At 32.2% G+C, this 115343-nt stretch carries 116 protein-coding genes, 3 tRNA genes and 2 rRNA genes (2 of these 121 only partly in view); 47 read left to right on the top strand and 74 right to left on the bottom strand.

The window, feature by feature from the left end:
- The 5 genes from ftsH to H0I32_RS11835 all read left to right on the top strand — a co-directional run.
- Positions 1-1632: the 3' portion of an ATP-dependent zinc metalloprotease FtsH gene (gene ftsH, locus H0I32_RS11855; RefSeq protein WP_173587882.1), read on the top strand. It extends 312 nt beyond the left edge of the window; only the last 1632 of its 1944 coding nucleotides appear in the window; its start codon lies off the left edge, out of view; it ends in the stop codon at positions 1630-1632.
- A gap of 109 nt (positions 1633-1741) precedes the next feature.
- Positions 1742-2350 carry an LUD domain-containing protein gene (locus H0I32_RS11850; RefSeq protein ID WP_173587881.1) on the top strand — a complete coding sequence of 203 codons (609 nt, stop codon included), beginning with the start codon at positions 1742-1744 and terminating at the stop codon, positions 2348-2350.
- Positions 2350-3171 (top strand): phosphatidate cytidylyltransferase, encoded by an 822-nt coding sequence (locus H0I32_RS11845; protein ID WP_179313672.1) that lies wholly within the window; start codon positions 2350-2352, stop codon positions 3169-3171. Before H0I32_RS11850 ends, H0I32_RS11845 begins: the two co-directional genes overlap by 1 nt.
- Positions 3161-3814 carry a phosphatidylserine decarboxylase family protein gene (locus H0I32_RS11840; RefSeq protein ID WP_173587879.1) on the top strand — a complete coding sequence of 218 codons (654 nt, stop codon included), beginning with the start codon at positions 3161-3163 and terminating at the stop codon, positions 3812-3814. The genes H0I32_RS11845 and H0I32_RS11840 overlap by 11 nt, the downstream gene beginning before the upstream one ends.
- Entirely contained in the window at positions 3814-4080 is a 267-nt protein-coding gene (locus H0I32_RS11835; RefSeq protein ID WP_173587878.1) for an acyl-CoA-binding protein, read from the top strand. Before H0I32_RS11840 ends, H0I32_RS11835 begins: the two co-directional genes overlap by 1 nt.
- A gap of 5 nt (positions 4081-4085) precedes the next feature.
- On the opposite strand, the gene H0I32_RS11830 is transcribed toward H0I32_RS11835, so the two are convergent.
- The 36 genes from H0I32_RS11830 to rpsL form a co-directional block, all read right to left on the bottom strand.
- Positions 4086-4997 (bottom strand): dimethylarginine dimethylaminohydrolase family protein, encoded by a 912-nt coding sequence (locus H0I32_RS11830; RefSeq protein WP_179313671.1) that lies wholly within the window; start codon positions 4995-4997, stop codon positions 4086-4088.
- 134 nt (positions 4998-5131) lie between these two features.
- Entirely contained in the window at positions 5132-6418 is a 1287-nt protein-coding gene (locus tag H0I32_RS11825; protein ID WP_173587876.1) for a citrate synthase, read from the bottom strand.
- Between the two features lie 608 nt (positions 6419-7026).
- A complete protein-coding gene (gene eno / locus H0I32_RS11820) occupies positions 7027-8322 on the bottom strand; it encodes a phosphopyruvate hydratase (RefSeq protein ID WP_179313670.1) in 1296 nt (431 codons plus the stop codon).
- Positions 8323-8544: 222 nt separating this feature from the next.
- Positions 8545-9645 carry a glutamine-hydrolyzing carbamoyl-phosphate synthase small subunit gene (gene carA, locus H0I32_RS11815; RefSeq protein ID WP_179313669.1) on the bottom strand — a complete coding sequence of 367 codons (1101 nt, stop codon included), beginning with the start codon at positions 9643-9645 and terminating at the stop codon, positions 8545-8547.
- 257 nt (positions 9646-9902) lie between these two features.
- Positions 9903-10376 (bottom strand): 50S ribosomal protein L17, encoded by a 474-nt coding sequence (gene rplQ, locus H0I32_RS11810; protein ID WP_173587873.1) that lies wholly within the window; start codon positions 10374-10376, stop codon positions 9903-9905.
- Between the two features lie 117 nt (positions 10377-10493).
- Positions 10494-11486, bottom strand: a complete 993-nt coding sequence (locus tag H0I32_RS11805) for a DNA-directed RNA polymerase subunit alpha (protein ID WP_173587872.1) — start codon at positions 11484-11486, stop codon at positions 10494-10496.
- A 96-nt stretch (positions 11487-11582) separates the two neighbouring features.
- Positions 11583-12188, bottom strand: coding sequence for a 30S ribosomal protein S4 (gene rpsD / locus H0I32_RS11800; RefSeq protein ID WP_173587871.1), 606 nt, complete (start codon positions 12186-12188; stop codon positions 11583-11585).
- A gap of 214 nt (positions 12189-12402) precedes the next feature.
- The gene (rpsK, locus tag H0I32_RS11795; protein WP_173587870.1) at positions 12403-12786 is read right to left on the bottom strand and encodes a 30S ribosomal protein S11; all 384 of its coding nucleotides are present in this window, start codon (positions 12784-12786) and stop codon (positions 12403-12405) included.
- Between the two features lie 99 nt (positions 12787-12885).
- Positions 12886-13260 carry a 30S ribosomal protein S13 gene (gene rpsM / locus H0I32_RS11790; protein WP_173587869.1) on the bottom strand — a complete coding sequence of 125 codons (375 nt, stop codon included), beginning with the start codon at positions 13258-13260 and terminating at the stop codon, positions 12886-12888.
- 2 nt (positions 13261-13262) lie between these two features.
- Entirely contained in the window at positions 13263-13379 is a 117-nt protein-coding gene (gene ykgO, locus H0I32_RS11785; RefSeq protein WP_008269159.1) for a type B 50S ribosomal protein L36, read from the bottom strand.
- 4 nt (positions 13380-13383) lie between these two features.
- Entirely contained in the window at positions 13384-13599 is a 216-nt protein-coding gene (gene infA / locus H0I32_RS11780) for a translation initiation factor IF-1 (protein WP_007094967.1), read from the bottom strand.
- Positions 13600-13611: 12 nt separating this feature from the next.
- Complete coding sequence (gene secY, locus H0I32_RS11775) at positions 13612-14976, bottom strand: preprotein translocase subunit SecY (protein ID WP_173587868.1); 1365 nt, start codon at positions 14974-14976, stop codon at positions 13612-13614.
- Positions 14977-14986: 10 nt separating this feature from the next.
- A complete protein-coding gene (gene rplO / locus H0I32_RS11770; protein ID WP_173587867.1) occupies positions 14987-15439 on the bottom strand; it encodes a 50S ribosomal protein L15 in 453 nt (150 codons plus the stop codon).
- Between the two features lie 15 nt (positions 15440-15454).
- Positions 15455-15634, bottom strand: coding sequence for a 50S ribosomal protein L30 (gene rpmD, locus H0I32_RS11765; RefSeq protein ID WP_020897638.1), 180 nt, complete (start codon positions 15632-15634; stop codon positions 15455-15457).
- A gap of 13 nt (positions 15635-15647) precedes the next feature.
- Positions 15648-16172 (bottom strand): 30S ribosomal protein S5, encoded by a 525-nt coding sequence (gene rpsE / locus H0I32_RS11760; protein ID WP_173587866.1) that lies wholly within the window; start codon positions 16170-16172, stop codon positions 15648-15650.
- Between the two features lie 6 nt (positions 16173-16178).
- Positions 16179-16535, bottom strand: coding sequence for a 50S ribosomal protein L18 (gene rplR, locus H0I32_RS11755; protein ID WP_173587865.1), 357 nt, complete (start codon positions 16533-16535; stop codon positions 16179-16181).
- 10 nt (positions 16536-16545) lie between these two features.
- Positions 16546-17088 (bottom strand): 50S ribosomal protein L6, encoded by a 543-nt coding sequence (gene rplF / locus H0I32_RS11750; protein ID WP_173587864.1) that lies wholly within the window; start codon positions 17086-17088, stop codon positions 16546-16548.
- A gap of 12 nt (positions 17089-17100) precedes the next feature.
- Positions 17101-17499, bottom strand: a complete 399-nt coding sequence (gene rpsH / locus H0I32_RS11745; RefSeq protein WP_173587863.1) for a 30S ribosomal protein S8 — start codon at positions 17497-17499, stop codon at positions 17101-17103.
- A 62-nt stretch (positions 17500-17561) separates the two neighbouring features.
- Complete coding sequence (gene rpsN / locus H0I32_RS11740; protein WP_173587862.1) at positions 17562-17831, bottom strand: 30S ribosomal protein S14; 270 nt, start codon at positions 17829-17831, stop codon at positions 17562-17564.
- A gap of 3 nt (positions 17832-17834) precedes the next feature.
- The gene (rplE, locus tag H0I32_RS11735) at positions 17835-18386 is read right to left on the bottom strand and encodes a 50S ribosomal protein L5 (protein WP_173587861.1); all 552 of its coding nucleotides are present in this window, start codon (positions 18384-18386) and stop codon (positions 17835-17837) included.
- 2 nt (positions 18387-18388) lie between these two features.
- Positions 18389-18700, bottom strand: a complete 312-nt coding sequence (gene rplX, locus H0I32_RS11730) for a 50S ribosomal protein L24 (protein WP_173587860.1) — start codon at positions 18698-18700, stop codon at positions 18389-18391.
- 12 nt (positions 18701-18712) lie between these two features.
- Positions 18713-19081, bottom strand: a complete 369-nt coding sequence (rplN, locus tag H0I32_RS11725) for a 50S ribosomal protein L14 (RefSeq protein ID WP_115818548.1) — start codon at positions 19079-19081, stop codon at positions 18713-18715.
- Positions 19082-19083: 2 nt separating this feature from the next.
- Positions 19084-19344 (bottom strand): 30S ribosomal protein S17, encoded by a 261-nt coding sequence (rpsQ, locus tag H0I32_RS11720; RefSeq protein ID WP_173587859.1) that lies wholly within the window; start codon positions 19342-19344, stop codon positions 19084-19086.
- A 17-nt stretch (positions 19345-19361) separates the two neighbouring features.
- Positions 19362-19553, bottom strand: a complete 192-nt coding sequence (gene rpmC, locus H0I32_RS11715) for a 50S ribosomal protein L29 (protein ID WP_173587858.1) — start codon at positions 19551-19553, stop codon at positions 19362-19364.
- Between the two features lie 12 nt (positions 19554-19565).
- Positions 19566-19985, bottom strand: a complete 420-nt coding sequence (gene rplP / locus H0I32_RS11710; protein ID WP_173587857.1) for a 50S ribosomal protein L16 — start codon at positions 19983-19985, stop codon at positions 19566-19568.
- Between the two features lie 20 nt (positions 19986-20005).
- Complete coding sequence (rpsC, locus tag H0I32_RS11705; RefSeq protein WP_173587856.1) at positions 20006-20722, bottom strand: 30S ribosomal protein S3; 717 nt, start codon at positions 20720-20722, stop codon at positions 20006-20008.
- A 9-nt stretch (positions 20723-20731) separates the two neighbouring features.
- A complete protein-coding gene (gene rplV / locus H0I32_RS11700; RefSeq protein WP_173587855.1) occupies positions 20732-21139 on the bottom strand; it encodes a 50S ribosomal protein L22 in 408 nt (135 codons plus the stop codon).
- Positions 21140-21144: 5 nt separating this feature from the next.
- Positions 21145-21423 (bottom strand): 30S ribosomal protein S19, encoded by a 279-nt coding sequence (gene rpsS / locus H0I32_RS11695; protein WP_020897652.1) that lies wholly within the window; start codon positions 21421-21423, stop codon positions 21145-21147.
- A 10-nt stretch (positions 21424-21433) separates the two neighbouring features.
- Positions 21434-22261: a 50S ribosomal protein L2 gene (gene rplB / locus H0I32_RS11690; protein ID WP_173587854.1), complete on the bottom strand. Its 828-nt coding sequence runs from the start codon at positions 22259-22261 to the stop codon at positions 21434-21436.
- 12 nt (positions 22262-22273) lie between these two features.
- On the bottom strand, positions 22274-22564 hold the full coding sequence (gene rplW, locus H0I32_RS11685) for a 50S ribosomal protein L23 (RefSeq protein WP_173587853.1): 291 nt from the start codon (positions 22562-22564) through the stop codon (positions 22274-22276).
- A gap of 5 nt (positions 22565-22569) precedes the next feature.
- Complete coding sequence (gene rplD / locus H0I32_RS11680; protein ID WP_179313668.1) at positions 22570-23199, bottom strand: 50S ribosomal protein L4; 630 nt, start codon at positions 23197-23199, stop codon at positions 22570-22572.
- Positions 23199-23816 carry a 50S ribosomal protein L3 gene (gene rplC / locus H0I32_RS11675; RefSeq protein ID WP_173587851.1) on the bottom strand — a complete coding sequence of 206 codons (618 nt, stop codon included), beginning with the start codon at positions 23814-23816 and terminating at the stop codon, positions 23199-23201. Before rplC ends, rplD begins: the two co-directional genes overlap by 1 nt.
- Positions 23817-23967: 151 nt before the next feature.
- Positions 23968-24273 (bottom strand): 30S ribosomal protein S10, encoded by a 306-nt coding sequence (gene rpsJ / locus H0I32_RS11670; protein WP_007650482.1) that lies wholly within the window; start codon positions 24271-24273, stop codon positions 23968-23970.
- 12 nt (positions 24274-24285) lie between these two features.
- On the bottom strand, positions 24286-26412 hold the full coding sequence (gene fusA / locus H0I32_RS11665; protein ID WP_173587850.1) for an elongation factor G: 2127 nt from the start codon (positions 26410-26412) through the stop codon (positions 24286-24288).
- A gap of 3 nt (positions 26413-26415) precedes the next feature.
- Positions 26416-26892 carry a 30S ribosomal protein S7 gene (gene rpsG / locus H0I32_RS11660; RefSeq protein ID WP_020897658.1) on the bottom strand — a complete coding sequence of 159 codons (477 nt, stop codon included), beginning with the start codon at positions 26890-26892 and terminating at the stop codon, positions 26416-26418.
- 22 nt (positions 26893-26914) lie between these two features.
- Positions 26915-27289, bottom strand: coding sequence for a 30S ribosomal protein S12 (gene rpsL / locus H0I32_RS11655; protein ID WP_019386263.1), 375 nt, complete (start codon positions 27287-27289; stop codon positions 26915-26917).
- Between the two features lie 176 nt (positions 27290-27465).
- Here rpsL and H0I32_RS11650 point away from each other — a divergent pair, with 176 nt between their 5' ends.
- From H0I32_RS11650 to H0I32_RS11625, 6 genes are all read left to right on the top strand, one after another.
- Positions 27466-29157, top strand: coding sequence for a POTRA domain-containing protein (locus H0I32_RS11650; RefSeq protein WP_179313667.1), 1692 nt, complete (start codon positions 27466-27468; stop codon positions 29155-29157).
- Positions 29158-29169: 12 nt separating this feature from the next.
- Positions 29170-30798 (top strand): aryl-sulfate sulfotransferase, encoded by a 1629-nt coding sequence (locus tag H0I32_RS11645; RefSeq protein WP_173587848.1) that lies wholly within the window; start codon positions 29170-29172, stop codon positions 30796-30798.
- A gap of 71 nt (positions 30799-30869) precedes the next feature.
- Positions 30870-31604, top strand: a complete 735-nt coding sequence (gene rlmB, locus H0I32_RS11640; RefSeq protein ID WP_173587847.1) for a 23S rRNA (guanosine(2251)-2'-O)-methyltransferase RlmB — start codon at positions 30870-30872, stop codon at positions 31602-31604.
- A gap of 556 nt (positions 31605-32160) precedes the next feature.
- Positions 32161-35286 (top strand): SusC/RagA family TonB-linked outer membrane protein, encoded by a 3126-nt coding sequence (locus H0I32_RS11635; RefSeq protein WP_179313666.1) that lies wholly within the window; start codon positions 32161-32163, stop codon positions 35284-35286.
- 4 nt (positions 35287-35290) lie between these two features.
- The gene (locus tag H0I32_RS11630) at positions 35291-36742 is read left to right on the top strand and encodes a hypothetical protein (protein ID WP_173587845.1); all 1452 of its coding nucleotides are present in this window, start codon (positions 35291-35293) and stop codon (positions 36740-36742) included.
- 28 nt (positions 36743-36770) lie between these two features.
- Positions 36771-37436 carry a hypothetical protein gene (locus H0I32_RS11625; RefSeq protein WP_173587844.1) on the top strand — a complete coding sequence of 222 codons (666 nt, stop codon included), beginning with the start codon at positions 36771-36773 and terminating at the stop codon, positions 37434-37436.
- A 151-nt stretch (positions 37437-37587) separates the two neighbouring features.
- On the opposite strand, the gene H0I32_RS11620 is transcribed toward H0I32_RS11625, so the two are convergent.
- Positions 37588-38364, bottom strand: a complete 777-nt coding sequence (locus tag H0I32_RS11620; protein WP_179313665.1) for a rhomboid family intramembrane serine protease — start codon at positions 38362-38364, stop codon at positions 37588-37590.
- 149 nt (positions 38365-38513) lie between these two features.
- On the opposite strand from H0I32_RS11620, the gene H0I32_RS11615 reads away from it, so the two are divergent.
- Positions 38514-39791, top strand: a complete 1278-nt coding sequence (locus H0I32_RS11615; protein ID WP_173587842.1) for a replication-associated recombination protein A — start codon at positions 38514-38516, stop codon at positions 39789-39791.
- Here H0I32_RS11615 and H0I32_RS11610 read toward each other — a convergent pair.
- From H0I32_RS11610 to radC, 4 genes are all read right to left on the bottom strand, one after another.
- Positions 39788-40600 (bottom strand): hypothetical protein, encoded by an 813-nt coding sequence (locus tag H0I32_RS11610; protein WP_179313664.1) that lies wholly within the window; start codon positions 40598-40600, stop codon positions 39788-39790. The genes H0I32_RS11615 and H0I32_RS11610 overlap by 4 nt on opposite strands.
- Before the next feature lie 11 nt (positions 40601-40611).
- Positions 40612-41298: a YjjG family noncanonical pyrimidine nucleotidase gene (locus tag H0I32_RS11605; protein WP_179313663.1), complete on the bottom strand. Its 687-nt coding sequence runs from the start codon at positions 41296-41298 to the stop codon at positions 40612-40614.
- On the bottom strand, positions 41295-42590 hold the full coding sequence (locus H0I32_RS11600; RefSeq protein WP_179313662.1) for a polysaccharide deacetylase family protein: 1296 nt from the start codon (positions 42588-42590) through the stop codon (positions 41295-41297). The genes H0I32_RS11605 and H0I32_RS11600 overlap by 4 nt, the downstream gene beginning before the upstream one ends.
- A gap of 106 nt (positions 42591-42696) precedes the next feature.
- The gene (gene radC / locus H0I32_RS11595) at positions 42697-43398 is read right to left on the bottom strand and encodes a RadC family protein (protein WP_173587838.1); all 702 of its coding nucleotides are present in this window, start codon (positions 43396-43398) and stop codon (positions 42697-42699) included.
- 51 nt (positions 43399-43449) lie between these two features.
- Here radC and H0I32_RS11590 point away from each other — a divergent pair, with 51 nt between their 5' ends.
- The 9 genes from H0I32_RS11590 (at position 43450) to H0I32_RS11550 (ending at position 51874) form a co-directional block, all read left to right on the top strand.
- The gene (locus H0I32_RS11590) at positions 43450-43893 is read left to right on the top strand and encodes a DUF1569 domain-containing protein (protein ID WP_173587837.1); all 444 of its coding nucleotides are present in this window, start codon (positions 43450-43452) and stop codon (positions 43891-43893) included.
- A 41-nt stretch (positions 43894-43934) separates the two neighbouring features.
- Positions 43935-44522: an FMN-binding negative transcriptional regulator gene (locus H0I32_RS11585; RefSeq protein ID WP_179313661.1), complete on the top strand. Its 588-nt coding sequence runs from the start codon at positions 43935-43937 to the stop codon at positions 44520-44522.
- Between the two features lie 10 nt (positions 44523-44532).
- Positions 44533-44940: a hypothetical protein gene (locus tag H0I32_RS11580; RefSeq protein ID WP_217363255.1), complete on the top strand. Its 408-nt coding sequence runs from the start codon at positions 44533-44535 to the stop codon at positions 44938-44940.
- Positions 44941-45044: 104 nt separating this feature from the next.
- Positions 45045-45989 (top strand): tRNA dihydrouridine synthase, encoded by a 945-nt coding sequence (locus tag H0I32_RS11575; protein ID WP_179313660.1) that lies wholly within the window; start codon positions 45045-45047, stop codon positions 45987-45989.
- A 60-nt stretch (positions 45990-46049) separates the two neighbouring features.
- Positions 46050-48230, top strand: a complete 2181-nt coding sequence (locus H0I32_RS11570; RefSeq protein ID WP_179313659.1) for a B12-binding domain-containing radical SAM protein — start codon at positions 46050-46052, stop codon at positions 48228-48230.
- A gap of 140 nt (positions 48231-48370) precedes the next feature.
- A complete protein-coding gene (locus tag H0I32_RS11565; protein WP_179313658.1) occupies positions 48371-48931 on the top strand; it encodes a hypothetical protein in 561 nt (186 codons plus the stop codon).
- The gene (locus H0I32_RS11560; protein ID WP_179313657.1) at positions 48928-49371 is read left to right on the top strand and encodes a hypothetical protein; all 444 of its coding nucleotides are present in this window, start codon (positions 48928-48930) and stop codon (positions 49369-49371) included. Before H0I32_RS11565 ends, H0I32_RS11560 begins: the two co-directional genes overlap by 4 nt.
- Positions 49372-49535: 164 nt before the next feature.
- The gene (locus H0I32_RS11555; RefSeq protein ID WP_179313656.1) at positions 49536-51380 is read left to right on the top strand and encodes a PLP-dependent transferase; all 1845 of its coding nucleotides are present in this window, start codon (positions 49536-49538) and stop codon (positions 51378-51380) included.
- Between the two features lie 194 nt (positions 51381-51574).
- Positions 51575-51874, top strand: a complete 300-nt coding sequence (locus H0I32_RS11550) for an immunity 53 family protein (RefSeq protein ID WP_179313655.1) — start codon at positions 51575-51577, stop codon at positions 51872-51874.
- 56 nt (positions 51875-51930) lie between these two features.
- Here H0I32_RS11550 and H0I32_RS11545 read toward each other — a convergent pair whose 3' ends face one another.
- The 5 genes from H0I32_RS11545 to H0I32_RS11525 form a co-directional block, all read right to left on the bottom strand.
- The gene (locus tag H0I32_RS11545) at positions 51931-52656 is read right to left on the bottom strand and encodes an SDR family oxidoreductase (RefSeq protein ID WP_179313654.1); all 726 of its coding nucleotides are present in this window, start codon (positions 52654-52656) and stop codon (positions 51931-51933) included.
- Between the two features lie 130 nt (positions 52657-52786).
- Complete coding sequence (locus H0I32_RS11540) at positions 52787-53311, bottom strand: DUF4136 domain-containing protein (protein ID WP_173587828.1); 525 nt, start codon at positions 53309-53311, stop codon at positions 52787-52789.
- Between the two features lie 82 nt (positions 53312-53393).
- Complete coding sequence (locus tag H0I32_RS11535) at positions 53394-54107, bottom strand: ion transporter (protein ID WP_179313653.1); 714 nt, start codon at positions 54105-54107, stop codon at positions 53394-53396.
- A gap of 15 nt (positions 54108-54122) precedes the next feature.
- Entirely contained in the window at positions 54123-55121 is a 999-nt protein-coding gene (obgE, locus tag H0I32_RS11530) for a GTPase ObgE (protein ID WP_173587826.1), read from the bottom strand.
- Between the two features lie 63 nt (positions 55122-55184).
- The gene (locus H0I32_RS11525) at positions 55185-56294 is read right to left on the bottom strand and encodes an adenylate kinase (RefSeq protein WP_179313652.1); all 1110 of its coding nucleotides are present in this window, start codon (positions 56292-56294) and stop codon (positions 55185-55187) included.
- 168 nt (positions 56295-56462) lie between these two features.
- On the opposite strand from H0I32_RS11525, the gene H0I32_RS11520 reads away from it, so the two are divergent.
- From H0I32_RS11520 to H0I32_RS11465, 12 genes are all read left to right on the top strand, one after another.
- A complete protein-coding gene (locus H0I32_RS11520; protein ID WP_179313651.1) occupies positions 56463-57617 on the top strand; it encodes a 5-(carboxyamino)imidazole ribonucleotide synthase in 1155 nt (384 codons plus the stop codon).
- A 208-nt stretch (positions 57618-57825) separates the two neighbouring features.
- A complete protein-coding gene (gene purE / locus H0I32_RS11515; protein WP_173587823.1) occupies positions 57826-58311 on the top strand; it encodes a 5-(carboxyamino)imidazole ribonucleotide mutase in 486 nt (161 codons plus the stop codon).
- Positions 58312-58417: 106 nt separating this feature from the next.
- Positions 58418-58768 (top strand): GIY-YIG nuclease family protein, encoded by a 351-nt coding sequence (locus H0I32_RS11510; protein WP_179313650.1) that lies wholly within the window; start codon positions 58418-58420, stop codon positions 58766-58768.
- Between the two features lie 46 nt (positions 58769-58814).
- The gene (locus tag H0I32_RS11505; RefSeq protein WP_179313649.1) at positions 58815-60845 is read left to right on the top strand and encodes a M3 family metallopeptidase; all 2031 of its coding nucleotides are present in this window, start codon (positions 58815-58817) and stop codon (positions 60843-60845) included.
- A gap of 12 nt (positions 60846-60857) precedes the next feature.
- Positions 60858-61655, top strand: a complete 798-nt coding sequence (locus tag H0I32_RS11500) for a hypothetical protein (protein WP_246293601.1) — start codon at positions 60858-60860, stop codon at positions 61653-61655.
- A 46-nt stretch (positions 61656-61701) separates the two neighbouring features.
- Positions 61702-62205, top strand: a complete 504-nt coding sequence (locus tag H0I32_RS11495) for a GbsR/MarR family transcriptional regulator (protein ID WP_179313648.1) — start codon at positions 61702-61704, stop codon at positions 62203-62205.
- Positions 62206-62351: 146 nt separating this feature from the next.
- Positions 62352-63173: a hypothetical protein gene (locus tag H0I32_RS11490; protein ID WP_179313647.1), complete on the top strand. Its 822-nt coding sequence runs from the start codon at positions 62352-62354 to the stop codon at positions 63171-63173.
- 1 nt (position 63174) lies between these two features.
- Positions 63175-63528: a hypothetical protein gene (locus H0I32_RS11485; RefSeq protein WP_179313646.1), complete on the top strand. Its 354-nt coding sequence runs from the start codon at positions 63175-63177 to the stop codon at positions 63526-63528.
- 3 nt (positions 63529-63531) lie between these two features.
- The gene (locus H0I32_RS11480) at positions 63532-63918 is read left to right on the top strand and encodes a hypothetical protein (RefSeq protein WP_173587817.1); all 387 of its coding nucleotides are present in this window, start codon (positions 63532-63534) and stop codon (positions 63916-63918) included.
- 2 nt (positions 63919-63920) lie between these two features.
- Positions 63921-64814, top strand: a complete 894-nt coding sequence (locus H0I32_RS11475; protein ID WP_179313645.1) for a TIGR01777 family oxidoreductase — start codon at positions 63921-63923, stop codon at positions 64812-64814.
- 55 nt (positions 64815-64869) lie between these two features.
- Positions 64870-65427, top strand: a complete 558-nt coding sequence (locus H0I32_RS11470) for a sigma-70 family RNA polymerase sigma factor (RefSeq protein WP_179313644.1) — start codon at positions 64870-64872, stop codon at positions 65425-65427.
- 32 nt (positions 65428-65459) lie between these two features.
- Positions 65460-65714: a hypothetical protein gene (locus H0I32_RS11465; protein WP_179313643.1), complete on the top strand. Its 255-nt coding sequence runs from the start codon at positions 65460-65462 to the stop codon at positions 65712-65714.
- Here H0I32_RS11465 and H0I32_RS11460 read toward each other — a convergent pair.
- Positions 65700-66536, bottom strand: coding sequence for a hypothetical protein (locus H0I32_RS11460; RefSeq protein ID WP_179313642.1), 837 nt, complete (start codon positions 66534-66536; stop codon positions 65700-65702). The genes H0I32_RS11465 and H0I32_RS11460 overlap by 15 nt on opposite strands.
- 121 nt (positions 66537-66657) lie before the next feature.
- On the opposite strand from H0I32_RS11460, the gene gcvP reads away from it, so the two are divergent.
- From gcvP to H0I32_RS11440, 4 genes are all read left to right on the top strand, one after another.
- Complete coding sequence (gcvP, locus tag H0I32_RS11455; RefSeq protein WP_179313641.1) at positions 66658-69507, top strand: aminomethyl-transferring glycine dehydrogenase; 2850 nt, start codon at positions 66658-66660, stop codon at positions 69505-69507.
- Positions 69508-69676: 169 nt separating this feature from the next.
- Positions 69677-70735: a 3-oxoacyl-ACP synthase III family protein gene (locus tag H0I32_RS11450; RefSeq protein WP_179313640.1), complete on the top strand. Its 1059-nt coding sequence runs from the start codon at positions 69677-69679 to the stop codon at positions 70733-70735.
- Positions 70736-70768: 33 nt separating this feature from the next.
- Positions 70769-71305, top strand: coding sequence for a methyltransferase (locus H0I32_RS11445; RefSeq protein WP_173587810.1), 537 nt, complete (start codon positions 70769-70771; stop codon positions 71303-71305).
- A gap of 58 nt (positions 71306-71363) precedes the next feature.
- On the top strand, positions 71364-72212 hold the full coding sequence (locus tag H0I32_RS11440) for a glycosyltransferase family 2 protein (protein WP_173587809.1): 849 nt from the start codon (positions 71364-71366) through the stop codon (positions 72210-72212).
- A gap of 6 nt (positions 72213-72218) precedes the next feature.
- On the opposite strand, the gene H0I32_RS11435 is transcribed toward H0I32_RS11440, so the two are convergent.
- Together H0I32_RS11435 and pafA are read right to left on the bottom strand one after the other, a co-directional pair.
- The gene (locus H0I32_RS11435) at positions 72219-73025 is read right to left on the bottom strand and encodes a DNA/RNA non-specific endonuclease (protein ID WP_173587808.1); all 807 of its coding nucleotides are present in this window, start codon (positions 73023-73025) and stop codon (positions 72219-72221) included.
- Between the two features lie 11 nt (positions 73026-73036).
- Positions 73037-74704, bottom strand: coding sequence for an alkaline phosphatase PafA (gene pafA / locus H0I32_RS11430; RefSeq protein WP_179313639.1), 1668 nt, complete (start codon positions 74702-74704; stop codon positions 73037-73039).
- 112 nt (positions 74705-74816) lie between these two features.
- On the opposite strand from pafA, the gene H0I32_RS11425 reads away from it, so the two are divergent.
- Together H0I32_RS11425 and H0I32_RS11420 are read left to right on the top strand one after the other, a co-directional pair.
- Positions 74817-75554 carry an MlaE family ABC transporter permease gene (locus H0I32_RS11425; protein ID WP_173587806.1) on the top strand — a complete coding sequence of 246 codons (738 nt, stop codon included), beginning with the start codon at positions 74817-74819 and terminating at the stop codon, positions 75552-75554.
- Positions 75555-75556: 2 nt separating this feature from the next.
- Positions 75557-76327 carry an ABC transporter ATP-binding protein gene (locus H0I32_RS11420; RefSeq protein WP_173587805.1) on the top strand — a complete coding sequence of 257 codons (771 nt, stop codon included), beginning with the start codon at positions 75557-75559 and terminating at the stop codon, positions 76325-76327.
- A 33-nt stretch (positions 76328-76360) separates the two neighbouring features.
- Here H0I32_RS11420 and H0I32_RS11415 read toward each other — a convergent pair whose 3' ends face one another.
- From H0I32_RS11415 to H0I32_RS11405, 3 genes are read right to left on the bottom strand one after another with little or no spacing between them, the layout of a single operon-like run.
- Entirely contained in the window at positions 76361-77881 is a 1521-nt protein-coding gene (locus H0I32_RS11415; protein WP_179313638.1) for a DUF389 domain-containing protein, read from the bottom strand.
- A 59-nt stretch (positions 77882-77940) separates the two neighbouring features.
- Positions 77941-79029 (bottom strand): mannose-1-phosphate guanylyltransferase, encoded by a 1089-nt coding sequence (locus H0I32_RS11410; RefSeq protein ID WP_179313637.1) that lies wholly within the window; start codon positions 79027-79029, stop codon positions 77941-77943.
- 7 nt (positions 79030-79036) lie between these two features.
- Positions 79037-79633, bottom strand: coding sequence for a SprT-like domain-containing protein (locus H0I32_RS11405; RefSeq protein WP_173587802.1), 597 nt, complete (start codon positions 79631-79633; stop codon positions 79037-79039).
- Between the two features lie 307 nt (positions 79634-79940).
- On the opposite strand from H0I32_RS11405, the gene H0I32_RS11400 reads away from it, so the two are divergent.
- Complete coding sequence (locus H0I32_RS11400; RefSeq protein ID WP_173587801.1) at positions 79941-80819, top strand: DnaJ C-terminal domain-containing protein; 879 nt, start codon at positions 79941-79943, stop codon at positions 80817-80819.
- Between the two features lie 2 nt (positions 80820-80821).
- Positions 80822-81118, top strand: coding sequence for a chaperone modulator CbpM (locus tag H0I32_RS11395; RefSeq protein WP_173587800.1), 297 nt, complete (start codon positions 80822-80824; stop codon positions 81116-81118).
- Positions 81119-81213: 95 nt separating this feature from the next.
- Here the strand turns inward: H0I32_RS11395 and H0I32_RS11390 are convergent, their stop codons facing one another.
- The 7 genes from H0I32_RS11390 to porU form a co-directional block, all read right to left on the bottom strand.
- Positions 81214-81897: an SDR family NAD(P)-dependent oxidoreductase gene (locus H0I32_RS11390; RefSeq protein WP_179313636.1), complete on the bottom strand. Its 684-nt coding sequence runs from the start codon at positions 81895-81897 to the stop codon at positions 81214-81216.
- Positions 81890-82867 carry a M28 family metallopeptidase gene (locus H0I32_RS11385; protein ID WP_173587798.1) on the bottom strand — a complete coding sequence of 326 codons (978 nt, stop codon included), beginning with the start codon at positions 82865-82867 and terminating at the stop codon, positions 81890-81892. The genes H0I32_RS11390 and H0I32_RS11385 overlap by 8 nt, the downstream gene beginning before the upstream one ends.
- Positions 82868-82976: 109 nt before the next feature.
- On the bottom strand, positions 82977-84596 hold the full coding sequence (locus H0I32_RS11380; protein ID WP_179313635.1) for a dihydrolipoamide acetyltransferase family protein: 1620 nt from the start codon (positions 84594-84596) through the stop codon (positions 82977-82979).
- Positions 84597-84599: 3 nt separating this feature from the next.
- Positions 84600-85601, bottom strand: coding sequence for a pyruvate dehydrogenase (acetyl-transferring) E1 component subunit alpha (pdhA, locus tag H0I32_RS11375; RefSeq protein ID WP_173587796.1), 1002 nt, complete (start codon positions 85599-85601; stop codon positions 84600-84602).
- Between the two features lie 119 nt (positions 85602-85720).
- Positions 85721-86203, bottom strand: a complete 483-nt coding sequence (gene cdd, locus H0I32_RS11370; protein WP_173587795.1) for a cytidine deaminase — start codon at positions 86201-86203, stop codon at positions 85721-85723.
- 145 nt (positions 86204-86348) lie between these two features.
- Complete coding sequence (gene porV / locus H0I32_RS11365) at positions 86349-87593, bottom strand: type IX secretion system outer membrane channel protein PorV (protein ID WP_179313634.1); 1245 nt, start codon at positions 87591-87593, stop codon at positions 86349-86351.
- 65 nt (positions 87594-87658) lie between these two features.
- The gene (gene porU, locus H0I32_RS11360) at positions 87659-91525 is read right to left on the bottom strand and encodes a type IX secretion system sortase PorU (RefSeq protein WP_179313633.1); all 3867 of its coding nucleotides are present in this window, start codon (positions 91523-91525) and stop codon (positions 87659-87661) included.
- Between the two features lie 325 nt (positions 91526-91850).
- On the opposite strand from porU, the gene gldJ reads away from it, so the two are divergent.
- From gldJ to H0I32_RS11345, 3 genes are all read left to right on the top strand, one after another.
- Positions 91851-93530 carry a gliding motility lipoprotein GldJ gene (gene gldJ / locus H0I32_RS11355; protein WP_173587792.1) on the top strand — a complete coding sequence of 560 codons (1680 nt, stop codon included), beginning with the start codon at positions 91851-91853 and terminating at the stop codon, positions 93528-93530.
- A 157-nt stretch (positions 93531-93687) separates the two neighbouring features.
- A complete protein-coding gene (locus tag H0I32_RS11350) occupies positions 93688-94968 on the top strand; it encodes a UDP-N-acetylmuramoyl-tripeptide--D-alanyl-D-alanine ligase (RefSeq protein ID WP_179313632.1) in 1281 nt (426 codons plus the stop codon).
- Positions 94969-95034: 66 nt separating this feature from the next.
- Positions 95035-95763, top strand: coding sequence for a phosphatase PAP2 family protein (locus tag H0I32_RS11345; RefSeq protein ID WP_179313631.1), 729 nt, complete (start codon positions 95035-95037; stop codon positions 95761-95763).
- Positions 95764-96035: 272 nt separating this feature from the next.
- On the opposite strand, the gene H0I32_RS11340 is transcribed toward H0I32_RS11345, so the two are convergent.
- The 3 genes from H0I32_RS11340 to H0I32_RS11330 form a co-directional block, all read right to left on the bottom strand.
- Entirely contained in the window at positions 96036-97382 is a 1347-nt protein-coding gene (locus H0I32_RS11340) for a hypothetical protein (protein WP_173587789.1), read from the bottom strand.
- Positions 97383-97408: 26 nt separating this feature from the next.
- A complete protein-coding gene (locus H0I32_RS11335; RefSeq protein ID WP_179313630.1) occupies positions 97409-99343 on the bottom strand; it encodes a cell envelope integrity protein TolA in 1935 nt (644 codons plus the stop codon).
- A gap of 447 nt (positions 99344-99790) precedes the next feature.
- A tRNA-Ser gene (locus H0I32_RS11330) sits at positions 99791-99875 on the bottom strand.
- Positions 99876-100208: 333 nt separating this feature from the next.
- Between H0I32_RS11330 and H0I32_RS11325 the strand changes: the two genes are divergently transcribed.
- Both H0I32_RS11325 and H0I32_RS11320 read left to right on the top strand, forming a co-directional pair.
- Positions 100209-101240 (top strand): M28 family metallopeptidase, encoded by a 1032-nt coding sequence (locus H0I32_RS11325; protein WP_179313629.1) that lies wholly within the window; start codon positions 100209-100211, stop codon positions 101238-101240.
- Positions 101241-101348: 108 nt separating this feature from the next.
- Positions 101349-102926, top strand: a complete 1578-nt coding sequence (locus H0I32_RS11320) for a M28 family peptidase (protein ID WP_179313628.1) — start codon at positions 101349-101351, stop codon at positions 102924-102926.
- A gap of 173 nt (positions 102927-103099) precedes the next feature.
- On the opposite strand, the gene H0I32_RS11315 is transcribed toward H0I32_RS11320, so the two are convergent.
- The 9 genes from H0I32_RS11315 to H0I32_RS11275 form a co-directional block, all read right to left on the bottom strand.
- Positions 103100-103174, bottom strand: a tRNA-Val gene (locus tag H0I32_RS11315).
- A 49-nt stretch (positions 103175-103223) separates the two neighbouring features.
- Positions 103224-103298 (bottom strand) — tRNA-Val (locus tag H0I32_RS11310).
- A gap of 63 nt (positions 103299-103361) precedes the next feature.
- A complete protein-coding gene (locus H0I32_RS11305; RefSeq protein ID WP_173589657.1) occupies positions 103362-104579 on the bottom strand; it encodes a bifunctional folylpolyglutamate synthase/dihydrofolate synthase in 1218 nt (405 codons plus the stop codon).
- Positions 104580-104582: 3 nt separating this feature from the next.
- Complete coding sequence (locus H0I32_RS11300; RefSeq protein ID WP_179313627.1) at positions 104583-105479, bottom strand: energy transducer TonB; 897 nt, start codon at positions 105477-105479, stop codon at positions 104583-104585.
- A 59-nt stretch (positions 105480-105538) separates the two neighbouring features.
- Positions 105539-105931 (bottom strand): ExbD/TolR family protein, encoded by a 393-nt coding sequence (locus H0I32_RS11295; protein ID WP_179313626.1) that lies wholly within the window; start codon positions 105929-105931, stop codon positions 105539-105541.
- Positions 105932-105934: 3 nt separating this feature from the next.
- Positions 105935-106630, bottom strand: a complete 696-nt coding sequence (locus H0I32_RS11290) for a MotA/TolQ/ExbB proton channel family protein (protein ID WP_173589654.1) — start codon at positions 106628-106630, stop codon at positions 105935-105937.
- Positions 106631-106717: 87 nt separating this feature from the next.
- Entirely contained in the window at positions 106718-108109 is a 1392-nt protein-coding gene (nhaD, locus tag H0I32_RS11285) for a sodium:proton antiporter NhaD (RefSeq protein WP_173589653.1), read from the bottom strand.
- Between the two features lie 6 nt (positions 108110-108115).
- Positions 108116-109342: a Glu/Leu/Phe/Val dehydrogenase gene (locus tag H0I32_RS11280; protein WP_173589658.1), complete on the bottom strand. Its 1227-nt coding sequence runs from the start codon at positions 109340-109342 to the stop codon at positions 108116-108118.
- Positions 109343-109408: 66 nt separating this feature from the next.
- Positions 109409-110476, bottom strand: coding sequence for an anhydro-N-acetylmuramic acid kinase (locus H0I32_RS11275; RefSeq protein ID WP_179313625.1), 1068 nt, complete (start codon positions 110474-110476; stop codon positions 109409-109411).
- Positions 110477-110568: 92 nt separating this feature from the next.
- On the opposite strand from H0I32_RS11275, the gene H0I32_RS11270 reads away from it, so the two are divergent.
- A complete protein-coding gene (locus H0I32_RS11270; protein ID WP_173589651.1) occupies positions 110569-111711 on the top strand; it encodes an acyl-CoA dehydrogenase in 1143 nt (380 codons plus the stop codon).
- 58 nt (positions 111712-111769) lie between these two features.
- On the opposite strand, the gene H0I32_RS11265 is transcribed toward H0I32_RS11270, so the two are convergent.
- The 3 genes from H0I32_RS11265 to H0I32_RS11255 form a co-directional block, all read right to left on the bottom strand.
- A complete protein-coding gene (locus tag H0I32_RS11265; protein WP_179313624.1) occupies positions 111770-114202 on the bottom strand; it encodes a helix-turn-helix domain-containing protein in 2433 nt (810 codons plus the stop codon).
- Between the two features lie 109 nt (positions 114203-114311).
- A 5S ribosomal RNA gene (rrf, locus tag H0I32_RS11260) occupies positions 114312-114421 on the bottom strand.
- A 126-nt stretch (positions 114422-114547) separates the two neighbouring features.
- Positions 114548-115343, bottom strand: a 23S ribosomal RNA gene (locus H0I32_RS11255); it runs 2031 nt beyond the window's last position.

Genomic DNA, 115343 nt, shown 5'->3' with positions numbered 1-115343 from the left:
GAGTTTGGTGATCTTCAGAATTTTGAAAAAGAAGTTAATGAGGTTATTAAAACTAACAACCTTAATACAGAATTAGTTTACGAAACAGAACATAATGTTTGGGGAGACTTCCTTTTAACATTATTACCGTTTGTACTAATTATTGGTGTTTGGATTTTTATTATGCGTCGTATGTCAGGTGGCGGTGGCGGCGGAGCCGGTGGTCAGATTTTCAATATCGGAAAATCTAAAGCGAAACTCTTCGATGAAAAAATAGATATTAAAACATCTTTTAAAGATGTTGCTGGTTTAGAAGGTGCTAAAGAAGAAGTGCAAGAAATTGTAGACTTCTTAAAGTTCCCTGAAAAATATACTGCTCTAGGTGGTAAAATACCTAAAGGTGCTTTATTAGTAGGACCTCCAGGAACAGGTAAAACATTATTAGCAAAAGCTGTTGCCGGTGAAGCTAAAGTACCTTTCTTCTCTTTATCGGGATCAGATTTCGTAGAGATGTTTGTAGGTGTTGGTGCTTCTCGTGTAAGAGATTTATTTAAACAAGCTAAAGAAAAATCACCATCAATTATATTTATTGATGAGATTGATGCCATTGGTAGAGCTAGAGGAAAAAATAACATGTCTGGTTCTAATGACGAGCGTGAAAACACATTAAACCAACTCTTAACTGAGATGGATGGTTTTGGAACTAACACAAATGTTATTGTATTAGCTGCAACAAACCGAGCAGACGTCTTAGATAGTGCTTTAATGCGTGCAGGTCGTTTTGACCGTCAGATTTATGTAGACCTTCCTGATGTAAGAGAACGTCAAGAAATTTTTGAAGTGCATTTACGTCCACTTAAGAAAGAAGAAACTTTAGATATCGATTTCTTAGCAAAACAAACTCCTGGTTTTTCTGGTGCAGACATTGCAAATGTTTGTAATGAAGCCGCTTTAATCGCTGCTAGAAAAGGAAAAAAATCAGTAAACAAACAAGATTTCTTAGACGCAGTTGATAGAATTATTGGTGGTTTAGAAAAGAAAAATAAAATTATTACTCCAGCAGAGAAGAGAGCTGTTGCTTTCCATGAAGCTGGTCACGCTACTGTAAGTTGGATGCTTGAGCATGCTGCCCCTTTAGTAAAAGTAACAATCGTACCTAGAGGACGTTCATTAGGTGCTGCATGGTATTTACCAGAAGAGCGATTAATTGTACACCCAGAACAAATGTTAGACGAAATGTGTGCTGCATTAGGTGGTAGAGCTGCAGAAAAAGTAATCTTTGATAAAATTTCTACAGGAGCACTAAGTGATTTAGAAAAAGTAACCAAACAAGCAAGAGCTATGGTTACTGTATATGGTCTTAGTGATAAAGTTGGTAACTTAACTTATTACGATTCTTCTGGACAATCTGAATATGGTTTCACAAAACCTTATAGTGAGAAAACAGCTGAACTTATTGATCAAGAAATTTCTGATATTATTGAAAAGCAATACGAACGTGCTATCAATTTATTAGAAAATAATAAAGACAAGTTAACTGAATTAGCAGAAGTGTTATTAGACAAAGAAGTTATCTTTAAAGATAATCTTGAAAAGATATTTGGAAAACGTACTTTTGAAAATAATTTAGTCAATAGCGAAGAGAAAGAATAAATCTCGCATGACTTACAATCATATAAAAAACTTAAATTAACCCTGTGTTAGTTTAAGTTTTTTTATATTTGAAATTAACACCAATACCAGGATTAATAGCAATTATTGAATGAGCTTTTTTAGTAAAATCTTCGGAAAAAAGTCTGAAAAAACTGAAGAACATATACCAAATCATGAGCGAGGCAAATATATGCCTGAAGTTAAGCTACCTGTAGATGAACGCTTTACTATTAATTTTAAAGCCAATGGTGGCAAATTTCTTTATTGTGAAAACATGGAGGAAATAACACAGAGTTTTAATGCTATTTTAGATGAAAATGATTGGCATAACGATAAAGTTTTTGTCATTGATAAACGTTTAACGGAATTATTTAAAGATTTTAACATCGATAAGACTCAAAAACTATCAGAAAGCAGCTATTTTTTATCAACTTGTGAGTATTTAATTTCTGATGATGGTTCATTATTAATTTCTTCAAATCAAATTGCAGAAAAAAAATTAATAGAATTACCAGATAATTTTATCATTTACGCAACAACAAGTCAATTTGTTGAAACAATTGGTGAAGGGTTAAAAGGTATTAAAGCAAAAAGCAAACAAAAAATACCTACAAATATCACTACAATAAAACATTTTAAGACTGCTGACGATAAAGATTTTTTAACTTACGGAAGTAGCTCTAAAAACTTATACCTACTCTTACTAGAAGATTTATAATGAAAGAGTTAGCAATAAGAGCCTTTTCTGGCGCTATATACGTAGCACTACTTATAGGCTCACTTTATTCTCAAGTGTCTACAGTCGTTTTAATAGGACTTTTTGGTTTTATCTGTCTAACAGAGTTTAGCCGTCTTATAAACCTTAAATCTATAGCTCAATACCTCATATACTTTATTATTTACGTTAGCTTTTGGTACATATGTGTCTACAGTTCAAACAGTATAATCGCAGACGAAGCAATCGAGATTCTATTAGTAATTACAGTATTTGTAAACCTTATCTTAATAAAAGACTTATTTACTTCAAGAAAAATTCCACTATTCAAATATAAACGCCACATTGTTACAGCATTTTATCTCTCTAGCGGTTTTGTGTTTATGTTGCTTGTTGCTAATTTTAAAAGTGAATTTACACCCCTTTTATTATTAGGAGGATTTATGCTTGTTTGGATCAATGATAGTGCAGCATATTTAGTTGGAAAGAATTTTGGAAAACAAAAACTATTTCCGAGTATTTCACCTAAAAAAACAGTAGAAGGTTTTCTTGGAGGTTTATTTTTCGCTTGTATATCTAGCTATTTCATTGCATTCTATACAGATACGCTTGGATTTACATCGTGGTTAATATTAGCAATTATTGTCAGCGTTTTTGGTACTTTTGGAGACTTAATAGAATCTAAATTTAAACGCCAAGCAGGCGCAAAAGATAGCGGAACTATAATGCCAGGACATGGAGGACTATTAGATAGACTAGATAGTATTATCTTTGCCGCACCATTTATATATTTATTCTTAAGAATTTTAAAGTATGTTTCATAAAGAAGGTCACAAAATAATATTCATAACTCTTGTTATGGTTGTAGGTTCAATTTTTTTAATTGATGAATTTATTACCAACGAATGGTTACGAAAAGGATTAATGATTGCTGTTTTAGCATTTTTTGTATTAATCTTACAGTTTTTCAGAAACCCTAAACGCAACACTCACCCTAACGAAAATCAAGCATTGTCACCGGTTGATGGTAAAGTTGTAGTAATTGAAGAGGTACAAGAAAATGAATTTTTTAAAGACAAACGTATACAAGTTTCAGTATTTATGTCGCCTATAAATGTTCACGTTACTCGCTACCCTATTGCAGGAAATGTAACTTATAGTAAATACCATCCTGGTAAATATTTAGTAGCATGGCACCCTAAAGCAAGTGAAGAAAATGAACGTACAACTGTAGTGGTTGAAAATGAACATTTCGGAAAAGTATTGTATAGGCAAATTGCAGGAGCATTAGCAAAACGTATTGTTAACTATGCAAAGGTTAATACACAAGCTGTACAAGGAGGTGATTCTGGATTTATTAAATTTGGGTCACGAGTAGATTTATTCTTACCTTTGGATGCTGAAATTAAAGTAGAACTGAACCAAAAAGTTCGTGGTGGCGAAAGTATCATTGCTGAAATAAAATAATGAATCCCAAAAAATTAGACATAGAATTTAAAGACGCTGTAGATCTTGTAAACGATCATACAGAACCTTTTCCTGCAGATTTTTTATTACGTTTATATGCCTATTATAAAAAAGCTACTCAAAATTATGACAGACCTAGCAGTCGTAAACCCATAATTAATGCTTTTAAGGCTAATGCACTATTTCAAATTAAAAATATTAGTAGAGACGAAGCAAAAAAAGAATATATAAATCTTGTTTCCAATTACTTTTTGTACAGAAAATAAAATTATTAGTCTCTAATTAAAGGCATTGTAGAACAACGTAATAAACCTTCTTGTTTAGCTATCTCAGCATAAGCTACTTCTTCTACAGTAAAGCCATTATCACGTAACCACGCATTTAATCTTGTAAAGTTTTTTTCTGAAATTATTACATCTTCAGAAATTGAAAATATATTACTATTCATATCATACATTTCATCTTTAGTAATTTCAAATACATTCTCTTTTCCGAAGAAATTCAATAACCATTCATATTCTCTTTCAATTAAGAATCCATTTTTATGTAGTATAGCTTTGTTTTTTCCAATGGGTTGAAAGCAACAATCTAAATGAAGTGCATTTTCTTTAGGATCAGTATTAGATTTACGAAGTTCAAATGATTTTACCGTTTTATGAGGAAATAATTCCTGAATAGCAATTACAGCATCCATATTAGTACGGGCTGTAATGTAATCTGAATAGTCTTCACCTGAATAAGTTCCTATAAATATATAATCATTATAAGGCATAACATCACCACCTTCTACATGGCATTCTTCAGGTAAAACGATAATATTTTCTTCACCAACTCGATCTAAAACTTGTTGAATTGCTTCATATTCACGCTCACGATCTGGTAAAATATTGGCTTCAATTAACTTATCATCGATAACAAAGGCAATATCTCGTGAAAAAATTTGATTATAGTTCGCTATTAATTTTGGTCTATAAACAGTGACATCATACTTTTTTAAGACTTCAACCACAGCTTCAATCTCCTTAACCATATCAGCTTCTTTAGGATAAGTACCTGCTTTGATATGCTGAACTGATTTAGGGTCATAAGCGTCCTCTAATGACGGAACAGGACCTATACTTTCTGCTGTTCCTAAAATTACTGCCCTAAGACGTGAAGTCTCGTTTTGTATATTTAATTTCATATGTATCTGTATTCTTAGCTAAAATAACATTTATGATTAGCACTAAAAAACTTAATGATTTTAACTTTGTAATAAATCTAAAAAAAAAGCTCCATATTAAAAATATGAAGCTTTTTGTAAGTGTTTATAATAAATTATCTTTCATCAACAGGCACAAATGGTCTGTATGTTTCACCAACATATAATTGTCTTGGACGACCAATTGGTTCTTGATTTCTTCTCATTTCTTTCCATTGTGCTATCCAACCTGGTAAACGACCTAAGGCAAACATTACAGTAAACATATCTACAGGAATTCCCATAGCTCTATAAATAATACCTGAATAGAAATCTACATTTGGATATAATTTTCTTTCAACAAAATAAGGATCTTCTAAAGCTTCTTTTTCTAAGCCTTTAGCAATATCTAAAATTGGATCTTGGATTCCTAAGTCTGCTAATAATTCATCTGCAGCAACTTTAATTATCTTAGCTCTAGGATCGAAATTTTTATATACTCTATGTCCAAAGCCCATTAAACGGAATGGATCATTTTTATCCTTAGCCTTAGCCATGAATTTTTTAGTATCTCCACCATCTGCTTGAATTGCTTCTAACATTTCTAAAACTGCTTGGTTAGCACCACCGTGTAATGGTCCCCAAAGTGCAGAAATACCTGATGCAAGAGAAACAAAAAGTCCCGCATGAGAAGAACCTGTAATTCTTACTGTAGATGTAGAACAATTTTGCTCATGATCACCATGTAAAATTAAAAGTTTATCTAATGCATTTACAAGAATTGGATTTTGTTTGTACTCACAATTTGGACTCTTAAACATCATTTTTACAATGTTCTCAACGTAGTCTAAACTATCATCTCCGTACTCTAATGGTAAACCTTGCTTTTTACGCATAGTCCAAGAAACTATAACAGGAAATTTACCTAAAATTGTTGTTATAGAATTGTACATAGCTTCTTCTGAAGCAACATCTACTGAAGATGGATAAAATGCTGTAAGCGCACTGGTAAGAGATGATAACACGCCCATTGGGTGTGCTGATTTTGGAAAAGCATCAAGAATCTTTTTAAGATCATCATCTACAATTGAATGCGATTTAATATCAGCATGAAATTGATCTAATTTTTCTTTATTAGGTAATTCTCCGAATATTAGTAAGTATATTACTTCTAAGAAATGTGCTTTTTCAGCAAGTTCTTCAATTGAATATCCTCTATATCTTAAAATACCTTTTTCTCCATCTAGAAAAGTAATAGCGCTTTCACAACTTCCTGTGTTTTTGAAACCTGGATCAATAGTGATAATTCCATTTGTAGCACTTCTCAAACTTTTAATATCTATTGCAACTTCTTTTTCTGTTCCAATTACAACAGGGAATTCATATTTTTCACCATTAATTTCTAATGTAGCTTTATCTGACATATTTTCTTTTCCGATTTAATAAATTATAAGGATTGTAAAATTACGAAATATTCAACGATTTAAAAAACACATTTATAATGGTTTTAACAATTTCTATGAATACAACAAAATTCACAACTTTTTTTATTACATATTTCTATTCCTATTAAATCAACATATTACAAAAGTGACCTTATATCTATCTATTTTTAATGAAGTAATTTCAGTATAAACTGTAAATTATTTAATCTTCATTCTAATTTTAGAACACTTCTACATATACTGAATCAACCAGTTCAAATATTCTAATAACAAAAATACGAGGTCTATATTTAAAATCATAAATAATAAGAGATTTAAATGCAAATACAATAATTTGTGTAACTATTTATTAATGATTTAGAACTTCTATAATCTAAAGAGAATTCATTTTTAAAGAAAAAAGAATTTAAGAGATAAGAATAAACATGTATTTTCCTTACAATGCAATAGTTTATATAAACCCTAGGGCACATATTAAATAAAGCATGAATTAATTAACTAAATTGTATGAATGTTAAATTTAAAGCACAAAAAAACCATCTAAAAATTAGATGGTTTTGATTTATATAAATGTTAAACTTAAAAAATTAAGCTTTTACATTAAATGCATTAGCTCCTGGAAAATAAGCAACATCTCCTAATTCTTCTTCAATACGTAATAATTGATTGTATTTAGCCATACGATCACTACGAGAAGCAGACCCTGTTTTAATTTGTCCACAGTTTAATGCTACAGCTAAATCTGCAATAGTATTATCTTCTGTTTCACCAGATCTATGAGACATTACAGAAGTATAACCTGCATTTTTCGCCATATTTACAGCTGCAATAGTTTCTGTTAATGTACCAATTTGGTTTACTTTAATTAAGATTGAATTAGCAATACCATTTTCGATACCACGAGATAAACGCTCCACGTTAGTTACGTATAAATCATCACCTACTAATTGTATTTTATCTCCAATTTTTTCAGTTAAATCTTTCCAACCGTCCCAATCGTTTTCATCCATACCATCTTCAATTGAAATAATAGGATATTTTGATGCTAATTCTGCAAGATAAGTAGCTTGTTCTTTACTTGTTCTTACTTTTCCTTTATCACCTTCAAAAAGAGTATAATCATATTTACCATCTTTATAGAATTCAGCAGCAGCACAATCTAAAGCGATCATAATATCAGTACCAAATACGTAACCAGCTTTTTCAACAGCCATTTTAATAGTATCTAAAGCATCTTCTGTTCCTCCTGGTAAGTTAGGTGCAAAACCTCCTTCATCACCAACAGCAGTACTTAAATCTCTATCATGTAAAACTTTTTTAAGGTTATGGAAAATTTCAGTTCCCATTTGCATTGCATGTGTAAAGTTTTTAGCTTTAACAGGCATAATCATAAATTCTTGAAATGCAATTGGCGCATCACTATGAGAACCACCATTAATGATATTCATCATTGGTAATGGTAAAGTATTAGCAGAAACACCACCAACATATCTGTATAATGGCATACCTAATTCGTTAGCTGCAGCTTTAGCAACCGCTAAAGAAACACCTAAAATAGCATTAGCACCTAACTTAGATTTGTTTGGGGTACCATCTAATTCTATCATCATTTTATCTATAGCATTTTGTTCGAAAACAGACATGCCTAATAATTCTTGAGCTATGTCAGAATTTACATTTTCAACAGCTTTAAGAACTCCTTTTCCCATATAAGTATCTCCACCATCTCTTAACTCAACAGCTTCATGCTCACCTGTAGATGCACCAGAAGGTACTGCTGCTCTACCCATAACACCGTTTTCGGTAGTTACATCTACTTCTACTGTTGGATTCCCTCGAGAATCTAAAATTTGTCTTGCGTGTACATTGATAATAATACTCATTACTTTTGATATTTAGTTAACTTTTATTTAATATTTAAAAGGCTGAAATTTTGTATAACACTAACAACAAATCAGCATTATAATACCTTATAACAACAAATTTACGAAAATCTACGGGGCTAAACTTGACATAAATCATATTTATGATTAAAGTTTACGATATTGTTTTCGTAACTAAAAAAACGCAATAAAAACTAAGTTTCATTGCGTTTTATAGATAATCTATTTTTTAATATTCTCTATAAACTGATCAAAGAGATATAATGAATCATTTGGTCCAGGACTAGCTTCTGGATGATATTGAACTGAAAAACAGTTTTTATCTTTTAACTTAATCCCTGCAACTGTATCATCATTTAAGTGAACGTGTGTAATTTCTACATTTACGTTAGCCTCAGTTTCTTCTCGATTAACAGCAAATCCATGATTTTGAGAAGTAATTTCACCTTTTCCTGTTATTAAATTCTTAACCGGATGATTAATTCCTCTATGACCATTATGCATTTTATAAGTAGAGATACCGTTAGCTAAAGCAATAACTTGGTGTCCTAAACAGATACCAAATAAAGGTTTATTTTTAGCTATGATTTCTTTTGCTAAGTTAATAGCATCAACTAATGGTTCTGGATCACCAGGTCCATTAGACAAGAAATAACCATCTGGATTAAAAGCTTCTAAGTCTTCAAATTTAGAATTGTATGGAAATACTTTAATGTAAGCATCACGCTTTGCTAAATTTCTAAGAATATTTTTCTTTATACCAATATCTAAGGCAGCTATTTTATAAGTTGCATTTTCATCTCCAACAAAATAAGGTTCCTTAGTCGATACTTTAGATGCAAGTTCTAAACCAACCATTGAAGGAATTTCCGCTAGTTGTTTTTTAAGACCTTCAATATTATCTACCTCAGTAGAAATAACGGCATTCATAGCACCATTATCTCTTATATAACTTACTAAAGCACGAGTATCTACATCTGCAATAGCTAAAGTGTTATACTTCTCGAAGAATTCTTCTAAAGATGCATCTCCTGCAGGTCTAGAATAATTAAAGCTAAAATTTTTACAAATTAATCCAGCAATCTTAATATCATCTGACTCTACTTCATCTGCCTTAGTACCGTAATTTCCGATATGAGCGTTAGTAGTAACCATTAACTGACCATAATACGATGGATCTGTAAATATTTCTTGGTAACCTGTAGTACCTGTATTAAAACAGACTTCACCGAAAGCAGAACCTTCTTTACCTATAGATTTACCGTGAAAGATTGTTCCGTCTGCTAAGAGGATGATCGCTTTTTTTCTTTGTTTATACTTCATGACTTAAATGTGAGTTATTAAGCTGTTAGTTATTTTTAAAATATTAAAGTATGTAAAACACTCTATATTAATTTATTATGCGTTAAGGATTGAACGGTTTGTTTGAGCTCCTCGCAGAGAGCGAGTAGTGAAAGCCTGACTTTTTTCTTAAAAAAAAAGTAACGCCCAAATTATCAATAATAACTTTTACAAAATTCCAAAAAAAAAGGATAAACTGAAACAGTTTACCCTTTATATTTTTAAATGCTTATTAACATTTATTCTTCTTCGTTTGAAGTCTCAGTTTCAGTAGCTGGAGCTGTTGTAGCTTTACTACCACCTCTTCTACTTCTACGAGTTGTTTTCTTAGGTGCTTTATCAGCATTATAGATTTCGTTATAATCAACTAATTCTATCATTGCCATATCAGCGTTATCACCTAATCTGTTTCCTAATTTGATGATACGTGTATAACCACCTGGACGATCACCAATTTTTGGTGCTACATCTCTAAACAATTCTGCAACTGCATCCGTTTGTCTTAGCTTAGCCATAACAATACGTCTGTTGTGTGTAGTATCTGTTTTAGATTTTGTAATCATAGGTTCTACAAACTGCTTTAAAGCTTTCGCTTTTGCAACGGTAGTATTAATACGCTTGTGCTCTATTAAAGAACATGCCATATTTGCTAACATTGACTTTCTGTGAGCTGTTTTTCTTCCTAAGTGGTTGAATTTTTTTCCGTGTCTCATGACTTTTGTTTTATCATCTTGCTACTAAACTCTATATTGAGGAGCAAAATATGATTATTAATAATTTTGTTAATTAAGTAAAATTAGATTCCTGCCTAAACAGGAATCTGAAATTATTTAATCTTTATCTAATTTATATTTACTTAAATCCATTCCGAAATTTAATCCTTTAACGTTTACTAGTTCTTCTAGCTCAGTTAAAGACTTCTTACCGAAGTTTCTGAATTTCATTAAATCATTTTTATTGAATGACACTAAATCTCCTAAAGTATCAACCTCTGCTGCTTTTAAACAATTAAGAGCACGTACAGAAAGATCCATATCAACTAATTTAGTTTTCAATAGTTGTCTCATGTGAAGTGATTCTTCATCATAAGTTTCAGTCTGTGCAATTTCATCAGCTTCTAAAGTGATACGCTCATCAGAGAATAACATGAAGTGGTGAATTAATATTTTGGCAGCTTCAGTTAAAGCATCTTTTGGATTGATAGATCCATCACTTTTAATTTCGAAAACCAATTTTTCATAATCCGTTTTTTGCTCAACACGGTAATTTTCAATACTGTATTTTACATTTTGGATTGGCGTAAAGATTGAATCAATAAATACAGTTCCTATTGCTGCTGAAGCTTTCTTATTTTCCTCTGCAGGAACATAACCTCTTCCTTTTTCAATAGTCAATTCCATATTGATGTTTACTTTAGGATCTAAGTTACAGATTACTAAATCTGTATTTAATACTTGGAAACCAGAAATAAACTTCTGAAAATCACCAGCTGTAATTTGATTTTGTCCTGAGATAGAAATTGTAACAGTTTCGTTATCAACTTCTTCAATTTGACGCTTAAAGTTAACTTGCTTTAAGTTCAAAATCATTTCAGTAACATCTTCAACTACTCCAGAAATTGTAGAAAACTCATGATCTACTCCTTCTATTTTAATTGATGTAATAGCAAAACCTTCTAATGAAGATAATAAAACTCTTCTTAAAGCATTCCCTACTGTTAAACCATATCCTGGCTCTAAAGGTCTGAATTCGAATTTACCTTCGAAATCAGTAGAATCAATCATGATTACTTTATCAGGCTTCTGAAAATTTAATATTGCCATATATTCTTCGTTTTAATTGTTATTTGGTTGCGCGATTTATAAGTTTGAAGAACTCCTATAAAACCTTTGGCCAAATACCAATGTGATTAATATTTATTATTTAGAGTAAAGTTCAACGATTAACTGCTCGTTGATTTGTTCTGGAATCTGAATTCTTGCAGGAACAGCAACATAAGTACCATTCATTGTATTAGTATTCCAAGTAATCCACTCAAAAACTTGACTAGAATTAGATAAAGAACTTTGAATAGCCTCTAAAGATTTAGATTTTTCTCTAACAGCAACAACATCTCCAGCTTTTAATTGGTAAGAAGGAATATTTACTTTTTCACCGTTAACTGTAATATGTCTGTGAGAAACTAATTGTCTAGCTCCACTTCTAGAAGGAGAAATACCCATTCTGTAAACAACGTTATCTAAACGAGATTCACATAATTGAAGTAAAACTTCACCTGTAATTCCTTTAGCAGAAGTTGCTCTTTTGAACATATTTCTGAATTGCTTTTCTAAAATACCGTAAGTATATTTAGCTTTTTGCTTCTCCATTAACTGAACAGAATATTCAGATTTTTTACCACGACGACGAGTGTTTCCGTGTTGTCCTGGAGGATAATTTCTTTTTTCGAAGGCTTTGTCGTCTCCGAAGATAGCTTGTCCGAATTTACGGGCTATTTTAGTTTTAGGACCAGTATATCTTGCCATTTTAATTTGTTTTAAAGAGTGATAGTTGAATTAAGGTCTTAATCTTATCCTTCAAAAATCGTTGATCTCTTATTAATACTTGTTATAATTTTTCAGTTTGCAAATTTACACAAAATAAACTAATACCAACACATAAATGGATGATATTAGTTTATTTGAAAATTTTGGTAAGTCTTCTAACTAAAGTAAGTTAGAAATCTAAATGATATTTAGATTAAACTCTACGTCTTTTAGGAGGACGACAACCGTTATGTGGCATTGGAGTTACATCAATAATTTCTGAAACTTCAATACCTGCATTGTGTATAGATCTGATAGCAGATTCTCTACCGTTACCAGGTCCTTTAACGTATGCTTTTACTTTCTTTAAACCAGCTTCTTTAGCTACTGCTGCAGCATCTTCTGCAGCTAATTGAGCAGCGTATGGTGTGTTCTTTTTAGAACCTCTAAAACCCATTTTACCAGCTGATGACCAAGAAATAACGTCACCTTTTTTATTTGTTAAAGAAACAATGATGTTATTAAATGAAGCTGTAATGTGAGCTTCACCAATTGCATCTACTATAACTTTACGTTTTTTTGTACTTGCCTTTGCCATTTTATTTTTAGCTTTTAGTTTTAGTTAATAGTCGCTAGAATCCTAAACCGTTAAATTTCAAACAGATTCTTTCCAACGTCTAAAGACTAAAGACTATTATTACTTAGTTACTTTCTTTTTGTTAGCAACTGTTTTACGTCTTCCTTTTCTTGTACGTGAGTTATTCTTAGTACGTTGTCCTCTTAATGGAAGACCAACTCTATGACGAATACCTCTGTAACATCCAATATCCATTAATCGCTTAATGTTCATTTGAGTTTCAGAACGTAATTCACCTTCGATTTTGAAAGTTCCAACAGATTCACGGATTGCTCCAATTTCATCGTCAGTCCAATCTTGTACTTTTGTGTTTTCATCAACTTTAGCAGCAGCTAAAATTTCTTTTGATCTACTTCTACCTACTCCGTAGATATAAGTAAGAGAGATAACACCTCTTTTTTGTTTTGGTATGTCTACACCTGCAATTCTTGCCATAATTACCCTTGTCTTTGTTTGAATCTAGGATTCTTTTTGTTAATGACGTAAAGTCTACCTTTTCTGCGCACTAATTTACAGTCCGCGCTTCTTTTCTTTACTGATGCTCTAACTTTCATCGTATTAGTATCTATAAGTTATACGAGCCTTAGTTAAATCGTAAGGACTCATTTCTAATTTCACCTTATCTCCTGGTAACAACTTAATGTAATGCATACGCATCTTACCTGAGATATGTGCAGTCACTATATGACCATTTTCTAATTCAACACGAAACATTGCATTAGATAATGCTTCAATAATTGTTCCGTCTTGTTCTATTGCTGCTTGTTTTGCCATAATTATATCTTATTATTGCGCAACCGCTTTTCTATTTTTACCTGTTTTCATCAAGCCATCATAATGCTTATTTAATAAATAAGAATTAATCTGTTGCATTGTATCAATAGCTACACCAACCATAATTAAAAGAGATGTACCTCCGAAGAATAATGCCCAACCTTGTTGTACACTTAACAACTTAACTATAAATGCTGGAAAAATAGCAACTAAAGCTAAGAATATAGATCCTGGTAAAGTAATCTGAGACATAATTTTGTCTAAATATTCTGATGTTTCAGATCCTGGACGAATACCTGGAATAAATCCACCGCTACGTTTAAGATCATCAGCCATTTTGTTAGTTGGAACTGTAATCGCTGTATAAAAATATGTAAATACAATAATTAATAAAGCGAAAATTAAATTATACCAAAAACCAAATATATCAGAGAAGTTAGATTGCATCCATATTCCAGAACTTGTATCTTTTAACCATGCTGATTGACCAATTAAACCAGGTACAAACATAATAGCTTGTGCAAAGATAATTGGCATAACACCAGAGGCATTCAATTTTAAAGGTAAAAACTGACGTGAACCAAATACATTTTTCTCATATCCACCAGAAGCAGTTCTTCTTGCATATTGTACAGCTACTTTTCTAACTGCCATAACTAAGAATATAGCTCCTACTATAATTAAGAACCAAATTAAAAGTTCAATTAATATCATCATGAAACCACCATTTCCACCTTCTAATCGAGAGTACATATTCTGCACAAAAGCTTGTGGTAAAGTAGCTATAATACCAACCATAATTAATAATGAAATACCATTACCAATTCCTTTATCAGTGATTTTTTCACCTAACCACATTGCAAATACACAACCTGTTACTAAAACAATTACTGAAGAAAAGTAAAAAATACTTTCACTAAAACCAGGTACTAAAATAGCACTTAACGAAGTTGCACCTGATAATCCAGGAACACTAGCTAAGTAAGCAGGTGCCTGTACTAAACAAATACCAATAGTTAACCATCGAGTTATTTGAGTGATCTTCTTTTGACCACTCGCTCCTTCTTTCTGAAGTTTTTGTAAATAAGGAATCGCAATACCCATTAATTGAACTACAATGGAAGCAGAAATGTAAGGCATAATACCTAAAGCAAAAACAGATGCATTAGCAAATGCTCCACCTGTAAATGCGTTTAACAATCCTAAAATACCACTAGAAGTTCCATCTTGTAAACCACCTAATGCATCGATATTGATACCAGGTAATACAACCTGAGCACCAAAACGATAAACCAACAACAAACCTAAGGTTAGAATAATTCTATCCTTAAGTTCTGTGATTTTCCAAACGTTTTTTAATGTTTCTATTATTTTCATCCTAAAAATCTTATAAAGTTACAGCTTCACCACCAGCAGCTTCAATAGCAGCCTTTGCCGTAGCAGTAAATTTATGAGCAGTTACTGTTAATTTTGCTTTTAACTCACCTCTACCTAAAATTTTAACTAGCTCATTTTTGCCAGCTAAACCTAAAGATATTAATGTATCAAAATCAATACTATCTTCGATTTTCTTCTCATCAACTAACTTTTGTAAAGTATCTAAGTTTACACCTTGATGCTCTATACGGTTAATATTAGTGAAACCAAACTTAGGTACACGTCTTTGAATTGGCATTTGACCACCTTCAAATCCTACTTTCTTAGAATAACCTGAACGAGACTTTGCTCCTTTGTGACCACGTGTAGCGGTACCACCTTTACCAGAACCTTGTCCACGTCCAATACGCTTTCCTTGATTTTTTACTGAACCTTCTGCAGGTTTTAAATTACTTAAATCCATTCTTAAGTTATATTTTTAAGCTTCTTCTACAGAAACTAAATGTTCAACTTTCTTAACCATACCAAGGATGTTTGGTGTGGCGTCGTGCTCTACAACTTGTCCAATCTTTTTTAAACCTAAAGCTGCTAATGTAAGCTTTTGTCTTTTAGTACGATTGATTGCACTTTTTACTTTTTTTACTTTAATCTTTGCCATCTTATCCTATCGATTATCCGTTAAATACTTTTTCAAGTGAAATTCCACGCTCTTTAGCAACAGACTTAGCATCTCTTAATTGTAATAAAGCATCAAAAGTTGCTTTTACAACATTATGAGGGTTTGAAGATCCTTGAGACTTAGATAATACATCATGTACACCTACTGCTTCAAGAACAATTCTTACCGCACCACCTGCAATTACACCTGTACCAGGTGCAGCTGGGATAATGTTAACTCTAGCTCCACCATACTTACCTTTTTGTTCGTGTGGTATAGATCTATTTATAATTGGAATTCTCACCAAGTTTTTCTTAGCATCTTCAATAGCTTTTGCAATTGCAGTAGCTACATCTTTAGACTTACCTAAACCTTGACCTACAACATTTGTTTCGTCACCAACAACAACAATAGCAGAAAAACCAAATGCTCTACCACCTTTTGTTACTTTAGTTACACGCTGCACGCCAACTAAGCGATCTTTTAATTCTAATCCGCTTGGTTTAACAAGCTCTGCGTTTTTATATTTTTGATACATAATGTCTTAAAATTTAAGTCCTGCTTCTCTAGCACCTTCTGCTAATGATTTCACTCTACCGTGATATAAGTAACCACCTCTATCAAAAGAGATTGTTTCTACACCAGCTTTGATAGCTTTTTCTGCAACAGATTTACCTACTAAAGTAGCTATTTCAGATTTGTTTCCTTCAGACTTTACAATGTCTTTGTCTCTTGAAGATGCAGCAGCTAAAGTGTTACCAGTTACATCATCTACAACTTGAGCATAAATTTCTTTATTACTTCTAAAAACAGCTAATCTTGGTCTTGTTTGAGTACCAGATACTACCTTACGGATTCTGCTCTTAATTCTTAATCTTCTTTCGTTCTTTGTCAATGCCATAACTTAATTATTAAGCTGATTTACCTGCTTTTCTTCTAATTTCTTCACCAACAAACTTGATACCTTTTCCTTTGTAAGGTTCAGGTCTTCTGAAGCCGCGAATCTTAGCTGCAACTTGACCTACCAATTGTTTGTCAAAAGACGTTAATTTAACTCTTGGATTTTTACCTTTTTCTGAAATAGTCTCAATTGTTACTTCTGGAGCGATGTCCAAAACAATATTGTGAGAAAATCCTACGGCTAAATCTAATTTTTGTCCTTGATTAGACGCTCTATAACCTACACCAACTAATTCTAGTTCTTTGGTCCAGCCTTTAGAAACACCTTCTATCATGTTAGCAATTAATGCTCTATAAAGACCATGTTTTGCTCTTAAATCTTTCTTGTCAGAAGTACGTTCTAATGTAATAGTACCATCTTCTAATGTAATTTCAATTTCCGAATACTCTTGAGTTAATTCACCTAATTTACCTTTAGCGGTAATAGTGTTATCTTTAATCTCAACTGTAACACCTTCAGGAACTGTTATTGGGTTTTTACCTATTCTTGACATAATTTCCTGTTTTTAGTATACGTAACATAATACTTCACCACCTACATTTTCTCTCTGCGCTTGTTTTCCTGTCATCACTCCGTGAGACGTAGAAACAATAGCAATACCTAATCCGTTAAGGATTCTTGGCATTTCGTTAGATGAAGCATACTTACGTAAACCTGGTTTACTGATTCTTTGAATTTTTTTGATAACTGATTCTTTAGTCTCTTTACTGTACTTCAAAGCAATTTTGATAGTACCTTGTACTGAAGAGTCATCAAATTTATAACTTAAGATAAATCCTTGATCGAATAATATCTTAGTTATTTCTTTTTTTAAGTTAGATGCAGGAATCTCAACCACTCTGTGATTTGCCTTAACTGCGTTTCTAACTCGCGTTAAATAATCCGCTATTGGATCTGTATTCATATGTATTAATTTGCGGTAGCGGTTTTCGACACTATTGCCAAACCTAAAACCAATTTATAATTTTACCAACTTGCCTTTCTTACACCTGGAATTAAACCTTGGTTAGCCATTTCTCTAAACATTACACGAGAAACACCAAATTGTCTCATATAACCTTTTGGTCTACCTGTAAGTTTACAACGGTTGTGCTGACGTACTGGTGATGCATTTTTTGGTAACTTTTGTAATGCTTCGTAATCTCCAGCTTCTTTCAAAGCTTTCCTTTTCTCTGCATATTTAGCTACCGTTTTAGAACGCTTCACCTCACGGGCTTTCATTGATTCTTTAGCCATAATTTAATTCTTTTTAAAAGGTAATCCTAATTCTGTTAATAATGACTTAGCTTCCTTATCGGTTTCAGCTGAAGTCACAAATGTAATATCCATTCCTGAAATCTTATTAACTTTGTCAATATCAATTTCTGGAAATATGATTTGTTCTACTACACCTAAGTTATAGTTTCCACGACCATCAAAACCTGTAGCTTTAATTCCGTTAAAATCTCTAACACGTGGTAAAGCTGAAGTCACCAAACGATCTAAGAATTCATACATTTGCTCACCTCTTAACGTAACTTTTGCACCAATTGGCATCCCTTTACGTAATTTAAAAGAAGCAACATCCTTCTTAGACATTGTATGTATAGCTTTCTGTCCTGATATTTTTGTAAGTTCTTCTACTGCGTGATCGATTAATTTCTTATCCGCAACAGCAGCACCAACACCTTTAGATATCACTATCTTAGTAAGCTTAGGTACTTGCATTACATTTTTATATCCAAATTCTTCCGTAAGAGCAGGAACAACTTTGTCCTTATACTCTTGTTTTAATCTTGCAACGTAAGCCATAATTAAATTACTTCATTAGATTTTTTAGAAAATCTTACTTTATTATCACCATCCATCTTATAACCAACTCTAGTTGTTTCTCCTTTAGAAGTTAACAACGATAAGTTAGAAATATGTAAAGATGCTTCTTTCTCTACAATACCACCTTGAGGGTTTTGTGCGCTTGGTTTAGTATGTTTCTTAACCATGTTCACACCTTCTACGATGGCTTTGTTCTTATCTATTAATACTTTAAGTACTTTACCTTCTGATCCTTTATGATCACCAGCTATTACTTTTACTGTATCTCCTGATTTTATTTTAAGCTTTGTCATTTTATTTATCAATTAAAGCACCTCTGGTGCCAATGATACAATTTTCATGAATTGTTTATCACGAAGTTCTCTAGCTACAGGACCAAAAACACGAGTTCCTCTCATTTCCCCTTGAGGATTTAAAAGTACACAAGCGTTATCGTCAAATCTAATGTAAGATCCATCAGGACGTCTTACTTCTTTAGCTGTACGTACAACTACTGCAGTAGAAACAGCACCTTTCTTAATGGCACCATTAGGAGTAGCATCTTTAACAGCTACTACAATCTTATCACCTACAGAAGCATATCTTCTTTTAGTTCCACCTAATACACGGATAGTTAAAACTTCCTTTGCACCAGTGTTATCAGCTACTTTTAATCTTGATTCTTGTTGTAACATAATTACTTCGCTCTTTCAATTATTTCTACTAATCTCCAACATTTAGATTTACTTAAAGGTCTTGTTTCCATGATCTTTACTGTATCTCCTTCGTTGCAGTCATTTGTCTCATCGTGCGCGACATATTTCTTAGTCTTTAACACGAATTTTCCATACATAGGGTGTTTTACTTTCTTAACTTCAGCTACAACAATAGATTTCTCCATTTTGTTACTAGTTACGATCCCTATACGTTCTTTTCTTAAATTTCTTTTTTCTTCCATCTTTCAGCAGAATACAATTATTGTACGTCTCTTTTAGTTAGTTCTGTTGCCACTCTAGCTACTGTGCGACGCGCAACTCGTAACTGAATTGGATTATCTAAAGGTGATATAACATGTGCCATTTTCAGGTCTGTATAATTCTTTTTAGATTCACTAAGTTTCTCTTGTAACTCAGCTATTGAAAGCTCTTTAATCTCTGATTGCTTCATAATATCTTTCTATTAAGCTTCGTAATCTCTAGCTATGATAAACTTAGTTTTTACAGGAAGTTTCTGTGCTGCTAATCGAAGTGCTTCTTGAGCAGTTTCTAATGGCACACCACTTATTTCAAATAACATACGTCCTGGTTTTACTACTGCTGCCCAATATTCAACGGCACCTTTACCTTTACCCATACGTACTTCAAGAGGCTTTTTTGTAATAGGCTTGTCTGGAAAAATTTTAATCCATAACGATCCTTCTCTTTTCATGAAACGTGTAGCGGCTATACGTGCTGCTTCTATTTGACGTGCAGTTATAAAAGTCGATTCTAATGATTTAATACCGAAAGTACCATTTGATAACAAATGACCTCTTCCCGCATTTCCTTTCATACGTCCTTTTTGCTGCTTACGAAATTTTGTTCTTTTAGGCTGTAACATTTTGTCTTTTCTTTAAAAAATTACTTTCTACGACGAGATTGGTTCTTATTTCCACCACGTCCACCTTTGCTCTTTTGTTTAGATAAGCCTACTAATGGAGAAAGTTCTCTTTTTCCATATACTTCACCTTTCATTATCCAAACTTTGATACCAAGTCTACCGTATGTAGTATGTGCTTCTACAAGAGCATAATCAATGTCAGCTCTAAAAGTAGATAAAGGAATACGTCCTTCTTTATAGTGTTCAGAACGTGCCATTTCAGCACCATTCAAACGACCACTAATCTGAATTTTAATTCCCTCAGCATTCATACGTATTGCGGCAGCAATAGCCATTTTTATTGCACGTCTGTATGAAATTCTACTTTCAATTTGACGAGCAACACTAGCAGCTACTAAATAAGCATCTAACTCAGGTCTTTTAATTTCAAAGATGTTCAATTGAACTTCTTTGCCAGTAATTTTCTTAAGCTCTTCTTTTAACTTATCTACCTCTTGTCCACCTTTTCCGATAATAATACCAGGTCTAGCAGTAGTGATAGTAACGGTTACAAGTTTAAGCGTACGCTCAATAATTACTCTACTTACACTAGCTTTAGATAAACGCGCGTGAACGTATTTTCTAATCTTATCGTCTTCGGCAAGTTTATCACCATAATCGTTTCCTCCGTACCAGTTAGATTCCCATCCTCTGATAATTCCTAAGCGATTTCCGATTGGATTTGTCTTTTGTCCCATATCTCTATCTTAGCTTTGTGTTTTATTTATTGAATCTACTACCACAGTTACGTGATTAGATCTCTTTCTAATTCTATGTGCTCTACCTTGAGGTGCTGGACGCAATCTCTTTAACATAGAACCACCATCTACTCTAATTTCTTTGATAAACAATTTAGCTTCTTCAACATCAGCATCTTCGTTTTTAGCTTGCCAGTTTGCGATTGCAGACATTACAAGTTTTTCTAAACGACGTGAAGCTTCTTTTTGACTAAATCTAAGAATCTGAAGAGCTTTCTCTGCCTTCTCTCCTCTTACTAAATCCGCAACTAAACGCATTTTTCTTGGAGATGTAGGACAGTTATTTAGCTTAGCAAAAGCAACCTGCTTCTTCTCAGCTTTAATAGCATCCGCCATTTGTTTTTTACGACTTCCCATGATTCTTATTTTTTACCTTTATTCTTAGCACCTGCATGACCTCTAAAAGATCTTGTCGGTGAAAATTCTCCTAACTTATGTCCTACCATGTTTTCAGTAACAAATACTGGAACAAATTGACGACCGTTATGGACAGCTATAGTTTGACCAACGAAATCTGGAGAAATCATTGATGCTCTAGACCAAGTCTTAATAACTGTCTTCTTATTTGAAGCTACATTTTCTGCAACTTTTTTATCCAATTTATAATGGATATAAGGTCCTTTTTTTAATGAACGTGCCATACTTTCTTAATTATTTCTTTCTACGTTCTACAATATACTTATTACTCGCTTTAGTCTTAGAACGTGTTCTAAATCCTTTAGCAGGAATACCATTTCTAGACCTTGGATGTCCACCTGAAGATTTACCTTCACCACCACCCATTGGGTGATCGACTGGGTTCATCACTACTGGTCTTACTCTTGGACGTCTACCTAACCATCTACTTCTACCTGCTTTACCAGACACAGTTAATTGATGATCAGAGTTAGAAACAACACCTATAGTAGCCATACATGTTACTAGAATCATTCTGGTTTCACCAGATGGTAACTTTACAGTAGCAAATTTATCACCTCTTGCCATTAATTGAGCAAATGCACCAGCACTACGAGCCATTACAGCACCTTGAGCAGGACGAAGTTCTATACAAGAAATAATTGTACCTAAAGGTATTTCACTTAAAGGCATTGCATTTCCAATTTCTGGAGCAATACCTGTTTCACCAGACACTATATTTTGACCTACTTGCAAACCATTCTGAGCGACAACATAACGTTTCTCACCATCTTGGTAATTTAATAGAGCAATAAATGCTGTTCTGTTTGGATCGTATTCAATTGTTTTAACTTCAGCAGGGATACCCGCTTTGTTACGTTTGAAATCGATAATACGATAACGTTTCTTATGACCTCCACCTACTTGGCGAATTGTCATTTTTCCTCGATTGTTTCTACCACCTGATCGTTTTTTCGGAGCAAGCAAGCTTTTCTCCGGCTTATCAGTAGTAATGGCATCGAATCCATTTACTACTCTAAATCGCTGACCTGATGTGATCGGTTTTAATTTTCTTACTGACATTAATGTCTAAAATTACATGTTAGTGTATAAATCTATTACTTCACCTTCCGCCAGTTGTACAATTGCTTTTTTAACAGCATTTGTTTTACCATGTTGAACACCAGTTTTTGTAAACTTGGTCTTACGATCTGGACGGACATTTATTGTACGAACTTTTTCAACAGAAACTCCATAAGCAGCTTCCACCGCTTTTTTGATTTCTACCTTGTTCGCCTTAGTGTTCACTTCAAATGCATATGCATTAAACAACTCACTTTGTTTCGTTGCCTTTTCTGTGATTATAGGTTTTCTTAAGATACTCATCTGTTCTATTTACTTAAATTCGATTCAATTCCTTCTAAAGCACCTTCAATTAGAACTACTTTATTAGCATTCATAATCTTGTAAGTGCTTAATTCTGAGGTGGTTATTACTTCAGCCCCTTTAAAATTGCGGGAAGACAAATATACATTATTATTTGACCCAGCCAACACAATTAAAGATTTTTTCTTATCTAACTCTAAAGCCTTTAAAACATCAACAAAGTTTTTAGTTTTTGGAGATTCAAAACTGAAATCTTCTAATACTAAAATTGAATTGTCTTTTGCTTTAATACTTAATGCAGATTTACGAGCTAATCGTTTAAGGTTTTTGTTTAATTTAAAACCATAATTTCTTGGTCTAGGACCAAACATACGACCACCACCTCTGAATACACCAGACTTAATACTACCTGCTCTTGCAGTACCAGTACCTTTTTGTTTTTTAATCTTACGTGTACTACCTGTAATTTCTGCTCTTTCTTTTGCCTTATGCGTACCCTGTCTTTGATTTGCTAAGTATTGCTTAACATCTAAATATACAGCGTGGTTATTAGGCTCTATAGCGAACACTTGTTTAGAAAGCTCAGCTTTCCTACCTGTGTCTTTTCCGTTTATATCTAAAACTGCTATCTCCATTACTTCTCAATGATTACATAAGAATTTTTGTGACCAGGAACACATCCTTTTACCACTAGTAAGTTCTTTTCTGGAACTACTTTGTAAATTCTTAAATTTTGAACTTTTACTGTTTCACCCCCCATTCTTCCGGCCATCTTCATACCTTTGAATACTCTCGCAGGATAAGAAGCTGCACCAATAGAACCTGGAGCTCTTAAACGGTTATGTTGACCATGCGTTGCTTGACCTACACCACCAAAACCGTGACGCTTTACTACACCTTGAAAACCTTTTCCTTTAGAAGTACCTGCAACATCTACAAATTCTCCTTCAGTAAATTGTTCTACTGTGATAGCATCACCTAATTTGTACTCCGAATCAAAACCTTTGAATTCAACAACTTTGCGTTTTACAGAAGTACCCGCTTTTTTAGCATGACCTAAGTCTGCTTTAGTAGCGCTTTTTTCTGTCGCGTCATCGAAACCTAATTGAAGTGCAGAATAACCATCCACTTCTTCAGTTCTGACTTGGGTAACGATACATGGTCCAGCTTCGATTACTGTACAAGGAATGTTCTTCCCATTTTCATCGAAAATGCTGGTCATACCGATTTTTTTTCCAATTAACCCAGACATAATTATTATTTATTTATTATTAATTAATCAAACTTTGTAAGTGTATATTAACTTACTATATAAAATTCAAGGCTGAAAATACGTTTCAGCCCTGAATTGTATTTATTACCGTTTTTCCCTCGCTCGCAGCTTAGGACATGTTAGTGTTTTATCACACTTTAATTTCAACTTCTACTCCACTTGGTAATTCAAGTTTCATTAAAGCGTCAATTGTTTTAGAAGATGAAGAATAAATATCTAATAATCTCTTGTAAGAGCTTAATTGAAATTGTTCTCTAGATTTCTTATTAACGTGTGGTGAACGTAATACAGTGAATATTTTCTTGTGAGTTGGTAAAGGAATTGGTCCTGTTACTACTGCACCTGTACTTTTTACTGTTTTTACAATCTTATCAGCAGACTTATCTACTAAGTTATGATCGTAAGACTTTAATTTGATTCTAATTTTTTGACTCATTTTCTTAACTTTTTAAGATTCTTCTCCTTTAGCTGCTTTGATTACGTCTGCTGACACGTTAGCTGGAGTTTCAGCATAATGTGAAAATTCCATAGTTGATGTTGCTCTACCTGAAGATAATGTTCTCAATGTAGTAACATAACCAAACATTTCTGAAAGTGGCACTGTAGCTTTAATAGTCTTTGCACCTGCACGGTCTCCCATACCTTCCATCATACCACGTCTTCTATTTAAATCTCCAACAATGTCACCCATGTTTTCTTCTGGTGTGATCACCTCAAGTTTCATGATAGGTTCCATTATAACCGCTTTTGCTGCTTTTGCTGAGTTTTTAAATCCAAGCTTTGCTGCTAATTCGAAAGATAGTTGATCTGAATCGACATCATGATAAGATCCATCTCTCAATGTCACTTTCATTGCGTCTACTTCAAATCCTGCTAATGGTCCATTTTGCATAGCCATTTTAAATCCTTTTTCAATTGAAGGGATAAATTCTTTAGGAACGTTACCACCTTTAATTACAGATTCAAACTGTAAACCTACAACACCTTCATCTGCTGGTTCAATCGTAAATACGATATCAGCAAACTTACCACGACCACCAGATTGTTTTTTATAAACTTCTCTATGATCTGCAGATTGTGTAATAGCTTCTTTATATTCAACTTGTGGCTGACCTTGGTTAACCTCTACATTAAATTCTCTCTTTAAACGATCTACAATTACATCTAAGTGTAATTCTCCCATTCCAGAAATAATAGTCTGTCCTGAAGCTTCGTCTGAACGCACTGTAAATGTAGGATCTTCTTCAGCTAATTTAGCTAAGCCCATTCCTAATTTATCTACATCTGCTTTTGTCTTAGGCTCAACCGCGATACCAATTACTGGATCTGGAAAGTCCATAGACTCTAATACTAAAGGATGTTTTTCGTCAGTAAGTGTATCTCCTGTTTTGATAGATTTAAATCCAACAGCAGCTCCAATATCTCCAGCTTCTATATAATCAATTGCATTTTGCTTGTTAGCATGCATTTGATAGATACGAGAGATACGTTCTTTTTTACCTGAACGATTGTTCAATACGTAAGAACCTGCATCTAAACGACCAGAATAAGCTCTAAAAAATGCTAAACGACCTACAAAAGGATCAGTTGCAATTTTAAATGCTAAAGCAGCAAACGGCTCCTTAACACTTGGCTTACGAAGCTCTTTCTCTTCTGTATCAGGATTCACACCAACAATACCATCCTTATCCATAGGTGAAGGTAAGTAACGACATACAGCATCTAATAAGAACTGTACACCTTTGTTTTTGAAAGCAGAACCACAAATCATAGGAATAATTGCCATATCCATTACAGCAGCTCTAAGTGCAGCATGCACTTCATCTTCCGTAATAGAATCTTCATCTTCCATGAACTTCTCTAGTAAGTTCTCATCGTATCCAGCAACTTCTTCTATAAGTAGTGCTCTATATTTTTTAGCTTCAGCTTTAAGATTCTCTGGAATTTCAATAACATCAAAAGTTGCCCCTTGAGTTTCATCATGCCAAACAATAGCTCTATTCTTAACTAAATCTATAATTCCTTTAAAATCTTCTTCGTCACCAATGTTTAAAACGATTGGCACCGCGTTAGATTTTAACATATCTTTTACTTGTTGACAAACACTTAAAAAGTCTGATCCTTGACGGTCCATTTTATTAACGAAACCAATACGAGGCACTTTATAGTTATCTGCAAGTCTCCAGTTAGTTTCAGATTGAGGCTCAACACCATCAACTGCACTAAACAAGAAAACTAAACCATCAAGTACACGTAAAGAACGATTTACTTCAACAGTAAAATCTACGTGACCTGGTGTATCAATAATATTAAAATGGTAACTCTGTGCTTCAGGAGTTGGTTGTGCATTTTCCTTTGGAAAAACCCACTCACATGTAGTAGCTGCAGAAGTAATTGTAATACCTCTTTCTTGCTCTTGCTCCATCCAGTCCATAGTTGCAGCACCATCATGTACTTCACCTATTTTATGTGAAACACCTGTATAATAAAGAACACGTTCTGTAGTTGTAGTTTTTCCAGCATCAATGTGAGCTGCAATTCCTATATTTCTTGTAAGTCTTAAATCTCTTGCCATTTCTTAAAATCTAAAGTGTGAGAAAGCCTTATTTGCTTCTGCCATTTTATGAGTATCAGTCCTTTTCTTAACTGCTGCTCCTTCTTCTTTAGCTGCTGCTAAAACTTCTGCCGCTAAACGTTGCGCCATAGATTTTTCGTTTCTCTTACGCGAAAAGCTAATTAGCCATTTCATTGCAGTTGAAACCTTACGGTCTGGACGAATCTGCATTGGAATCTGAAATGTAGCACCACCAACACGACGACTACGTACTTCTACGTGAGGCATTACGTTAGACAAAGCTTCTTTCCAAATCTCTAAAGCTGTTTTTTCGTCATCATTCTTTTTCTCTTCAACAATATCAATTGCATCATAGAATACTTTAAAAGCGATAGACTTCTTACCATCCCACATCATCATGTTAACAAAACGTGTTACTAACTGATCATTAAATCTTGGATCTGGTAAAAGCGGTCTCTTTTTTGCTGCTCTTTTTCTCATGTCTTCTTCTTAAAGTTTTAAATTACTTCTTAGGGCGTTTTGCACCATACTTAGATCTACGTTGCGTTCTTCCCGATACACCTGCTGTATCTAAAGCACCACGAACGATGTGATATCTAACTCCTGGTAAATCTTTTACCCTTCCACCTCTAACCAATACTATCGAGTGCTCTTGTAAATTGTGACCTTCTCCACCAATGTATGCATTTACTTCGTTTCCGTTTGTTAAACGAACCCTTGCTACCTTACGCATTGCTGAGTTAGGTTTTTTAGGTGTCGTTGTATAAACACGAGTACATACACCACGTCTTTGAGGACACGAATCTAAAGCAGCCGATTTACTCTTCTTGGTTATTTTGGCTCTTCCTTTTCGTACTAATTGTGAAATTGTTGGCATATATTTCTATATAAAATTTATTAATCCTCACTTTTGAGGGCTGCAAAGGTACAAATTAATATCTATAATTCAAATAGTTGTGTATTAATTTTCTAAAGAAATAGAAACTTTTATTTCAATCCTATATAATATGCTCTATTTTTACGTTGATATAATAGTTACACTATTAATTACTGATGCCAAATACAAGCCGTATTTTTTTTGTTTTTTATTCCCTATTGGTTTTCTCAAACTTAGGGAATGCACAATCTATTTTATTAAAAGTAGAAGGTGAATCCATAAAAAAGACAGAAGTCATTGACTCACTTGGATACCTTAAAAACTTTAATAATTATAATACACTTCAAGCAGAGCTAACTAGTTTAAAAACAAAACTAACAAAAGAAGGTTATATAGACACCGATATTAAAAACATAACCAAACAAAACGACACTCTTTTTTTAGCTTCTCTTCTTTTGGGCGAAAAAATAAACACCATCAGAATTTATTATAATTCTAGTTTCAATACCGAATTATTAAACTTTATTAATCATAAGAAAGGTGAAGCTTATTATGAAGTTGAAATAGCAGATCTTGAATCTTCATTAAATACATTAAATTCTAAAATTGCAGAACAAGGTGATCCGTTTTCAACTTTACAACTTATTGACATTACAAAATTAAATCCTGGAACTATTTCAGCACAGCTAAAAATTATAACCAATCAAAAAAGACGGATCGATAAAATCATAGTTAAAGGATATGAAAAATTCCCTAAATCTTACATCAAGCATTTTCTCAAATTAAAAACAGGGAAATCTTTTAATCTAAATGCTATAAAAGAAAAAATTGAACTTTTAAATAATATACAATTTGCTCGCAAGATAAAAGATCCTGAAGTGCTTTTTACAAAAGACTCAACAACCTTATATCTATATGCAGAAAAAACGAATACTAATAATTTTGATGGATTCTTAGGTTTCGGAACTAACGAAGACACAAATAAGATAGAATTTGATGGTTATTTAGACTTACGCCTTATTAACAACCTTAATTACGGAGAAACAATTAATCTATATTATAAAAGTGATGAGATAGACCAGCAAACCTTTAAAGTCGATGCCGACTTACCATATATATTTTCCTCTCCAATAGGTCTTCAACTTGGTCTTAACCTTTTTAAAAAGGATTCTACTTTCCTTAACGCGAATCAATCTGCAAAAATCAATTACCTTATCAACGCAGAACAAAAAATAGGACTAGGTATTACGTCTACTAAATCGACAAATTTACTAGAAGATGACACTACAACTCTGAATGATTACACTACAAACTATTACACTTTAAGCTACAATTATTCAAAATTTCAATCATATGATTCTTTATTTCCTATAAATTTTTGGCTAGATTTTTCTTCTGGATTTGGAGACAGAACAAATGATGTAGGAATTCAAAAGCAAACAGTATTCAATATTGAAACCTTCAAAATATTTAATTTCAATAATAAAAATAGTTTTTATATTAAATTAAGTGGTGCCATTTTAACTTCAGATGATTATTTAGATAATGAATTATTTCGTTTTGGAGGCATTAATTCCATAAGAGGATTTGAAGAAAATAGTTTAGTTGCAAATCTATACGGAGTCCTAAACACAGAATACCGTTATCGACTAAATAGCAATATCTATGTACACTCCGTAATTGATGCTGCATATTTAGAAAATCAACTTACCAACAGTAAAGAAAAGCTCTTTGGATTTGGCTTTGGTTTTGGTTTACTAACAAATGCGGGATTATTTCGGTTGAACTACTCTAGCGGAAAGACAGAAAATAAATCCTTTAAATTATCGGATTCTAAGGTACATCTTAGTTTGACTGCTACTTTTTAAAAAATTAAAAATATGCTTAAAAAATTACTCTTTATTTTTTATATAATTATAAATTTTACACACTCTCAAAACACTATTGGTACAACCTTAGTTACAAATCAAGCTTCTGATGGTTACACTTTATTCTCTGCCTTCACAGAAACTTATCTTATTAATAATTGCGGTCAAGTAATAAATCAATGGTCAAGTAATTTCACTCCCGGGAACGCTGTTTATCTACTAAAAGATGGAAGTATATTAAGAGCAGGAAAAACAGAAACTCAAGATATAACATTTGGAGGACAAGGGGGAGTGATTGAAATTTTTGATTGGAGCGGTAACCTTACTTGGCAGTATTTTTATGACACACTAGAAATGAGACAACACCATGATGTATTTCCAATGCCTAATGGCAATATCCTTATCTTAGCAGTAACTAGACTATCGAATTCTGAAGCCATACAATTAGGAAGAAATCCGGCATTATTAACAGAAAGTGATTTATATAACGAACAAATTATAGAAGTAACTCCCATAGGCACAAACAATGCACAAATTGTATGGGAATGGAATGTTAAGGATCATGTTGTCCAGGATTATAATTCTACAAAAGATAATTTTGGAAATGTAAGTTTAAGTCCCGAGAAGTTAAATATCAATTTTTTAAATGGTGGCAACGGAGACTCGAATTGGCTTCATTTTAATTCAATTTATTTCAATTCAATTTTAGATCAAATTGTTATAAGCTCAAGGAATTTAAGTGAAATTTACATCATAGACCATTCTACCACTACAATACAAGCTAGCAGTAATACTGGTGGTACTTACGGTAAAGGAGGTGATTTATTATATCGCTGGGGAAATCCACAAGCTTATAATCAAGGTAGTGAATTAGACAGAAAACTGTATGGACAACATTCCCCATATGTTATAGAGCCAGGATTTACAGACGAAAATAAAATTATGGTATATAATAATGGCCGAGGTAGAGAAGAAGAATTTTCTGAAGTCTATATACTAAATCCACAAACTGAAAGTCCTGGAGTATATTCCCATTTAACAAATACACCTTACAGCCCTTCTGAACCTGATTATACATATGGAAATACAGGTTCTGAAATGTTTTATTCTAGCACATTAAGTAGCTCACAACGCTTATCTAATGGTAATACGCTAATTTGTGAAGGTGCAAACGGACGATTTTTTGAAATAAATGAAAACAAGGATATTGTTTGGGAATATATAAACCCAATAAACACAACTACAGGAAATGTTATTTCTCAAGGTGCTAATTCATCTAGTTTTATTAATGTAAGCTTTAGAGCACATAAATACGAGAGTAACTATGAAGCCTTTAGAAATAAAGATTTAACTCCAGGAAATCCTATAGAAATTAACTCCAACATAACCCCATGTCAAAACCTAAGCACTACAACTTATAAAACACCAATAACCAAACTATACCCAAATCCCACAAATAAATCTGTAAAAATAATTTCTAATACAATTATTAATAAAATTGAAGTCTACAACTTAGTCGGTCAAAAAATTAGCAGCACAACTTTAAATAACATAGACTTAACAGATCAAGTAAATGGTGTTTATTTTTTTAAAATCCACACTAACACATCTATTATAACAAAAAAGGTGATTAAAAAATAAATGTAAAAAAACTAGAATTTATTTGATAAACCATCACAATATTAGGATAGATTTTTTTATACCTTTGCAGCATGAAGAACGAAACTACAATTTTTGGAATTAGAGCAATTATAGAAGCTATTAAATCTGGCGAAACCATAGATAAGGTTTTTATGCAGAAAGGACTTCATGGTGAATTGTTTCAAGGATTAGAACTTGCTATTCGTACTGAAGGCATTAATTCTTCATACGTACCTGTTGAAAAACTAAACCGATTAACAAAAGGAAATCATCAAGGTGCTGTTGCTCAAATTTCCCCAATAGAATTTCATGATATAGACGAATTAGTAACAAACGTCTTAGAATCAGGAAAAACACCTTTATTCCTATTATTAGATCAATTAAGTGATGTTAGAAATTTTGGTGCTATTGTTCGTACTGCAGAATGCACAGGGGTCAATGGAATTATTATTCAGAAAAAAGGTGGAGCACCTATAAATGGAGATACTATTAAAACAAGTGCTGGAGCTATTTTTAAGATTCCGATTTGTAAAGTAGATCATATTAAGGATGCTGTATTTCATATGCAAGCTTCCGGAATTAGAGTTATTGCTGCGACTGAAAAAGCTGAAGAATTTGTATATAATGTTTCCTTTAAAGAACCTTGCGCCATAATTATGGGATCTGAAGGTAGAGGTATTAACCCATCTGTTTTAAAAGTTGTTGATGATAAAGCTAAACTTCCTATACTTGGGGAAATAGAATCTTTAAATGTATCTGTAGCTTGTGGTGCTTTTTTATACGAAGCAGTAAGACAAAGACAGTAAAAAAAAAACATCTTAATTTTAAATTAAACCCTATAGATTAAAATCTCATAGGGTTTTTATTTTGTTCTAAAATCATCTTATTTACAAAACTCCTATTTTACCACCAACAAGTCTTACATAAAGTTTTGAATATTCTTGAGTATTTCACCTACTACTCATACATAAAAACATCACCCTTTAATTTCTTTACGCACTCGTTTATCATTTAAAAAGGGGTATTCTTATATCAAACTTGACACCTAAATAATAACTTAAAGAATTATAGTAAAACTTATTATTCCTTATTTCACTCACACTCTGCCCTATAATTTTAAAACACAATGTCTCAACTATTCTTTGGAATGGTTAAAATCCTAAAAATAATAAACAAACCTTTAACATTCTCTCTAATCCGAAGAATTGAGTCTATCAAATAGTGGGAATTACTAAAAAAGATGATTTGTAAATTATTATCTATTAATTTCTTTATCTTTTAATTAAGAACTCCTTAAATATCAAGATATTATTAGGTATTTAACATTTTTTAACCCATATTTACTAAAATTTTAACAAAAATATGGGAACAAATTTACAAAAAACACTAATGCTATTCATGGCTTTAGTCGTGCAATTAACATTTGCACAAGAAAAAACAATTTCTGGGACTGTTACAGATGCCTCAGGTATACCACTACCTGGAGCAAGTATTATTGTCAAAGGAACTTCAAATGGAGTTCAATCTGATTTTGACGGAAAATACATTTTATCCGCTAATGTAAGTGACGTTATAGTAATCACATACATTGGCTTAAAAACACAAGAAATAACAATCACCTCCGCTAGCATTTTTGACGTAAAAATGGAAGAAGATGCTTCTGCTTTAGATGAAGTAGTAATAACAGGTGTATCCGGACCAACATCAAGAAATAAACTTTCCGTGACAGTAAATAAAGTTGGCGAAAGAGATCTTGAAAATATTCCTACAACTTCTGCTGCAAGTGCCTTACAAGGTAAAGTGGCGGGTGTTTCTGTTACAAACTTTGGGCAACCTGGGCAAGGGGCAAGTATTCAATTAAGAGGAAGCAATAGTTTTTATGGATCTCAAACTCCATTAACAATCGTTGATGGTGTTTTTGTTGAAGGTGGTTTACAAGATATAAACTCTGATGACATAGCATCCATAGAAATTGTTAAAGGTGCCTCTGCTTCAGCATTATACGGATCTAGAGCAGGGAACGGCGTAATTGTTGTCACCACTAAAAAAGGAAAATCAGGAGTTGTTAGCGTAACTGTAAAATCTGAAATCGGATTTACACAATTAAACAACTTTGTAGACACTAATAATTCTCACCATTATGAACTAGCCTCAGACTGGCAAGACTATCAAGGTACTTATACAAAGTATCAAGGCATTACATACCCTTCGGATTACGACGGAGTAGATTACAGTAATATTTCTGGTACAAGAATTGAAAGTGATGATCATTATGCAGATAATCCTTATGGGGTTTACTACAACCCTCAAGAACAATTTTTTAGATCAGGTATTACTTCAAACTACTATGTTTCAGCAGCAGCAGGTAGCGAAAATTCTAACGTATTCTTTTCTGCCAATCAAACCAAAACAACGGGTGTGCTAAAAGAAACAGATGGATATGAAAAAGTTTCTGCTAGATTGAATGCAACCTATAATATTACAGATTGGTTAACATTTGAAACTTCTAATAATTTCATAAGAAGTATTGATAATTCTCCTGGTGGAACTGGAGACATCTTTTTTGACTTACTTGTATCTCAACCAGATTCAGATTTAACAGGGTCTAACCAAAATGGACAACCCTATGTTTTAGTACCTTCTAGGTTTTACAATACATCAACCAATCCTATTTATCCACTTTGGTCCAACCCTGAAGAAGAAACTATTAATAAATTTTTAGGTTCATATAAACTAAACATAGAATTTACGGATTATTTAAATTTAGACATGGATTATGCCATTGAGAGTATAGATGCTAAATTTACAGATTTTAATTCTAATTCAATGTTAACCACAGGAGGGACTCAAGCAACATTATTCTCTACTAATCAAGTTGGTAATTTTTATCAAAGCAACTCTAGAAATACATCTCAGAAAGCACAAATTACTTTAAACTTCTTTAAGGAATTTGGAGAATTAAATATATCATCAAAATTAAGTTATTTATTAGAAGATACAGATTATAATCAATTTGACGCATATGGCTTTAATCAAATATACGCAGGTATTAATCAATCACTAGACAATTACAGCGATAGTCTTATTGGATCTGATGTATCATCAGTAAACGCTAGAAACTTTTTTGGAATCGTTGGATTAGACTATAAAGACCGATATATTTTAGATGCCATGTACCGAATTGATGGAGCTTCTACTTTTGGTGAAAACGAAAAATGGAATGACTACTACCGTGTATCAGGTGCTTACAGAATTTCGAAAGATTTAAACATAGATAATATTAATGAAATGAAATTCCATGTTGCCTATGGTACAGCAGGACAAAGACCAGGCTATAGTTGGCAATATCAAAATCAAGAAATTATAAATGGAGTTTTAGCAGGAGGAGGTAGTACTGCTGCAAATCCTGATTTAAAACCATCTAAAACCACAGAGCTTGAATTTGGTTTTACAACAAGATTATTTAGTCGTATAAATTTCGAGGCAGTTTACTCAAAATCAAAAACAGAAGATCAATTTATGTTTGTTGATTTATTCCCTCCTACATCAGGTGCTAATGTAAGCACTTGGATCAATGGAGGTACAATAGAATTTAACACTTTAGAAATGAGCTTAGGTGTTGATATACTAAGAGATGGAGATTTTAAATGGAATTCTTCAGTTGTATTCGACACTTCATCTAATGAGCTTACAAAGCTAAATGTTTCACCACGAACCATAGGACCAAATTCTGACACTTCAACAAACTATGCAGGACAAATATTCAGAATAGAAGAAGGTGTAGAACATGGTACTATGTGGGGTTACTCTTTTGTAAGAAATTTAGACCAAATGGCAAATCAATTACCTTCTGGCGCGTCTATTGAAGATTATGCAGTTAACAGAGATGGCGTTGTAGTGGCAAGAAATACTATTGGAACAGTAAACGAACAACCAATTAGCTTAGTCGATGAAAATGGAGATAAAATCATCGGAGAAATAGGAAATGCAAATGCAGATTTTAAACTTGGATTTAGAAATGACTTTAGTTACAAAAATTTCGGGTTATACTTTCTTTTTGATTGGAAACAAGGCGGAGATATCTACAACAGAAATGGACAATGGTTAACAAGAGATTACAGACATGAAATGTTAGACCAAACTGGTTATGCTGCTTCTGAAAAGAAAACAGTAGACTATTACCAAGGACTTTATGCAACTAATGAAGATAATGAATTTTGGGTAGAAGATGGTACTTATGTAAAGCTGCGTGAATTATCTATATTTTACACATTCCAAAAAGAGCAATTATCTAAAGTTGGTAATGGATTCTTCGATTCTATAAAAATTGGTTTAACAGGAACTAACTTACTAACCTTTACAGATTATTCAGGTTGGGATCCAGAAGTTCAATTATATGATTCAAACACTCAACAGTATTATGCCGTAGACCAGAATTCATACCCTATAACATCCAGTTATAACCTATCATTCACGTTTAAATTTTAAGAAAATGAAAAACTATAAATCATATACAATATTACTATTCATCCTAGCGATGTTTAGTGCCTGTGAGGACTTTGACGCTTCTTTAGAAGAATCTTACACACAAAATCCTACTCCAGAAGATATAGCAACTGAAGCAACAGCAATTAGTGCTTTTCAAAGTTGGTATTTTAATTCAAATGCCTATAATGGCCCAGGACTAATGTTAACAACTATGGCAGACATGAACACCTGCCCTTGGGGTAACGCAGCTATGCAAGACATGTCTAGCGAACCTAGAGCAGCATGGTCTAACGACCCTGGGTACTCTAATGCCGTCGCATTAGAGGAATATTACGCTAATATGTACTCATTACTTGCTAACCAAACAACACTTATAACAGCCATGGAAGGAGGACTAGAAGTAAGTGACCCAGCTAAAATTGAATGTCTTGCTAGATTTGGACAAGCTGCAGCAATTGGATACCTTGCTCTTGTTTTTGACCAAGTATGGATTGTAGACGAAACAGGTTTACTATTTGAAGGTGAAGCAGGGACACCAGAGCAAGCTATGGAAATCGCTTTAGAAAAATTAGACATCGCTATTGAATTAGCTAGTAATAACAGTTTCACTGTTGATGCTGTAAATGGCATGACTTTATCTAGTAGCCAATGGGCAGAATTTTTAAACACACTAGGAGCAAGATTACTTGCTAATGTTGCTAGAAATTCTACACAAAGAGACAACACAGATTGGCCCCGCGTTTTAACATACGCTAACAACGGATTAACTTATGATTTAAATGTACTAAGTGATGGTTGGATAAACTGGGCTACTGAATGGTCTTTATACATGACATACAGTGGCTGGGGAAGAGTAGATATGAGAGTTGTAAACTTAATGGATCCTTCAATGCCTTCAAAATGGACTAGTACAAGTGGTTACCTACCAGAAGCTACAAGCTTAGATAATAGATTAGCTACAGACTTTCAATATCTAGACAGCCAAGATTTCCCAGCAAATCGAGGAATTTATCACTATTCAAATTACAGACACTCTAGATATGATTCAGAGACACATTTAATAGAATACACCGGTTCAGTACCAGAAATGTTAAAAGCTGAAAACGACCTTTACAAAGCAGAAGCGATATTAAGATCTGGTGGATCAGTTTCTGATGCCGTAAGTGTAATAAACAGCTCTTCTAGAGTATTAAGAGGAGGATTAACTCCCCTTAGTTCTGGAGCTAACGCAACGACTGTTTACGACGCTATTAATTACGAAAGATCAGTTGAATTACAATCTATTGGCCTTGGCCTTGGCTTCTTTAATATGAGAAAGAATGACCTACTACAAATCGGAACACCTTTACATTTGCCGGTTCCTGGATCTTACCTGTTAGCTGGTGGATATGACAATTACACTTTTGGAGGAGTAGCCAATGCAGATGGTATTAATGTTTCAAATGGAGGTTGGTAAGCTTTATAAATTAAAAATATTATAAAATATGAAAAAATCAAATATAATTATCACTCTAAAAACTGTGTTTCTAGCATCTGCAATACTTTTTATATCTTGTGAAGATGATGACATAGAAAGTGACGCAGGCAAAGTAATCCCTAATATAACTAGCTTAGAAGGAGCAACCGTTGCTTATCAAGGCGATGTATTAACTTACAATGTATATCCACCTAGAGGCGGATCGGAATACACATGGACTGTAACAGGAGGGACAATTCAAATGTTAGAAGGTAGAACAGATAAAATCAATGTCTTATATGAAACTATTGGAACAGGTTCTATATCTGTTTTTGAAACTGCTGCAAACGGCTTAACATCAGACACCGTAGAAATACCAGAAATAACAATTTTTGGAACACCTTGTGAATGGACTGTAAATATGAATGATTCTTATGGTGACGGATGGAACGGAGCATCACTTAGCTTTAGTGTTTCCGGTATAGTAATCGGAGAGGCTAGCATAGATTCTGATACCGGAACTGCAATTATCCAAGTTCCTAACGAAGGAGATTTAGAAATAACCTTTAATTCTGGTGATTACGACGAAGAAGTAACTTTTGAGATATTTGACGCATCAGGAACTTCTATTTTAGCCGATGGCCCTACTCCTGCAACAGGTGTTGTTTATTCTGGAGTAAATATTTGTCCGTGATAAATTAAATAATAACACAACAACAAAAAGAGGTCTTCTAATTATAGAAGACCTCTTTTTAATTAAATAGTAAAGCTTGTAATATATTTTTTTACATCAAATAGTTAAATAAACACCTTGCATTCTAAATAAAATCAAAATATAAAATATTTCAATTTTCAGGTTCAGTTTTCTTGAATGTATAAGTAATCTTAAACTCTTGTGAGTTATTACTTATAATTTTATGGGTATCTATTTTAGCTTCCGGTTCTATTTCAGGTTCTGGCTCAATCTCTATAAAGTTTCCATTTTCATCAAAATGCTTCATAAACGGATCATCATCTTCGTTGTAATCCGGCTCTTCCCATTTATAACGCTCTGGCTTTGCTACTTGTTTTCTAAAAATAAATGCAAATACCAAACCTGTGATTAATCCACCTAAATGACCCTCCCAAGACATACCACTTTTAATAGGAAATACATACCAAATCATACTTCCATAAAGAAAAATAACGACTAAAGACAATGCAATAAGGCGATAATGTTTAGCAAAAATCCCTTTAAAAAACATAAAACTCACTAAGACGTAAATCAGTCCACTTGCCCCAATATGATTACCAGAATCAGCAATGAGCCATGTTAAGAATCCTGAGAGAACAATACCAAAACCGATAACTCTCCAAGCAATTTTATGATAGAAGTAAAATAAGGCTATAGAAAGCACAAAAAGAGAAACAGAGTTATTGTAAATATGATTAATATCTCCATGTAAAAATGGACTAGTAAAAATCCCAATAAGTCCTTCTACTTTTTGAGGTCTTATTCCAAAAGCTTTAATACTACTATCAATTCTAACCTGATACCAAAACACCACCCAAATAACAAACAACATCACCAACGGATAGATGATAATGTTATTAGAGTATTTAAAATGTTGTGTTTTGCTCATATTCAAATTTATAAGAAAGTCATTCAAAATTATAGCCAAAAATGAATTTCGGTAATATTGGCAGAAACACGAAACTCATTCTCTTGATTTTTATATGAATTTAATCAAATTCATTAAACCATCACAAAAGCATTTTGTAATTTTGAGTTATGAATATTCCATTAGCAGAACGTTTAAGACCACATACACTGAATGACTATTTAAGTCAACAACATTTAGTAGGTAAAGAAGGTATGTTGTACCATCAGATTAAAAGTGGAGTACTTCCTTCACTTATACTTTGGGGACCTCCTGGAATTGGAAAAACCACATTAGCCAATATTATTGCTAATGAATCTGAACGCCCATTTTTTAAATTAAGCGCCATCAATTCTGGTGTAAAAGACATTAGAGAAGTTATTGATAAGGCTAAAAAAAGTGGTGGATTATTCACCGCTAAAAATCCTATTTTATTTATTGACGAGATTCATAGATTTAGCAAATCTCAACAAGATTCTTTACTAGAAGCTGTAGAAAAAGGTTGGGTAACCTTAATTGGAGCCACAACAGAAAATCCAAGTTTTGAAGTGATTTCGGCATTATTATCACGATGCCAAGTTTATACTTTAAATGCTTTTAGCAAAACTGATTTAGAAGACTTATTACAACGTGCCATAACGAAAGACACCGTTCTTTCTAAATTAAATATTGAATTAAAAGAGACCGAAGCTTTACTCCGATTATCTGGAGGAGATGCTAGAAAATTATTAAATATTTTTGAATTACTAGTCGCTTCTTTTGAAGAAGGAGATATTGTTATCACTAATGATTTAGTGATGAAACAAGTGCAACACAAAGCTGCTCGATACGATAAAACAGGAGAACAACATTACGATATAATTTCAGCATTTATAAAATCGATAAGAGGAAGTGACCCCAATGCTGCTGTGTATTATTTAGCACGTATGATTGAAGGTGGTGAAGATGTAAAATTTATTGCAAGACGACTTTTAATTTTAGCAAGTGAAGATATTGGTAATGCAAACCCTACTGCTTTAGTACTTGCTAACACTACTTTTCAGGCCGTTTCTGTTATTGGCAATCCAGAATCTCGGATTATACTAAGTCAATGCGCTACATATTTAGCTAGCTCACCAAAAAGCAACGCAGCTTACGAGGCTATTGGAAGAGCGCAACAATTAGTTAAAGAGACAGGTGATTTATCGGTACCAATACCGATGCGAAACGCACCTACAAAACTGATGAAAGAATTAGGCTATGGAGAAGCTTATAAATATTCTCATAATTATGAAAATAATTTTGCTCATCAAGAGTTTCTCCCAGAAGAAATAGCCAATACTAAGCTATATAACCCAGGAAATAATGCACGTGAGCAATCGCAACGTAATTATTTAAAAACGCTGTGGAAAGACAAATATGGTTATTAGAATTTAATATCTAAAACTCTCACTTCTAAACTTGTTCCTTCATTTTGAGAATAAATCCATTGACCATCTTTATTAAAAACAATGGCATTTTTATCTTTTACTAAAAACACATCTTTAGCGTATGTAGCCAATAAAATCATTACCACTTTTGGTTCTGAATTTACGAGTTGAAATCCATTAGTTATAGCTTGTGCATAATAAAGTTCTGATGTTGTTTCTTTACTTGAACTTACAACATCTTCTGCTTTCTTATCCTTAACTTCTACTTTAGGAACTAGAACTTTAGTATCTTCTTCTGTAATTTCCTTTTCCTTAGCAACAACCTTCATTACTGTAGGTTCTTCTTCTCTTGAAGTCTCTACAATCTTTTCTTTAGCTACATATTTATAATTTAAATTTTTAAAAGTTTCAAAAGCATCCCTCAAAGCCTGATTATAAGCTTTTGGATATTCCTTTAGTCTAGATTCACCAATCTTAGATTTTATTACAACCTCTCCATAACAATCTTTCAGTATAACTTCTACTCGGGTCTTAAACATGGTTTTTTCCTCATTAGACACATCAGCAGTTAAAGCTGAGCAACGATCAGATTTTATATCTTCTGGCACATTATCAATTAAATAAGCTTCATAACCATACTTTTTGAATAAAAATTCAGAAAGAGAATTTAATTGATATTGATCGTCACTTTTAGAAAACTCAAATGAATTAGGTATAATGATATATTTATAATCATTAATATTTTTTTGAGCATTACCACAAACAGTTATGATGATAAATGAAATTGTAAATATTATTTTCTTAATCATGATATTAAATTTTAAAGGTGATTTGCAAGCATTTTTAAATTTGTAATTCTTTTATAAGTATGATTATAATCTGAAGCTTTATAATCAAAATGAATTGTGTCCATCCCAATATTATGAGCACCTTCTATGTCAGCCTCAAGATTATCTCCAATCATTATGCTTTCGTTAGCTTTTGCTTTAGCAATATCTAATGCAAAATTAAAAATCTTAGGATTCGGTTTTTTAACACCTACCATTTCAGAATTTGTAACAGTCTTAAAATAAGATCTGATATTTGAAGAAATCATTTTCTTTTCTTGGGCTTCTTCAAACCCATTGGTAATAATATGCAATTGATATTTATCTTTCAAGTAATCTAGAATTTCAGAAGTACCTTCAAATAAATTATTAAACGACGATAAATTTTCGATATAGGCATCCGATAATTGATAAATCATAGCATCATCAACCTCAACTCCTATTTTATCAAAAGCATCTTTTAATCTGCCATAGCGTAATGCAGACTTTGTCACTTTATCTTCTCTGTAAAGCTTCCAATAATTAAGATTTATAGGCTCGTAAACCGATAAAAAATTATTCAAACTAATTTCAATTTTATTCAGCTTAAAAATTTTCTCAAAAGTTAATCCTGAATTCTTATCAAAATCCCAAAGTGTATGATCTAAATCGAAAAAAACATGCTTTATTTGGTGTGTCATTCTTCTGAATCTAATATTAAGTTGAATAAAGATCGAAAACCTTCCCAACGGTCTAAATTACTAAATGAGTAATTATGAAATACAGGAGTAAAAATACCATTTACAGCTTTAACTTCGTCTATTACTTCTTGTAAATGCTCTGTTTTATCTAATAGAGAATCATACTTTAATAGCGCAAAATCTAAACAATGATATGGATTTATTTGAAGTGGTGTTTGTACTTCATAATCCAAATCGTAAAATTGAAATGGTGTACAAGTACCTGCCCTAAAACCTAAGGTATCAATATAACCCATTGTAAAATCTTGATTAATTTCTAACTCGACCAAGTTTCTATATGAAACAGGTAAATTTAACTTCGAAAAAGAGTGACGTACCGCATTTAAATCTATATGCGTTATCGCTTCCATTTTAAGTTTCTCCTTTTTAAGAATAGCAACATCATTTAGCGAAAAATAAGAGGCCTTAATCCCAACATTACAATAATCGGCAACGGATTTAATTAATGAAATAAAATCTTTTTTTGTTGTGCTTATTCCTTTATCGTAAGTAGAATAATCACCTATTAAAAATAGTACTGTAAATTTTGTTTTATTAGCCTTTTGTTTTCTAATAATCCATCTGAAAGTATCATACGGATCTCGTTTAAATCCCATTAAAACAGTATATCTAAAATATAATTGTTTAAGTTTTAAACGTCTTAGATCATTCAGAGTTCCTCCAATGGTTCTCAAAAAACCTTTATGCTTAAAATAATACGCCATAGGCACATCAATCACAGGCTGTACGGTGTATTTTCGTTCAGGAAAATTATAATCAGGGAAACGTTGCATTAAAACATCTTTTAATTTATAAGCCCAAAGATCTACAACAGGTTGATTTAAAAATTTATGATGAAAAGCTAAACTTTCAGACGCTAAAAAACGCCCATATTCATCTTTTACATGAGGTAAATATTCTTCATATCGACTTAGCATATAAAAGGATGCTGCAAAAATATCGAAAGGCAAATCACTACGTTCACTTGTAGCAAAGAAACCTTTAGTATTACCCCATTGTTGCACATTGATTTCTAAATCAGATAAACCATGATCAAATAACAAGTCATGACTTCTAACAAACAATTCATTGCTTAAAGGCTTTTTTGCATAAGACATTTTTAAGCTATCGTGTGCAATAAAATCTTCTACTTTAGATGTAAATCTCACTTCTATTCCTAAAACACGTCTGCATATATGCTTAAACGTATAAGTAACACGTGGTGTGATTTTGTGAGTATAAACTAATAACATAAGGTCTTGAAAATTCTAAAAGATAAAAATAACAAATTCCAACTGCATTCTCCGTTAATTCCACAGCGAGTTGGTATTGATTTTATTTGAAGTTTTATTATAAAGATTAGCCCATTTGATTTTCATCTGCAAAACTATAATAAGCGTTCTCGGTTATTATAAGATGATCTAAAACTGAAATATCTAAACTTTGAGCTGCAAGTTTTAATTTTTGAGTAATATCGATATCTGCTTTACTTGGTCTTAAAGCCCCTGAAGGATGATTATGACATAATATTAATGCTATTGCACCAACTTCTAATGCGTTTTTAAGCACTAAACGCACATCGACTAAAGTTCCTGTGATTCCGCCTTTACTTAATTGGTTTTTCTTAATCACTTTATTTGAATTATTAAGATATAAAATCCAAAATTCTTCATGAGGCAAATCACCAATGATGGGTTGCATTATATCAAAAACAGATCGACTAGAGTTAACCTTATCTAACCGCAACGCATCTTCTAGCCTTCTACGCCTCCCCAATTCTAAAGCCGCAGTAATCGTAATTGCCTTAGCTTCACCAATACCTTTAAACTCCATTAATTGCGCAATAGACAATTTACCCAAAGCATTAAGATTGTTATTTACACTTGCAAATATGCGTTTACAAAGAGCAACAGCACTTTCTTCTCGATTACCACTACCTATTAAAATAGCTATAAGTTCGGCATCACTCAAAGTCGTTTTCCCCTTGTCTCTGAGCTTCTCTCGAGGCTGATCATCTTGTGACCAATTTTTAATTGAAAACGAAGTAGGTTTCTCTGACATGCACTAAAGATAAAAAATTGTAAATTTCGAGTGTCATTAAATTCAAATATTATGAAATCTATTTTTGAAGAATCCGGTTATAACGATATTAAAACCCGTATTGAAACTCTAAATAAAGACTCTAAGTCTCAATGGGGAAAAATGAATATCGGCCAAATGGCATGGCATTGCCAAGGCCCTTTTAATATTATGCTAGAAAAAGAAGACTACAAATTAAAACCTAGCTGGTTAGCTAAAGTATTTTTCAAAAAGTCTTTATATAATGATAAACCTTGGAAAAAGGGATTGCCAACAGCTAAGGTTTTAAAAACTAAAGAATCTAAAGATTTTAACGCAGAAATATTAAAATTAAAACCATTAATTGACGAAAGTCACGCTCTTAAAGAAAAAACAGAATGGGCTTCTCATCCTGCTTTTGGTTATTTTACAGCACAACAATGGGGACAAATGCAATACAAACATTTAGATCATCATCTTAAACAGTTTGGTGCATAAATAAATCTAAGAACCATTTTTAATCATTAACTATATTTCATTTGTATCCACCAAAACAACATCAAGATAACGACATTAATCATTTAATTGAAGTCATCAAAGCATACCCTTTAGCAACCGTAATATCGGTAGAAAATAATCTTCCCTTAATTACACATTTACCTTTAATTTATGAAGACGAAAAGCTAATTGGTCACATTGATATTAATAACCCACAAGCTAAATTATTAAAAGACAATCGTGATGTAACACTTATTTTTAGTGGTCCAGAATGTTATATTTCACCAAGTATTTTTGAAACGGCGCATCTTCCGACTTGGAATTATATTAAAGTCCACTTATCAGGAAAAGTAAAAGCTAATACAGACAAAGCAGCTTTAAAAAAGTCATTAATTACTATGACTGAATTTTTAGAAGCTCCTGACCAGAAATATATTTTAAATGCAGATAATCCTCGATTAGATAAAAATCTTGATTATATTGTAATGTTCGAAATTACCATCACCCATTGGGAAGGTAAATTTAAACTGTCTCAAGACAAAAAAAACATTGATATTAAAGCTGCTAGAGAAGAATTAATAAAAGCTAACACAACTAACATTGAAGAATTTTTAAACACTATATTTTAAATCCCAAATTATGAAGTATCTATTTACATTTTTTTTCATTCCTTTATTTCTACTAAGTTCTACAAGCCAAAAAGAAACATTTGTTGGCAAATGGATTGGTGAGGATCAAAACGAAATTGGTTATTTAATTTTTGACAACGAAGGTTATGCTGCATTTGAAATTAATGGCCAAGTTATGGGAGGTAAAAAATTTATTATGAAAGGTGAAAAAGGAAAAATGACCTATACTGTTAATTATAACACCACTCCTATTGAAATTGACTTAAAAGTAACAAAAATAGAATCAGGAGAATCACAAAACATCCTTGCAATAGCTGAATTTACCGACAAGGATACAATGAATTTTAATCTGAGTTTTGACAATGTAAGACCAACTGAGTTTGACAAAAATTCAATCACACTAAAACGCGTTAAGTAAAACTTACTTTTCAAATTATAAACTACCTTATATAATCGTGATTATAAGGTAGTTTTTTGTTATTTAGCAGTTCCAAAAAATTGAATCTAAAAATAGAATAAGGAATGCCAATTACACTTTTATCATCACCATTACAAGGGTTTACTGACTTTCGATTTCGAAATGCGTTTAATCACTATTTTGGGGGAATTGATACATTTTACGCTCCTTACATAAGGTTCAATAAAAAATTAATTATAAAAAACTCTTATAAACTCGATTTACAACTCGAAAATAATTCTGAACTCGAAGTGATTCCGCAAATCATGACCAATAGTGCTGATGAATTTCTATTTGTTGTCGATTATATTCAAGAATTAGGCTACAAAGAATTAAACTGGAATTTAGGTTGTCCATATCCAATGGTAACCAATCGTGGTATGGGTTCGGGATTAATTTGCGATCCTGAAAAAATTAATCATATTTTAGATCGTGTGCACCGTGAAACAGATATTCTCGTTTCTATGAAAATGCGCATGGGTTATGAAAATCCTGAAGAAATACTAAACACCTTCCCTATTCTAGATCAATATCCCCTAAAAAATATAGCAATCCACGCCCGTATAGGAAAACAACTTTATAAAGGTGGTGTAAATTTAGAGGCCTTTGAAAAATGTACAGAAAGCACCAAACACAAACTCTATTACAATGGTGATATTACATCTGTGGCAAAATTAAAAGAGATGCAAACCCGTTTTCCTAGTATCGATCATTTTATGATTGGTAGAGGACTCATTGCTGATCCGTTTTTACCTAGCATGATTAAAAACGATACTACAGAATATCCAGAAAATAGATGGGAAATTTTTAGAGAATTCCATGATACTATTTACCATCAGTATGATGAAGTTTTATCTGGGCCAACTCCTATAAAAATGAAAATGCAAGGGTTTTGGGAATATTTTGCTCAGTCGTTTTCAAACCCACAGAAAGCATTCAAAAAAATAAAAAAAGCAAATAATCCTAAAGCTTACCAACAAGCCGTTACTGAGATTTTAAAGAATGGGTAGATTTCAAACTATATTTGCATCAAACTGTTTCAAATTTAGTTTCATTTTCAACTTCAACATGTGAAAGATCTCTTACTCATAACACCTCCATTCACCCAATTAAATACGCCTTATCCTGGCACAGCCTATCTTAAAGGTTTTTTAAACACGAAAAGTATAGACGCTTTTCAAATGGATTTGGGCATTGAAGTTATTTTAGAACTTTTCACTAAAAGCACATTTAAAGAAATTTTTGAACTTGCTTTTGAAAACAATCGCATTCAAACAGAAAACTGTCAACGTATTTATGCTCTAAAAGAGCATTATTTACAATCGCTAGATGATATTATCTTATTTCTACAAGGGAAAAATCAAACTTTTGCCAGACAGATTTGCACCAATGGTTTTTTACCACAAGCCTCACGTTTTGAACAATTAGATGATATGGATTGGGCTTTTGGCTCTATGGGAAACCAAGACAAGGCTAAACATTTAGCTACGTTATATATTGAAGATTTATCTGACTTTATTGTAGAATGTATTGATCCCGATTTTGGTTTTAGCCGTTACGCTGAGCGCTTAGGACAAAGTGCAAATTCTTTTGATGAACTTTATGAGAATTTACAAGATGACAGTACTTTTATAGATCAAATTACATTAGAAATATTAGACGCTCAAATTAAAGAAACGCAGCCAAAACTGATTTGCTTTTCGGTACCTTTCCCTGGTAATTTATATAGTGCTTTTCGTTGTGCACAATTTATAAAATCTAATTATCCTGAGATTAAAATTGCCATGGGAGGCGGATTTCCGAATACAGAATTGCGTTCCGTAAATGATGTTAGAGTTTTTGAGTTTTTCGACTTTATAACTTTAGATGATGGTGAACTTCCAATTGAGTTATTACATAACGTTGTCCTTAAAAACGAAACTTCTTTTAAACGTACTTTTCTATTAGAAAACGGAAGCATAGTTTATAAAAATAATAGCACAGCCCCAGATTACAAACAACAAGATGTTGGCACTCCTGATTATTCCGATTTATTATTAGATCGATATATTTCTGTTATAGAAATTGCAAACCCTATGCATAGTTTATGGAGCGATGGCCGATGGAACAAACTCACCATGGCACATGGTTGTTATTGGGGGAAATGTACGTTTTGCGATATTTCATTAGACTATATTAAAATTTACGAGCCTGTTGTCGCTAGTCTTTTAGTAGACCGCATGGAAACGTTAATTGAACAAACTGAAGAAACTGGATTTCACTTTGTAGATGAAGCTGCACCACCGTCTTTAATGAAAGCTTTAGCACTCGAAATTATTAAAAGAAACCTCAGCGTTACTTGGTGGACAAACATTAGATTCGAGAAGAATTTTACGCAAGACCTTTGTGTTTTACTAAAAGCATCTGGATGCATTGCTGTTTCTGGTGGTTTAGAAGTAGCTTCCGACCGTTTACTTGCATTGATTGATAAAGGTGTAACCGTAGAGCAAGTAGCACAAGTAACACGTAATTTTACCGAAGCAAACATTATGGTACACTCATACTTAATGTATGGCTACCCTACACAAACTGTGCAAGAAACCGTTGATAGTTTAGAAATGGTACGTCAGCTTTTTGAAGTTGGAATTTTACAGTCTGGCTTTTGGCATCAATTTGCATTAACGGCTCATAGTCCTGTTGGTTTACACCCGGAAGAATATGGCATTTCACCTAATTACAAAAACATCACTTTTGCGAATAATGATGTTGATTTCACGGATTCTACAGGCATTGATCACGCACAATTTAGTTTCGGATTAAAAAAATCACTCTTTAACTTTATGCATGGTATTGGTTTTGAAATCCCTTTACAAGATTGGTTTGAATTCGATATTCCTGAAACTGATATTGATCCTGATTTTATTTATAATTGCTTAGCACAAGAACCTGTTTTTAATATTAAACCAACAGCAAAAATTGCTTGGTTAGGTACATTTCCTTTAGTTCACGAATTTTCTAAAACTAAAAAAGGACATAAAAATGACTTTATGGAAATCACATTTCATGATACCGTAGAAACATTTCAGATTACAACAGAAAAAGAAAAAGGAAACTGGTTATTAGATACTTTAGAACAAATTACCCCTCAAAACAAACCGCAATCTTTTAAACAATTAAAAGTCAGTTTTGAAACACATTTTGAAGATTTTGAATTGTTTTGGTATTCAAAACCTATTCATGTATTGAGAGATCATGGTTTATTGGTTTTATAAATTCAACTTAAAAAACAACAATTAAAGCATGATAAATTATTAGCCTACAATTTGTCATCTCCAAAAATTTCGCAGAACTTTGACGCTTCAAAATGCTGAGTTATAAAACTTAGTTTCAAACTAAAAAAGATAATTTCTTAATGAGAAGACACAAAGCCATTCGATTTTTAATGGTCATATCTGTGTTATTGGTGCTCATCATGTTTTTAACCATGGTGGTCAAAGAATATTACGAATTGAAGGGCACTATTTTTATATCTGCGCTTCTAATTCTACCAACATTAATTTTCGGATACAAATATTTAGATTTACACCACGAAGATTACGCCTACGAGAAAATATCTGTCGTTATTTGGGTTCCAACTGGCGCAGTACTATGTTACCTCTTAAATATTGTTGGTGGTTTAGGTAGTATTTTAGCTGTGGGTATTGTTGGCACTATTGCTGCATTTTTACCGCATCTCAATAAAAGATCTAATTATTTAAAACAATTACCTGCAAGTATTTATTGTGGTGCTTTTGTAGGGATGTCTAGTGTAGAAACAACGCCTCATATTTGGTTTGTAATTGCTGCCGGAACCTTAGCGGGTTTCTTTTTTATGATCTCTAAAAATTTATTTTTAGGTGTTGGCGGTAAGCTAGGAACTATGGCTTTTGGTGGTGTTATTGCTGCTTCATTTATATACTGGTTAATTGTATGAACGAATTTATCCTCATCACATCTGGTATTTTAGGTGCAACACTAACTTTTTTTATTAGTGAAAAACTTAGGCAAGGTGCTGTTAAAGCTTCGGCATTACTGTCTTTAATTGTTGGATTGTTCTTTTATTGCTTTCCAGACTTACTTAGCCCTTACTTAACGAAGCATATTCAAATTGTATTTATAGGCTCATCATTTATCGGCATGGTTTCAGCAAGCACCATGAAGAGTTATACACTATTAGCGATAGCAGGAACACTATTCACTATTATCTATATGAGTAAAAAAAATGTGTTTAATGGCTATGGCGGATCATTAGGAACGCTTGCTTTTGTTTCATTACTGAGCACAATGGCATTTGCAACAGCTGTATCACAACAAACTAAAATTAAGAATACAATTTCAGTCTTTTGGAAAAAGATATTCAAACGTAAAAAGTAACTTCACTTTTCTTATTTTAAATCTATTTTCATCTCAAAAAACTTATAAAAAGAATGCCTTAGGGATTATAACATAGTCTTATGAAAACTATAACAAACATCCTGTAAGGCTTTAAAGAAATTCTTAACTAACGTATCTTTACAACCTATTTAAAAGTGGAAATTATGCAAGACAATAAAACACTCAATTATATAAAAGATGTATTAGAACAAATGCCTTCAGACTGGCTAAATCTAACAACGCATCGATTAGATATTTACAATGAAAAATTGGCTAAAACACAATTTTTAGATCAGTTTGAAACCTTATACAAAGACAATAATTCAGAATCTTCTGCATTAAAAGTTTTACCTACAGCATACGATTATATTCGATTAGGTCACCCACTATCTAGTATTTTAGAATGGGGAATTGCCAACTTAAACGATTTACATTCTGAAAATGTGATTAGTTTTGGTTCTCAAACAGTTCCTGTTTTAGCAATTCTAAGAACCAATTTATTAGAAAACAAAAACACGCAAATTGTTTATACAGATGCATTACCAAAATCTTTTGATGCTGCGCTTATAAAACATGTTTATGGCTACAATTTTGAAGTAAAACAAGTTGAAAAGGTAGACGACATTTCTAAATTTGAAGGCAGTACTATTTTTATTTCTAAAGAAGATAAAATTGGTAATTATGAACTGAATCCTAATATAGATTTCATTATAAGTCTACATGACCACCTTGGAAGTATTTTAGTCGTTAACGGAAAAGAAAACGAACATTATGTTTCCGATATTCAGCATGTAAGACGAAGAGAAACTGTTGCCATGACACCTTCTAATTCTCTTATCGCTTTAAAAGCATTAGTAGCTCAAACATATATTGCTGCCAAAGATGACAATGTTGAAGCCAATAAAGCTAGTGTTTTAAATTCCCTTAAAGACATTACAGCAACCACAGCATTACCTTTAGTGGCTTCTAGCGGACTTTCTATGCAATATGCCATTATGATGGGATTGGTTGATGATGCGCTAGAAAAACACAAAGGAAAAGCTATTAAATTTATTGTACCACCAAACTGTTATGGCGGCACCAATGACCAAGCCAGACGTGTTGCTGCATGTTTAGATAATGTGGAAGTTGTAGATTTACCTGTGGATGGTGATAACGATATGGTGCAAAGTATTCATACTGTTTTAACTAAAGTTGCTCTAGAGGATGCCGTTCCTTACATCATTGCTGAAATCCCAACAAATCCTAGAGTTGAAGTTCCGGATTTAGATGCCTTAAAATCAGCTCTAAGTAAAGAACGAAAAACAGCCGACGGTAATATTGCTATTGATCCTGTATTTATACTAGATCAGACTTTCTGCCCTAATGTTCATTTTTTAGGTGAAGGTGAAATATTATCAACGGTAAGAACTATTTCTTACGCTAGTGGATCTAAATTTCCAAGTGGCGGAAAATGTACTGCAGGTTATTGTGTGGCCAACAATAAAGCAGAAGCGCTAATTGAAAAAATAGAACTTCATTTAACGTTATGTGATAATGAAGCTACAGATCAGCAATACGAAATATTAGCAAAGCAATTACCGTCTATGAATCAAAGAATTACAGATGCTTACACTAACACACGCGATTTTGTAAACTATATTCATGAAACATTACCTGGTGCTAAAATCAATTTTGTTTCTGAAGAATTAGCTGCACAAGGATTTACACCTTCTGTTTTTTCATTAGATCTTCCTACAAAAGGAAATACTGCTGTAGAAAAAGAAACGTATAAACGTGCTTTAAATCATAAGTTAATCAACTTAATGATTACAGAAATCCCTGATGAGAGTAAATACTGTGTGAGTTACGGTCAATTAAAAGGTTGTTACTGGACGATTCCGGCAACTTCTACCCAAGGTACCACAAAAGAAGGCGATAAAGATTATATTGCACGTGTTGCTTTGTCACCAAATATGGATTTAGAATTACACAAAAAAGTGTTTTTAGATTTTGTTGAAAGCATATAAATAATAGTCATCGTCAGTTCGAGTGTTTATTGATTTGAAGTGCAACGGAAAATCAATAAATGTATCGAGAACAATTTGTTTTACTAACCGTTCTCGATACGATTTTAAAAAATTAAAATCACTCGAACTGACGTTGAATATCGATTGAGGATTTCAAAATATACAAGTAAAATCAATTTTAATAAAAAATACAAATGGAAATTTTAGAGTGGATACAAGATTGGTTTAAAGAGAATGCCGATGGCGAATGGGAAAAAGGTGATGCGATCCAAATAACCACTTTAGACAATCCAGGTTGGGATGTTGAAATTGATATTTCAAAAACATCAATAGCTAATCTTGAAATAAAATGGGTTCTTAACGAAAACGGCAGACAAGATTGGTATGGCGTAAAAATTTCTAATAAAAGATTTAGAGCCGCTGGTGATGCTAGCAAACTAACTTTTCTATTGAATCTTTTTAGAGAGATGATTGAGAAAATTGAAAACGAATAAGGAAACCTTAAAAGTCTCCCGATTCGTTTTTATATATTTCGTAAAAACAAGATTCTCTACTTGCTAGGAGGCGTTGTTGGTCGCACCTCTATTTTACTAGGTAAAGTTCTAGGATTCATTTTTAATAAATCGACAACCAACTCTCCTATATCTTCTATCTGAATTTTCCATGCTTGATCTTCACTAGGCGTATTTCCGTTAAAATATGTAGATACAGAACCTGGCATAATGGTACTGACTTTAACGCCATACTTACGCAAATCTAACATTACAGCTTGGGTAAAGCCTGTTAATCCAAATTTGCTAGCATTATAAGCAGAACCTTTAGCAAAGAAGTTTGCACCTGCTAAACTAGATATCGTAATGTAATATCCTTTAGATTCTTTAAGTGCTTTAACACTCGCTTTTATTGAATTAAATGCCCCTGTAAGATTGGTATCAATAGTATCATTCCACTGTTCTACGGTTAAATCTTCAATACTAGCAAAAAGTCCTAAACCTGCATTTGCAATTACAATATCTAATTGACCAAATACACTTATGGCTTGCTTTACTGCTTCTTCTTGACTTTCTAATTGTCTTACATCTGCTTGAACCCCAATTATAGACCCAACACAATTTGTTTTAGAAGCTAATTCATTTGCAACTTCTTCTGCAGAGTTCTTATCTCTACTTGTAATTACAACTTTTAAACCTTGATTAAGTAATGCTTCTGCCACTCCATATCCGATTCCTTTTGTACCTCCTGTAATTAAGGCTACTTTCCCTTTTAAATTTTTCATTCTTTTCTTTTTACCAAATTCACAAAACAAGAAAGGAAACAATACTTTTAGAATGTTAGGATTATGATAAAATCTACTTAATCTTATCCTTATCTAAAGCTATAAGCTATAAGCTATAAGCTAATCTATATTATTCATTTTGCTTTGGTGGATAACTTGAAAACACCTTTTCTACTATAACCTTAAACTGTTCTTCTCGCTTTTCAGGTATGTCATTATCAGTATAGCTACTTTCAGTTATAGCTTGCCAAAACATCCCTGTTTTTGTATCGTCTACAAACTCGATACTAATTTCTCTTGTTGCTTTATTTTGACCAATTGGAATACCAACAGAAAGTCCACCTCCAAGACGACCTCCGCCTCCACCGACGCCAACTCCGACATTACTATTATTTCGACCTTGAATATTTTGACTTTTAATATCTATGAAGAAATCAGGATTTTCAGATCGCGTTAAGCCCATTGTTTCAAGTTTAGCATCCATAACTCTAATTAAACGTTTATTATCTAATTCAGATAAGCCTGTAGTCATATCATCAAAGTAATTGTAAGATTTGTAAGTATTGAAATCTGTTGCCTTTTCATAGTCGTAATTAACTTTTACAGCACAAGACACTAATAGAAAAGTAATCAATAGAAATTTTAAAGACTTCATATTTTTTATTTTAAAAATATGAAAAATCAAATACTAATACCAAAATGTTTCGCTAATTAAATATTAACGTACTTATTTAAAACTATTCACCTTCATCGTTAGGCTCAATAGCTTTCGTTAAAGAAGATGAAATAATACCCGTTGGAATTGCAACAACCCCTAAACCAATTAACAGCATAAAGAATGTAAAAATCCGACCACCAATAGTAATTGGATAAACATCACCATAACCAACAGTTGTTAAGGTTACGATAGACCACCAAAGACTTGAAAATATAGAAGAAAAATGCTCTGGTTGTGCTTGGTTTTCAAAATAATAAATACCTACTGCTGTAAAATAGATAAGCATCAAAGTAATCATCATAAAAAGAATAATCTGCTCTTTTGCCAAGCGCATGGCATTTGCAAAATGACGCATAGCCTTATTATAACGCACCAGTTTAAACAATCTAAACAAACGGAACATACGCAATAAACGCAGCGAACGTAAATCGATACCGAAAGACAAATAAAAAGGTAGAATAGCTAAAAAATCTACGATACCGAAAAAGCTAAAAATAAATTTAGTCTTATTCTCAGCGACGTAGATACGAGCTAAATATTCGAATGTGAATACAATGACACAAAAAGCCTCAATAGCTTTTAAAACTAAATGAATTTGTGGTTTTAAATCAGGTAAAGTCTCAATTGAAAATGTTATAACAGATAATATAATTAGAAACTGAATGAAATAAGCAAACCGTAAACTCCTTTTAGTTCCGTTAAGTTCTACGAGGCTTTTGAGATATGCTTTCATTCTAATAAATAATCATTAATTGTTTAATAATTTCCAAAGTTGATCTTTTAATTCCACTAAACCTTGCTGTGCGACAGAAGATATAAATAGATAATCTACAGATAAATCTTTATCTAATATTGTAGATATTTCAGACTTTAATTCATCATCCAACATATCAGATTTAGAAACCACCACAAGGCGATCTTTATCTAACATTTCAGGATTATAACGTCTAAGTTCGTCTTCTAATATTTCGTATTGCTTAACAATATCTTCAGCATCTGCAGGAATTAAAAATAGCAGAATTGAATTTCGTTCAATATGCCTTAAGAAATAATACCCTAAACCTTTTCCTTCTGCAGCACCTTCAATAATACCAGGAATATCAGCCATTACAAATGACTTAAAATCACGATACTCAACGATACCTAAGTTAGGTTTTAAAGTTGTAAACTCATAATCTGCAATTTTAGGTTTTGCAGAAGTTAAAACAGAAAGCAATGTTGATTTTCCTGCGTTAGGAAATCCAACCAATCCAACATCTGCTAAAACTTTAAGTTCTAAAGTAATATCGAGTTCTTCAAGAGGAATACCAGGTTGCGCATAACGAGGCGTTTGGTTTACTGAATTTTTAAAATGCCAGTTACCACGTCCTCCCATTCCTCCTTTAACTACAATTCTTTCCTCACCTTCATCGGTAATTTCAAACATTATAGTATCAGTTTCAGAATCACGGACAACAGTTCCTAATGGTACATCTACGTAGATATCTTCACCATCTGCACCTGTACTTCTTCCTGAACTACCATGAGAACCATGGCCTGCTCTAAAGTGTCTTTTAAACTTTAAATGGATTAATGTCCAAAGATTAGAGTTTCCTCGTAAAATTACGTGACCTCCTCGTCCACCATCTCCACCATCTGGACCACCTTTAGCAATATATTTTTCGCGATGTAAATGCGATGATCCTTTTCCTCCGTTACCAGAAGACACATGCATTTTTACGTAGTCTACAAAATTTCCTTCAGTCATATTCATTTCCCACCAAAGTGGGAATCTTTTTAGTTAGATCCCTATTTTATTAGGAATAACAATTTATAATTTATCAATCGCAGCACTTAATCGTACTGTAATTTCTTCAATACTACCAACACCATCAACACCAAAATATTTATTTTGCTCAGCGTAATAATCTTTTAAGATGGCTGTTTTTTTATAGTATTCTTTTATTCTATTTCTAATAATGCTTTCATCAGCATCATCAGCTCTTCCGCTTGTTTCACCACGTTTTAATAAACGTTGTACTAACACCTCATCATCTACTTCTAAAGCTACCATGGCATTAATCTGAGAATCTTTAGTTTCCATTAATTCGTCTAATGCTTTTGCTTGAGCGTTAGTTCTTGGAAAACCATCGAAAATAAAACCTTTTGCATCTGCATTTTTATCAACTTCCTTATTCAACATGTCAATAGTTACCTGATCTGGCACTAACTCTCCTTTATCAATAAAAGACTTTGCTAACATTCCTAAAGCAGTTTTGTTTTTAATATTAAATCTAAAAACATCGCCTGTAGAAATATGAACTAGATCATATTTTTCCTTTAAAAAATCCGCTTGGGTTCCTTTTCCTGCACCAGGAGGGCCAAATAGCACTAAATTAGTCATGTGTTGTGTAGTTTTTAATTGATATACTGCTGGTAAATCTCTTCCTAATCCATCATAATCAAGACCGTAGCCAACGATGAATTTATTGGGGATTTCCATACCAACATAATGAAGTTTAAAATCTTTATTGTAAGCTTCAGGTTTATAAAACAACGTGGCAATAAGTAATTGTTTTACATTTTCATTTTTAAAAATACGGTGTACTTCCTCTAATGTATTACCTGTATCTATAATATCTTCTAAAATAACAACTGTTCTTCCTGTTAAATCTTGAGTCAATCCAATAAGACGTTGAATGTCTTCAGTTGACTTTACGCCTTCATAAGAAGCTAATTTAATAAAAGTAACTTCGCATGGTTTTGGATATTTCTTTACAAAATCGCTTACCACCATAAATGAGCCATTCAAAATCCCAATAAACACAGGTACTTCATCGCCTAAATCTGCAGCGACATCATTTGCCATTTTCTGTACAATAGTGTCTAATTCTTGTTCAGACACAAAAGGTTTAAAGTATAAATCGTGAAGCTTTACCACTGTCTTTTTATTTTAGAATGGCAAAGATACATATTTGATAGCTGATTGCACATTTTTTGATTTAGGAATTTATAAGTATATATCATTTTTACCGTATTTTTGCTCTTGAAAAGCAGATATTTAATCCTAAAAAAGTTTTCCTTTCTTATAAGGGAACAATAATCATTGATGAACTATTTTTCTTCAAATTTTAAACTTGGCATTCTTGGCGGCGGACAACTTGGTAAAATGATGTTGTACGACACTCGTAAATTTGACATTTATACTTGTGTTATAGATCCTAGCCCAGAAGCACCATCACGACTCGCTTGCGATGAATTTACTATTGGTGATTTAATGGATTACCAAACCGTTATTGACTTCGGAAAAAAAGTAGATGTTTTAACTTTTGAAATTGAAAACGTTAATGTTGATGCTTTAGAAACCCTTGAAAAAGAAGGTGTAAAAGTTTTCCCTTCTTCTAAAACATTAAGAACCATTCATAATAAAGCGACTCAAAAATTATTTTATCGCGATAATGACATTCCAACTGCTGAATTTTCAAGATTTGCATACACTTCTGAAATTGATGAAGCGGTTGACAATGGAGGATTAAGCTATCCTTTTGTATGGAAAAGTGCTCGATTTGGTTATGATGGCACAGGTGTAAAAGTGGTTAGAAGTCTTGTTGACTTAAGTGATTTACCAAATGTAGAATGTATCACCGAAAAGTTAATTCCTTTTAAAAATGAATTAGCTGTCATCGTTGCGAGAAACGAAAAAGGAGATGTAAAAACATATCCTGTGGTAGAGATGGAATTTCATCCAGAAGCTAACCAAGTTGAATATGTTATTTGTCCGGCTCGTATTCCTGATGCCATTGCAAAAAAAGCAGAAGCTGTAGCTTTAAAGGTCGCTTCTACTTTTAAACACGTTGGTTTATTGGCTGTTGAAATGTTTCAGACTGAAAACGATGAAATCTTAGTAAACGAAGTTGCACCAAGACCACATAACTCTGGTCATTACAGTATTGAAGCAAGCTACACGTCTCAATTTGAACAACAAATTAGATGTGTCTTAGGATTACCTCTTGGTAATACCGAAAGTAAAGTTGCTGGTGTTATGGTAAATCTTGTAGGTGCTGAAGGCCATACAGGAAATGTAGTCTATAAGAATATTGAAAACATCTTAGCAATGCACGGCGTTACACCGCACATTTATGGTAAAAAGCAAACAAGACCTTTTAGAAAAATGGGACATGTTACTATTGTAAATGAAGATATTGCTGTAGCTCGAAAAATTGCAGAACAAGTAAAGCAAACGATCGAAGTGATCAGTGAATAACCTTGATTTAATCACCTTAAATAATTTTAATCATTTCATATACGTTTCATCTTTTAAGAAACACAGAACCTATTTTAGTACTTTCTGTTAACGGATTCAAAAAAATTGGTAATACTACCTTAGTTATCTTAACTTTGGTGTCATCATTTTATACCCTATAAATAAGGATATTAAAAGTAATATTATTAAACAATAATCAACACAGAGAATGAGTAAAGTAGCCGTAATAATGGGAAGTAACAGCGACATGCCAGTAATGCAAGACGCTATAGATATATTAAAAGAATTTGATATTGAAGTTGAAGTTGATATCGTTTCTGCACATCGTACACCCGAAAAATTATTCGATTTTAGTAAAAACGCACACACTAGAGGTATCAAAGTTATTATCGCTGGTGCTGGTGGAGCTGCACATTTACCAGGTATGGTTGCTTCTTTATCACCATTACCAATTATTGGAGTGCCTGTAAAAAGTAGTAATTCTATTGACGGTTGGGATTCTGTATTATCTATTTTACAAATGCCAGGCGGAGTTCCTGTAGCAACTGTTGCACTTAATGGCGCTAAAAACGCTGGGATTTTAGCGGCTCAGATATTAGGTAGCGCAGACCAAAGTATTTTAAACAAAATAGTAGATTATAAGGAAGGGTTGAAAGCTAAAGTTATTGATTCTGCTAAGGGTTTAAATAACTAAGCACTCAATGTTTCTCGATGTCTGGTCGAGCGCAGTCGAGACCTATTTGGAGTTCTCGACTGCGCTCGAACGGACAAACATCTGTTGAACGAAACTAAGCAATTGTATGAAATCCTATTTTATTTACATTATTAAATGTTCCGATAATCTATTATACACTGGATTTACAAATAATATTTCGCGACGATTTAATGAACATGCAGAAGGATTAAACAAAACATGTTTCACTTTTAAAAGAAGGCCTTTAGAATTAATATTTCATCAAGAATTTAATGATGTAAATCAAGCTATTTATTTTGAGAAGAAAATCAAAAAATGGAGTTCTAAAAAGAAATTAGCATTAGCTAATGATGATTTCGATAGGCTTCAAATTTTATCTGAATGTAGAAATTTCACACATTCAAAATATAAACCTACAGAAATAGAGGTATCGACCGCACTCGACCAGACATACTAATAGATTACAAGTATCAATAATGTAATTCATATCAAAACAGAAAACAATGACAATTCTTAATAAAGCATTTGAAACACCATATAAAACAGCCCCTTTTTCAGAAATAAAAACAGAAGATTATTTACCGGCTTTTAAAGAAGGTATTAAAAAATCTAAAGCTGAAATTAATGCTATAACAACAAACACTGAAGCACCAACTTTTAAAAATACGATAGAAGCCTTAGATTATTCTGGCGAAGAATTAGATCGTCTTTCTAGTATTTTCTTCAATTTGAATTCAGCAGAAACCAATGACGAGATTCAGAAAATAGCACAAGAAGTTTCACCGCTTTTATCAGAATTTGGTAATGACATTACGTTAAATGAAGCTTTATTTAAACGTGTAAAAGCTGTTTACGATTCTAAATCTACTTTAGATTTAACAACAGAACAAGCCACACTTCTTGATAAAAGATATAAAGGATTCTCTAGAAACGGAGCAAATTTAGCTGAAGACAAAAAGACCAAACTAAGAGCGATTGACAAAGAATTAAGTCAATTAAAATTAAAATTTGGCGAACATATTCTTGCCGAAACCAACGCTTACGAATTACACCTTACCAACGAAGACGATCTTTCAGGTTTGCCTGAAGGTGCAAAAGAAGCCGCTAAGCAATTAGCAGAAAGCAAGGATAAAGACGGTTGGTTAATTACGTTAGATTACCCAAGTTATATTCCGTTTATGACGTATGCGGACAATAGAAAATTAAGAGAAGAACTCTCTAAAGCTTTTGGTAGAAAAGGATTTCAGAATAACGAATTAGACAATCAAGATATCGTTCTTAAAATTGCAAAGCTACGTTTTGAGCGCGCTCAACTTTTAGGCTATAAAACGCATGCACATTTTGTTTTAGAAGAACGTATGGCACAAACGCCAGAAAAAGTAACATCTTTTTTAAATGAACTATTAGAAAAAGCAAAACCTGCTGCTAAAGATGAATTTAAAGCACTTGAAGATTTTGCTAAAGATTTAGATGATATTGACCAACTTCAGAAATGGGATTCTGGTTATTATTCTGAAAAATTGAAACAAAAATTATTCAATTTAGATGATGAACAGTTGAAGCCTTATTTCAAATTAGAAAACGTTATTAACGGTGCTTTTACCGTTGCTGAAAAATTATTTGGATTACAATTTGAAGAAATTGATACCATTGATAAATACCACGAAGATGTATTAACTTATAAAGTTACAGATGCTGATGGTGAATTGGTATCGATATTCTATGCTGACTTTTTTCCAAGAGCAGGAAAACGAAACGGCGCATGGATGACCTCTTACAAACCGCAAATGATTAAAGATGGTAAAAACGAAAGACCACACATTTCTAACGTTTGTAATTTTACTAAACCAACAAAAAGTAAACCTTCTTTATTAACGTTTAATGAAGTTACTACGTTGTTTCATGAATTTGGTCACGGACTTCACGGCATGTTAGCCAACACAACCTACCCAAGTTTATCGGGAACAAGTGTGTATTGGGATTTTGTTGAATTACCAAGTCAGGTATTAGAAAACTGGTGTTACGAAAAAGAAGCTTTAGAGTTATTTGCGACGCATTATGAAACAGGTGAAGTGATTCCGATGGAATTGATTGAAAAAATTAAAGCCTCTGCGACGTTCCACGAAGGTATGCAAACGTTACGTCAGTTAAGTTTTGGATTATTAGACATGGCATGGCATGGTGTTGATCCTTCAGAAATTAAAGATGTAAAAGCTTACGAAGTTAAAGCTTTTGGCGACACAAGTCTATATCCTGATGTTGCTGAGAATTGTATGAGTACAGCATTCTCTCATATATTTCAAGGTGGTTATTCTTCTGGTTATTACAGTTACAAATGGGCCGAAGTTTTAGATGCCGATGCTTTTGAATATTTTAAAGAAGAAGGTATTTTCAACAAAACGGTTGCTGATAAATTTAAAACTTTTGTTTTATCTCAAGGTGGAACTGAAAACCCAATGACTTTATATAAAAAATTTAGAGGACAAGAACCAAAACCAGAAGCCTTATTGAGACGTGCTGGCTTGTTGAAATAAAATGAGAAGCTTATGCGTTCAATATTTATGAAACTATTAAAATTTATTGGACACATTATCATCGTTATAATTTTAACAACAATTACTCAAGTTGGTGGATTAATATGGTTGCTTGCTATTATTATTTCATATAAAATAAAAAAGGGAAAGCTCATTGTTTTCCCTTTACTTTATCTACTCTTCAATCTCGTAATTATTCCACCTTTTGCATCTTATTTAGGACGAGAAAAACTACCAACATTTAAAGAGAATTTGAAACCTCATAATTGGTTTTATCCATTAGCGTTTAGAAATTACGTTAATCCAGATTTAAAAAGTGAATTAGAAAACTCTGCTCATGCTTTAGCTGCATCAAATATTAAGATTACTTATTTAGATGCTAACTTTCCTTTTACTAATGGATTCTCTTTGCTTCCACATTTAAGTCATAATGATGGAAAAAAGATAGATATTTCGTTGATGTATTTAGATCAAGATGGAAATTCAACCAATAAAAAACCTTCTGTTTCTGGTTATGGTGTTTATGCTAACTCTAGTCAAAATCACACCTCTGTAAATTGTATGAAAAAAGGCTATTGGCAATATGATTTCACTAAATATCTTACCCTTGGCACTATTAATAATTTAAAATTAGATGATAAAAACACTAAATTATTAATAGAACAACTACTATCCATCCCAACAACGGAAAAGATATTTATAGAACCTCATCTTAAACAATCATTGGGATTACGTCATCAATCTAAAATTAGATTTACCGGCTGCCAAGCAGTAAGACACGACGACCATATTCATTATCAAACAAAATAAACTTTCAATAATTATTGAAAGTTTAAAAATTATTATATATTTGTGTATGGAATATCAAGAAGCAAAAGAAAAATTTATTAGTACTTGGGGAAGTTTAGGGTCACTTTGGGGCATAAACAAAGCTATGGCACAAATACAAGCATTGCTTTTTATTTCTACCAAACCACTGTCTATGGAAGAGGTTATGGAAGAGCTTAAAATTTCTCGTGGTAATACGAGTATGAATTTAAGACAATTAATGGATTGGGGAATTGTTACTAAAGTTTTAGTTTCTGGTGAACGAAAAGAATTCTTTACTACCGAAAAAGATGTACAAGAATTAGCACGTATTATCGCAAAAGAACGAAGCAGAAGAGAAATAAGACCTGTAATAAAAGTTTTAGAAGACGTCTCTTCTATTAAAGATGATGGCACGGAAAAAACAAAAGAGTTAATAAAACAAACCAAAGCTTTAAATCTACTTACACAAGACTTAGATACCTTAATGAATAAAATGGTCAATCAGAAACAGAATTGGTTAACAAAATCAGTTATGAAGCTGATGAAATAGCCCAACTAATAATCTCAATAAAGATTATTAAATGAATGCTCTATATGACAATTGAAAAGCAATAAACAAAAACAAAGGAAATAAGATTATATTTTTTTTAAATAAAACTTTCAGTATTTTCTGAAAGTTTAAAACAAACAAAAAGAATGAAAACACTACAAAACCAAACCTTACTTTACGACAGAGATTGCCCATTATGCAATGTTTATACAAGTGGATTCATAAAAACTAAAATGTTAGATCATAATGGTAGAAAAGCCTTTTGCAATTTAACTGATGAAGAACAAAATTTCATAGATTTAAATAGAGCTTCAAACGAAATTGCTCTTTTTGACAACCAAAGCAAAACAGTAATTTATGGAGTAGATAGTTTACTTAAAGTGATTGGTCATTCAATACCTCTAGTAGAAAGCATAGGGAATTTTAAACCTATAAAGTTTGGACTCAAAAAATCATATGCATTCATTTCATATAATAGAAAAGTAATTATCCCGAGTAAAATAGACAAAACAGAAACGTTACAGTGTGTACCAAGTTTTAATACTAAATACAGGTTAATTTATATTGTATTTGCAGCCATCATTACAAGTATTGTACTCTTTAAATTCAGTAAATTAATTACTATAATTCCGGCATCTAATTTATTAAGAGAAAGTGTAATTGCATTCGGTCAAATTGGGTTTCAAGCCTTATTCATTTCAAAATTAAACTTTAAAAAGCAACTGAATTACTTTGGTAATCTTATGACTATTTCATTAATGGGAAGTTTCATATTGATTCCTGTATTAATCTTAAACCCAATCATAGAACTACCACAAATAGCATTACTTTTTTGGTTTGGGCTAACAGTCTCATTTATGTTGTGTGAGCATATAAGACGTATTAAACTATTAGCGTTACCAAAGCATTTATCTGCAACTTGGGTACTTTACCGCCTTCTCGTTTTACTACTAATTTTATTTTTATAAGATGACTTACAACGCTATAACATACCTCTTGTATTTACCTCTAATTAGTTTTATTATGCTTAAGGTTGGCTGGCTGTTTTATAAAAATGGCGAAGTTTTTTTACTGAATTTATTCAACCAAAACCGCCCCTTAGTCACCAGTATTAATAAACTCTTATTAATTGGTTATTACTTACTAAATATTGGATACGCCATCTTAACTATTGCTTATTGGGAACATTTAGAAAGCGTAACAGACATCATCAACTCTTTAAGTCTAACCTTAGGAAGAATTATCATCGCATTAGCAATAATGCACTATAACAACATTTTTATTTTAAAATACATTCACAAGCAAAAACTTTTAAATCAATAAATTATGGAAAATTCTAAAATCATTATCGGCTACATTATTTACTTACCAATAGTTATTTTACTAACAATTTACATTTCTAAAATGCTATTTAAAAATGGCAAAATATTTATGATCGATATTTTTAAAGGCAAAGAAGAAATAGCATTAGCAACCAATAAGTTGTTCGAAATTGGATTTTACCTCATAAATATCGGGTTCGCACTATATATCATGAAAATCTACTCTAGCGCATACTCAACCATAAGCTATCAAACCTTGATGGAAATATTAAGCAAAAAAATTGGTGGATTCACTATCTATTTAGGCGTGATGTTATTCTTAAATCTATACTTGTTTTTTAGAGGAAGAAGAAAATCGAAACAAGTATTCACAACAACTAAAGCGTCTTAACCATGAAAACAATAATCATAGCAGGAGGCACTGGCTTCTTAGGCCAAGTTTTAGAAAACTATTTTACAAGTAATGGTTACGGCATTGTAATCTTAACTAGAAAACCCACCAAATCGAATCATATTTACTGGAACGCAAAAAATCTAGACCAATGGACCAAAGCACTTGAGGGTACATATGCACTCATCAACCTTACAGGTAAATCTGTAGATTGTAGATATACTGAAGCTAATAAAAAACTTATTCACGATTCTCGTATAGATTCTACTAACGTATTAGGAAAAACAATTCTTAAAAGCAAAAAACCACCAAAGGTTTGGCTTAACATGTCTACTTCAACAATTTATAAAGGTTCATATCAAAAACAAATGACGGAAGAAAACGGTGATGTTGGTAACGACTTTTCTATGAATATTGCTAAATCTTGGGAAGCTGCTTTTAATAATATAAAAATACCACAGACAAGAAAGGTCATCTTAAGAACCTCAATTGTATTAGGTAAAAACGGAGGTGCATTAATCCCTCTAAAACAATTAACAAAATTTGGATTAGGAGGAAAACAATGGCATGGCAAACAAAAAGTTAGTTGGATTCACGAAACTGATTTTGCAAGAGCTATTGATTTTTTAATAAAGAACAACCTCAACGGAGTCTTTAACATTGTTTCACCAAAACCAACTACAAATACTAAATTAATGACTACACTTAGAAGATCATTTAAAGTTCCTTTCGGAATTCCCCAACCAAAATGGCTCATCAAGTTGGGTGCAAAAATTATAAGTACAGAACCTGAATTGGTTCTAAAAAGTAGAAACGTCATTCCTGAAAAATTAATTCAAAAAGGATTCACATTTAAACATCAAACTATAGAACAGGCTATAAGTAATCTTATATAACTAAATTAATTCTCAATTTTTTAACTTATTTTTGACTTAGTAATCAAATCAATAAATGCCTAAGCACCAAATCAACCCAAACGATTGGGTAAAACTATATTCAGACTACCTCTTCAATTACACCATTACACGTGTAAGTGACAGAGAAATTGCTCAGGATTTAATTTCTGAAACATTTCTTGCTGGATTAAAATCAATGGTTAATTTTAAAGGAGAAGCAAGTGAACGTACTTGGCTAATTTCAATTTTAAAACGAAAGATCATTGATCATTATCGAAAAATAAATTCTAATAAAGGTAAAGCTGAAGTTAGAATGAACTATCATAGTGATACCGAAACGGAAGGCGATTGGCTAGAAGAGCGCGTTTCTGATGCCTCAGACAAAACAGCTGAAGACACATTAGTAAATTCTGAATTAGGTGATGCGATCTACGATTGCCTAGGTAAATTACCAGAAAAACAAGCCGAAGTTTTTAAAATGAAAACAATGTTAGATTATGATACAGAAACAATTTGTAAAGAATTGGATATTACTGCGTCTAACTTATGGGTGATTATCCACAGAGCACGAACAAGTTTAGCTGAGTGCATGGAAAAAAATTGGTATAATTAAATTGAAAATTCTGTTTACAGAAAAATATTAAGATGAAAAAAAGTTTTTTATTTGTTAGTTGCGATGAAGCTCAACATATTTGTGATAAAGCACAATACGGTGAAGCTTCAACCAGTGAACGACTTAAATTAATGTTGCGCTTGCTTTATTGCCATGTAACAAAAACCTATTCTAAAAAAAACACAAAATTATCAGAAACCATAGAAACTTCTAAAGTTCAATGTTTAAAAGCAGAAGAACGAAACAAGCTTCAATCTGAATTTGAAAAAGAATTAAGCAAACAGTAATAAAATTAATAACCAAACTATAGGTAAGCTCTCTACACAAAAAGCACTATAGTATTTCGATTGATTTTTATTCGAAAAAAGTAAAAACAATAATGTTACAGATGTAATTAGTAATGTTGATAAAACTGTATCAGCAACCAATTCATCTTTAAAAAAATCTAACATAAAGAAAATAGCCAAGAGTGAAACACCAATCACCTTGGTTTTTTTTACGCCTATTTTTTGAGGAATTGTTGCTAATTTTAAACTATCATAATTTAAATCTCTTATCTCAAAAGGGAGCATTAAAACAAGAACGTAACATAAACGTTGCAAACCAATAATAAGGACATCAGTGTTAATTTCATAATCTTGATTTACTACAGGTAAAATAACAGCAGTCACCGTCCAAATTAAAGCAATGAGATAAACTTTTAAACCTCCTATTTGCCTTAAATTTTTATGATCGTCAAATAAATAATGTTTCGGAATCATAATAGGAATAGCATAGAAAAAAGTAATAATACCAAGAACAGTTATACATATTAATGTATTTAACTTAAGCTGAAACAAATAATAGCTCATTGCAAAAAAAGCAAACAAAGAAAACACCTGTATGCTTTTTAACCATCCCGCTAAACTTCTATGGTGAAATTTAGCTACACCAAAAAACTTCACAAAATTGTAGCCTGTTATTGTTGCAAAAAAAACAAAATAGAGCAACTCTTTATCAAATTTTAAATTCAGCTCTATAAGTGTTACCCATGCTAATGCTAATGCTGCAAATGCAACATGAACACTACTATTTAGGTAAAAATTAAAAATCCGTTTCAACACATTCATAAAGCAAAAATAAGCATTGTGTTAATAACCTCTAATTTCGGTTAAAAACTTTAGCTTTCGTTAACTAAAAAATTAGGCTAAATATGTACTTTTGCACAACTCAATAAATTATAATTATTTAATGGATACAACCTCTTTCGCACTAAGACATATTGGCCCAAATTCAGATGAGCAAAAAGCCATGTTAGACACTATAGGTGTTAAAAATATAGCTCAATTAATTACTGAAACAATCCCAGGCAATATACGTCTAGAAAAAGATTTAGATCTTGATGCTGCTTTAAGTGAGCAAGAATATCTTAGCCACATCAACGAGCTATCTCAACGAAATAAAATATTTAAAACTTATATTGGTTTAGGCTACTACCCTACTAATTTACCTGCAGTAATTCAGCGTAATGTATTAGAAAACCCGGGTTGGTATACTGCCTACACACCTTATCAAGCTGAAATTGCCCAAGGTCGATTAGAAGCTTTGTTGAATTTCCAAACCATGATTATTGATTTAACAGGTATGGAAATCGCTAATGCATCACTATTAGATGAAAGTACTGCCGCTGCTGAAGCCATGGCATTATTATTTGCTGTAAGGGATCGTAGCCAAAAGAAAGCTAACGTTAATAAATTCTTTGTTTCTGATTTAGTTTTACCTCAAACTATTGCTTTATTAGAGACAAGAGCTACACCAATAGGTATTGATTTAGTTATTGGTAACGAAAGCGAATACAATCTTTCAGACGAATATTTTGGTGCATTATTGCAATACCCAGGAAAAAACGGTCAGATTACAGACATTAAATCATTTATAGAACAAGCTAATGCTAAAAATATAAAAGTTGCTGTTGCAGCAGATATTTTAAGTTTAGTAAAACTTGAAGCACCAGGGAAATTTGGAGCAGATGTTGTTATTGGTACCACACAACGTTTTGGAATCCCAATGGGTTATGGAGGTCCTCACGCAGCGTATTTTGCAACAAAAGATGCTTATAAAAGAGATATTCCAGGTCGTATTATCGGAGTTACAAAAGACGCAAATGGTAATAGAGCTTTACGTATGGCGTTGCAAACAAGAGAGCAACACATTAAACGAGATAAAGCAACCTCTAACATTTGTACTGCACAAGTACTTTTAGCAGTTATGGCAGCAATGTATGCTGTTTATCACGGTCCAAAAGGTCTTACTTTTATTGCAGACAAAATAAAAAACTCAGCATCTACCCTTGCTGATTCATTAGCAAAATTAGGATTAGAGCAAGTTAATTCTCATTACTTTGATACTATACAAATAAAAGCAGATGCGGTTAAAGTAAAATACGAAGCAGAGAAAAAAGAAGTTAACTTTCACTACCCAGATACAAATACAGTAACGATTTCTATTAACGAAACGACTAACGTTTCAGATTTAAATGATATCATTTCAATTTTTGAAACGGTTACAGGTGAAACGACTGCTAAGATTGAAAGCATTTCAACTAATGAAACTATTCCTGATCATTTAAAACGTGTCAGTGATTTCTTAACGGTAGATGTTTTTAACACTTATCATTCTGAAACAGAATTGATGCGTTACATAAAACGTTTAGAGCGTAAGGATTTAGCCTTAAATCATTCTATGATTTCGCTAGGTTCTTGTACCATGAAATTAAATGCAGCATCAGAAATGTTACCGTTAAGCTGGCCAAGTTGGGGAAATGTACATCCATTTGTTCCTTCGGATCAAGCAACAGGTTACAAATTAATGCTAAAAGCATTAGAAGATCAACTCTCTGAAATTACTGGTTTTGCAGCCACTTCACTTCAACCAAATTCTGGTGCACAAGGTGAATTTGCAGGTTTAATGGTTATTAAAGCATATCATGAATCTCGTGGAGATCACCATAGAAATATTTGCTTAATTCCTTCATCTGCACACGGAACAAATCCGGCAAGTGCTGTAATGGCAGGAATGAAAGTTGTGGTAACTAAAGCATCTGAAGATGGAAACATTGATGTTGAAGACTTAAGAGAAAAAGCAGAGTTACATAAAGATAATCTTTCTGCATTAATGGTAACGTACCCATCTACTCATGGTGTTTACGAATCAGCTATTAAAGAAATTACACAAATTATTCACGACAACGGTGGACAAGTTTATATGGATGGTGCCAATATGAATGCACAAGTTGGTTTAACCAATCCAGGAAATATTGGAGCTGATGTTTGTCACTTAAATTTACATAAAACATTTGCAATTCCTCATGGAGGTGGTGGACCAGGTGTTGGGCCAATTTGTGTTGCAAAACAATTAGTACCTTTCTTACCAGGAAATCCAATTATTAAAACAGGAGGTCACCAAGCAATCTCAGCAATCTCTGGAGCACCTTTTGGTTCTGCATTAGTATGTCTTATTTCTTATGGCTACATAAAAATGTTAGGCTATAGAGGTTTAAAGAAAGCTACAGAAGTTGCAATTCTTAATGCAAACTATATTAAAGAGCGTTTAAGCGAATGTTACCCAACATTATACTCTGGTGAAAACGGAAGAGCTGCTCACGAAATGATTATAGATTGTCGTGGTTTTAAAGCAAATGGTATTGAAGTTACTGATATCGCAAAACGTTTAATGGATTATGGTTTCCACTCACCTACTGTATCATTTCCTGTAGCAGGAACTATGATGATTGAACCTACAGAAAGTGAAAGTAAAGCTGAAATGGATCGTTTTTGTGATGCTATGATTTCAATTAGAAAAGAAATTGAAACGACATCAAAAGACGAACCTAATAACATGCTAAAAAATGCACCTCACACTTTAGAGATGCTTACTTCTGATGAATGGGTTTTACCATATACAAGAGAAGCTGCAGCATATCCGCTAGATTTTGTTAGAGATAACAAATTTTGGCCAAGTGTTAGACGTGTAAATGACGCCTTTGGTGATAGAAATTTAATGTGTAGCTGTGCCCCCATTGAAGACTATATGGATGCATAATCTAACTTTATAACATAAAAAAAGTATTCAAATTGAATACTTTTTTTATGTTTTATATATTCACATATAAGAATTAATAAGAATTCATCAAAAATTTAATCTTTAAAACTTTGCAATGGCAAAAGCTCTTTAATATTGATTATTTTTGTAAGTACGAAAATATACACCGATGGCAATTAAAATAGCAGGTACAGGAAGTTACATACCGAGTCACGTAGAAAAAAATGAAGATTTCTACAATCATCAATTTTTAAATGCAGATGGATCTACAATTAAGAATTCTAATGAAGTTATTGTAGAAAAATTTAAAGCTATTACAGGTATACATCAACGAAGGTATGTTACAGAAGAATTATCAAATTCTGACATTGCTAGTTTTGCTGCCGAAAAAGCTATTGAAGATGCTAAAATAGATCGAGAAACTCTTGATTATATTATTGTAGCTCATAATTACGGTAATGTACAATACAATACAGAACAAAGTGATACAGTTCCTAGTATAGCTTCTCGAGTAAAACATTTACTAAAAATTAAAAATCCAAAATGTGTCGGTTATGACTTACTTTTTGGTTGTCCAGGATGGATTGAAGGCGTTATCCAAGCTAAAGCTTTTATTGCTTCTGGCATTGCTAAACGCTGTTTAGTAATTGGTAGTGAAACCTTATCTAGGGTTATAGATCCGCACGATAGAGATTCAATGATATATAGTGATGGTGCTGGTGCTGTAATTGTAGAAGAAAACAATGATGAAGGAGGTATTTTAGCACATGAAAGTGCTACTTATGCATTAGAAGAAGCACATTATATTTTCTTTGGAGAAACCAACGATAAAGACAATGATGCTAAACGCAAATACATAAAAATGCATGGTAGAAAGATTTATGAATTTGCACTTTTAAATGTACCAAAAGCATTAAAATCTTGTTTAGAAAAAAGTGGAAAATCCATAAATGATGTAAAGAAAATTCTAATACATCAGGCAAATGAAAAAATGGACGAAGCCATCATTAAACGTTTTTACAAGCAGTATAAAATGGAAATGCCAGAAGGCATTATGCCAATGTCTATAAACATGCTTGGTAATTCTAGCGTTGCAACGGTACCAACATTACTAGATATGATTCTTAAAGGTCAATTAGAAAACCAAGAAATCAATAAAGGCGATATCATTATGTTTGCAAGTGTAGGTGCAGGCATGAATATTAATGCTATTGTATATCAATATTAATTTGATACGATTTCTGATTCTCTAAAAATAAAGATGTACGAAAAAACATATCCAAATAAGCGTTTCAATCTTACGCTTCAGTTTTTAAAAAAACATATCTCTACTTCAGAAACTATCTTAGACTTAGGTGTAAAAAACCCATTCTCAGAGATTATGATTTCTGAAGGTTTTTCGGTTGAAAACACATCTGGAGAAGATTTAGATGAAAATCGTACCGCTCTAGAGACTGCCGAAACTAATGTTGTTACGGCTTTTGAAATTTTTGAACATCTTTTATCACCTTACGAAGTTTTAAAATCAGTTAAAGCAGATAAAATTATTATCAGTATTCCTCTAAGACTTTGGTTTTCTTCGGCATATAGAAGCAAAACAGATATGCGAGATCGCCATTATCATGAATTTGAAGACTGGCAGTTAGATTGGCTTTTAGAGAAAACAGGTTGGGTGATTAAAGACCGTCAAAAATGGACAAACCCTGTAAATAAATTAGGAATTAGACCTATTTTAAGACGCTTTACACCGCGTTATTATATTGTTTATGCAGAAAGAAATGTAAATTCACAAAAGTAAATTCAAAATTCCAAAATGCTTTACTTAGTTTTGGGCTTTCTAATTTAGAATTTGAAGTTTGAATTTTTACATCATCATCCCAGCGCATAACGAAGAAGATTTTATTGGTAAAACTTTAGAGTCTTTAGTGCAACAGACCACACTTCCTAAAGCTGTTGTTGTTGTAAATGACAACTCTAATGACAATACACAAACGATTTGTGAAGATTACGCTTCAAAACATCCATGGATTTCTGTATTAAACTCTAAGTCTTCAGATAAACATTTACCGGGTTCTAAAATTATTCATGCTTTTAATAAAGGTTTAAATACACTTGACGCCAATTATGACATCATTTGTAAATTTGATGCCGACCTTATTTTCCCTGATAATTATTTAGAAAAATTAACGAATCATTTTAAGGCTAATCCTAAATTAGGAATGGCTTCAGGCTTCTGTTATATTCAAAAAAATAAGGAATGGATACTAGAAAACCTCACCAACAAAGATCACATTAGAGGTGCACTTAAAGCTTATAGAAAAGATTGTTTTGAACAAATAGGACAATTAAAAGCTTCTATGGGTTGGGATACCGTTGATGAATTGCTTGCAAAATATAATGGATGGCAAATCCTTACCGATGAAACACTTCATGTAAAACATTTAAAACCTACCGGAAAATCTTATAATAAAGCTTCAAAATATTTACAAGGTGAAGCGATGTATAAAATGCGCTATGGTTTTTCTATCACCTTAATTTCAGCATTAAAATTAGCTTATAAAAAAGGGAGCTTCCAGTTATTTAAGGATTATATGTCGGGTTATTTTAAAGCTAAATCTAAAGGCATAGAATTTTTAGTATCTAAAGCAGAAGGTGATTTTATTAGAAATTTGCGTTGGAAAGGGATTCTTAATAAATTTAAATAAATAAGATTAAAAAGACCAGCTTTTATAACTCGCAGAAGCTTCCAATTTATTTTCTATACGATCTTCTAATTCTGGAAAGAAATCAATTCCTGTTAAAGTTTCAAGAGAATCCACAGAGACAACAAATTTATACAAAGGTAAATTTGAGTTTTCATGATCCATTAAAAACGCTAACATCTTTATTTTTCCGTTCGTGTTATCTAAAATCACTTTATAGAATTGATTAGGTACTGCTACATTTTCATCTCCGATAGTTTTCAAATTGTCTTTTAAAACACCTCCTGTAACTACAAAAATACCATCATTCTTTTTTGCCCAATATCTAACTTTCTGCTCTAAACGATTCCAAACACCAGCATTAAATTGATGCTCTTGTGGACTAATATTACTTGTTAAAAAAGTTTCATCGTGTGCCGCTTTAGTAAAACGTCTATCTCCAGCAGGACAAAGATGCCCTTTATCGTAACCTGATTTTTTATAATTATTCCAATGTCCTGCTCCCGTTTTTACAGCAGCATCAATTTCAAAATAAGGTCTTTTACGATTTGTAGAACTTAAATGTGCTAACTTTAATTCGTATGCCACCCACTCTGCTTGTTCGTGAGGTTCACTATAAGACAGAGAATAATTTTGATGATGTACAATTTGATTCGTCGTACTTGTAGGCAAATAGAATTCGTTGGTGTTTTCTTTTACAATTTCACCTTCAGTTATAACTTCTTCTTTAGCCTTTTGTTCTATAAAAAAATCATAGCTATAAATACCGATTACGATAATTACAGCTATGATTGTATAAATTGGTTTTCTCTTCAAATTAAAAAAAATTAATCAATCACAAATCCTAAAGGTTGACCTGTTGCTCCGTTAGGAAAACTAATACCTAACAATGCTGACATAGTAGGTGCAATATCTGGAATTATAGTTTTATTAAATGTTTCACCATGCTTAATTCCTTTTCCAAAAAACAACAATGGAACGTGTGTATCATAATTAGAGCTACTACCATGAGTAGAACCTGTTTTTCCATATGAGATAAATGAGATATCATTTACTAAAATTACATCTCCCGAACGTTTTTGGTTAAATCCATTTTCAATAAGCTCCTCCACTCCTACAGGGAAACTAGTTGTACTCATTGTTGTTGCTGTATAAACTTTAGAGATATTTGGATAACTTAATTGCTCCATTGCAATAGCATCTTGAACATCACTTAATTTTAAACCTAATTCTTTAACTTTAGCTCTGTCTAAAAAGATCTGATTGTTACTAATGTTCTCTACAATAGACTCTGTACCGTACGTAGCATTTAAAAAAACATTAAATCTTGCTTTTCTATCTTTATTATCTACGTAACCTGCAGGAACTTTAACAGACTCTAAATAAGCTGGTACATCAACAGCTCCATGATCTGCCGTAAGAAAAACAGTATATTCCCCTTTTCCAACATTAGCATCTAAATAATTAAATAAACGCTCTAAATCTTTATCTAAACGCAAATAAGTATCTTCAACTTCTTTAGAGTTAACGCCAAAATTATGACCTACATAATCTGTTGCAGAATAACTAACAGCAAGTACATCTGTAACTAGATCTTCACCTAAATTTTCTCCTTTAATTGCCGCAATTGCAAAATCTGTAGTTAAACTATTACCATAAGGTGTTGCTTTCAAAATATCAAAACCTCTATTGTCTTTACTTAACTTTTTTAAATCATAAGGAAATGTTGCTTTATCTTTTCCTTTAAAACCACCTTCAAATGTATTTTCATCAGATCCACTTTCTGTATATGTTGAAATATCATATAATGTATTCCATTCTTTTAAGTAAGATTTTGCACTTTTAGATTTATTGAAATCTTTAACCCATTGTGGTAATTCATTCATATAAAAAGAACTCGTAATCCAAGCTCCTTCATCTTTACCATGAAACCAATAAGCTGCATTTGCAGTATGACCTGCTGGTAAAATAGCACCTCTATCCTTTAATGAAATACCAATAGTTTTACCTTTCATTTGTGTAAACAATCTATTTTCATCTCCAAAAGTAGTTGTTTGCATTCTATGTGGTGACATTTTACCTGCTGCATCTTCTGTACCAACAGAAGTTACATTATCATCACCAGCACAATACACCATTTCTTTAGCTTCTTTATCGTACCAATTATTAGCAATTATACCGTGTATTTTGGGAGTTGTACCCGTGTATACAGAAGTATGACCAGGACCTGTATAAGTTGGCACATAATTAAAGTGATTGTTTTTACAATTGAAACCTTCACTTATCATACGGTTAAATCCTCCGTCACCAAATCTAGATTGAAAACGTGTTAAATAGTCGTAACGCATCTGGTCGACAACAATACCTACAACTAATTTTGGCCTTTCATTAATTTCTAAACTTGTAGTTTGGCTTTTAGAATTTGTAGTTGTACTTTGAGCACCACACGAGATAAATATAGCTAATGCAGCTGCTAAGGTGAAGATATTTTTCATTAGTAATAATACATTAAATTGAAGTTCAAAAATACAATTTTTAAACTATCTTAGATTAAATTAACATTATTAACTAATCCTTTTTTATACTTTAGCATTAATAAAATTAAACATGACTTACCTACATAATATTGGTGCCTATTTTATAATGATAAAGGACATTTTTCGCCGCCCTACTAAGTGGTCCGTGATGAAACCTTTAATACTGAAAGACATTGATGATCTCATCATAGGTTCTCTTGGTATTGTAGCATTTATTTCATTTTTTGTTGGAGGCGTTGTAGCCATACAAACTTCACTAAATATGACGAGTCCACTAATGCCAAAATATCTAGTGGGTTTTGCAACACGCCAATCTATAATACTAGAATTTGCGCCGACATTTATATCTATAATTATGGCTGGTAAAGTTGGTTCTTTTATTACATCAAGCATAGGAACTATGCGTGTTACAGAACAAATTGATGCATTAGAAGTTATGGGTATTAACGGAATTAACTATCTTGTTTTTCCTAAATTTATAGCTTTAACACTTTATCCTTTTGTCATCTCTATTGCTATGTTTTTAGGAATATTAGGAGGACTTATGGCATGTGTATACGGCGGTTATGGAACAATGGAAGATTACATAGAAGGCGTTCAGTTAGATTTTATTCCATTTCATTTTATATATGCATTTTTAAAAACCTTGGTATTTGCTTTTCTACTCGCAACCATTCCTTCTTATTATGGTTATTTTATGAAAGGTGGAGCCTTAGAAGTTGGTAAAGCCAGCACAACATCATTCGTTTGGACTAGCGTTATGATTATTATGGTTAATTTTTTACTAACCAGTTTATTATTAGGATAATTATGATAGAAGTTAAAGACCTACAGAAATCTTTTGGAGACTCACATATTTTAAAAGGAATTACAACTTCTTTTGATAAAGGAAAGACAAATTTAATTATTGGTCAGAGTGGATCTGGTAAGACCGTTTTTTTAAAATGCCTCCTTGGATTATTTGATTATGAAGAAGGATCTATTTGCTATGAGGGTAAAAATTTCAGTAAACTATCTCGTAATGAAAAAACAAACCTACGTTCTGAAATGGGAATGGTTTTTCAAGGTAGTGCGTTATTTGACTCTATGACTATTGCCGAAAACGTAATGTTCCCTCTTAGGATGTTTACCAAACAGAGTAAGAGTGAAATGGAAGATCGTGTAAATATTGTTTTAAAACGTGTTAATTTAGATAATGCACATGATAAGAAACCTAGTGAAGCATCTGGTGGTATGCAAAAACGTGTTGCTATTGCAAGAGCTATAGTAAACAGACCTAAGTTTTTATTTTGTGATGAACCAAACTCTGGATTAGATCCTAAAACAGCTATTGTAATTGATAATTTAATTAAAGAAATTACAGAAGAATTTGATATCACTACTGTTATTAATACACACGATATGAACTCTGTAATGGAAATTGGAAAAAAGATAGTTTTCCTTAAAGATGGATTATTAGAATGGGAAGGCTCTAACGAAACTATTTTTAAAACAGAAAACGAAGCCGTTACTGACTTCGTTTATTCTTCTGAGTTATTTAGAAAGGTACGTAAAATGTATCTTGAAGAAGATGCTAAATAAATAGCACTCTAAATTACATTTAACTTTATACTATTAATTTCTTTTAATAAATACGGTATCTACTTTAAGCTCACGTTTAAGCCATTTTTGTAAATCTCTTTCCTTAATATATACAAGACTATCAGACAGTTTAACTCTCCATCTTACATTAGCAATGGTAATAGTATCAATATTTATAAAATCTTTAGACTCTAACATTTTAGCATAACCAAAAGACTCTAAATCGTTAAATTTAATTTTAGCATCACGAGACAATGAAGTAAACGAAACTAGATTATGACCTGTATTTTTAGACTCAACAACCTTGTTTAAGTTTGAAATATTAGATTTCAATTCTTCAATTTCTTTTTGAAGACCATCAATCACATTATCCTTTCGATCTAAATCAGCATAAGCTCTATCTAAAGATTCCATTAAACGATCAGCACTTCTTGTTTTATTAGCATTGATAATTAATTCAAAATCCTTAAGATTTTCATATCCTTTCTTTTTTTCATTTTGTAAATCTGTGATCATCTCATCACTCACATCTCCATTAAAATGTAAATTCATAGTCTTAGTATCAATATTTAAATCATTTTCTCTTTTTTGGTACCACAGATTAGAATTACTTTCTATTTCATTTTTAACAAAGTCATCAAAATCTCTTTGATATTTACTCTCCTGAAGCACCGTTAAAAATGTCCATACCGCAGGAATCATTACAATAATAGCAACGCCCATAGCAATCCTAGAAATACGTTTACGTTTCGCCGAATTTGCATATTTAAGCATTGGAAAACGTAATATTTTTAACACCAAAAATGTTGCTAAAGCTATAAATATGGTATTGATGGTAAACAAAAACATGGCGCCACCAAAATATTCCCAATTCCCTATAGCAAGTCCATAACCAGCAGTACACAATGGAGGCATTAAAGCTGTAGCAATTGCAACACCAAAAATAACAGAAGCTATAGTTCCTTTTTTTGTTCGAGCTATTATCAATGCTAAACCTCCAAAGAATGCAATAAGTACATCTCGAATATCTGGACGTATACGTCCCATTAGTTCATTAGTATCTTCACTAAGAGGAAATAGCCAAAAGAATAAAAATGCCGTTAATAAACTTAACACAATCATGGTAGCTAAGTTGATAAGTGATTTTCTTAAGGTGTCAATATCATTTATAGCGATAGACATTCCGATGCCTAAAATAGGCCCCATTAATGGCGAAATTAACATGGCCCCAATCACTACAGCAGTAGAATCTGCATTAAGACCAATGGAAGCCACAAAAATAGAGCAGACCAAAATCCAAGCTGTAGCACCTTTAAAAGGTATATCTGCCTTAATAGCATCTATTGTAGCATCTCGATCTGTATCTTCTCTAAAATCAAGTAATTCATGTAGAAAAGTCTTAACACTAGCAAATAAACCTTGTGCATCTTCCTTTACAGCCTTTTTCTTTTCTTCCACGGCCTTATCCTTATCAATTTGCTTCTGCTCGTGCTTTTGTTTTTCTTGCTCTTGTTTTTCTTCTTCTGAAAAATTAAATTTATGTTCGTCGCTCATAGTTTTAAAAAAAACTGGTTTTAGATATCTTGTATTTATTTGATAGCTTCAACAATTGATTACCCGTATTGTTCACCAAATTTAGCTTTCACATTTTGAAGTACTTTTTTAATATCTTGCTCTTTGGCTTTTGGAAAGATAAGTAAAACTTCTTCTTTATCTACAACAATATAATCTTTTAAACCGTCGATAACCACAACTTTACCTTTCTTAGAACGAATCATATTTCCACTAGAATCCTCTAATAAAGTTTTGGCATTAACAACAGCATTATCACTATCGTCTTTATCTAATTTATCATAGAGGCTTCCCCATGTTCCAAGGTCATTCCAATCAAAAGTTGCTGGAATAACAAAAACATTAGTACTCTTCTCCATCAATGCGTAATCAACTGAAATGTTTTCTGCTTTTTTATAATTCTCTTTTATAAACTCTTCTTCAAGTTCTGTGTTATAAGTACTAAAACCACTTTCGAATAATTGAAATAACTCTGGCTGATTATTTTTAAAAGCAGAAATAACAGATTTTGCACTCCACATAAAAATACCTGCATTCCACAGAAAATTTCCTTGATCAATAAAAGACTTTGCCGTTTTATAGTCTGGTTTTTCTCTAAACTGATTTACTGATTTTATTTCGGTAATTGAAGATTTATCATATTCAATATAACCATAACCTGTATTTGGAAATGTTGGCGTAATACCTAAAGTCATTAACGCATCGTTAGATTCGCAATAATCAAAAGCTGTTTTTACGTTATCAGAAAATGCTTGTTCATCTTCAATCCAATGATCACTTGGTGCTACAATCATTACAGCATCTTTATTTTCTTTCTGAATTTTTAAAGACGCATATAAAATACAAGGTGCTGTATTACGCATTGCAGGCTCTAATACAACTTGTCTTTTTGTAACTTGAGGTAATTGCTCAAAAACAAGATCATTGTAACGCTCATTAGTTAATATGAAGATATTTTCTTCAGGTATTAATTGCGCTAAACGATTAAATGTTTTTTGAATTAAAGTATCCCCAGTTCCAAGCATATCATGAAACTGCTTTGGAAAATCTTGAGTACTCACTGGCCAAAATCTTGAACCTACACCTCCGGCCATAAGGATGGCATAATAATTTGATTTTTTATTATTCATTATTTTTTTAATCTAGGGTTTCTACTTCTGCATTTGGGTTAAACAAATATAATTTTCCTGTGTTAACTTCTACGCATTCAAATCGTTTTCTTCTTTTATTTCCTCTTTTAAAAACTCTTCCATTATCTAGTTTAAAACTTTGATTTAAAAGCACTTCAAAAACATAGGTTTTATCATTGTCTTCATTAAATTGCTTTAAAGCTAAAGCCAATTGAGTATCTGTATCGCTAGATGCCTTAGGATTTTTAAAATGATTAGCTAAAAGTGGCAATAACTCTAAAGGAAAAACTTCGGGCCTTAAAAACGGTAACATTAAATGCTGAAAAGTGTGTTTCCATTCTTTTCCGTGTGGCTTAATAAGCCTACCATAAGTTTTATAAGCTTCAAAATGTGCGATTTCATGAATTAATGTAATTAAAAACCGATAACAATTTAAATTAGAATTAATTGTAATTTGATGCTTTCCGTTTGGTAATCCTCTATAATCACCATGTCGTGTTTTACGCTCCTTCTTCACTTTAACTATCAAATTATCAATAGCCAAAAGTTCAGTAACTAAAGGTTGTGCCCCCTCAGGAATATAATTTAAAAGTGGTGTTTGCATTGCTGCAAAAATAAGCGTTAAATAATTACTATTAAATTCTTTTAATCAAACTTTAAAAAACTCAAAACAGATATCATACAACTTAAAAATACAAAGTTAATCACAATTAAAAAACAGCAGTCTAAATTCATATTAAGAGATCAACAATTAATTTTTTATTTGATAAGTAATATGTCATTATTAATCAAAACAAAAGCCTAAATTATTGTATTTATCTTAACAGCATATACCTTGACATTAACCTGAAAAACAGCTAACTTAGCTGTAGGCAATTAATTTAATTAACCTACATTTTAGATTTAAAATTATGGCATTTATAGACTATTATAAAGTACTCGGTGTAGATAAAAATGCTTCCAAAAGCGATATTAAAAAAGCATATCGAAAATTAGCACGAAAACACCATCCTGATTTAAATCCTAATGATAAAGAAGCGGAATTAAGATTTAAGAAAGTTAATGAAGCTAATGAAGTATTGAGTCATGATGAAAATCGAAAAAAATATGACCAATACGGAGAAAATTGGCAACATGGTGAAGCTGAAGAACAAGCTAGACAATCTCATCAACGCAATCAACGCCGCTCTAACTCTAGCAATTTTGATGATGGAGAATATTCTGATTTCTTTGAATCTATGTTTGGAGGAGGACGCAGCCAAAGTCGTGGAAATGTAAAATTTAGAGGTCAAGATTTTAATGCTCAGCTTCAGCTCAATTTAAAAGATGTTTACACAACTGAAAAACGTGTATTAACCGTAAATGGAAAAAGTATAAGATTAACAATCCCTGCGGGAGTTATTCACGGACAAATTATAAGAATTAAAGGCAAAGGTGGAGAAGGTGTAAATGGAGGACCAAATGGAGATCTACTAATTGAATTTAATATTATAAATAACACCGATTTTAAACGCGATGGTGCTAATCTCTATAAAAATGTTGATCTTAATTTATATAAAGCTGTTTTAGGCGAAGATATTACCGTAGATACTTTTGATGGTAAAGTAAAATTAAACCTAAAACCGTTAACACAAAATGGTACACAGGTTAAGTTAAAAGGCAAAGGGTTTCCTAAATACAAAAAAGACGGAGAATTTGGTGATTTATATATTACTTACAATGTTCAATTACCAAAAAAACTATCTGATAAAGAGAAAGAACTTTTTGAAGAACTCGCAAAATTACAATAGCTATGGAGACTACAGATTTAATACCACTACCTAGTTTATGTACACATTACAAATTAGAAATGTCATTTTTTAATGCGCTAAATGATTATGGACTAATTGAATTAATTTCGGTTGAAAAAACATATTGCATTCATCAAGATAAAATAGCAGATATAGAAAAAATGATACGTTTACATCAAGAACTTCAACTTAATTTTGAAGGTATTGATACGGTTTTTAACCTATTGAATAAAATTGAGGATTTAAAATCTGAATTAATTACAACCCAGAATAAATTAAAACGATTTGAAGATTTATAATATGATTATTTAAACGTCTTATAATTAATTGAACAAGTTATTATTCTAAAAAAAATGAAGCTTGGTTAAATCTATCAAATTATAAACCTCCTATATTAAGGTGTAGAATTAGAAACCTGTAAAACTTTACCGTTATAATATTTATTTCCTGTCAATGCAAAATTCTGAATATAATCAGCCATTTCTACTGGTGTAGTAGAAGCTATATATCCCGGAAAAGCTTCTTCTAGCATTTCAGTTTGTACAGCTCCAAGTGCTAAAACATTAAACTGAGGTCCTGTTTCTTTATATTCTTCGGCCAACAATTCTGTCATTGTAATTACCGCTCCTTTGCTAGAACTATAAGCTGCCAAACCTGGAAATTTCATACTCCCCTGAATACCTCCCATAGAACTTACAGTAACAACATGGCCATCACTTTTCATATGTGGTAAAACTGTTCTTGTTAATTCTGAAACACCAAAAACATTTGTTTGATATACTTTAGTGAAGTCTTGAAACGTTGTTTCAGCAAAAGGCTTATTAATTATAGCTCCTGCGTTATTAATTAAAATATCGACTTGCTCCCACTCCTTATTAATAAAATCTGTTACTTTTTGGTAATCTTCTTCGTTACATAAATCAAAAGCAAAAGACGATACATTATTAATTTTAAGATTTGATATTGGTTTTTCATTTCGGGATAATGCCAAAACATTATGTCCCTCTTTAGCCAATAGTTTAACTAATTCAAATCCAATACCACGGCTCGTTCCTGTTATAATTATATTTTTACTCATCTTTTAAAATCACTTCTTTTGTTGGTGCATTCATTATACCTTCTAATGCAGGTATCATCTTATTAATAAAACTAGCCATATGATCATAATCCATTTTATCAGCCTCATCATCTACATGATGATAATAATCAAAATTTGTAAAATCGAAAGTAGAAATAGCATGAGCAGGAATATTTAACTCTTGATAAAACGGAAAGTTATCGGATCTTCTAAACAATTGCATTTGCTGCGCTTTATCAAAAAAACCAATAATTTCTTCATTAGCATATTCATTCAACTTAGCGGCATAATTAGAGTTTTCAAAACCACTCATATAAGCCATTATTTCACCTTCAGCCCTAGGTACACCAATCATTTCAAAATTAATCATAGTGTATGCATTAAATCCTTCACCTTTTAAACGTGCTGCTAAATGTGCAGACCCTTTAAGACCTAGTTCTTCTCCGTCATACAATGTTATTAAAATACTGCGCTTATTAGTTTTAGTCGCAGCAAAATATCTTCCTAATTCCATCGCCGCAATAGTACCTGACGCATCATCATTAGCTCCATTAGCTATAGAATCTCCTTCTACTGTTTTACCAAAACCTATATGATCGTAATGACCACCAAGAATAATATATTCATTTTTAAGTATTGGGTCATTTCCTTCAATAACACCTACAATATTATAAGCTTCTAAATCATTTAATTTGAAGGAATCTCGATATGTTTTAAAATAAGGTTTAATAGCATTAGACTTTAAATAATTCTCAATAAAGACTGCTGCTTTCTCAATACCCTTACTTCCTGTTGCTCTTCCTTCTAATTCATCTGAAGCTAAATATTCCATACTAGCCTTAATAGAAGCACTCGTAATTTTAGGTATTTGTGACACACCATCCTTACCAGGCTCACCATTTTTCCCTTTAAGTTGAAATGAACAAGAATAAACTAATGCGATTAAAAGAATAAGTAATAATTTCTTCATATTATATTTTTAGATAAGGCTTAAAGATAAAAAATCCTGATTCGAAAAATTATCAAATCAGGATTAAATTATATAGACTCTAAAATAAACTTAGAGTTGAATATTTATATTACAATAACATTGAAATAGGGTTTTCAATAAATCCTTTTAATGTTTGAAGGAATTGAGCACCTGTAGCACCATCAATCGTTCTGTGATCGGCAGCTAAACAAAGTTTCATTGTATTACCAACTACAATCTCACCATCTTTAACAACTGGTTTTTGAACAATTGCTCCAACAGAAAGTATTGCTGAATTAGGTTGGTTAATAATAGATGTAAATGTATCAATACCAAACATACCTAAGTTAGAAATCGTAAAAGTACTACCTTCCATTTCTTCTAAAGATAGTTTTTTAGTTTTGGCTTTGATTGCATATTCTTTTACAGCAGCACCAATTTGAGTCAATTTACGTTGATCAGCAAATTTAACAACTGGTACAAGAAGACCATCTTCTACAGCAACAGCAACTCCAATATGTACATGGTTGTTTAATTTCATTCTATCATCAAACCATTGAGAGTTGACTTGTGGATGTAATTTTAACGCCATAGCACAAGCTTTAACTACGATATCATTAAATGATACTTTAGTATCAGGAATAGCATTTACTTCCTTACGGAAAGCAATTGCGTTATCCATATCAAACTCAACATTTAAATAATAGTGAGGTGCTGTAAATTTAGATTTTGCTAAATTTTTAGCGATAGCCTTACGCATGTTAGAGTTTTTAATTTCTACAAAACTCTCTTCAGAAGCTGGTGTAGAAACTCCGGCAGCGGCAGCAGGTGCAGCAGCTTTAGGTGTAAAGTTTTCAACATCACGCTTAACGACACGTCCATTTTCTCCTGATCCAGGAATATCTGCAATGTTAAATCCTTTTTCTTCAGCCATTTTCTTAGCTAATGGAGAAACGAATAAACGTCCACCATCACTAGATACTTTTGGCGTTGCTACTGGCGCAGCAGCTTTAGGAGCAGGTGCAGCCTTAGGTGCTTCTGCTTTTGGTGCAGCAGCTTTAGGCGCTTCTTTTTTTGCAGGAGCGGCAGCAGGTGCAGAACCAAAACCACTAGCAACAGCTGAAACATCAGTTCCTGCTGGGCCAATAATCGCTAATAATGAATCTACTTTTGCAGATTCACCTTCTTCTAAACCAATATATAATAAGTTACCTGATTGGAATGATTCAAATTCCATAGTAGCTTTATCGGTTTCAATTTCGGCTAAAATATCTCCTTCTTCAACCTCATCACCAACTTTTTTCAACCAAGTAGCAACAGTTCCTTCTTCCATTGTATCACTTAAACGTGGCATGGTAACAACTATTACTCCTTCAGGAACTTCAGCACTTGCAGCAGGAGCAGACGCTTCAGCAACTGGTGCCTCAGCAGGCGCTTCTTCAGCTACTGCAGATGCACTACCACCACTAATTAAAGCAGAAATATCTTCACCTTCTTCTCCAATAATAGCCAAAAGTGAATCTACTTTAGCAGTTTCACCTTCTTGTAAACCTATATGTAATAGAGTACCTTCATTAAAAGACTCAAACTCCATTGTAGCTTTATCTGTTTCTATTTCGGCTAAAATATCTCCTTCTTCTACTTTATCTCCAACTTTTTTTAACCAAGAGGCTACTGTTCCTTCCTCCATGGTGTCGCTCAAACGCGGCATATTTATTACTTCTGCCATAGTTTACTTAATTTTGTGATCTATAAATGGGTAATCTTCTTGTTCATATACAACATCGTACATTACGTTCTTGTCTGGGTATGGAGATTCGTCTGCAAATTTCTCACATTCAGAAACACGTTTTTTAACGTCTTTATCAATCGCTTTTAAATCAGCTTCAGAAGCATAATTATTTTCAAGAATAATATCTTTTACTTGCGTAATAGGATCAATTTTCTTGTATTCAGCAACTTCGTCTTTTGTTCTATAATGCTGTGCATCTGACATAGAGTGACCTCTATAACGGTAAGTTTTTACTTCTAAGAAAGAAGGTCCGCCACCTGTTCTAGCACGTTGAATTGCTTCATCAAATGCTTCTGCTACTTTTATTGGATTCATTCCATCAACTGGACCACAAGGCATATCATATCCAAGACCTAGTTTCCAAATGTCTGTATGATTTGCTGTACGTGCAACTGAAGTTCCCATTGCGTATCCGTTGTTTTCACAAACAAATACTACTGGTAAATTCCATAACATTGCAAGGTTAAATGACTCGTGTAAAGATCCTTGTCTAGCAGCACCATCACCGAAACAACAAAGTGTTACAGCATCGCTACCGTGATATTTATCACCAAAAGCAATACCAGCACCCAAAGGAATTTGTCCTCCAACAATACCATGCCCACCAAAGAAACGGTGCTCTTTAGAGAAAATGTGCATTGAACCACCTAAACCTTGAGATGTTCCAGTTGCTTTCCCAAACAATTCAGCCATTACTCTTTTTGGATCCACCCCCATACCAATAGGTTGAACGTGATTACGGTAAGCAGTAATCATCTTATCCTTTGTTAAATCCATTGCATGTAAAGCTCCAGCTAAAATAGCTTCTTGCCCGTTATACAAATGAAGGAATCCTCTAACTTTTTGTTGAATATAAACAGCTGCAAGCTTGTCTTCAAACTTACGCCAGAACAACATGTCCTCATACCACTTTAGGTAAACTTCTTTGGTTATTTTTTGCATTTCTTGATGTGTTCTATTAAACTTTAAATAGTATAACAAAAATAACACTTTAGATGATAATGAAGAAACACTATGTGATAAAAAAACAAGAGATTTTTAACTTTTTTTCAACGAAAACACTATAATACTGAACTTTCAAAAAGAAGAGGTAATAAGTTGGCTAAAGAGTGAGATTTCACCACCTTACCTTCAACACCCATAAAATAGATTTCTATAGGCTGATTTTGTTTAATTTCGTACTCAGCGATAGTTTGTCTACAGGCTCCGCAAGGAGGAATAGGCTTATCCGTTAATTGATTTTGTGAAGATGCGGTTATTGCCATCTTTAACATCTTAGCTTTTGGATATTTAGCTCCTGCATAATAAATAGCTGTACGCTCTGCGCATAGCCCTGAAGGAAAACAGGCGTTTTCTTGATTACTACCTATCACTACTTCATTATTGTCTAATAAAATAGCTGCACCGACATTAAATTTAGAATAAGGTGCGTAAGCATTATCTCTTGCTTCTATTGCAGCATTCATTAATACCTGTATATCACTAGAAAGCTCATTAATATTTGTATAAACCTCTAATGTCGTTTCTATTTTAACTTCCTTCATATTCCACAAATTAGTTGAGACAAAAAAACTATTGTTAGCTAAACAATAGTTTTTTTTATATAATTTATTTTATTACTTCTTAATTAAAAAGACTTCTAATATTACACCTGGTGATTGAATTTAAAGATCATTTTAATTAAATAATTTAATACTCTCTATATTCACCATCACCAAAATTAAACGTTAAAGAGAAACGCAATGTATTTTCTAATGGACTCGCTACTTTTGAAGCTGAGAATAAATATGATAAATCTATGTTAACTGTAGTGTATTTAAAACCTGCACCAAGCGCAAAAAACTTACGCGCCCCTTTATCATCTGCTTCATTAAAATAACCTGTTCTAAATGAAAAATTCTCTTGGTAAGTATACTCAGCACTTAAAGCCCAAGTAAATTCCCTTAACTCTTCACTCAAACCTCCTGGAGCATCACTAAAAGATTGAAAAACACCTGTCATGAAACCTACATCTGGGTCTTGGCCATCTATAATAATATCATCATTACTTATAGGACTACTATATTCTTCTCCATCATCATAAACACCGTTACCGTTATCATCATCATAATTGTATTCATTTCCATAAATAGGAGGTGTTGGTACTAAATACTTAGAAACTTCAGCTGTAACAGCTAATTTACTGTATTGATCAAAGATAAAATCGAAACCAGCACCTAATCTTAGATTTGTAGGTTGGAACACATCTTGTCCTCCATCATCGTACTTAAATTTTGGTCCTAAATTTTGAATTGCAAAACCGACCCTCCATCTTCCATTATAATCATTATAAGCTTCTTCTTCACTTTGATAATACCCTGTAATATCTGCACCAAACGTACTTCCTGGACTAGCATTAGGATCTACTTGACTAAGTCTAAGAGCAGAACGCATATAACGTAAGCCTACTGCCATAGAAAACTGCCTCCCTAATCGTAATGAGTATGCAGCATCTATTGCGTATTCATTAGGTTTTACAGCTACACCTGGATCACTAGCATCTTGTGTTAAAACAATTTCACCTAATGAAAAATATTTAAGACTTGCAGAAAAAGCACTATATTCATTTATTCTGTTAAAGTAAGTCACATAACTTAACGAGATATCATTAACCAATTTTGTTAAATAAGGTGTGTAAGCTAAACTTACGCCTTGTTTTGTTTCTGAAAACACATATTTAGCTGGATTGTATTGTTGAGAAAACCCATCAACAGAAGTCGCAACTCCCATATCTCCTAACGAAGCAGATCTGGCATCTGGAGCAATAAGCATAAAAGGTAAACCCGTAGTAATTACTCTACTGTCTGTAGAGTTAGGTAATATAACAGTACCATCTTGAGCAAAAGCATTACTAATTGTAGCAAAAGCCATTAAGGCTATAAAATATTTTTTCATGTTAAGTTTTTGAAATATTAATACTCTATGAGTAAAATTAATCCGATAGCAAATATAATTTAATATTATAGTATGACAAGTTTTTGAATTTTTTCAACTTGTTTATTTAAACGGTTAGATTTAACTTTTAGTTTATAGACATATACACCTTTTCCTATTTTGTCTCCAAAATCATCTCTTCCATCCCATACAATATCTCTAGATAATGAAGAAGAGCCATTATAGCAACACTCATCTGAATTGGTTTGTCCATTTAATGTTCTTACTAATTTTCCTGAAACCGTAAATATCTGCACAGAGATATCTAATGGGTCTGAACTATTGTGATTAAACCAAAACTCGGTATAACTCACAAAAGGATTAGGGTAATTTAAAACGTTATTAATAACCAACTCTTCATCTTCGTCGAAAACCATAAACTGAATTTCTGCTGTTGAAGAATTATTATAAACATCCCAAGCTTTTAAAGTTAAAGTATGCAAACCTGGCTCTAAATCTCTAAAAGGATAACTTACCGCTCCGTTAGTATAATCGTCTATATTAGCTTGATAATAATTATTTAAAACCACAGGGTTTGTTTCGTCTCCATCTATAATTGCTGTAATATCATGACCAATTCCACTTGCTGTATTAATTCCGTTATTATCTTGAAGCTTTACAAGAAAAGTAGGAGACTCATTTGTTATACCTCCTGAAACAAAATTTTCATCATTCATATACAAATTAATGATTGGCCCCAGGTTATCTTCGGGTGCATCTTCATTAATACCCCCTATTTGAATATCAAAATTTGATCCTGCCTGATCCGAAGTTGGATTATCGGTTTGCGCATAAAAACTCACCTTACCACTACCTATAGGAATACCGATATCTCTTGGTACAATAAAATCGAATTCAAACTGCCCATTAACAACACTTGCCTGACCTTTAAAAATAACTTCACCCAAGGTTGTAAAATCCATTGTTATAAGCTCATTGTTTGTATCTCTAATTGCATCATTCCCTAAAGTTTGTCGTTCTATTAATTTATCAAAAACCGTTGCTGTTAATACTCCATTATAATTAGATAATAAATTTCCGCTTGTATCAACAACTTCACCTGCTAGTTTTGTATAACTTAAAGCTTTTAGTGTATCTATAGACTGGGTAATCTCTACGTCATTTACTTTAGTTAATTTAATGTCTGGCTGAGCAATTGCTAATTTCATAGCAGGATCACCGATAAAGAATACTAATCTTTTTTGACTAGAACCAACAATATTATTATCAATTTTTGTTAATCTCAGCGCTTCTGCCATAGAAACATAGTCACTAGACCCAAATGCGAATAAATAATCATCTAACACTTCATTAAGCGCCTCACCCACAGAAACAATTATTTGTCGCGTTGTAGTTATTAAACCTACAGCACCACCGTTTTTATTCCAAAAAGTAAATTCTCCTGCAGTTTCTCTACTTGGGTCATCAAATTTAGTATACTCACAGGTTACTGTTATAAACAAATTATACTTACATATATTATTAACTTCCTGAGAATCAAACTTATCAAAAATCCGTTCTGTAGCAAGTCCATCTTCTCCTCCGTGCCCAAAATAATTAACAACTAGCGCTCCTACTTCAATAGCATCCTTAATGGCCTCGTTAACTTCTGGATATCTATTCCCTGCAGATGAAGATTCTTGTTCAAATGCATCTGAATGAATTTTTACAACATTAAAAAATGGTTTTTCGTCATCTATAGTAGTCCCTAATTCATCTGTAGTTTGCTCTAATCTAGCTTCCCAAGCTTCATCAACATCATCTGAGATCAGTAAAATATTATTTCTCCAACTGCCATAAGATTCAGGTTGGTAATAAGAAATAATCTTATCCACCATTTCAGTAGCACGCTGTACATTTTCGGCTAAAATTCGACCTACAGCAACATCCATACGATCACTAATAGCCATACTCCCTTCGTTATCATCTAACATGGCATAAAAATCATCTGAAACAAACGAGCTTGTTAAACTAAAACTTTCATTGGTATACCATGCAGGGACTAAATTGGTATTATTAGAAACTCTATCTTTATAATCATAAGAGCCATCACCAAATAAACAAAGGTATTTTAACCGCTTGCTCGGTTCGCTAGCATTATCATATACATATTTAATAAAATTTCTTAAAGCTGCAATATCCTGACTACCGGTGCTGAACTCATTATAAACAGTTTGCAAATCAATTACTTTTACGTTAAGACTGTACTGATCTCTATTAATTTGAGCTAAACGTTCTGCTTGTGTTACAAATTGAGATGGAGCTAAAATGATATAATCAACATCTTCAAATTGCCCTTGACTATTCGTAAATATTGTTCCTTTTAAATTCTGATTTGAAACTACAGTTCTAGAATCAGTTTTAGGGGTGAACACATTTGAATTAGAAAAGGCTAAATAAGACCTTTCTTCACCAGACTGAGCCTTAAAAGTCATAGTACTCGAGTTATCTGAATTTATAACATTACTCACATTAAAGCGATCTGTGATATCCCAAATTTCTTCAACTTGACTAGCATTGGTTAAAGTATACTCTGCAACACCAGGTGTAGTAATTACATCTTTATTTTTAAAAACTAATTGTTTGCTATCGTATATTAAATTTCTAGTCGCTTCAATGTTGATATAATCTAAATAAGCATTTGCAGAAGGATTACCGCTATTATTATAATCAAAAGTAACCGTAACAACATCTGTATTTATGTTTTGCTGACTATTATAAGACACAGCAGTTCCTAAAACAGAGCCTGGCGTTATAACTCCTAAAGACATTGTAGTAGCTAAATTGCCATTAATTGTAATTCCCATGGTGGTTGGTAACTCTGAAACAGAACCAATAGCAATACTAAAGTCTACTGGGGAACTGGTTACTAAATTTGGAAATTCAAATTCGTAAGTACGTTGGTTTTCTATATCAAAATCATCACCAAACCAACGACGACCTAATTTTGCAAGGTTATAATCATCAACTTCATAAAATTGATAATCCTGAAATGTTGTAATTTCAATATCAGCAGCTGCAGTAATTTCGGGCATAGAAAGAATACGCTTTCCATTTCCAGAACCTATATTTACGTAGTAATAAGTTTTATCAGTGTATAAATTTAAATTCGTATCACTTTCTTCACTATAAGTCTTAGGTCCTTCACCATAAAAAAGAATGTAATCTGAACTATCAAAACTACCATCATCTTCACCTACAAATTTTATTGCATTCTCAACAACATCAAAAGGATAATTCTCAGAATTCTCTAATGGCAACATCCTTCCTCCATTTCCAAAAATTTTAATGGTCCTTGGGTCTATAGAATTTGTGTTGATTCCTAAATTGCTTAAAAAACTTTTAGACAACTTAAAAACTCCAGATTCTTCAATATAAAAACGATACCATTGACCAGAGCTTAAAACAGAATTGGTAATATCATTTACCCCCATTACAGTGTTAGCAGAACGGCCAGATAATGAATTATAAAGAATAGTAAATGTTGTGATTTTTTTATAAACCCCTCTATCCTTAATAATAGGACTTATTTCAAAATAGTTTGATAATTCACCTCTTGCATTAATATTATATAACCCATACTTAGGAGAACTAGGAATAAGATTGGGATTTAAATTTTTTAATTCTGAAGAAGAAATAGTTTCATAAGTAACATTAAAGAGTGTTACAGAATTTTGATCAATTTGACCAGATGCACTTTCCCATTGTGCAAAATACTTTAACCCATAATTATCGTCATAACTGAAATGATCATCATCAAAAGCAGGAACTTCAATTTTATTATAAACAGTTTCAAGAATTTTATTTTCTCCCCAATTAATATTGAATTGTTTTTGTTGCCCAAAACAAAGCATACCAAATAAGAGTAAAGAGATTAAATAGCAATTTTTCATTTATTCATTTCAGTTTTAGTCTCAAATAAAACCATCAGGATATAATCATAACGACAACGGTACCTGTAATTTCACTAAATAATAACGACTTTTAAAGCACGATATTATGACCACGTAATTTTTATTCCAAAAATACAACAATAAATCATTTCTTTCCTCGTTATTATTGAGCAAAAACTATCGGTAAATTGTAAAATATCCGATATCCTGCACGATAAAAAGGTTAAAATGCATACTTTTTTTAATTTAGATAAAAAAAAAAGTTGTCAGTTTACCTTTAATTGTTATATTGCGACTCTAAAATTAAACGAGCTTATTTAAACGTATGGATATGAAACATGTGTCAAACCTAAAATTTTTAATAGCAATAACGATTTGTACTTCAATATTGAGCTGCAACCGTTCTTCTAATTCTGGCAATGTAGATAGTGCCACAGGCTGGAAAATAAACGCCCGAGAAGGTGGTTTTCAGTACAATACCCAATTCAAAGAACAAGAAACGCCTCCTGGAACTTCTTTTGTTGAAGGTGGAACATTTACAATGGGAAAAGTACAAGATGACCCAATGCACGATTGGAACAATACTCCAAATCAACAGCATATTCAATCATTTTATATGGATGAAACAGAAGTTACTAACGTAAACTATTTGTTTTATTTAGATTATTTGAAAAATGTTTACCCACCAGATGATCCAAATTATGCTTTAATATACAAAGGAGCACTTCCTGATACTTTAGTTTGGAGAAACAGATTAGGTTATAACGAAATGATGACCGAAAACTATTTACGTCATCCAGGTTATGCTAACTATCCTGTTGTAGGTGTTAGTTGGATTCAGGCTGTAGAATATGCAAATTGGAGAACTGACCGTGTAGCAGAATTGTCTTTACAAGAAGCTGGTTATATTAAAAGAGATGCACAATACACTGATGTAAGTGCAGAAAGCACATTCAACACTGATACTTATATTAATGCACCATCACAAACATATGGTGGTAATACTGAAGTATTAGAAGGAGGACAAAGAAGACCACAAACAGATGCAGAAGGAAACCCTATTAACACTTACGCTAATAGAGAATCTGGATTAATCCCTGTAAAATACAGACTTCCTACCGAAGCTGAATGGGAGTATGCAGCTTTAGGAATGAGTGAATTACGTAGCTATAATGTTTATAGAGGTCGTAAAAAATACCCATGGGATGGACAATATACAAGATCTGGAAAACGTGTAAATCGTGGAGATCAATTAGCAAACTTTAAGCAAGGTAAAGGTGATTATGGTGGGATTGCAGGTTGGTCTGATGATGGAGCTGATATTACTGCAGAAGTTAAAACTTACGAACCTAACGATTACGGTTTATACGATATGGCTGGTAATGTTGCAGAATGGGTTGCCGATGTTTACAGACCTATAGTTGATGATGAATTTAATGACTTCAACTACTATAGAGGTAACGTATACACTAAAAATGCAATTAACGAAGACGGAACAGTGAAAATTGTAACTGTTGATGATATTGTTTACGATACATTAAGTAATGGTAAAATTGTAGCTAGAGATTTACCAGGTGAAATTGCTAGAGTTCCTGTTGATGAAGAAGAAACTTATTTAAGAACTAATTTTAGTCAAAGTGATAACAGAAACTTTAGAGATGGAGACAAAAGCTCTTCTCGTTACTACAGAGAAAGTTTTGACGAAACTGAAGGGACAAAACAAGAAACTAGTAAAATGTATAACTCACCTAAACATAGAGTTGAAGTAGATACAACAGAAGGAAAAATGATCAGAGAATATGATCAATCTGACAGTAGAACATCTTTAATTAATGATGAAGTAAGAGTTTACAAAGGTGGTTCTTGGAGAGATAGAGCATACTGGATTGACCCAGCTCAACGCCGTTATTTCCCACAAGATATGGCTACTGACTATATTGGTTTTAGATGTGCTGTTTCTAGAGTAGGTTCTAAAAGTGAACAAGGAGGAAAAAGAAGTCACTAATAAACTTTAAATAATATTTAAAAAAGTCCTGATAATTATATCAGGACTTTTTTATTTTTATACCTCAAAACTAGCCTGTCTAAAAAAGACGTGTGAATGACACTAAAACGGTAATAGAAAGCATAACTCAGGCAGACAAAATTTTAACTATAAACACATGAAAATAGACGAGATATACAATAATTTCAAAACCTGTACTATTGCATCTACAGACACTAGAAAACTACAGCAAAACTGTATGTATTTCGCGCTTAAAGGAGATAATTTTGATGGTAATCAGTTTGTACAAAAAGCATTTGACGGTGGCGCTAAATATTGTATTATAGATAATATTGAATACAAAATTAACGACAACTGTATACTTGTAAAAGATGTACTATCTACACTACAAGAACTCGCTACTTTTCATAGAAAAAAAATAGGTATAGCAATTATATCCCTAACAGGAAGTAATGGAAAAACAACAACAAAAGAATTAATCAATACCGTTTTAAAAACAACCTACAAGGTAAAAGCTACTGTAGGTAATTTAAATAACCACATTGGAGTTCCACTAACCCTACTAAGTTTCACAGAAGATCTAGATTTCGGAATTGTAGAAATGGGAGCTAATCACCTAAACGAAATTGAATTTTTATGCAACATAGCATTACCAGACTATGGTTTAATAACCAATTTTGGCAAAGCACATTTAGAAGGTTTTGGAAGTGTTGAAGGTGTTGTAAAAGCTAAATCAGAATTATACAATTATATAATATCTAATAAAAAAATAGCTTTCATTAATACTGATGATAACAAACAAATCAAACAAATTGGAGCATACTCTAAAATCATAAAATTTGGTAACGGAGAAAAAAATGATTGTATTGTTACATTTAAAGAAGCAAAACCATATGTTACTTTAGTTTACAATGACCTTCAAATAAAAAGTCAACTCATAGGTGATTATAACTACGGAAATATCGCCGTAGCAGTCGCTATTGGAAAACATTTTAAAGTAAGTTCTGAAAACATAAAAAAAGGTATAGAAAATTACCAACCAGATAACAACCGATCTGAAATTATTAATAAAGGAACTACTCAAATTATTTTAGATGCATACAATGCTAATCCAACAAGTATGTTAGCGGCACTTAAAAATTTTAAACAATTGGATGCCAAAAATAAATACTTATTTTTAGGTGATATGTTTGAATTAGGTACTGAAGCAGCAAAAGAACATCAGTCAATTGTAGATTTTATAACATTGAATTTTGATGAAAATATTTATATCATCGGTAATAACTTCTACGATACTAATACAAAAAGTTCTCTTCATAAATTTCGAAGATTTGAAGATCTAAAAGAGCTACTAAAATCACTTCAACTTAACAATACCTCAGTATTAATTAAAGGGTCTAGAGGTATGGCTTTAGAACGTATTCTAGACACTATATAAACCAAAAATCATAAACAAACTGTAATTCTATAAATACAGTTTGTTTCTAGCTAGTTTTTAAAAATCATGCAAAATGAAATTAAATTAATAATAAGTAAATACTTAAAGTCATTAGTTAGCTTATTAAAGAAATACAATGTTAGATTACCTTATTTAACTATTTCATTAATAGCAATACTTATTGTAGTTGGTGGAATAAATTTATTTATTGAATTAACCGAGAACTTAAAAACGACAACGTTAGCCCAATTTGACACCAACGTAATAGAATATATACATTCTTATAGAACTCCTACACTTACAAAATACTTTGTTTTTATAACTGATATAGGAGATGTATACGGTTATTTAATTGCTTTTATACTCTGTATAATAACATTTCTCATGATTTTTAAGAGTTGGCAATATGTTATTCAACTCATTGTTGTTATGTCCTTAGCTTTAAGCTCAAATTTAATCCTTAAAAGAATAATAAATAGATCAAGACCAAATCAAGAACATTTAGTCACCGTAGAAACACTTAGCTATCCTAGCGGACATGCTATGGCTGCAATGGCTTTTTATGGGTTTTTGATATACCTCTTCTTTCATTTTAAAATTAATCTAATATTAAAATCAATTATAATTACATTATTGATTTCAATTATAATCAGTATAGGAATAAGCCGTATATACCTTGGTGTACACTTTCCTTCAGATATTATTGGAGGTTTTATTGCTGGATTTATATGGGTTATTCTTTGTGCGCTGATGTTTAATTTGATAAGAGTATACAAAAAAGCAAATAACAAATAAATAGAACTCTAAGCGAGCTATTAGCTATATTTAAGAGAGATAAATACAGGATTTAGTATCGTTCCCTAAAAGATATTTATTAACTATTCTAAATCGCTAATTAAAGATTTACATTGATTAAAACAACGATTAATTACATATCAGTACTAAGAGAATTATATTAAATCAATTTTTAGTTAAATTAAAACATCAGGATTAAGCCATAAAAATAACTTAACCCTAATGTTTTGAACTAACGCACTTTTTAGAATAGTCCGTTTAATCAAATAAGATTACCAATTTCGAGTAAGAATACCAATTCCCGCTTGAATATATGTTTCTCCATCAATAAATGATGCTCCTCCTTTTAAAGCTAAAGCTTTACCTATCTTAATTTGAATACCTGTTTCATAATAAAACAAGAATCCTTTTAAGTCTTTTATTTCCCATCCCTCATCTTCAAAAAAAAACTCCCTATACTTTAGACCTCCTCCACCATAAACCCAAATTGGATTTACTATTTTAACAGTTAATCCAAAACTAGCTTTAAGTATTGACTCTTCGAATACAGATATACTTTGCCCCACTGAATCGGCTTCTTGATCAGCAGAAAATTTTAATTTTGAAACAGATTCATTACCACTTAAATTAAGATACGTTCCGACTTTATTCTGACTCAGCTTACCAAATTGTATCCCATAGGTTTCATCAGTAGCATAAGTAAGCATAAAATAATTTGCAGAAGTTATATTATCAATTCTGTTTTGTTTATCTATTCTTTTTTGAATTATATCAAGATTATCATTAGTTGTTTGAACATGCTTTCCTTCAGGAAATTTTCTCAAATAATCATTATAACTTCTTTGAGCTAGAAGGTTACTCTCATTTTTAAATTCGGTATTAGCTTCATTTATCATTAAAGCTTCTAATCGTTCTAAGATTTCTTCTTTATGCTCAGATTGTGGGTAAATCTTTAAATGTCCTTCTATAAAATCTATACTACTACTCGTTTTAACTTTATTATAAGATTCAACTTCTTTCGCTATATTTAATTTACTATTAACCTGAACTTTATAAACACCTCTTGGAAACAGATCTAAATAATCTTCATAATACTTTACCGTATCCATTTTTAATGCTGTATTATAATATTGAGTCTCTTTTTCTTCTAAAGCCAATTTAACACGACCAACCTCTTCTGACTTAGGATACTTATTAATATATGCTCTAATTTGATCTACACTACCATTAGTTATAGCTGTATTATACATTCTCTGCTTAATAGCAAGCTCATTATTTATTATTTCTTCGTGCTCTATAACTATAAGACTCACTTCTTCTATTCTATCATCACTTTGATCTGCATTTTCAAGAAACATATAAGATAAAGATTTAATAAGACTGTCTTTTTTATCAATTTTAAACCTTACTAAAACTTCTAAATAAGTTATGTCTGGATTTGTGTTACCTAACTCTTTTTTTGTGCTTTCTATATATTCAAGTGATTTGGTAAAGCTATTTGTAGCATAAGATTCTTTGGCTTTGTTATAATAACCTTTAGCAATATTCATATTCTGTGAAATTGAAATATTAGCGCTAAATAAAATTAATAATAGTAATGTGTTTTTAATAAATCTCATGACAATAGTTTCAAGTTTATATTTGGTTAGTTTTGCTCTTCTTTTTTAACTTTTATGACTTTACCCCAATAATTAGTTGCTTTATTATCCTTTATTGGTTTCAACTCCTCACTGGTTTCTTCTTGTTTCTGATCTTCCTCTTTCCAATAATTTAAATTACCAGCTTCATCTTTAAAATCTGAAACATGCTCTTTATTCTTATCTCCCCAATAACTTATACCTGTTATTTGATTCTTTTTATTATTTAAATCAATTAGTAAGTCATCTGGAAAAATCAATTCAAAATAAGAGTTAGAAACCAGTTGTATATTCCGATTATAATGTTGATCTATAAGATCATAATTAGACTCCCAATTGTAAACAATATATGTAGACGTAGGATTTGTATGGAATTTAGATTCAATATCAGAAAGGATATTTTTTAGAAAATCAAATTCTCCATTGCTTTTAGGATGTACAGCAATAATTGGAGAAAATACCACTTTTGGACTTTCATGTATATCAACTTCTATAGTATTAGGAAAGTGAATATTTTCGTTATAATTATCATAACCTTGTTTAATTTCAATAAAATAAAAATATATAGGTTCATGATTTTGAGTCTTTACATCATAAGTTAACTCATAACTTGTACGAGTATCAGCTATGGATTTACGTTTCTTTAAAATAGCATTTTTTTGTTGTTTAATAGTATTAGCCAAACTATAAAACTCTTGTTTTTGTGCTTTTAACGCTGCTTCTTGTTTTCTTTGAATTTCTCTTTGCCTTTGTAATTCTGCCTGTCGCTTTTGTTCTGCTATTCTTTTTGCTTCCTTATTTTTTGCTATAGCACTAAAAATTTCTAAACCAACTCCAACAGCTGCTGTAGCTATCACACCATCTTTATTACCCTGTTTTGCAAATTCATTCATTAGGTGTTTACTACCTTCTATATAATTGCCATTTGCCCATTGCTCACCTGTTTCATCTGCTGCTTGATTTATAGCTTCACTTTTTCTTTTATTTTCGGCAATTTGAGCCTGAATTTTCTGATATTGCTCTTGTTGCTTACGTTGAAATTCTGCTTTTTTTTGTTCTAACTCTAACTGTTGTTGTTGTCTTAAATTATTTAAACGTGCAACTTCGCTTTGCCTTTTGTTATCTGTAATTTTAATCTTTTCAGCTACTTTATTTTTTTGTTCTTGTGCTAATTTTTCGCTATTCTCAACTTCTAACTCCCGTTTCATTTGGGTATCAATATTTGAAATCTGATTGCTATAGCTGTTATTTTTATCTAATATATCTAACGTATTATAAAGTGATTTTTTATTTATTAAATCCTCATTACTAGTACCTAACGCATTAATTTCATTTTTTAAAGATGTAATTTTTTCTTTATCTATTTTAGCTTGTGCTTTCGCTTTTATTAAGTCACTTATCTCATCATTTATACGAGAAAATTGATCTAAATACTCAACACTTTCTAATTTTGTATTATATGCTCTAATACCTAGTTTTTTAACTTCACTAATAGCATCACAAGTAATACAATCTCTTTTATTAGGGTCAATACCAAAAGTATTAAACAAACTACTCAATTGAGATTGTGACAAATAATCTGATCCATTAGGCTGAAGGTTTTTTGCCGTATAAGTAGTAACTCCCTTATAAAACTGAATATCAGCCGTGGCTTTACGTGTAAAATTATCTATACGGATAGGAAATGAAACCCCTACTTCTGTTGCATTAATACCGTTGTATTTGTAAGATGTAATTTTAAAATTAGTAACTTTTCTATACACTATAACATCTACTAACAAGCCTTCTGTTGCAAACCTAAATTCTACATTAGCAGTATACGTGTACGTCCCACTATTAGCCGTTTCCTCACCAGAAATATTAACAGAAATTTTATTCTGAGCAAAGCAAAGACTCGTTGTAATTAAAAACAAAAAGCTGATAAGAAGTTTTATTTTAAACATATGTACACGATTAATATTACACACTCTATAAATCAATAAAAAAGCTCTATTGAATAGAATAACAAAACAAACTAAAAAAGAATACATAGAATAGTTACCATAAATTCTACGATATTAACATCCCTTAATATGAAGCTATAAACTTAGTTTAGTAATATTTTTAATACAATACCCAATAATGGGTATATTGAATCAATCTCAAAAATTATGTTTACAATTAAAATATAGATTTAGTTAATCATACCAAAACTAAGAAAGTGGAGTATTTGTATTTTAAAGGATACAATACGTAAAGAAGAAAATAAACACGATACCTAATGTTATATATAAGAAAGAAGGAGTTTATAATACCATTCATATTAGATCTATAAATAGTATAGTTCAGATATAATAATAATATCTATAAAAAACAAAACCCTTACAATCTTACGATTATAAGGGTTAATGCGGAGAAAGAGGGATTCGAACCCCCGGAGGTATGACCCTCAACAGTTTTCAAGACTGCCGCATTCGACCGCTCTGCCATTTCTCCAGATGTCTCATCAGGTATTCCCTGAATGCGGGTGCAAATATACAATCCTTTTTCATTTAGACAAATATTTTTACACCTTTTTTTACTAGATATAACTAATAAGCTGATATACAACACAAAATAAATTCATTATACATAAAAAAAGATATTCTTCAAACATCATAAAAAGATATATTATCCATTATTAACAAGTCAAAATAAAAAAACTTCTAAACGTTTAAAATCGAAAAAAATCGAAAAGGTCTTAAAATAAATAAGATTTAAAAATCTAAGCTATTGTAAGAAAACAATAAATCATTTTATCTTACTTTTGGCTAAATCAAATAGTTACAAATGAAAATACTTTTTGCATCTGTACTCTTACTTGTGGGGTCTTGCGCCACCATAAGACATAGTGAAAAAATCAATAATTTAAAAAATAGCATCACTTACAAAGATGAACCTATCGTTACAAAATATTTGAATACTATAAACAAAAATGATCTAAAAGTACATCTTAAAGAAGTCGCTTCCGATAAATACAACGGTAGAAAAACAGGAGAAGAAGGCCATAATCAAGTTTGTGATTACATCAGAAAGCAATATGAAAATCGAAATATTAGCGCACCAGAATCTCATCCTAATTATTACCAAAAAGTACCAAAAGAGGCCTTACCAAATGATTTAAATGCTTCTCAAAATATTATAGCGTTTATTAAAGGTTCTGAGTTCCCGGAAGAATATGTATACATCTCAGCACATTCAGATCATGAAGGTATAATTGATGATGAAATTTATAATGGAGCTGATGACAATGGATCTGGAACAGCAGCCGTTTTAGAAATAGCAGAAGCATTTAACCTAGCCATTAAAGATGGTTATAAACCTAAACGAAGTATTGTATTTATACATGTAACAGCTGAAGAAGTAGGATTATATGGCTCTAAATATTATACAGAGAATCCAATATTCCCCCTCCAAAATACAATTGCAACTTTAAACATTGATATGATTGGTCGTGTAGATTACAAACATAAAGACAATGAAAATTATATATATATCATCGGAGCAGACAAAATAAGTACCGAACTCCATTTTATTGCACAGAAGGCTAACGCTACATTTACAGGTCTTAATCTTGATTACACCTATAATAAAGATACTGATCCTAATAGATACTATTACCGTTCTGATCATTATAATTTTGCATCACAAGGCATCCCTGTGATTTTCTTTTTTAATGGCGAACATGAAGACTACACCAAACCTACTGATACAGAAGATAAGATTAATTATACATTGCTAGAAAAACGCACAAAATTAGTTTTTGCTACTGCTTGGTATTTAGCTAACTCTAAAACACGATTGCAAAAAGGCATCCTTTGATGTTAAATTTTGTTAAATACATTAAAGCTAAACTCAATGCCTATTCTATTTTGTAGATTTAAGGCTAACATAATTTTAAAAATCACAAAATTTATTTACTTCCTTTATATGAAAAAAATACTATTCTTAAGCTTTGCATTAGTAATAGCAACCAGTTGTGGCACGTCTAACAAAAATACTAATACTACAAAACCAGATACAACTGAAGTAACAGATCCTTCAGCATATGCTTCAACAATTTCTGAGGGCGAATTAAAGACTATGCTTTACAAATTTGCTTCAGATGAATTTGAAGGAAGGGATACAGGTGAAAAAGGACAAAAAATGGCTATTGAATACTTAAAGCAAAAGTATTTGGCAATGGGTATTGGCACACCATTAGAAGGAGATGATTATTTTCAAGAAGTCTATTTAGAAAAAAAGAAAATTTCTGAAGCAAAATTAACCGTAAATGATATAGCGTATAAAAGCTTTGAAGAACAAATTGTTTTAGCTGTTTCAAAAAATCTAAAAACCTCTATGGAGAGTATTATCTATGTTGGCTATGGCATTGATGATGATAACTATTCGGATTATAAAGATATAGATGTAAAAGGAAAATTTGTTTTAGCAAAAGCTGGAGAACCAAAAGATGCTGAAGGTAATTTTATGACTTCAGGTAATACAGATGAAACTAAATGGACAAATGGACGAGAATCATTAGCGAATAAAAAGAAAGCTGCAGAAGACAATGGCGCTTTAGGTATTCTATATATGGACGAAGGTTTATTTTCAAAATACGCTCCATTTTTCCAACGACAAATCGCTTCAGACACAGAAAGCAGACTATCATTAAAAACTAATGATGATGAAATTACTATGCTAATGATAAATGAAAAACTAGGTAAAGCCTTGTATAGTTCAATATCTGAAGATTCTACTCCAAAAGAAATTAAAAACAACATTAACTTAGAAATTGAAAATAAATCTGAAAATGTTATTTCTGAAAATGTTGTTGCCTTTATTAAAGGCTCTGAAAAACCAGATGAAATAGTTGTAATATCTGCACATTTAGACCATGAAGGAATTAAAAATGGTAAAATATATAATGGAGCTGATGATGATGGTTCTGGTACTGTAGCAATATTAGAAATAGCACAAGCATTTAAAGCTGCTGAAAAAGCAGGTCATGGACCAAAGCGTTCTATTCTATTTCTACATGTTACAGGTGAAGAAAAAGGCTTATTAGGATCTAGGTACTATACAGATATAGATCCAATATTCCCTCTAGAAAATACTGTAGCAGATCTAAATATTGATATGATTGGCCGTGTTGATCCAGAACGAACTATAGGCACAAGAAATTACATCTATTTAATAGGTAGCGACAAATTAAGTAGCGATTTGCATAACATTTCAGAAGAGGCAAATAAAAAATATACACAAATAGAATTAGACTATAAGTTTAACGACGATAATGATCCAAATCGTTTTTACTACCGATCTGATCATTATAATTTTGCTAAAAACAACATCCCCGTTATCTTCTATTTTAATGGTACACATGCTGATTACCATAAACCATCAGACACACCAGATAAAATAGAATACGACTTATTAGAAACACGAACAAAATTAGTGTTTTACACAGCTTGGGAAGTTGCAAACAGAGCCGATAGAATTATTGTAGATAAAGCGACTAAATAAAACTAAAGTTCTATTACACTTTAATATTAAAAAAATCCACATTTACATGTGGATTTTTTTTGTGGGTTACATTCAATTCTAATAAACAGATTTCAGCAACTCTAACTTAACTAATGTATTTTAATTACTTAAATATAGCGCATAAAAAAAGTCCACATTTCTGTGAACTTTTGTGGGCGACAAGGGATTCGAACCCCTGACCCCTTGGGTGTAAACCAAGTGCTCTGAACCAACTGAGCTAGTCGCCCTAATAAATCAATTTCTGTATAAAAAAAGCTCACATTAAAGTGAACTTTGTGGGCGACAAGGGATTCGAACCCCTGACCCCTTGGGTGTAAACCAAGTGCTCTGAACCAACTGAGCTAGTCGCCCTATTTATTAGGACTGCAAAGATACTCTAGTTTTCAACATTACAAAACATTTTTGTAAAAAAAATTAAATTATTTCTGCAACAACAAAAGTACTCCCACCTACATAAATGAAATCATTCTTTTTAGCGTTTGATTTTGCGCTAGTTAAAGCTAATTCCACACTATTATATGTCTTTCCAATTAATCCATTCGCTGTAAAAGTTTTTTTCAAAATTTCAGCATCAAGTCCTCTTTGTACATTCGGTTTGCAAAAATAATAGGTTGCAACTTTAGGAAGCAAAGGAATTATGCGTTCTAAATCCTTATCATTAACCACTCCGAAGACAATATGCAGCTTATCAAAAGATTCTTTTTGTAATTGCTGCATTACATAAGTTAATCCTTCATTGTTATGAGCCGTATCACAGATAATCTTAGGTTTATCATCTAATTGTTGCCATCGCCCTTGTAAACCTGTATTAGCAGTAACATTTAAAAGACCTGTTTGGATAGCTTCGTCTGAAATTAGATACCCTAACTCCTTCAAAATATTTAAAGATTGTAAAACTGTTTTTTTATTTTGATTTTGATAAGTTCCTTTTAAATCACTTTCTAAAACTTCATTTATAAGTTGATCAGCAAAATAAATTTTAGATTCTGTAGACGCTGCTTTCAACTTAAACACATCTTGTGTTTCAAGCTGTGTTTCCCCAATAACGACAGGAATATTCTTTTTAATAATTCCGGCTTTCTCTCCTGCTATAAGTTGAAGTGTATCTCCTAACATTTGAGTATGATCTAAACCAATATTAGTAATGACAGACAGTTCTGGAGTAATAATGTTTGTAGAATCTAAACGACCACCTAAGCCAACTTCAATAACAGCAATATCTACTTTTTGTTTTGCAAAATAATCAAAAGCCATACCAACAGTCATTTCAAAAAAAGACAATTGATTCTCTTCAAAAAAAGAAAGATTTTTTTGAATAAATTCAATAACAAAATCTTCACTGATTACATCTCCACTAATACGGATACGCTCTCTAAAATCTTTTAAATGAGGTGACGTATATAAACCAACCTTATATCCCTCTTCTTGTAAAACGGAAGCTAACATATGGCTTGTTGATCCTTTTCCGTTTGTACCTGCAACATGTATGGATTTAAAATCATTTTCAGGATGATTTAAATGTGTTGCTAAATTAATGGTATTAGTTATATCTGTTTTAAAAGCAGATTTTCCTTTATTCTGATACATTGGAAGCTGATTAAACATCCAATTTACCGTATCTTGATAATTCATGTGCTATTGACCTACATCAAAATTAATACTTACAAATCCAACTTGAGTTGCTGGTGCATCGTTATCTACGGGCCATTTATGAGACATCGCAATTTTTTTTGCGGGTTCTAATAAACAAGGATGTGTATTTGTTGTTCCTCTAATTCCAGGCTCTGCATTTACAACCTTACCTTGTCTGTTAACCTCTATTCTAACAACTACGAGTCCGTATTCGTTACAATTCTGTTCAAAAATTTGTCTAGATGGTTTTCCACGACCACCTAAACCGTAACCGATTCCACCTTTACCTGGTCCAGATCCACCAAAATAACTAGTAGCATACGGATCACCGTCTAATTGTCCTTTATTACCACCTTTGCTGTCTGGTCCTTCTCCTCCATCAGTGTTTCCATCTGCATTTTTAACACCACCAATAAGGTTATCTAGTTTTCTTTTCTTTTCAGCTTCTTCTTTCTGTTTTTTCTCTTCAGCTTCACGTTTTTCTTGTTCCACTTTTTCTGCTGCTGCTTTTGCATCTGCTTTGGCTTTAGCCTCAGCTGCCTTAGCCTTCGCTTCTGTTTCTTTTTGCTTTTTAATAGCAATAGCTTCTGCGTTATCTTCCGTCATTACCTCTTCAGCTTTAGTACTGGCTTCTGTAGGTGTAACTTGTGCTTCCTCTGGTATTGATTCTTCAACAGCGCTTTCTTCTACAATCTTGTCTTCTACTGCTTTTTTAGGTTCGCTCAATGGTTTATTACCACTACCAAAATCTGTTGTTCCAAAATTAACGGCAACACCATATTCTTCTGGTGGATCCATATACTGAGGTCCAACAACAAACAACAATAACAGAACTATCAAAGCTATAAGCGCTGTGATTTTTGCTGAATTACGTTGATGATTAGTCTCTAAATATTTCACGTTTATTAGTATAAATCCATTTGATTAAAAAAAACCAATAGATGCTGTTTTATAAATTATTAATTAGGCTGAACAGCCAAAATAACTTTAAATTTATTTCGGTTAGCAATGTCCATTACTTTAACTACATTCTCTACCGGAACAGATTTTTCTGCTCTCAATACGATTGTTGGAGCCTCTTGATTAGCCATTATGGATATCAATTGTGTTTCTAAAACACTTTCTCCTACACGTTCTTGATCAATATAATAGGTCAAATCTTTTTTGATACTTACTGCTGTGGATTTTTTATTTTCTGTTTTACCACTTGCTTTTGGTAAAACAATATCAATCGCACTTGTTGTAACTAAAGTTGACGCAATCATAAAAAATATTAACAACAAGAATACAATATCGGTCATAGACGCCATATTGAATTCGGGTGTTACTTTATTTCGTCCTTTAATATTCATAAATTAGATAGGTTCGTTTAAGTGATCTAAGAACTCAACAGAATTAGCTTCCATTTGGTACACCACTTTATTGGTTCTTCCGACAATATGATTATAAGTTACATAAGCAACAATACCAACAATAAGTCCTGCAACAGTCGTTGTCATTGCAGTATATAAACCACTAGCTAAAACATCCATCTGGATAGTTCCACCTGCATTAGCTAATTCAAATATTGAAATAATCATACCAACAACAGTTCCTAAGAAACCAATCATTGGTGCAACACCTGATATTGTAGCTAAAACACTTACATTTTTCTCTAAATTATAAACCTCAAGACGACCTGCATTTTCAATAGCCGTATTAATATCTTCTAAAGGCTTCCCAATTCTTGTAATTCCTTTGGCAATTAATCTAGATACTGGTGAGTTTTGTTGTGCACATAACATCTGAGCAGAATCAATTTTACCATTACTGACATGATCTTTTATTTGATTCATAAAATTTGAATCCACCTTAGAAGCTGCTTTAATAGCAAAAAGTCTTTCGAAATAAATATAAGTAGCCACTATTAAAAGTACAAATAGAATCAGAATAATCACGATTCCAGATGTTCCACCTGTTGATATTAATTCGATAATTGATAAAGTTTTTTCTACAGGTTCCCCTTCAGCTAAAACAGCTACTTCATCTTGAATAGCACTTAGTAAAATCATACTAATAAATTTAAGTTTTAAATTCTTGTTTTTATAACGTTAAGTTTTACACTTAATTATATTTAAATTCTCAATTCCCTAATGGAATTAAAAAATAGATCTTGTTACCATAAAAGCAGCAGCACCAGCAATAAAACCTACTAATGCTAACCAAGAAATTTTTTTAAAATACCAAAAGAAATCAATTCTTTCCATCCCCATAGCAACAACACCTGCGGCAGAACCAATAATTAACATACTACCACCTGTTCCTGCAGAATAAGCTATAAAATGCCATAATTCGTTGTCTAGAGGTTCAGAAAACATTCCTAAACTTGCAGCAACTAAAGGTACATTATCAATAACGGCAGATCCAGCACCTAGTAATAAAACAACCAAATCCGATACACCTTCATGGTGAAATTCAGTTCCTAACATTGGCATTGTATCTTGTAAAGAATTAGCAAAACCAAATAGAATACCTAAAGATTCTAAAGCAGCTACGGCCATTAAAATTCCTAAGAAAAATAAAATACTTGGCAATTCTATTTTAGATAATGAATAATGCAAAGGACTATGACTAGAACCTGCTGAATGTTCTTCTGAAACAACTTCAGTAATAGAAAATTTAGAATGGCTATATATTTCTGCGAAAATAGCGACAACACCAAGTGAAAACATCATTCCTACATAAGGTGGTAAATGTGTTATTACTTTAAATACTGGGACAAAAACAATAGCTCCAAGTCCTAAAAACAACATTCTAGAGCTAAACTTATTCTTTACTTTGTTATCTGATTCATGCAATTCTAATGTTCCTTTAAAAGGCTTTAACATTGATGCTATAAACGTAGGAACAACCATACATAATAAAGATGGAATAAATAAGTACATAAACAGTTTCCCTGAAGACACCTTATTACCAATCCACAACATCGTTGTTGTTACATCTCCAATTGGTGACCATGCGCCACCAGCGTTTGCTGCGATTATAATTAAACCGGCATACCAGATTCTAACATCTCTTTCTTTAACAATTTTCTGAAGAATAGATATTAAAACAATTGTTGCTGTAAGATTATCAATTATTGCTGAAAGTGAAAAAGCTAAAATTGAAAACATCCATAATAACTTCTTTCTGCTATTAAATTTAACTGCATTTTTTATAGTTGAAAAGCCATCAAAATAATCGATGATTTCTACAATAGTCATTGCTCCCAACAAAAAGACTAAAATCTCTGCTGTTTTACCTAAATGGTGAAGCAAAGTTTCTTCCATTAAATGAAGCTTTTCTTCATGTCCTAACAATCCAAAATTATCCATTAAGGTATGTGTACCAGAATCAAACCATTGTGTAAAACTATTAATACCCAACGAAATTAAAGCCCAACTTATAGCCATCATAACCAAAGCAGGAATTAATTTATCGATCTTTATGTTATGCTCTAAAGTAATCGCTAAGTAACCAAAAACGAATACAAGAATTATAACTGTTTCCATAAAATATTATATTAATTGTCTTAAAGCGATTTCAAAAGCGGTTTCGCTTATGCCAACTTTGGTTGCGTTAATATTATGAACTTCCTTTAAAGCTTTTCTTATAATGTTTGAAGTATCATTAAATATGTCTTCATCTGTCATTTGCACTTTACGTTCCATAAAATATGCAAAAACTCTTGCCATACCACAATTAGAAATAAAATCTGGTATAAGACTAATTTTTTGATCTGTATGTTCCATAATAGAGCCAAAGAAAATTTCTTTATCTGCAAAAGGAACATTAGCACCACATGTTATAACTTCTAAACCTGAAGAAATCATTTGATCAATTTGATCTTGTGTTACTAACCTAGAAGCTGCACATGGTGCAAAAACTTCAGCATTAACAGACCATATTTTATCATTAATTTCTTCAAAAGGAATAATGTTATCTGCAATAAGTGTGTTACCGTTTTTAGCTAAGTATAAGTCTGTAATTTCTTTGAATGAGAATCCATCTTCATTCAACAAACCACCATCTCTATCTATAATACCAACAACTTTTGCTCCCATTTGAGCAAAATAAAATGCTGCTGCTGCACCCACGTTTCCAAAACCTTGTACAACAACACGCTTTCCTTTTATAGAATCATCTTGAATATCATAAAAATGCTGAGCAGCTGTTGCAACACCATAACCAGTAATCATATCTGCTACAGTATATTTTTCGCTAACACTTGGAGAGTATTTAGAGTTTTCAATAACCTTAATAACACCATGTCTTAATTGACCGATTCTATTAATTTTATCTGCGATTGTTGGTTTAAAATGACCTTCAAAAACACCTTCTTGCGGATGCCAAACACCACTTTGCTCTGTAATTGGAATAACTTCGTGAATTTCATCTACATTTAAATCACCACCTGTACCATAATAACTTTTAAGTAATGGTGACACGGCAGCATACCAGCGCTCTAAAACCCCTGTCTTTCTTGGATCTAGTGGGTCAAAGTTAATTCCAGATTTTGCTCCACCTATTGCCGGACCAGAAACTGTAAATTTAACCTCCATAGTTTTTGCTAATGAAAGCACTTCATTTTGGTCTAAACCTTTACGCATACGTGTTCCACCACCTGCTGCTCCACCTCTTAAAGAGTTAATAACAGTCCAACCTTCTGCTTCTGTCTCAGGGTCGTTCCAATGAAATACGATTTCAGGAGACTTATTCTCGTATTTTTGAAGTAATTCTTTTATCAATTCCAATCTGTTTATTATATGGTAACAAATATAAAAAACAATCGAAGTAATTGTTAAATAAGTTTAATTTTTAGGAATTAATATTTTTCCAGAAGAATGATCATGGCTAGCACCTGTAACACTCATTAAACAATTAACTTCATCTCTTTCTTTAAGAGCTCCTAATAACCCAAAAATTAAAGCTTCTTTAAATTCTACAATTTGATCACTAGGTATTAAAACTTTATTATTTAAATAATGGTTAATTCTGTTAATTAAAAATCCATTATAAACACCACCTCCTGTTACTAATACTTTAGTTGTATTCTTAATTATAACAGTTGAAATTTGAATAGAGATATGTTCTATGTAAGTACATAAAATATCTTCAAGCTTAAGATTATAAGAATCTATTAGTGGAAAAATATTCAAGTCTACCCATTCTAAACCTAAAGATTTAGGAGGTATTTCATTGTAAAAGTGAAGTGCATTTAGTTCTAATAATAAATTTTCATTTATTTTTCCTGTTGAAGCTAATTGACCATTATCATCAAATTCTAAACCTATCTGAGAGACATAGTAATTCAAAACAATATTAACAGGGCAAATATCAAACGCAATTCTTTCATTATTAAAATCTGAAGAAATATTAGCGAAACCACCTAAATTAATGCAATAATCATATTCGTTAAATAGTAAACGATCCCCAATAGGAACCAAAGGTGCACCTTGCCCTCCAAGTTCAACATCTTGAACCCTAAAATCACAGATTACTTTTTGACTCAGAATATCTGCTAAACTCTGTAGATTGCCTATTTGGTAGGTCAAACATTTTTCTGGTTGATGCAGAGCTGTATGCCCATGAGAAGCGATAAAATCTACAGCTTCAATTTTATACTTCTTAATAAAATCTAAAATAGTAGAAGCTAAAAATTCAGAATAATCAAAATCTATAACTTTCAATTGATCCAGTTTTTGATTAACCAAATTACTCAAAGTAGTTTTCCACTCTTTAGAGTATTTTACAGTTTCTGCATAATGAATTTTAAAATTCCAAAGACTATCTTTTTCATAAGTAGCATAAATAAGATCTATACCATCTAATGAAGTTCCAGACATTACTGCAATAATATTATAAGTAGAATTTATCATATACGTAAAAATAGTATTACTTATTGAAAATACCACAATAAAAAACTATCTTTACTTGATAAATTTAAGAAAACAACAACAAAATATAGAATATGAATTTTAGTTTGACAGAAGAACACTTAATGATTCGTGATGCAGCAAGAGATTTTGCTCAAACAGAGTTATTACCTGGTGTTATAGAACGTGATAATACACAAACATTTCCTGATAGTTTAGTCCGTAAGATGGGTGAACTCGGATTTTTGGGTGTTATGGTAGATCCTAAATATGGAGGAAGTGGTATGGATGCTATTTCTTATGCCATAATTATGGAAGAATTATCTAAAATTGATGCTTCTGCTTCTGTAATTGTATCAGTAAATAATTCACTTGTCTGTTATGGACTTGAAGCTTATGCAAATGAAGAACAAAAACAAAAATATTTAACAAAATTAGCCTCAGGACAATCTGTAGGTGCTTTTTGTTTAAGTGAACCTGAAGCAGGAAGTGATGCAACATCGCAACGTACTACCGCGATAGATAAAGGAGATCATTATTTAATTAATGGTACAAAAAATTGGATTACAAGTGGAGGCCGCGCAGATGTATATATTGTAATTGCACAAACTGATAAACACAAAGGATCTCACGGTATCAATGCTTTTATTTTAGAAAAAGGGATGCCAGGGTTTGATATTGGACCAAAAGAAGATAAACTAGGTATTAGAGGAAGTGATACACATACACTTCAATTCAATGATGTCAAAGTTCCTAAAGAAAATAGAATTGGTGACGATGGTTCTGGATTTAGATTTGCAATGAAAACGCTTTCTGGAGGACGTATTGGTATTGCAGCACAAGCTTTAGGTATTGCAGCTGGAGCATATGAATTGGCATTAAAATACTCTAAAGAACGAAAAGCCTTTGGAACAGAAATTTGTAATCATCAAGCCATCGCTTTTAAGTTAGCAGATATGCATACTGAAATTGAAGCCGCAAGAATGTTAGTAATGAGAGCTGCTTGGGATAAAGATCAAGGTTACAATTATGATATGAGTAGTGCGATGGCAAAACTTTATGCAAGTAAGGTCGCTATGGAACATACTGTTGAAGCTGTACAAATACATGGTGGAAATGGTTTTGTTAAAGAATACCACGTAGAGCGATTAATGCGTGACGCAAAGATTACTCAGATTTATGAAGGTACATCTGAAATTCAAAAAATTGTTATTTCTAGAGGTATAATTAAAGAATAAACTAAATATTAACAACAGAAAAAAGGCTTAAAAATTTTATTTTTGAAGCCTTTTTATTTTAACGTAAATCATCTAAAACTAAACGAATTTCTGCATAAGAATACTTATCGTCAAGTTGATGTTTTAAATCTGAAAGATTATCAAATTTTTTAGTTGGAATAACTTTTTTTAATTCTTGATAATATTTTTTAGACATTAATTCAGTTATCAAAACTTCACCAGAAGAAGTAAAACTTGCTAAATGGCCAAAAATAGTATTTGAATTAAGTTCACGTTCTAAAGCAATTTGATCAATGGATTTTCCTTTTCTAAATAAGTCTAATGAGACTCTCTTGGTATCTCCCTTTTTTATTTTTGGTGTCAATTTTTCTATCAGAGAAATATCTTTAGAAACTTCAATATCATTTTCATCACAGTAACTTGTAATTACTTTTAATATTTCCGTACCATATTTAGCAACACGAGTCTTCCCCATACCGTGAACTTCATTTAACTCCTTAATAGTAGTTGGTAAAGTTTCACACATTGCATAAAGTGACTTTTGAGTATAAATCTGAAAATGTACTAAATCTTCTCGCTTTGCAATCTGATTTCTTAACTCTCTCAATAATTCAAAAAGCTCTACATTAGTTGTACCATCAATAACAGTCGCTCTTTTTACTTTAGGCTTTTCTTTTGCCAAGAAAACAGATTTTGCTCTTAGACTTAAAAATTGTTGAGTATCAAACCCTGCTTTCAATCCTTCAAACAATAATAATTTAGTCGCTAATAATTCATCTAAAGTAACAATTTGTTTATTGATATCTTTTTCTAGTGTTTTATTATCTGTAGAGAAATTAAATTCTTTTAAAGCTTTTTCAATAGTAGCAGTAGTCTGATCTTTAAAATAGTTTAAAGCTTTTTTAAAGCGTTCTTGAATTAACTCATTATCTTCAGGAGTATCATCTGATGTGTCTAATTGCTGTAATTGAGATTTAAAAGAATTAGCAATTTTAAGTAAACTAGTAGCATTGTCTTTAATAGATATTAATGGTGCTTCTAATACTCCTTCTATACTTCCCCTATTTTTATAATAGATATCTAATATACGATTGGAAGGATATAAGAAACTAAAGAAATTAAACATATCAGCAATCAAACCTAATTGAAACTGACACTTCGATTCTAATAAAATTGAATCATCTGGTTGATTAACTTCTGCATTTTTATTAAAAGTAATAACATTATAATCACTAATAATTTGATTAGATTCTATTTTACTTTTTAAAACCAATCCTTCTAAAGATTTACAACGACTCAAAGCTACGTAAGTCTGCCCATGAGCAAATGCACCTTGTGCATCAATTATTGCTTTTTCAAAAGTTAAACCTTGACTCTTGTGTATCGTTATAGACCAAGCTAAACGTAATGGTATTTGAGTAAAACTACCTATTTTATCTTCAGAAATTGCTTTAGTATCTGAATCAACGGTGTATTTAATATTCTCCCAAGTTTCTAATTTAGTATTGATATTAAAATCATCATCCGGACAATGCACAACAACTTCATCTTTATCTAATAAAATAACCCTACCAATTTTACCATTAAAATAGCGCTTTTCAGGTGAACTATCATTTTTAATAAACATCACTTGAGCTCCAACTTTTAATTCCAATAAGTCATTATTGGGATAAGAATGCTCTGGAAAATTACCTTCTACTGTTGCTTTATAAGTTTTAGTTTTTCCTTTTAATTCAACAAGCTTTTCTATATTAACTTGTCGTGCTTTATTATTATGAGTCGTTAAAGAAATATAACCTTCATTATCATCTGGTTTAAAGTCAGGAATAAATCTTTTATTTAGTTCTTCTGCTGATTTTGGAGTTAAATTATTATTTCTAATCTCATTTAATATTTCAATAAAAATAGGATTATCTTGTCTATAAATATGCTTAAGCTCAATCGCAATCGGATCAGAACTCTTATAAGCTATGCTACTAAAGAAAAAAGCATTGTTATAAAACGGTTTTAATAATTGCCACTCATGATCTTTTATTACAGGAGAAAGCTGTTGCAAATCGCCAATCATTAACAATTGAACACCTCCGAAAACTTTATTACGATCTTTATAACGTCTTAGCGTTTTATCAATCCCATCTAGTAAATCGGCCCTAACCATACTAATTTCATCAATAACTAATAAATCAAGAGACTTAATAATGTCAATTTTTGTTTTATTAAATTTTCTTTTGAAACTAGTTGAATTATTTAAATTTTCATCAGGTAAGATAGGCCCAAACGGCATTTGAAAAAAGGAATGAATAGTTACACCTTTTGCATTTATTGCAGCTACACCAGTCGGTGCTACAATAACCATTCGTTTTTGCCCTTCATTTTTTAATTTATGTAAAAATGTAGTTTTACCTGTACCAGCCTTACCTGTTAAAAATATATTTCTATTGGTATTATTTACAAAATTCCAGGCTAATTCTAATTCTATATTTACAGACATAATTATTATAAACTAAGGATTGAAGATAGTAAAAGTTTTTTAAGTAATCAAAGAGTAAAAAGTTCTAAAACACAAAAAACCCTTACTAGCTAACTAGTAAGGGTTCTTAAAAAGGCGGCGACCTACTCTTCCACAGTAAAGTAGTACCATCGGCGCAAACGGGCTTAACTACTCTGTTCGGAATGGTTAGAGGTGAGCCCCGTCGCTATAACCACCTTAAATTTTTATTCTGAGTTTATCAGAACTTGGGTTGTTATAAATAATCAACACTAATATTGTTGACATATTGAAAAAATTACATGATATCTGTCTGTATAAATAGTAAACTGTTATAAAAAAACGCTGTACAATAAGCCTATGGGTTATTAGTACTACTTGGCTATGACATTACTGCCTTTACACCTATAGCCTATCAACGTGGTCATCTTCCACGACCCTTAAAAGAAATCTCATCTTGTGGTGGGTTTCGCGCTTATATGCTTTCAGCGCTTATCCCTTCCGAACGTAGCTACCCTGCAATGCTTCTGGCGAAACAACAGGTACACCAGAGGTTCGTCCAACTCGGTCCTCTCGTACTAGAGTCAGATCCACTCAAATTTCTAACGCCCACAGTAGATAGAGACCGAACTGTCTCACGACGTTCTGAACCCAGCTCGCGTGCCACTTTAATGGGCGAACAGCCCAACCCTTGGGACCTTCTCCAGCCCCAGGATGTGACGAGCCGACATCGAGGTGCCAAACCCCCCCGTCGATATGAGCTCTTGGGGGAGATCAGCCTGTTATCCCCGGAGTACCTTTTATCCTTTGAGCGATGGCCCTTCCATACGGAACCACCGGATCACTATGCTCTACTTTCGTACCTGATCGACCTGTATGTCTCTCAGTCAAGCTCCCTTATGCCATTGCACTCTACGCACGATTACCAACCGTGCTGAGGGAACCTTTAGAAGCCTCCGTTACTCTTTTGGAGGCGACCACCCCAGTCAAACTACCCACCAAGCACTGTCCCTGGTTAGAGGTTAGACTCTAGATAAGCAAAGGGTGGTATTTCAACAATGACTCAACAACGCCTAGCGACGCTGCATCGAAGTCTCCCACCTATCCTACACATTACTTATCCAAAGCCAATACTAAGCTATAG

It is taken from the genome of Winogradskyella sp. HaHa_3_26 (assembly GCF_019278425.1).
Classification (GTDB): Bacteria; Bacteroidota; Bacteroidia; order Flavobacteriales; family Flavobacteriaceae; genus Winogradskyella; species Winogradskyella undariae.
This window is presented reverse-complemented; position numbering and strand designations above follow the sequence as displayed.

Bases quoted from the DNA above. Each gene is read 5' to 3' on its own strand.
- H0I32_RS11850 (WP_173587881.1), top strand. From the start codon at position 1,742: ATGAGCTTTTTTAGTAAAATCTTCGGAAAAAAGTCTGAAAAAACTGAA.
- H0I32_RS11845 (WP_179313672.1), top strand. From the start codon at position 2,350: ATGAAAGAGTTAGCAATAAGAGCCTTTTCTGGCGCTATATACGTAGCA.
- H0I32_RS11840 (WP_173587879.1), top strand. From the start codon at position 3,161: ATGTTTCATAAAGAAGGTCACAAAATAATATTCATAACTCTTGTTATG.
- H0I32_RS11835 (WP_173587878.1), top strand. From the start codon at position 3,814: ATGAATCCCAAAAAATTAGACATAGAATTTAAAGACGCTGTAGATCTT.
- H0I32_RS11830 (WP_179313671.1), bottom strand. From the start codon at position 4,997: ATGAAATTAAATATACAAAACGAGACTTCACGTCTTAGGGCAGTAATT.
- H0I32_RS11825 (WP_173587876.1), bottom strand. From the start codon at position 6,418: ATGTCAGATAAAGCTACATTAGAAATTAATGGTGAAAAATATGAATTC.
- eno (WP_179313670.1), bottom strand. From the start codon at position 8,322: ATGAGTATTATTATCAATGTACACGCAAGACAAATTTTAGATTCTCGA.
- carA (WP_179313669.1), bottom strand. From the start codon at position 9,645: ATGAAGTATAAACAAAGAAAAAAAGCGATCATCCTCTTAGCAGACGGA.
- rplQ (WP_173587873.1), bottom strand. From the start codon at position 10,376: ATGAGACACGGAAAAAAATTCAACCACTTAGGAAGAAAAACAGCTCAC.
- H0I32_RS11805 (WP_173587872.1), bottom strand. From the start codon at position 11,486: ATGGCAATATTAAATTTTCAGAAGCCTGATAAAGTAATCATGATTGAT.
- rpsD (WP_173587871.1), bottom strand. From the start codon at position 12,188: ATGGCAAGATATACTGGTCCTAAAACTAAAATAGCCCGTAAATTCGGA.
- rpsK (WP_173587870.1), bottom strand. From the start codon at position 12,786: ATGGCAAAGGCAAGTACAAAAAAACGTAAAGTTATAGTAGATGCAATT.
- rpsM (WP_173587869.1), bottom strand. From the start codon at position 13,260: ATGGCAAGAATTGCAGGTGTAGACATACCAAAACAAAAAAGAGGTGTT.
- ykgO (WP_008269159.1), bottom strand. From the start codon at position 13,379: ATGAAAGTTAGAGCATCAGTAAAGAAAAGAAGCGCGGACTGTAAATTA.
- infA (WP_007094967.1), bottom strand. From the start codon at position 13,599: ATGGCAAAACAAGCAGCAATAGAACAAGACGGAACAATTATTGAAGCA.
- secY (WP_173587868.1), bottom strand. From the start codon at position 14,976: ATGAAAATAATAGAAACATTAAAAAACGTTTGGAAAATCACAGAACTT.
- rplO (WP_173587867.1), bottom strand. From the start codon at position 15,439: ATGGATTTAAGTAATTTAAAACCTGCAGAAGGTTCAGTAAAAAATCAA.
- rpmD (WP_020897638.1), bottom strand. From the start codon at position 15,634: ATGGCAAAGATTAAAGTAAAAAAAGTAAAAAGTGCAATCAATCGTACT.
- rpsE (WP_173587866.1), bottom strand. From the start codon at position 16,172: ATGTATCAAAAATATAAAAACGCAGAGCTTGTTAAACCAAGCGGATTA.
- rplR (WP_173587865.1), bottom strand. From the start codon at position 16,535: ATGGCATTGACAAAGAACGAAAGAAGATTAAGAATTAAGAGCAGAATC.
- rplF (WP_173587864.1), bottom strand. From the start codon at position 17,088: ATGTCAAGAATAGGTAAAAACCCAATAACAGTTCCTGAAGGTGTTACA.
- rpsH (WP_173587863.1), bottom strand. From the start codon at position 17,499: ATGAATACAGATCCAATAGCGGATTATTTAACGCGAGTTAGAAACGCA.
- rpsN (WP_173587862.1), bottom strand. From the start codon at position 17,831: ATGGCTAAAGAATCAATGAAAGCCCGTGAGGTGAAGCGTTCTAAAACG.
- rplE (WP_173587861.1), bottom strand. From the start codon at position 18,386: ATGGCTTACGTTGCAAGATTAAAACAAGAGTATAAGGACAAAGTTGTT.
- rplX (WP_173587860.1), bottom strand. From the start codon at position 18,700: ATGACAAAGCTTAAAATAAAATCAGGAGATACAGTAAAAGTAATAGCT.
- rplN (WP_115818548.1), bottom strand. From the start codon at position 19,081: ATGTTACAACAAGAATCAAGATTAAAAGTAGCTGATAACACTGGTGCA.
- rpsQ (WP_173587859.1), bottom strand. From the start codon at position 19,344: ATGGAAGAAAAAAGAAATTTAAGAAAAGAACGTATAGGGATCGTAACT.
- rpmC (WP_173587858.1), bottom strand. From the start codon at position 19,553: ATGAAGCAATCAGAGATTAAAGAGCTTTCAATAGCTGAGTTACAAGAG.
- rplP (WP_173587857.1), bottom strand. From the start codon at position 19,985: ATGTTACAGCCTAAAAGAACAAAATTTCGTAAGCAGCAAAAAGGACGT.
- rpsC (WP_173587856.1), bottom strand. From the start codon at position 20,722: ATGGGACAAAAGACAAATCCAATCGGAAATCGCTTAGGAATTATCAGA.
- rplV (WP_173587855.1), bottom strand. From the start codon at position 21,139: ATGGGAAGTCGTAAAAAACAAATGGCGGATGCTATTAAAGCTGAGAAG.
- rpsS (WP_020897652.1), bottom strand. From the start codon at position 21,423: ATGGCACGTTCATTAAAAAAAGGACCTTATATCCATTATAAATTGGAT.
- rplB (WP_173587854.1), bottom strand. From the start codon at position 22,261: ATGTCAGTAAGAAAATTAAAACCGATCACATCAGGTCAGCGATTTAGA.
- rplW (WP_173587853.1), bottom strand. From the start codon at position 22,564: ATGAGTATCTTAAGAAAACCTATAATCACAGAAAAGGCAACGAAACAA.
- rplD (WP_179313668.1), bottom strand. From the start codon at position 23,199: ATGGAGATAGCAGTTTTAGATATAAACGGAAAAGACACAGGTAGGAAA.
- rplC (WP_173587851.1), bottom strand. From the start codon at position 23,816: ATGTCTGGGTTAATTGGAAAAAAAATCGGTATGACCAGCATTTTCGAT.
- rpsJ (WP_007650482.1), bottom strand. From the start codon at position 24,273: ATGAGTCAAAAAATTAGAATCAAATTAAAGTCTTACGATCATAACTTA.
- fusA (WP_173587850.1), bottom strand. From the start codon at position 26,412: ATGGCAAGAGATTTAAGACTTACAAGAAATATAGGAATTGCAGCTCAC.
- rpsG (WP_020897658.1), bottom strand. From the start codon at position 26,892: ATGAGAAAAAGAGCAGCAAAAAAGAGACCGCTTTTACCAGATCCAAGA.
- rpsL (WP_019386263.1), bottom strand. From the start codon at position 27,289: ATGCCAACAATTTCACAATTAGTACGAAAAGGAAGAGCCAAAATAACC.
- H0I32_RS11650 (WP_179313667.1), top strand. From the start codon at position 27,466: ATGCCAAATACAAGCCGTATTTTTTTTGTTTTTTATTCCCTATTGGTT.
- H0I32_RS11645 (WP_173587848.1), top strand. From the start codon at position 29,170: ATGCTTAAAAAATTACTCTTTATTTTTTATATAATTATAAATTTTACA.
- rlmB (WP_173587847.1), top strand. From the start codon at position 30,870: ATGAAGAACGAAACTACAATTTTTGGAATTAGAGCAATTATAGAAGCT.
- H0I32_RS11635 (WP_179313666.1), top strand. From the start codon at position 32,161: ATGGGAACAAATTTACAAAAAACACTAATGCTATTCATGGCTTTAGTC.
- H0I32_RS11630 (WP_173587845.1), top strand. From the start codon at position 35,291: ATGAAAAACTATAAATCATATACAATATTACTATTCATCCTAGCGATG.
- H0I32_RS11625 (WP_173587844.1), top strand. From the start codon at position 36,771: ATGAAAAAATCAAATATAATTATCACTCTAAAAACTGTGTTTCTAGCA.
- H0I32_RS11620 (WP_179313665.1), bottom strand. From the start codon at position 38,364: ATGAGCAAAACACAACATTTTAAATACTCTAATAACATTATCATCTAT.
- H0I32_RS11615 (WP_173587842.1), top strand. From the start codon at position 38,514: ATGAATATTCCATTAGCAGAACGTTTAAGACCACATACACTGAATGAC.
- H0I32_RS11610 (WP_179313664.1), bottom strand. From the start codon at position 40,600: ATGATTAAGAAAATAATATTTACAATTTCATTTATCATCATAACTGTT.
- H0I32_RS11605 (WP_179313663.1), bottom strand. From the start codon at position 41,298: ATGACACACCAAATAAAGCATGTTTTTTTCGATTTAGATCATACACTT.
- H0I32_RS11600 (WP_179313662.1), bottom strand. From the start codon at position 42,590: ATGTTATTAGTTTATACTCACAAAATCACACCACGTGTTACTTATACG.
- radC (WP_173587838.1), bottom strand. From the start codon at position 43,398: ATGTCAGAGAAACCTACTTCGTTTTCAATTAAAAATTGGTCACAAGAT.
- H0I32_RS11590 (WP_173587837.1), top strand. From the start codon at position 43,450: ATGAAATCTATTTTTGAAGAATCCGGTTATAACGATATTAAAACCCGT.
- H0I32_RS11580 (WP_217363255.1), top strand. From the start codon at position 44,533: ATGAAGTATCTATTTACATTTTTTTTCATTCCTTTATTTCTACTAAGT.
- H0I32_RS11575 (WP_179313660.1), top strand. From the start codon at position 45,045: ATGCCAATTACACTTTTATCATCACCATTACAAGGGTTTACTGACTTT.
- H0I32_RS11565 (WP_179313658.1), top strand. From the start codon at position 48,371: ATGAGAAGACACAAAGCCATTCGATTTTTAATGGTCATATCTGTGTTA.
- H0I32_RS11560 (WP_179313657.1), top strand. From the start codon at position 48,928: ATGAACGAATTTATCCTCATCACATCTGGTATTTTAGGTGCAACACTA.
- H0I32_RS11555 (WP_179313656.1), top strand. From the start codon at position 49,536: ATGCAAGACAATAAAACACTCAATTATATAAAAGATGTATTAGAACAA.
- H0I32_RS11550 (WP_179313655.1), top strand. From the start codon at position 51,575: ATGGAAATTTTAGAGTGGATACAAGATTGGTTTAAAGAGAATGCCGAT.
- H0I32_RS11545 (WP_179313654.1), bottom strand. From the start codon at position 52,656: ATGAAAAATTTAAAAGGGAAAGTAGCCTTAATTACAGGAGGTACAAAA.
- H0I32_RS11540 (WP_173587828.1), bottom strand. From the start codon at position 53,311: ATGAAGTCTTTAAAATTTCTATTGATTACTTTTCTATTAGTGTCTTGT.
- H0I32_RS11535 (WP_179313653.1), bottom strand. From the start codon at position 54,107: ATGAAAGCATATCTCAAAAGCCTCGTAGAACTTAACGGAACTAAAAGG.
- obgE (WP_173587826.1), bottom strand. From the start codon at position 55,121: ATGACTGAAGGAAATTTTGTAGACTACGTAAAAATGCATGTGTCTTCT.
- H0I32_RS11520 (WP_179313651.1), top strand. From the start codon at position 56,463: ATGAACTATTTTTCTTCAAATTTTAAACTTGGCATTCTTGGCGGCGGA.
- purE (WP_173587823.1), top strand. From the start codon at position 57,826: ATGAGTAAAGTAGCCGTAATAATGGGAAGTAACAGCGACATGCCAGTA.
- H0I32_RS11510 (WP_179313650.1), top strand. From the start codon at position 58,418: ATGAAATCCTATTTTATTTACATTATTAAATGTTCCGATAATCTATTA.
- H0I32_RS11505 (WP_179313649.1), top strand. From the start codon at position 58,815: ATGACAATTCTTAATAAAGCATTTGAAACACCATATAAAACAGCCCCT.
- H0I32_RS11500 (WP_246293601.1), top strand. From the start codon at position 60,858: ATGCGTTCAATATTTATGAAACTATTAAAATTTATTGGACACATTATC.
- H0I32_RS11495 (WP_179313648.1), top strand. From the start codon at position 61,702: ATGGAATATCAAGAAGCAAAAGAAAAATTTATTAGTACTTGGGGAAGT.
- H0I32_RS11490 (WP_179313647.1), top strand. From the start codon at position 62,352: ATGAAAACACTACAAAACCAAACCTTACTTTACGACAGAGATTGCCCA.
- H0I32_RS11485 (WP_179313646.1), top strand. From the start codon at position 63,175: ATGACTTACAACGCTATAACATACCTCTTGTATTTACCTCTAATTAGT.
- H0I32_RS11480 (WP_173587817.1), top strand. From the start codon at position 63,532: ATGGAAAATTCTAAAATCATTATCGGCTACATTATTTACTTACCAATA.
- H0I32_RS11475 (WP_179313645.1), top strand. From the start codon at position 63,921: ATGAAAACAATAATCATAGCAGGAGGCACTGGCTTCTTAGGCCAAGTT.
- H0I32_RS11470 (WP_179313644.1), top strand. From the start codon at position 64,870: ATGCCTAAGCACCAAATCAACCCAAACGATTGGGTAAAACTATATTCA.
- H0I32_RS11465 (WP_179313643.1), top strand. From the start codon at position 65,460: ATGAAAAAAAGTTTTTTATTTGTTAGTTGCGATGAAGCTCAACATATT.
- H0I32_RS11460 (WP_179313642.1), bottom strand. From the start codon at position 66,536: ATGAATGTGTTGAAACGGATTTTTAATTTTTACCTAAATAGTAGTGTT.
- gcvP (WP_179313641.1), top strand. From the start codon at position 66,658: ATGGATACAACCTCTTTCGCACTAAGACATATTGGCCCAAATTCAGAT.
- H0I32_RS11450 (WP_179313640.1), top strand. From the start codon at position 69,677: ATGGCAATTAAAATAGCAGGTACAGGAAGTTACATACCGAGTCACGTA.
- H0I32_RS11445 (WP_173587810.1), top strand. From the start codon at position 70,769: ATGTACGAAAAAACATATCCAAATAAGCGTTTCAATCTTACGCTTCAG.
- pafA (WP_179313639.1), bottom strand. From the start codon at position 74,704: ATGAAAAATATCTTCACCTTAGCAGCTGCATTAGCTATATTTATCTCG.
- H0I32_RS11425 (WP_173587806.1), top strand. From the start codon at position 74,817: ATGACTTACCTACATAATATTGGTGCCTATTTTATAATGATAAAGGAC.
- H0I32_RS11420 (WP_173587805.1), top strand. From the start codon at position 75,557: ATGATAGAAGTTAAAGACCTACAGAAATCTTTTGGAGACTCACATATT.
- H0I32_RS11415 (WP_179313638.1), bottom strand. From the start codon at position 77,881: ATGAGCGACGAACATAAATTTAATTTTTCAGAAGAAGAAAAACAAGAG.
- H0I32_RS11410 (WP_179313637.1), bottom strand. From the start codon at position 79,029: ATGAATAATAAAAAATCAAATTATTATGCCATCCTTATGGCCGGAGGT.
- H0I32_RS11405 (WP_173587802.1), bottom strand. From the start codon at position 79,633: ATGCAAACACCACTTTTAAATTATATTCCTGAGGGGGCACAACCTTTA.
- H0I32_RS11400 (WP_173587801.1), top strand. From the start codon at position 79,941: ATGGCATTTATAGACTATTATAAAGTACTCGGTGTAGATAAAAATGCT.
- H0I32_RS11395 (WP_173587800.1), top strand. From the start codon at position 80,822: ATGGAGACTACAGATTTAATACCACTACCTAGTTTATGTACACATTAC.
- H0I32_RS11390 (WP_179313636.1), bottom strand. From the start codon at position 81,897: ATGAGTAAAAATATAATTATAACAGGAACGAGCCGTGGTATTGGATTT.
- H0I32_RS11385 (WP_173587798.1), bottom strand. From the start codon at position 82,867: ATGAAGAAATTATTACTTATTCTTTTAATCGCATTAGTTTATTCTTGT.
- H0I32_RS11380 (WP_179313635.1), bottom strand. From the start codon at position 84,596: ATGGCAGAAGTAATAAATATGCCGCGTTTGAGCGACACCATGGAGGAA.
- pdhA (WP_173587796.1), bottom strand. From the start codon at position 85,601: ATGCAAAAAATAACCAAAGAAGTTTACCTAAAGTGGTATGAGGACATG.
- cdd (WP_173587795.1), bottom strand. From the start codon at position 86,203: ATGAAGGAAGTTAAAATAGAAACGACATTAGAGGTTTATACAAATATT.
- porV (WP_179313634.1), bottom strand. From the start codon at position 87,593: ATGAAAAAATATTTTATAGCCTTAATGGCTTTTGCTACAATTAGTAAT.
- porU (WP_179313633.1), bottom strand. From the start codon at position 91,525: ATGAAAAATTGCTATTTAATCTCTTTACTCTTATTTGGTATGCTTTGT.
- gldJ (WP_173587792.1), top strand. From the start codon at position 91,851: ATGGATATGAAACATGTGTCAAACCTAAAATTTTTAATAGCAATAACG.
- H0I32_RS11350 (WP_179313632.1), top strand. From the start codon at position 93,688: ATGAAAATAGACGAGATATACAATAATTTCAAAACCTGTACTATTGCA.
- H0I32_RS11345 (WP_179313631.1), top strand. From the start codon at position 95,035: ATGCAAAATGAAATTAAATTAATAATAAGTAAATACTTAAAGTCATTA.
- H0I32_RS11340 (WP_173587789.1), bottom strand. From the start codon at position 97,382: ATGAGATTTATTAAAAACACATTACTATTATTAATTTTATTTAGCGCT.
- H0I32_RS11335 (WP_179313630.1), bottom strand. From the start codon at position 99,343: ATGTTTAAAATAAAACTTCTTATCAGCTTTTTGTTTTTAATTACAACG.
- H0I32_RS11325 (WP_179313629.1), top strand. From the start codon at position 100,209: ATGAAAATACTTTTTGCATCTGTACTCTTACTTGTGGGGTCTTGCGCC.
- H0I32_RS11320 (WP_179313628.1), top strand. From the start codon at position 101,349: ATGAAAAAAATACTATTCTTAAGCTTTGCATTAGTAATAGCAACCAGT.
- H0I32_RS11305 (WP_173589657.1), bottom strand. From the start codon at position 104,579: ATGAATTATCAAGATACGGTAAATTGGATGTTTAATCAGCTTCCAATG.
- H0I32_RS11295 (WP_179313626.1), bottom strand. From the start codon at position 105,931: ATGAATATTAAAGGACGAAATAAAGTAACACCCGAATTCAATATGGCG.
- H0I32_RS11290 (WP_173589654.1), bottom strand. From the start codon at position 106,630: ATGATTTTACTAAGTGCTATTCAAGATGAAGTAGCTGTTTTAGCTGAA.
- nhaD (WP_173589653.1), bottom strand. From the start codon at position 108,109: ATGGAAACAGTTATAATTCTTGTATTCGTTTTTGGTTACTTAGCGATT.
- H0I32_RS11275 (WP_179313625.1), bottom strand. From the start codon at position 110,476: ATGATAAATTCTACTTATAATATTATTGCAGTAATGTCTGGAACTTCA.
- H0I32_RS11270 (WP_173589651.1), top strand. From the start codon at position 110,569: ATGAATTTTAGTTTGACAGAAGAACACTTAATGATTCGTGATGCAGCA.
- H0I32_RS11265 (WP_179313624.1), bottom strand. From the start codon at position 114,202: ATGTCTGTAAATATAGAATTAGAATTAGCCTGGAATTTTGTAAATAAT.